We start from the raw sequence: 111562 nt of genomic DNA, 5'->3' as shown, positions 1-111562 counted from the left end.
GCGAAGTCGGTGTTCGGCAACCTGCTGGCCGGTCTTCAGATCGCGATGGCGCAGCCGATCCGGCTCGACGACGTGCTCATCATCCAGGGCGAGTGGGGCAGGGTGGAGGAGATCACCTCGACCTATGTCGTGCTCAAGATCTGGGACGAGCGCCGGCTGGTCATCCCGCTGCAGTGGTTCATCGAGAACCCGTTCCAGAACTGGACACGCACCAGCTCCAGCATCCTCGGCACGGTGATGTTGTGGGTCGACTTCACGCTGCCCGTCAACGAACTGCGCGAGAAGGCAACGATCATGTGCAAGGGCTCGGCGCATTGGGACGGCCGGGTCTGTGGCGTCCAGGTCGTCGAGACGACGGAACGAACGATGCAGATCCGCGTGCTTGTCAGCGCCAAGGACTCCGGCAAGGCCTTCGACCTGCGCTGCGAGTTGCGGGAAGGTCTCATCGCCTGGCTGCAGAAGACGCATCCGCAGTCGCTGCCGCGCGTGCGGGCGTTGGTGGAGGACATCCCCGCACCGTCGGCACCCGTGCTCAAACCATCGCTGCCGCCGTCGCCAGCGCCTTGACTGGGAGCGCCTTGACTGCCGGCGACTGGCGCGGCTCAGGGCGACCGGGTCCCCTTTTCTCCATCTCCCTCCTTTGTCGGCCGCCCCGGCCGACAAATTCCCTCCCTAAGTTCCGAAAAGGGGACCCGGTCGCCCCTCTCCCGAATCACCGAGGTGCTCCAGCATCAGGCGGAGCACGACGTCGATCTCCGCTTGCTCGTTGAGGTAGTACCTGGCGTGGCTGTGGTCGAGTCTCGGGCCCACGCGCACAGTGACCCAGTCGGCCGCGGCACGCTGGAAGGCCGGCTCGTCGTTGGTGTCGTCGCCAACGTAGAAGCCCGCATCGGCGCCGTAGCGCGCCGTCAGGCGAGCCATCGCGTCTCCCTTGTCAGGGGCACCCTCGACCAGCACGTTGACAACACGCTTGCCGGGCTCGGTGGCAATGCCCGGCGGCAGATCCGCGATCAGCTCGGCGATCGCCGCGCGCGCGGCCACAGGATTCGGCGCCATCCGGTAATGGATCGCGATCGACGCACCCTTGTCCTCGATCGTCGCGCCAGCCTGGTTGAGCCCCGGCTCCATGCGCAGCATGCGCTCCCGGAAGGCGCCGAGCGTCGTCACCACGCGCGGATCGGGACCGTCGAACTCGTCCTCCGCGCCGTGGTTGCCGACGATGTGCGTGGGCTTGAAGCCCAACCGGTGCCGCACGTCCAGCACCTGACGGCCGCTGACCACCGCGACCGGCACGCGCGCGACCAGTCGTTCCAGCAGCTTCGCGGTGGGCTCCGGCAGTCGGGCCTCGTCGGGATGCATGACGATGGGCGCGAGCGTGCCGTCGAAGTCGAAGCCCAGCAAGGGACGTCGCGTCATGAGGCGGGCGACCGCGGCGCGGCCCTCCGCGTCGAGCAGATATCGCACCGGCATCATGGCGTCAGGGCCTCCTCTCCAGCCTCTCTCGATCGCCGCTGCACGCGACGCGTGATGCGCTCGCGCAGCCGCCATTGACCGGCGTCGGTCAGCATGCGGCCAGCCCAGCGGTAGACGTTGAACTCGCGCACCGTCATGCGCAGGCTGGCCATGCGTTCGCGTTGTTCCTGCGGCGGCATGAGCGCCGCGCGGTGCAGGGCGTCGGTGGTCTCTTCCACGTGGTACGGATTGATCACCAGCGCCTCGGGCAGCTCGCGCGCCGCGCCGGCGAAACGGCTCAGGATCAGCACGCCCTGGTCGTCGTCGCGCGCGGCGATGAACTCCTTGCAGACGAGGTTCATGCCGTCGTGCAGGCTGGTCACGACGCACATGTGCGCCGCGCGGTAGAGCGTCATCAACGCCGCATGGTCGTGGTGCTCGGCCAGCAGCAGCACCGGCTTGTAGCCGGGGCCGCCGAAGCGCAGGTTGATGCGCTCGGTGACGCGGTGGATGCGGTCCTGGAATTCGCGGTACTCCTCCAGCGCGCTGCGCGTGGGCGCGGCGACCTGCACGAGGACGAATCGCCCCTGCCACTCGGGATGCTTCTCCAGCAGGCGCTCTACGGCGTGCAGCCGCTCGAGGATGCCCTTGGTGTAGTCGAAGCGGTCCACGCCGACGGCCAGCACCGTGTCGGGCGCCAGGTGCAGCCGCTCGAAGATCGCCGCGCGCGCCTCGGCCGGCGAGTCCCACGCGGCGCGCTCCTCGTCGGTCGGCCAGGCGATCGAGATCGGGTAGCTCTGCACCAGCGTCGGCTCGCCCTGGTAGCTGATGGTCGAGTGCTCGTGCTCGATGCGCGCCTCCAGGTAGCGGTCCACGGTCTCGGTGAAGTTCTTGCAGTGGAAACGCGTGTGGAAGCCCAGGATGGTGCTGCCCAGGATGCCCTGCAGCAGTTCGCGCCGCCACGGGCAGATGCCGAAGGATTCGGGGTTGGGCCAGGGGATGTGCCAGAAGGTGATGATGGTCGCCTTGGGCAGCTTCTCGCGGACCATGGCCGGCAGCAGCGCGAAGTGGTAGTCCTGCACCAGCACCACCGGATCGTCGCCGCGCGCCTCGGCGACGACGGCATCGGCGAAGCGCTGGTTCACCGCGCGGTACTGCGCCCAGTCCGACTCGCGGAAGACCGGTCGCACGTGCGCCACGTGGCACAGCGGCCAGAGGCCTTCGTTGGCGAAGCCCTGGTAGTAGCCGCGCTCTTCTTCCTCGCTCAGCCAGACGCGGCGCAGCACATAGTCCTGCGTGTCCGGCGGCACGGCGACGCGGTCGTTGGCGTCGACGACGTCCCGGTCGGCGCTGCCGCTGCCGTGCGCGATCCAGGTGCCGGAGCAGGCGCGCATCACCGGTTCGACGGCGGTGACCAGGCCGCTGGCGGGCCGGCTCACGGAGATGCCGTCCGGGCCGCGCTGGTGGATGTAGGGCTCGCGGTTGGAGACCACGATCACCTGGTCGCCGCGCAGCTGCGTGCGCAGCAGGCCGCGCAGCCGCTCGGGATCCCAGGGCGTCAGCGGGCCGTGCTCGCGGTAGAGGTTGTCCTCGAGCTCGCGGATGTGCTGGCGGATCTCGACCTCCAGCGGTTGCAGCTCGGGCGGCGGCGTCTCCGGTCCGCCGCGGAAGCCGGAGGTGTTGAGCAGCGGCCGCACCAGGCCCTCGCCGCGCAGGATGGCGCGCATGCCGGAGACCCAGCCGCGCCAGCTGAGCTGCGCCACGATCATCGTGATGCCGGCGATGGCCAGGCCCAGCACCGTGATGAAGATGATCATGTAGCGCCGCGTGTCCAGGCTGCGGCGGTCGGGCAGGCTGAGGTCGTGCAGCAGCACCAGCCGCTCGGCGTCGGGCTGCTGCGGATTGACCGGGAAGACGCCGATGTGGACGGCGCCGCTGGCCAGCTCCAGGCGCGGGTCCTTCTGGGCGGCGCTGACTTCGGCCTCCTTGCAGCTCAGCGAGCCCGGGAAGCCCTTGGTGCTCATGACCTGCGTGCCGTCGGGCGCGCACAGCGCGATGCCGACGAGACGCTCGTCCAGCACGCCGCGCTCGAGCAGGTTGCGCAGGCGCTCGCGCTGGGCGCTCGGGTCGATGTCGCTGATCGCGACGGACAGGGTCTTGGCGACCATCGCGCCGCGCAGGCTCAGGTCGCGCGAGAACCAGCGCAGCGTCATGCGGTCCAGCAGCGGCAGCGCCAGCAGCGCCGCCAGGGTCAGGGTGATCAGCAGCGGGACGAGGAAGCGGATCTGGAGATGCAGCGACTTCATGCCCGACCCCCGGCGCGACGCGGCGCAGGGTCTGCAAGGAAGAGGTCCCCGTAACCGTCATCGTCGTCCGCATCGTCGACAGCGGCCGGATGGCGCTTGAGCGCATGCATGCCGCCGAGCGCCAGCCCGGCCGCGAAGGCGCCGTAGACCAGCAGCAGGCTGGCCACCGACGGCGGTCGCGTGCCCGAGGCCGTGGCGCGCTTGTCGGCGGCGGGCGTGAGCACGCTCGGCGTGACGACGCGGTCGACGCCGACGGCCACCGCCGTGAGCAGCAGCGCATCGGTGACCGCGTTGCCGCGGGTGGGCCGGCGGCGCGTCGCGCGCAGCCGGTCGTAGAGCGCGCCCCACACCAGGCCGGTGGCGGCGTGCAACGCGATGTCGGCGGCGGAGGTCTTCAGCGGCGGACGGCCGACGCGGTATTCGGAGCGACCGACCAGATGGGCATGATCGGACCGGCTGCCGCGCAACAGCGCCAGTCCTGAGAACAGGCTGGCCAACACGCCATCGGCGCATGCCCGGCGCAGCGCCGGGAGCAGCAATGCATTCAAAGGCGACTCCTGTGACAGAGGGAAACAAGCCCTCAGGGACGGCAATCGCCGTGCCGCCCACGCCAGGGGTGGGCCGGCATGCGCCCCCGCTTCCCCCGGCGCCTCAGTTCAGGGCCGTCGGCGGCGGCATGTAGGGCGGTTCGCGCACGGGCACCGGGTTCTCGCCGGGGATGGGCGGATCGATCACGCCGGGCGGGTCGTCGCCGGGTTCCGGCGTGGGGCCGTGCGGCGGCGGCGGAACGATGGGAACCTCGTTCGGATGCGGCGGGCTCGGCGGAACCGTGTGAGCCTCGAAGGGCAGGGGCAGTTGGTGCATGGCGTTCCTTTTGTCTGCGCAGGCCCTTGCAAGCGGCGCGCCCGATGGCATCTCGGTTCTGGGGGTGTCCGGTGTCGCGCTTCATCGCCCTGCGGGCGCGGGACCGGGAGTTCTGTCGGCAAGCACTGCAGAACGCCGTGCGGACTGGCCGGCCAGATTGATCCCGTGGACGCGCCCGGAGGCGCCCGGTCCGGCCGTCCCGGCGCCGGGGCGGCACCGCATTTGCCAGCACTCAACGGAATTCAAGTGAACCCGGTCAACGGCCCCACCCACTGCATCTGACTGCCCAGGAGGCTCGCTCCATGAACGACAAGGCATTCGAGACGCCCTGGCAGCTGTTTCGGACGGCGATGACGGCGTCGCCCAAGCCCGATCAGCCGCGACGCCCGGACGAGGAGCGTCCCGCCCAGCCGCCCGCGCCCGGACCCGATCAGGCGCCGCACGAGCATCCCGACGACCCCGGCGTGCATCCGGACGGTCCCAGGCGCTATCACGACGACCACGCGGCGCCCGCGCGCCAGCAGCTCGAGCAAGGGGAACCCGCATGAGATCGCACGTCCTGCCGCAGGCCGATTTCCGCGCGGACCTGATGGCGCGCGACGAGGTCGTGGCGCTGCTGGTCGACGATCACCAGCGCGCGCAGCACGCCTTCCACCAGTTCGACCGGCTGTGGGCGCTGGGGGACCACGAATCCTGCGAGGCGCTGGTGCGCCGCACCTGCGCGCTGCTGACGGTGCATGCGACGCTGGAGGAAGAGCTGTTCTACCCCGCGGTCCGCAGGTGCCCGGAGATCGGCGCCGTCGAGCGTCGCCTGATCAACGAGGCCGAGATCGAGCACCTGGTCGTGCGCATCCTGATGTCGCAGCTGCGGCGCATGTGCGCGGAGGACACGCAATTCGCGCCCCTGGTGGGCGTGCTGGGCCGCTACGTCAGCCATCACGCGCAGGACGTGGAGCAGGGCATCCTGCCGCGCCTGACGCAGGCGTCGTCGGTGGACTGGCGCGCGCTGTCCACCGCGCTGCGCCGTCGCCGCGACGAGCTCGACCGCCAGTGGCGCGACGAACTCAGCCAGGAGAGCGCGGAGTACGAGCGCCAGCAGGACGCGTGAGCGTCGACGGGCGGCCGTTCAGGCGGCTGCCGGGTCCGACGGGGCCGCTGTTGCCGCCGCCGCCGCCGCCCCCGCTGCCGAGCGTGCGGCCGCGCGTTCGGCGCGGCGGGCGAGCGACATCACCAGCGGATGTGCCATGAAGTGCGCCAGCAGCCGCGCCTTCTGCTGGTCGGTCAATGTCGAGGACTCGATCATCGCGGGCCAGGCGGCGAATGCCGCCTTCACGCAGCGCGCGATGGCCGTGTCCGCCGGCTTGACGGGAATCCTCAGCCGATCGCAGAAGATCCGCAGCAGCGCGGGCGACATCGACTGCCGCGGGAGCGGCGCCTGCGCGACCTCCGGCGTGGCGGCGCGCCGGGGAAGCAGTGTCGGCGGCAGGATGTGCAGGGCATGCCCACGGATGCGCTGGAAGGCCGCATACGCCACCACGTCGTAGGCGGGCGAGAGCGTCGGGGTGATGCCGTCGAGGTAGCGCACGCCGAGGTTCTTCAGGTGCATGTCGGCGTTGCCGATCATCTCGTTGACGACGATGCGCCGCAGCAGTTCGTGCACCGCCGGCTCGCCCATCGACGGCTCGGTCATGAGTACCGCGGCGATATCGAGGTAGCTGATCCGCAAGCCGTCCGGTCCGCGGCCGTACTTGTCCTCGGGCGCCCGGCCGAGGACTTGCGCGAAGTCCTCGACATGGATCCGTCCCGCGGGCGAGCGGTCGAAGCGGGTCACCGCCAGGAATCGGGTCTGCGCCGTCGCGTCGCCAAGGTCGTAGCCATGCTGCAGACCCAGGCGCTCCAGCGGCTCCAGGGTGGCCTCGCAGGTGTCCACACCGGCGGCGCGCGCCAGCCGCAAGCTCAGCGCCTCGACCTCGGGCAGCAAGGGCTGGCCCACCACCGGCAGCTTCGCGATGATGTGGGTGTCGTGGTCCTTGGTCCTGCCGACATAACGCTCGCCGTCGCGGATGACGCCGAGCTTGGGCTGCACGCCCGACAGCGATACGCCTTCCTCGAGCGGGTCCGCCGTGACCGACATCTCCAGCGCGTCCTGACCCTGCGTGACGTAGCGCGCGAGTTCCTCGCGGGTCAACTCGATCGGGAGCGCGCGGACGTTGCCGGGCAGGTCCTTGCCGCAGGCGGCGAGCATCTCGAAGTGGTCGTCGGGCGCGCAGTCGCGAAGTTCCGCGACGTGATGGCGGAACACGCCTTCGGGCAGCAGGTTCTGGAAGAAGCTCGGCAGCATCCAGCCGGCCGACGAGGAACGGCGGCCGTTGAAACTGACCGAGCGGACGTCGCGCCACAGCGCGGCCTGCGCCTCGGGCGTCGCCGCCCGCATGGACAGCGAGAGCGTCGGCGCGTCGGCACCGGCCCGCGTCATGAGGTCCTCGTCGGCAACGAACCGGTTGATGACCGAGTCATCGTTCAAGACGTACTGGAACAGCACCCCCAGGCGCAGCGCGCCCAGATGGATGGCCAGGACCTTGACGTTCATGGACGCCCCTTGGCGGCCTGGCGGGCGTCGCGCTGGGCGTGCAGCGCTTCCAGGGCTTCCGTGACCACGGAACGCACCGGCGGGCCGACCGCATCCCCCGCGGCGACCGCCCTCGCGGCGCCCTTGGGGACCAGCACCAGCTCCAGGCCCAGCTGATGGGCCACGGCCACCAAGGTGGACACGCGGAAGTCCTCCTGACCGCTGAGCACATGCGTCAAGGTGCGGGGGGAGATGCCCGCCGTGTCGGCCAGGCGCGCCTGCGTCAGTCCGTTGCGGCGGGCCGTGTCACGGAGGATGCGGGCGATGTCAGGGAGGGTAAGCATGGCAATAAAGTTCCAATTCCTTCTGAAAAGGTACTTTATTGCCGTCCGCTGGTCAAGGGAATTGGAAATAAAATGCCATATCGAAGGAATGTGGAACTATGTTGCCATATCCCCTTCTCGCTCAGAGGCGGCGCGATCTGCCGGCGTGACGCTGCCCTGCACAGCGACGCCTGATCGGCAGGCAGCACAGCAGTTGCGCGAGTGACGCGAGCAGGGACGGCGCCGGACGAGCGCGCGGACGGAAGACGCGCCGGCCGTTCAGTCGATCCAGGAGGGCTTGCGCCACGCCACGGTTGGTCTGGAGCTTGGCCGTGGGCGGCAGGGAGGCCGTCGTCTCGAGGTAGGCCCGAGTCCGGTCACGCAGCCGGTCCGCGCGGTCCTTGCCGCCATGGCGCATCCAATCGGCGCGCAGGCGCTCGACCTCCTTGAAGTGGACCGGCTTGCCCTTGAGCCGGGCGACCAACGGCCACCGGGGGCCGGCGGCAGGAGGGACGGGCGGCGTCCGTCCGCGATCCAGGACGCCCTCGACAAAGCGGCGCTGGGTACGGTCGAAGGGCGAGGGCGCAGCGCCGTCATCCGCCGCGCGCGAGGTGGGAGAAACACGGAACAGACGGCCGAGGGTGTTGAACATGACGCAGGGACTCCTCGCGCCTGCCGCCGACCCGATCGGGTTGTCGCGGGGCGCGAGGGCTGTGTCGAGTCCGCGGCGGGCCGGGTTCCCGCGGACCGGGTTCCCGCGGACCGGATGCCCGCGGACCGGATGCCCGCGGACCGGATGCCCGTCAGCGCGAGGCGGCCGTGCTGGCCGCGCCGGCCGCCGGCGGGAACGCCGACTGCGGACCGGAGGCCCCCGCCGCGGTGACGCGCCAGATCACGTTGCCGACGTCGTCCGCCACCAGCAGCGCGCCCTGACGGTCGAGCGCGACGCCGACGGGGCGCCCCATGGCCTGCCCCTGGGCATCGAGGAAACCGGTCACCACGTCGACCGGCAGGCCGCTGGGCTTGGCGCCGACGAAGGGCACGAACACCACCTTGTAGCCCGCCGGCACCTTGCGATTCCACGAGCCGTGCTGGCCGATGAACATGCCGTGCGCGAAGTCCTGCGTCAGCTTGTTGCCGTCCGCCGAGGCCAGCCCCAGCGAGGCCGTGTGCGCGCCCACCGCGAAGTCGGGCACGAGCGCCTTCTCCACGAGTTCGGGCCGCTGCGGCTTGACGCGTTCGTCGACGTGGTTGCCGTACCAGCTGTACGGCCAGCCGTAGAAGCCGCCGTCCTGCACGGAGGTGATGTAGTCGGGCACCAGGTCGTCGCCGAGTTCGTCGCGCTCGTTCACGGCGACCCACAGCGCCTTGCTCGTGGGCTCCCACGCGAGACCGACGGGGTTGCGCAGCCCGGAGGCGAACACGCGCGTCGACCCGCTCTGCAGGTCGATCTCCAGGATCGCGGCGCGGCGCTGTTCGTTCTCGATGCCGTTCTCGGCGACGTTGCTGTTGGAGCCGATGCCCGCATAGAGCTTGGTGCCCTCGGCGTTGGCGATCAGGCTCTTGGTCCAGTGGTGGTTGATCGTGCCGCCGGGCAGGTCCGCGACCTTCGTCGGCTGGCCGGCAAGCCGGGTCTGGCCGGTCGCGTAGGGGAAGCGCACCACCGCGTCGGTGTTGGCGACGTAGAAGGTGTTGCCCACCAGCGCCATGCCGAACGGCGAGTTCAATCCTTCCGCGAACGCGAAGCGCTGGTCCGCGACCCCGTCGCCGTTGGTGTCGCGCAGCAGGGTGATGCGGTTGGCGCTCTTGGGCGTGGCGCCGGCCTTCTTCTGGAACTGCTTGGTGATCCAGGCCTTGGGGCCCTTGCCGTCGTCCGGGCGCACGGGGGCGTTGGTCTCGGCGATCAGCACGTCGCCGTTGGGCAGCACGTAGACCCAGCGCGGGTGGTCGAGCTTGTCGGCGAAGCGCGTGACCGTCAGCCCGGCCGCGGCCTGCGGTTTCGCACCCGCGGGCCAGCCGACGGCCTTGGCGACGTTGATCGTCGGCACCAGGGACTTCTGCGGCCCGGGCAGCACGGGTTTGGGGCCGTAGCCGGGCGGGGTCGCGGGTTGCGCTTCGAGCGCCAGCACCACGCGCGCGCCGCCGGCCAGGCCGGCCAGCGCGGCGACGACGGCGACGGCGCGGGTGATCCGACCGGCGCGGGGCGACACGAGGCGGGACATGTGGCGTGATATGCGGGGCGCCAGGGAGGCGGGCAGGGAGGACGCGGGCATCTTCTTGTTCATCGGCTTCTCCGTCGAGGAGCCGCCCCGGACGGGGCGGCGGCAGCGGACGGACCAGCAAGCGGGATGCCCGCGGCCCAACGTCCCAGCGCCGCGACGGCCCGACCCCTCAGCGCCTCGGCGCTTCAGGGCCTCAATGCCTCAATGCCCCCACGCCTCAACGCCTCAACGCCTCAGCGCCGGAACTCCCGGGCTTCGATGTCCTCCAGGCAATTGGCGGCATCGCGCATCAGCATCTCGAGCGGCAGCCGCGGGTCGGCCTCTTCCACAGCGCGTTTCAGCGCACGAAGCGGCGCCAGCAGCTGTGGCACCAGCTTCAGGGAGAGCAGCATGTCGTCGGGAAGGTGGCCCTCCAGTTCCCGCTTGCCGTGCACGAGCGCCTTCTCGACGTCGAGCCGCTGGAGTCGAAGGATCGCGTCGCGCAGGTGTCCCTCCAGCGGTTGGCCGGCGAGGGGGCTCACCTTCTGTCCGTCGGGGGTGCGGAAGAGCTTCGACACGCCGCTGTCCGCCGCCCTGCAGATGTCGCGCAACGACCCTTCCGGCGTGGTGAACTCGCGTGCCACGATCCCGCCGTCCGGACCGCGTTCGAAATCGCTCCAGTCCGGTGTCGGGCGCCCGAGGATCCATTGACCCAGCAGCGCCCGCTGCAGTTCCTGCCTGTCCGGTGGATCCTTCTCGTAGGAAGCGGCCAGCGGCGCGCCGACGACCGCGTCGACGATCACCACGGGCGACTCACGCGGGGACTTCCTCGAGCCGTCGATCGTGGCCCGGGGCAGACAGAAGTCGATGCCCGTCGATTGTTGCGCCGCCTGATGCAGCGTCGACGCCATCGCGGCCCTGATCGCGCGCGCGGTCGTGTCCCTGGCGCTTTCCACCCCGGTGATCGGCAGGAGTCGATACACCGGCGCGTCCTCGCCAGCGTTGACCAGCGCCTCGCTGCAGCCCACCGGCGGATGCAGATCGGGGTCCGCGGCCCGGAGCCTGCGCACATGCGCGGCGCGCGCAAGCGGCGAGTGTTCCTGTTCCATGCGAACCAAGGGCTTCGGGGCCACGGTCGCGCGAGGCGCGGACACGGACACGGACACGGACGCGGGGGCGGACGCTGGCGACGGCGTGGTCCGCGGGTCCGCGCCCTGCTTGCCCGTCGGTCGATGCGGGATCAGGGCGCGGACCTCCTTGGCCACCTTGTGGGCGGCGCCCTTCAATCGGGTCTTTGGCGCCTTCAGTGTCTTCTTGATGGCGCGCAAGGGCCGGCTCAGCAGGCGCTTGGTGAAGCTCGTCTGGGTCGAGGTCAGCGGTGTGGACGGATCCGAGGGCGCCATGGGCGTCTCCCGGATGTGGGCGATCGATTTGAAGACGGTCGGCATGCGATGGAACTCCTGGCCGCCCGGCTGCCATCCCGGTGGGATCGATGCGGCGGGCATGACCATATGTCTGCATCCGACAACCGCTGGTTCCGCGAACCGTCTTGCCGCGAACAACACCTGGCACCCCGCTTGCTCCGGCAGCAGCCTGTTCGAAATGCGGTACACAGGCATTCCTGGGAGGATGATGAAGACGATTCGATACACCGCCTGCGCGACCGCGGCCCTGGGACTGCTGGGCGAACCGGCCTTCGCCCAGCAGGCGCCCGCGCCGGCACCGAACGCGCCGGCACCGAACGCGCCGGCACCGAACGCGCAGGCGCTGCCGACCGTGGTCGTGTCCGGCAGCGTGGCCGAGCGCCGGCTCGACGAGGCGCCGTATGCGGCGTCCGTCATCGACGCCGACACGCTGCGCGGCGCCGGGCCGATGATCAACCTGTCCGAAGCGCTGAACCGCGTCCCCGGCCTCACCGCCAACAACCGGCAGAACTACGCCCAGGACCTGCAGCTGTCCTCGCGCGGCTTCGGCGCGCGGGCGCCGTTCGGGGTGCGCGGACTGCGGCTCTACACGGACGGCATCCCGGCCACGATGCCGGACGGGCAGGGCCAGGTCACGCACTTCGACCTCGCGTCGGCCGCGCGCATCGAGGTGCTGCGCGGGCCGTTCTCCGCGCTCTACGGCAACAGCTCGGGCGGCGTCATCGCGCTGGTGAGCGCCCCGGTGCGCGAGCGCTTCGCCGAACTGGACCTCGACGCCGGCAGAGCCGGCCTGCGCCAGGCGCGCGTCACCGCCGGCACGCCCTTCGGCGACGGCTGGGAAGCGCAAGGGGGCGTGTCGCACCTGGAGACCGACGGCTTGCGCCCGCACAGCGCCGCGCGACGCACCCTGGCCAACGGGCGCCTGGCCTGGACGGGGACGCGCGACCAGGTAATGCTGATGGTCAGCGACATCGACCAGCGCGCGCAGGATCCGCTCGGACTGACCGCCGCGCAGTTCGCGGCGGATCCGGACCAGACCGCTTCGCAGGCGGAGCAGTTCAACACCCGCAAGAACGCGAGCCAGACGCAGCTCGGCGCGCGTTGGCGGCATCGCTTCGACGAGGCGGGCGCCTTGTCCGAGAGTGTCCTGACCGCCTACGGCGGGCGGCGATCGGTGACGCAGTGGCAGTCCATCGCCGTGGGCGCGCAGACACCCGCCGGCAGCGGCGGCGGGGTCGTGGACTTCAGTCGCCGCTACGACGGCGTCGACGCCCGCCTGCTGTGGCGGCTCGGACCGGCGACGCTGGTCACCGGCCTGAACGTGGAGCGCCAGACGGACGATCGCCAGGGCTACGAGAACTTCGTCGGCACCGGCGCGTCGCAGCAGTTGGGCGTGACCGGCGCGCTGCGCCGCAACGAGGAGAACGAGGCCGTCACGCGCGAGGCCTACGCGCAGGTGGAACTGCCGCTGACGACGACGCTCACCGCCAGCGCCGGCGTGCGCGCGGGACGCGTGTCGCTGTCCGCCAGCGACCGCTTCCTGGCCAACGGCGACGACTCCGGCTCGCTGCGCTACGACTACGCGAACCCGGCGGTGGGACTCGGGTGGAAGCTCGCGCCGTCGCTGCTGCTGCACGCCGCGCTGGGACGCGGCTTCGAATCGCCGACGCTCAACGAACTGGCCTACCGCGCCGACGGGTCGGGCGGCTTCAACGCCGCGCTGCGGCCGCAGAAAAGCCTGCAGCAGGAGATCGGGGCGAAGTGGCGCGGGGGCGATGTCGAGCTCGACGCCACCGCGTTCCACGTCGCCACGCGCGACGAGATCGGCGTGCTGTCCAACAGCGGCGGGCGCTCGAGTTTCCAGAACGTCGGGCGCACGCGGCGCAGCGGCGTGGAGCTGTCCGGCGCCTGGGACCTCGCGCCGCGCTGGCGCGCGCAGATGGCGCTCGGCACGCTGAAGGCGCGCTACCGCGACGGTTTCTTGACCTGCACCGGCACGCCATGTCCGACGGCCAACGTGCCGGTTGCCGCGGGCAATCGCATCGCGGGCACCAACGGCGGCAGCGCCTACGCCGAACTGGCGTGGCGGCCGTTCGAGGCCGCGCGCGACGGGGAGCTCGCGCTCGAATGGCGCGGTGTCAAGCGCACCGCCGTCAACGACATCAACGGCGAGGCCGCGGCCGGGTATGGCCTGCTCAATCTGCGCGCCCGCCACGGATGGACCTTCGGCGCGACGCGTGCGGAACTGACCGCGCGCATCGACAACGCCGCCGACCGCCGCTACGTCGGCAGCGTCATCGTCAACGACGGCAACGGCCGGTTCTACGAGCCGGCGCCGGGGCGCTCGTTCTGGGTGGGACTGTCGTTGCGGCTGTAGCGCGACTCGGCGGCGACGATCATTTCCGTCAGCATGTTCAGCCGGTCGCGCACGACCTGGATGCGGACGGTGTCGTGTTCATCGAGATCGTCCACGGACTGGGCGGTCTCCGCCATCCAGCGGTGAAGTCCCTCGATCCGGCGATCCTGCCCGGCAACGGCCCAGGCGGGCATCGTCACCGACGGACCGGGGGTCAGCGTGGCCCAGGGGGCCAACGGGGTGCGCGGGACGGCCGCGTGCGGCCAGAGCCGCCGGTTGAAGGCGCGGAGCTCGGCGAGCGGGTCCGCTCGAGCTGCCGGTCGACGATCGTCTGCCCGAGGGCGAGCCGCGGCGCGGGCCGCCAGCGTGGTCAGGTCGCCCAGCCGCTGTCGATAACGGTCGAAGAGGGTGCGCAGCGACATCGTCGGATCCTCCGCGACCAGCTGCTGCACGAGGCGCAGGCTGCGCACGCCCAGGCGGACGGCGTCGCGGCTCAGGAGTTCATCGGGGAAGGCGCGCGGATTGGCGGCGCACAGGTGGAGCTCGTGGCTGTCCCGCACCTGCCGGCGCACGCTGAACAGCCGCGCCTCCAGCTCGTCCGCGTCGATCGACTGCAGGCGAGCGACCAGGCCGGCATCCAGCGGCGCATCGGCGGCGGCGAGCGATGTCTCTCGCAGCGGATGCCTGAGCAGGCCGTTGATGCGGATGGGGCGGTGATGGACGGCGGCCATGCCCATCGGTTCGGGAAACGCCAGACCGAAGTCGATGGCATGACAGCGACCGTCGTCCTCGACGCAGAGGTTCTCCCACTGCAGGTCGAGGTCGCCCAGCATGAGCTTGGCCAGCACGGCGCGCTGGAGTTCCGGCGCGGGGATCCGCGAAGCCGTCTCGCCGTCCGCGTCGATCCAGCGGCGGTACTGGACCTCGTCGATGGCCCCGCGCTCGGCCGCGGCGGTGGCGGCAGTGCCCAGGGTCCGCCCGGGCAGGCCGGTCTGGATCAGCGCCGGGGCGTCATCGAAGCGGGCGATGCAGGCGCGGTTCTCCGCGAAGCGAAAGCCCGTCTGCCGGGTGATCTCCGCGTGCGCCGCCGCGGCCATCACTTCGCGGAACGCCGCCGCCCCCGCGGGCAGGCCGCTCTGGTCGGATTCCCCCGCCAGCGGCTTGACGACGTGGGCGACACCGCCGGCGGCGTTGTGGATCAGCAGGACCTGGCTCGATCCGGTGTCCGCCGCCGTGGCGCCGAATCGCCTGCGCATCGCGCCGGCATGTGCCGCCGTCTGCCGCGATGCCACCTCGGTCCGGGACTTCGCCGCGGCCCGGGCCAACGACGCGTCCGGAATGGCGGTGGCGGTCCACGCGGCGTCGTGGCGCAGCGGGAACTCCCGGTCGATCCGTCGCTGCTGCGCGCGCCGACGGGCCGGGCCGACGCCGAGCCGGCTCAGCAGCGCCTCGACGAATCGGCCTTGCGGCTTGTCCAGCGCACGGTGTCGCCGCGGGTCGGTCTCGCCGGGGCCCATGGCGGATGCGGTTGCGGTTGTGGTTGTGGTTGCGGTCGCGGGCGGGTCGAGGTCGCGCGGGCGCGCAAGGAACGGGAGGCGCATGTCGTCGATGTTCCGTGGTGTGTGCCGTCAGTCGTCCTGGTCATTCGTCCCGCTCAGTCGGCGCGAGGCGGTGGCCTCGACCTGAACCAGTCCAGCACCTCGGGATAACGCGCCAGCAATTGACGCAGCGAGAGGGAGGGGTCCTCCGCGATCAGCGTCTGCACGGCATCGATGGCGTCAATGGGACGGAACAGCGCGTCGCTGATCGCCGCCGCGCGCGGTGCGCCTTCATGATCGGCTTCCGGGGCCAACGATCCGGTGGCCGGCCAGGGCCGCAGGGCGGTCATGCAGAGACACCACGTGAGGTCGTCCGTGTCGATGTCACGCACCTTGGCGACCAGCGCGGCGTCCAGCGGCGCATCCCATGCCGTCGACGACCGATCGACCGGCGGGGGGCTGAACAGCGCCGCGCGGGCGCCGCCGGCCTGAATCTCGTCCAGAAGCCAGACGATGCCGTCGTCCTCGGGGAAGGTCTCGGCGCCGTCCAGATGCCAGCACCGGCCGTCGACGTCGACCAGCAGGCCGTCCCAGCCCGCCTGCCAGTTGTCGGTGAACAAGCGCGTCAGCGCGATCTGCTGCAGCGCGGCCGGTGCCAGTCCGTCCATCGCTTCACGAGCCGCCTGCTGGAGCTGTGCCGCGCCGCCGGCGCCTGGGCGGTGGAGGGCCTCGTACGCGATCCGCAGCGCGGGCGGCAGGGGACCCGGGGCGGCGGTGAGCACGCCGGGGCCGCGGCTGGTCAGCTCATGCGCGACAGGACGCGGAAGATCCAGCGAGAGACCGACGCTCGACCGCAGCAGGTCGTCCAGCGTGGCCGCCATCCGTTCCCGCAGCACCGACGCATCGTCTTCGGTCGGGCGGAAGGCGATGCCGGGCTGCCCATCGGCATCGCAGAGCAGCAGCACATGGGGGCGTCCGGGGGCCGGGACCACCGCGGACGTGCGACTCCAGTCATCGGCGAGCGCCCGCAGGCGCCCGTCGAAATCGGGGGCGTCGGCGCCCGGGAGGGCCAGGCGGGTCGACGTGTGCCTGAGCGTCTTCGCCAGACAGCCCTCGAGGAGTTGCACTTCCTGGAGCCGGCGCAGGTTGCTGTGGAAGCGACCCGAGGCCATCCGGCCATCGGCGGCGGCCGCCATCACCGTCGCGGCGCGCTTGTTGAGATAGTCCCGGCAGCGTTGGCGTGCCGCGGCGAACATCGGCGTGCCTTTCCGATGCGCGCCCTTCCGATGCACGCCGTCTCCTGCCGCGGCGGATTGGAGGGCCTGCTTCGCCGACTGGAGCACCGCGACGTAGGCGGCATCCTTGGGTCGCCCGAGGATCCGGCTGACCGGGCTGCGGGCCATCAGCGCGTCGAGCCGCGTCGGCGGGAACACCTCGCGGAGGTTCTCTTCGGCCGTCAGGTCGGGGCCTGGCGGGAGGGCGTCGTCGGGCGGGGCCGATCGCTGCAGCAGGCGCTCGCAGAAGTGGCTCCCGTCCCATTCGAGGCCGTTCCCGTCGTCGTGGAGCGCGGTCTCCGGTGCGGTTCCGCCGCACGGCGTGCCGATGCGGGACGGGAAATCGATGGAGGAATGACGAGGCATGGGGGTCAGGTCTTGAAGGGCGAGAAATGCGCGGAGGGGGAGGACGCGGACGAGGACGCGGACGAGGACGTCGGAGAGCGCGGTGGCGTGCCCCCCAGCTGACGCGCGATCTCGGCGAGCGCCGCGTCCAGTCCCGATCGCAGGCCCAGTTCGATGAAGCCGTTGGTGTCCATCAGTTCGACCAGGTCGTCGCTGGCGAAGCGGGTGCGGCCGTCGGCGACATGGGCGCCGACGCGGCGCAGCACGTCGTCGCGGACCTCGCGATCGGAGGCGGTCTCGACGGCCTCGAGCAGTTCGATCAACGGCCCGTCGAAGCCGTCGATCAGCGTCTCCAGGTCCGCGACCGCGTCGTCGAGCGCCACGGTGAGGCGCGTGCGATCGGGATGCGACTCGCAGCGTTCGATCACCGCGCGCCGCAGGTCGTCCACCGCGAGCCGCAACCGGCGTCGCGTCTGGAGCCAGGTCTGGCGGGGCGGAGGAGAGGGCGCCTCGGGGCGCCCGGGGCGCGACTTCAGCGGGGGAGCATCAGGGAGCGCAGCGCGCGCGGGGTGCAGAGGCGTCATTCCCGTTTGTCGCGCGGCAATGCGCAGCGGTTCACACGTCTGGGCGATCTCCCGGGCGGCTGCCCACATCGTCACGGGCGACTCTGTTGAGCCGGTGCTCATCCAGTTCGCCGCCGTCCTTCAGGCCGACGGTGACTCCATGGCCCTTCACCTCCATCGAGGTGTGGTCATGCGGGTCGATCTGCATGCAGGAAATTTCTGCCGAACCGGTGCGCCCGTTCCAGCAACGGCGGCGGCTCAATGCGCGGCTCAGTGCGCGGCTCAGTGCGCCGCGAGCTGCTCTACCAGACGCATCAGCAGCTGCGGCTTGAGCGGCTTGGGCAGATGCGCGTCGAAGCCGGCCTGCAGCGCCTGCTTCCGGTCCAGGTCCCGCGAGAAGGCCGTCAGCGCGATCGCCGGCAGGCGTTCACCGGGCGTCTCCAGGGCGCGGATGTCGCGGATCAGCTCGTAGCCGTCGCGGCCCGGCAGGCCGATGTCGCTGATCAGCAGGTCGAACGCGTTGCCGGCGAGCGCCAGCAACGCCTCGTCCGCGCTGTGCACCGCGGTCACCCGGGCCTCCCGGTCCTCGAGGATCAGCTTGAGCATCGCGCCCGCGTCCACGTCGTCCTCGACCACCAGCACGCGCAGCCCGGTCAGGGGGACCGCCGTCTCGTCCGCCGCGCCCGACTCGCCGAACGCGCCGAGCGCGCCGAACGCGCTCAGCCCGCCGGAGGCGGTGTCGGCTTCCAGCGTCGTCGGCGCCGTCTCCTCGCCGGGCAGCCAGAACCGGATCGCCGCGCCGCGCCCGCGCCCCTCGCTGCGCACGTCGACCCAGCCGCCGTGCGCCTCGATCAGGCTCTTGACGATGGCCAGGCCCAGCCCGAGCCCGCCGTGCTGGCGGCTGCTCGCGGCGTCGCTCTGCGTGAAGCGGTCGAAGACATGCGGCAGGAACTCCGGCGCGATGCCCTGGCCCTCGTCGCGCACCTCGACCAGCACGCCCGCGTCCTGCGCCCGCAGCGACAGCGTGATCGCGCTGCCGCGCGGCGAGAACTTGGCCGCGTTGCCCATCAGGTTCCAGATCACCTGCTGCAGCCGGCCGCTGTCGGCCAGCAGGACGGTGGACTCGTCGTGCAGGTCGAGCTCGACCCGATGCCCGCTGGCATCGAGGTTGTGCTGGATCACCGCCACCGCCGCGCGCAGCACCTCGCCGGCCTCGACGCGCTCGCGCGCCAAGGGCAGCTTGCCGATGTTCAGGCGCGACATGTCGAGGATGTCCGTGATCATCCGCGCCTGGATGGACACGTTGCGGTCGATCGCCGCCAGGCCCTTCGCCAGCAGGTCCGGCGGGCTGTGCCGCTGCAGCACGTGCGTCCAGCCCATGATCGCGTTCAGCGGCGTGCGCAGCTCGTGCGACAGCACCGCGATCAGGTCGTCCTTCATCCGCGACAGCGCCTCGGCCTCGCTGCGCGCGCTGCGCTCGCGGTCCAGCAGTTCCTGGCGCTGGAGCGCGAGCAGCTGCTGCTGCGAGATGTCCGCGGCCATCGCCATGCACACCCCGGGTTCGATCGGGGGCGAGGCGGTCCATTCGACCGGCACGCCCGCGCCGTCGCCCGATTGCAGGGAGAACTCGGCCTGCAGGCCGTCGTGGCCCAGCGCGGCGACGAAGTCGCGCGCGGCGGGCAGGTCGGCGGCGTCGACGAAGTCCGTCAGCGGCCGTCCGATGACGGTGTCGCCCTCGTCCGGTCCGAGGCCGAGCAGCGCGAGCATCGCCGGATTGGCGTCCAGCACCGTGCCGTCGCCGGCCTTGAGCAGGCAGATGCCGCCGGGCGCCTGGGCGTAGACGGCGCGGAACTTGGTCTCGCTGCGCCGCATCGCGTCCTCGGCCGCGCGCGTGCGCACCAGCGCCTGGATCGTCGAGACCAGCACCGCCGGCTCCACCGGGTGCGTGAGGTAGGCGTCGGCGCCGGCGTCCAGGCCGCGGACCTTGTCCTCGTCGGTGAGGTAGGCCGCGGTCAGGTGGATCACCGGCAGCCGGAAGGTGCTGGCCTGCGCGCGCAGGCGGCGGCACAGCTCGAAGCCGTCGATGTCGGGCAGGTGGATGTCGAGCACCACGGCCGACAGGCCCTGGTCCGCGACGCGCAGGGCGTCCGCGCCGGTGCCCGCTTCCAGCGTCGGGAAGCCGGCCGCGTTGAGCAGACGCACCGTCGTGTAGCGGCCGATCGGGTCGTCGTTGACGACCAGCAGCCGGTGCCGGGAGCGGTCGATGACGCGCGGTTCGCTCATGCGTCGGGCACCTCCGGGGCGGCGCCATGGGTGGCCTCGTCTGCGGCGTCGTCGGCCGCACCTTGGGCGGCGTCCGGCGCGCCGGGCAGCCGCAGCGGCAGCGTCACCGAGAACACCGATCCCACGCCCGGCTCGCTGCGCAGCCCGACGCGGCCGCCGAGCAGCTCCGCCAGCCGCTTGCTCAGCGACAGGCCCAGGCCCGTGCCGCGCAGCCGCTTCTGGATCGGCGAGCCGATCTGGGTGAAGTCCTGGAAGATCGCGTCGTGGAACTCCGGCGCGATGCCGATGCCGGTGTCCGCCACGGAGAAGGTGATCTCGTCCTCGCCGCCGTCCGCGCCCGGGGCGGTCACGGCGCTCACGCGCACCTCGCCCTGCGCGGTGAACTTCAGCGCGTTGGAGATGTAGTTGCGCAGGATCTGCGAGAGCTTGGCGTCGTCGGTGAAGAGCTGCGAGATGCCGTGCGGCTCCTCGAAGATCAGCTGGACCTCCGGATTGACCAGCACCGGCTTGAACATGCCGCGCAGCGCCGCGAAGAGGTCGACCAGCTCGAACCAGGCCGGCGAGATGTCGATGCGGCCCGCCTCGACCTTGGCCAGGTCGAGCAGGTCGTTGACCATGTCGGCAAATTCTTCCGAGGTGGTGCGGATGAAGTTGATCTGCTTTTCCTGCTCGTCGGTCAGCGGTCCGTCGACGCGGTCCAGCAGCAGCCGCGTCAGGCTGCGGATCGAGGAGATCGGCGTGCGGAACTCGTGGCTCATGTAGGCCAGGAAGCGGCTCTTGAGCTCGGTGGCCTGGCGCAGCTGCTGCGCCTGCGTGTCGAGTTCCGCGTACAGCGCCAGCACGCCGCGGTTGGTCTCGTCGAGTTCGGCCTGCAGCGCCTCGATCTGCGCCTGCGAGGCGGCCAGCGCGTCGCGCAGGGCGGCGGGGTCGTCGGTGGGCATCGTGTCCTTCATGGGCGTCATGCGCATCCTGCGCGTTACCGCGGCGCCTCGCTGGTCGGACCGCGCCGGTCCCGGCGGCGGACCACCACCACGGTCGCATCGTCCTTGCCGCGCAGATGGTCCCGCAGGATCCAGCCGGCGATCACCGCCGGATCGGCCTGCAGCAGGCCCGGCGTCTCCTCCAGCGACCAGCGGCTGACGATCCCGTCCGAGTGCAGCACCAGCACCGCATGCGGCGGCCAATCGTAGACGACATCCTGCAGCCGTCGGATCTGCAGTCCCAGCGTGCCGTGCTGGGACAGCAGCGTCCGGTCGGACACGCCCGAGATCAGGCGGCCCGAGATGTTGCCCGCGCCGGCGAACCGCAGCGGGCCGTCCGGCGTGAGCGACAGCGCCGCCGACGCCGCGCCGCGCGTGCTGCGCAGGCTGTCGTGCGAGCGCTCCAGGAAGGCCGCCGGCGAGGCGAGGTGACCGGGCTCGGCGCGCGCGAGCAGCGTCATGAGCTTGTCCGCCGCCGCGGCCGCGTCGACACCGTGGCCGAGTCCGTCGGCCACGGCGAGCGACCAGCGGTCCTGATCCTGGTCGCGGTCGCGGCGCAGCGCCCAGGCGTCGCCGCTGACGGTCTCGCCCGGGGCGGCCAGCGACAGTCCGCTGACGTCGAAGGCGGCGTCGGCGGCGGCAGGGAGGCCCGAGGACAAGGTGGCCGGGAAGGCGGCCGGGAAGGGGGCCGCGAAGGTCGCTGGGTGCGCGGCTGGCGCGCCGAGGCGGTTCCGATCCGTGCGCGGCCCGAAGCGCGCCGCCAGGACCGTGCCCCGCTGCGGCGCGGAGAAGCCGCCGAAGCGGTCGGCGCTGCGCCGGATCGCGCCGAGTCCGGTGCCGGCCGTGCCGCCGGTGCTGTAGCCGTCCTGCAGGCAGCGCGACAGGTCCATGCCGTTGCCCCGGTCCAGCGACAGCACCTGCACGGCGGCGCCGGCGGCATCGTCCTGGGCGCCGGACTCGTCCACGCCGATCAGCAGCGCGGCCTGGCGGCCGGGCCCGACATGGCGGAACAGGTTGGTGCCGAGCTCGGTCACCGCCAGCGCGAGCCGGCCGGCGGCCTCCTCGTCGAAGGCCAGCTCCGCCGCCAGCGCCTGGGCGGCACGCCGGGCCTCGCCCACCTGACTCGCGTCGTCGATGGGGAAGCGTCGATACGCGCGCATGGCTACTTCCAGCGCGTGATCGTCACGCGCGTCCCGCGTCCTGGGGCGGACTCCAGTTCGAAATCGTTCACCAGCCGCTTGCTGCCGGACAGGCCCATGCCCATGCCGTTGCCCGAGGTCCATCCATCCTTCATCGCCAGCTCCAGATCCGGAATGCCCGGTCCCTGGTCGACAAAGGCAAGTCGCAGTCCCGTGCGCACGCCCGACTGGACGAAGGCCCATTCCATCGCGCCACCGCCGCCGTAGATCAGCGTGTTGCGCGACAGCTCGCTGGCGGCCGTGATCATCTTGGTCTGGTCGACCAGCGAGAACTTCAGTTCCTGCGTGAGCCTGCGCACCAACTGCCGCGACAGGACGATGTCGGGTTCGCTGCGGATGGGCAGCGAGCCCGAGGCGGCGTCGGACGCCGTCACCGGCCGGGCCCCCGGTCGACGCCGTGACCGGCATCGCCGACACCGCTCAGGTCGCTCGGGTCGCCGTCACCGACCGCCAGGTTGCTCGCGAGGTCGGCGTCCGCCTCGTCGGCCTGGCGCAGCAGCGCCATGCCGCGTTCGACGTTGAGCGCGGTGCGCACGCCGTGCAGCGACAGGCCCAGTTCCACCAGCGTGATCGCGACCGCCGGCTGCATGCCGACGACGACCGAGTTGGCCCCCAGCACCTTGGCGATGCTGGAGATGCCGGCCAGCATGCGGCCGATGAAGGAGTCGACGATCTCCAGCGCGGAGATGTCGATGAGGACGCCGGTCGCGCCGGTGTCCTGGATCCTGTTGGCCAGGTCGTCCTGCAGCGCGAGCGCGGTCTGGTCCTGCAGGTCCACCTGGATGGTGACCAGCAGGGTCCTGCCCATGCGCAGGATCGGGATGCGCGTCGTCATGCCGCGCCCACGAAGCCGGTGCCGCCGGCGGGCCTGGCCTTGGTGACCACGAAGCCGGCGCGCTTCATCGCCAGCGACAGCGCGTCCGCCAGCGTCGCCTTGGTGGTGATGCCCTCCAGGTCGATGCCCAGGTGCACGATGGTCTGGGCGATCTGCGGCCGGATGCCGCTGATGATCGCGTCCGCGCCCATCAGCCGGATCGCGGTGACGGTCTTGAGCAGATGCTGCGCGACCAGCGTATCGACGGTCGGCACGCCGGTGATGTCGATGATGGCCAGCGCGGAGCCGGTCTCGACGATGCGCTGCAGCAGCGCCTCCATCACCAGCTGCGTGCGGCCGCTGTCCAGCGTGCCGATCATGGGCACGGCCAGCACGCCGTCCCACAGCTTGACCACCGGGGTCGACAGCTCCAGCAGCTCCTGCTGCTGGCGGCCGATGATCTCCTCGCGGCTGCGCTGGTAGGTCGTGACGGTGTACTGCGCCATGTGGTCCAGCAGCGTCGAGATCGCCCAGGTCGCCTCGCCCAGCGCCGCCGCGTCGCCGGCGAACTTGCGCTGCACGCCGCTGAAGAGCGGCTTCTTCAGCGCGAGCACGAAGCGGCTGGTGTCCGCGGCCGTGGAGCCCTGCGCGGCGCGGGAGGCCGACAGCTCGGCCAGTACCGCGCGCACGTTGGACCAGGCCGCATCGTCGAAGTGCTCCGTGCCGCCGCTGGCGCGCACGCCGCCGAGGATGGCGTTCAGCAGTTCGCCGGTCTCGCGACCGTCGCTGGACAGCGTGCGGCCGCCGCTGCCGGCGGCCAACTCCGCCTGCCACTCGGCCAGGACCTGGTCGCGATGGACGGACAGGAGTTCTTCGACGGCGGCGCTGTTCTGTTTCATCGGGTCCTCTCGGGCGCTCGGGGGCGCGTGTGATGCGGGAAGCGGGGAACGAAAATGGAGTGGGGAGGAAATCGGCGACCGGCGCGGGGGACCGCACGGCGGGCGCGATCGTACTCTTGGCGGCATTCGCCCATTTCCATCGGCGGGCGAGGATTGGGGGTGGGTATCCCCCAGGGCGGCGTGGGCACGTCGGTTGCCCAATGCCGCTGTCAGACATTCAAGATCAAGATTGGGAGAACGACGTGGCGGATCAGATGAGCGTGCTGGTGGTGGACGACAAGCCGCAAAACCTGCTCGCGATGAAAGCCTTGCTGGCAGATTCCGGCCTGGGAGTGTTGACGGCGGACTCCGGCCCCGCCGCGCTGGAACTGCTGCTCACGCACGATGTGATGCTGGCCCTGCTCGACATCCAGATGCCGGGCATGGACGGCTTCACGCTCGCCGAACTGATGCGGGGCACGGAGCGTACCCGGCATGTGCCGATCATCTTCCTGACCGCCGGCTCGCAGGAGGCGCAGCGCAGCTTCAAGGGCTACGAGGCCGGCGCGGTGGACTTCATCTACAAGCCGGTCGACGCGCACGTGCTGCGCAGCAAGGTCGCCGTCTTCGCCGACCTGCACCGCCAGCGCCAGCTGCTGGCCGAGCGCATCGTCGAGCAGGAGCGGCTGGCGCGCGTCAACGCGCTGATGCTGAGCGCGCTGAGCCACGACATCCGCAGCCCGCTGTCGGTCATGATGCTCAACGCCGAGCTGCTGATCCGTCAGACCGAATCCCCGTCGCTGCAGAAGGCCGGCCAGCGGGTCAAGGCCGCGGCGACGCTGCTGGGCCGCCAGGTCGACCACCTGGGCAGCCTGGCGCGCCGGCCCTGCGAGCTGCTGCAGGTCCAGCCCGAGCGCAGCGATCTGGCGATGCTGGCCGCGCAGCGGCTGGACATCGAGAGCAACCAGGCCGTGATGTGGGCGCCGCCCGCCTTCGACCGCATCGGGGACACGAGCGGCGACTTCGACGTCGAGCTGATGGCGCAGACCCTGGACCAGCTGCTGATGCAGGCGGCGACGCATGCCGGCGACAGCACGATCCGCATCCAGGTCGACGGCAGCGCGCAGCGCTCGCTGATGCTGCGCATCAGCTTCGACACGGTGCTCGAGCCCGAGGCCTCCATCCACCTCTTCGGCGGCAACGAGCCGGTGTCGGGCATGTCCTCGGCGCAGGTCGGCCCCGGCCTGCAGGAACCCGAGCGCGTCGCGCGCGCGCACGGCGGATCGCTGATCGGCGTGTCGCGGGCCCGGCAGGGCACGATGTTCGAGCTGCTGCTGCCGCGGCTGCAGTCGGAACGCTGAGCGGGACCATCGATGCCGCAATGCAGCAGGCATGCAGGCCGAAGCGCGCGTGGCGCGGCGTCCTACACGCGACCCCAGCGCGGCCCGACAGACCGGGCGCGCGCGCCGGCCCACAGTGGTGGCATCACAGCAACCACGATGGGGACTGCCATGAACCGCTCCTCCACACCCGGGAAGTCCAGGACGACGCTGGCGCTCAAGGCCGCCGTCGCGGCCGCCGCCTGCGCGCTGGCGGGCCACGCGATGGCCGACATCACGTTCTACGAGAACGAGAACTTCCGCGGCCGCAACGCGGGCGCCGACGCGCAGATCAACTTCCTCAAGGACATCGGCTTCGACGACCGCGCATCGTCCATCGAGGTCCGCGGCGAGCGCTGGGAGGTCTGCGAGGACCCGGGCTACACCGGCCGCTGCCGCGTGCTGCAGCCGGGCAGCTACCCGTCGCTGCGCTCGATGGGCTTGGACAACCGGATCAGCTCGGCGCGCCGCGTCGGCGAGGACGTCAGCCGCGACCGCTACGGCCCCGATCCGCAACCGACCTACCTCCGCCGCGGCGATGAAGGCCTGTACCAGGCGCAGGTCGTCTCGGTGCGCGCCGTGATGGGCGACGAGCAGCAGCGCTGCTGGATCGAGCAGAAGGAAGTGCGCGACCGGCCCAACGTCGGCGGCGCGGTGATCGGCGGCGTGCTCGGCGGCATCCTGGGCCACCAGTTCGGCGGCGGCTCCGGGCAGGCCGTGACGACCGCGGCCGGCGCCGTCGGCGGCGCGGTGGTCGGCAGCAACATCAACCGCGACAAGGACGTGCGCAACGTGCAGCGCTGCGGGGCCTCGCCCAACGGCGGCAACCCCCAGTACTGGGACGTGACCTATCGCTTCAAGGGACAGGACCATTACATGCAGACCCGGCGACCGCCGGGAGCGACCGTGACCGTCAACGCGCGCGGCGAGCCGCGCGAGTAGGCGGGACACGGTCATCGATCGATCGACCCAGTGAGGACTCCTGGGGCCGGCCGGGGTGGCGCGCGCTAGCATGCGGCGCCACCCCGGCCGCCCCGTTTTCGCTTCCATGACCACCACGACGTCCACCGCCGCCTCCAAAGCCTACTCGGGCAACGACCTCCACCTGGCCCACGGCGTGCGCCGCCACGATTGGCTGCCGCTGCCGACGATGCTCGGCTTCGCGCTGGCGGTGGTCACCATCCTGATCACCGCCTGGTTCTCGTGGCGCTCGCAGCAGGCGCAGTCCGACTCGGCCGACGCGATGGCGCGCACGCTGGTCGTGCAGGAGCAGATCCAGACGCTGGGCTCGGCGATGAAGGATGCCGAGACCGGTCAACGCGGCTACCTGCTCACCGGCATCGACACCTACCTCGTCCCCTTCAACACGGCGCAGGTGACGATCCCCGCCGCCGCCGAGCGCTTGCGGGCGAGCTTCCAGAACTACCGCCCGCAGCTCGCGCGGCTGGAGGCCGCCGAACAGCTCTTCAAGGCCAAGCTGACCGAGATGGAGGAGACCATCGCGGCCCGCCGCAACGGCGACAACGTGGCCGCCGTCGCGACCGTGAAGGGCGACCGGGGCCGCATCCTGATGGAGCGCATCCGCACGCTGCTCGGCGAGATGGAACGCGAGGAACGCGACCGCGCCGCCGAACGCCGGGCGCTGTGGGACGGCGCGGTGCAGCAGACGGTCGGCGTGATGTGGGGCGGCTCGGCCTTGCTGCTGTTGCTCACGGCCGTCGCGGCGGTGCTGAGCTCGCAGGGCTACCGGGCCGCCAAGACCGAGGCGTGGCTGAAGGCCGGCCAGGCCGGACTGGGCGTCGAACTGCAGGGCGATCCGCACGTCGAGCGGCTCGCCGACATCGCCACCAGCTTCCTCGCACGCTGGACCGATGCGCGCGTCGGCGCGTTCTATGTGGCGCAGGAGGACGGCAGCTTCCTGCGCGTCGGCGGTTATGCGCTGCCGGTGGCGACGGGCACGGACGCGGCGCCGCCGGTCGTGCGCGGCGGCGACACGCTGCTGGGCCAGGCGGCGCGCGATCGCCGGCCGGTGCATGTGACCCGGTTGCCGGCGGACTATCTGCCGGTCACGTCGTCGCTGGGCCGCGCGGATGCGACCGAGCTGCTGATCGCGCCGGCCGGGCTGGACAAGCGCGTGCAGTGCGTGATCGAGCTGGGCTTCCTCCACCACGTCGGCGAGGCCGAGCGCGAACTGCTGGCGCGCGTCGCCGAACCCATCGCGATGGCGCTGCGCGCCGCCAAGGACCGCAGCCGGCTGGAGGCCCTGCTCGAAGAGAGCCGCCGCCAGTCCGAGGAACTGCAGATGCAGCAGGAGGAGCTGCGCGCCAGCAACGAGGAACTCGAGGAGCAGGGCAACGCGCTGCGCGACTCGCAGCTGCGGCTGGAGAAGCAGCAGACCGACCTCGAGGAGAGCAACACCCAGCTCGAGGAACAGGCGCGGCAGCTGGAGCTGCAGCGGTCCGAGCTGACGCAGGCGCAGGCGCTGCTGACGGAGCGCGCCGAGGCGCTGGAGCGCTCCAACCAGTACAAGAGCGAGTTCCTGGCCAACATGAGCCACGAGCTGCGCACGCCGCTGAACTCGACGCTGATCCTGGCCAAGCTGCTGTCCGACAACAAGGACGGCAACCTGAGCGACGAGCAGGTCCGCTTCGCGCAGACCATCAGCTCGGCCGGCAACGACCTGCTGATGCTGATCAACGACATCCTGGACCTGTCCAAGATCGAGGCCGGCAAGGTCGACATGCAGATCGAGCGCGTCTCGGTGCCGCGCCTGCTGCAGCAGCTGACGCAGGTCTTCGCGCCGGTCGCGGCGCAGCGCAACCTGGCCTTCGGCCTGCAGCTCGCGCCGGGCGCGCCGGAATGGATCGAGACCGACGAGGCGCGGCTCGGCCAGGTGCTCAAGAACCTGCTGTCCAACGCGCTGAAGTTCACCGAGCGCGGCTCGGTGCGCATGGAGGTCGGCGCCACCACCGACGGCCGCCTGGCCTTCACGGTCAAGGACACCGGCATCGGCATTCCCCAGCACCAGCAGGCGCTGATCTTCGACGCCTTCCGCCAGGCCGACGGCAGCACCCACCGCAAGTACGGCGGCACGGGGCTGGGCCTGTCGATCTCGCGCGACCTGGCGCGGCTGCTGGGCGGCGACATCCACCTGCAGAGCACGCCGGGGCAGGGCTCGGTCTTCAGCCTGGTGCTGCCGCTGGCGCACGAGGCGCCGGTCGACGACGCGCGTCCGCGCCCGTTGTCGCCGGCGCAGGCGCCGCAGCACGGGCCGCTGAAGGCGCCGCCGGCGGTGCCCGCCTTCGATGCGGTGCTGCCCGCGATGCAACCGGCCCGCAGCGCGGCGGAGGAGGCGACGGCCACCGCGGAGTCGCTGCTGCGCGAGCCCGCGCCGGCCGCGCCCGAACCGCGCCTGCCGCAACTCGACGACGACCGCCTGTCCTGGGTGCCGGGCGACCGCGCGATCCTCATCATCGAGGACGACCAGCGCTTCGCCCTGATCCTGCGCGACCTGATCCGCGAGATGGGCTTCGTGTGCCTGATGGCGCACACGGCCGAGAACGGCCTGTCGATCGCGCAGCGCTATGCGCCCAGCGCGATCCTGCTCGACATGAACCTGCCCGACCACTCCGGCCTGGGCGTGCTGGACCAGCTCAAGCGCGAGCCCCTGACGCGCCACATCCCCGTGCACGTGATCTCGGTGGCCGACTACACGCACGAGGCGATGGAGCGCGGCGCGATCGGCTACGCCTTCAAGCCGGTCAAGCGCGAGGAACTCGAGGTCGCGCTGCACAAGCTCGAGGCCAAGTTCTCGCAGCGCCTGCGCACGGTGCTGGTGGTCGAGGACGACGCGCGCCAGCTCGACAGCATCCGCCACCTGCTGGCCGCCGACGAGGTCCGCATCGAGGGCGTCGCCACCGCGGCGGAGGCGCTCGAGGCGTTGCGCCGCTCGACCTTCGACTGCATGGTGATGGACCTGAACCTGCCCGACATGAGCGGCTACGACCTGCTCGACCAGATGGCGGCGCAGGACGACGTGTCCTTCCCGCCGGTGATCGTCTACACCGGCCACACGCTGACGCCGCAGCAGGAGCAGCAGCTGCGGCGCTATTCGCGCTCGATCATCATCAAGGGCGCGCGCTCGCCCGAGCGGCTGCTCGACGAAGTCACGCTGTTCCTCCACCAGGTCGAAGCGCAGCTGCCGCCGGAGCGGCAGAAGATGCTCAAGGAGGTCCGCGCCCGCGACAACATGCTCGAGGGGCGGCGCGTGCTGGTCGTCGAGGACGACGTGCGCAACATCTTCGCGCTGTCGGCGGTGCTGGAGCCCAAGGGCGTGAAGGTGGACATCGCCCGCAACGGGCGCGAGGCGCTGGAGCGGCTCTCCGCGCCGCTGCAGGGACCGGGCGCGATGCCGCCGGTGGACCTGGTGCTGATGGACATCATGATGCCGGAGATGGACGGCTACACCGCGATGCGCGAGATCCGCGCGCGCGCCGACCTGCGCCGGCTGCCCATCATCGCGCTCACCGCCAAGGCGATGAAGGACGACCAGGAGAAGTGCATGGCCGCGGGCGCCAACGACTACATCGCCAAGCCGCTGGACATCGAGAAGCTGCTCTCGCTGGTGCGGGTGTGGATGCCGCGCTGAGGAGCGGCGGACGATGACGCACGGCGACGACGGCACGACGGGCCGGCACGAGGACGACCTCGAGGTCCGGCTCATCCTGGAAGCGATCTACGCGCGCTACCACTACGACTTCCGCGACTACGCGGGCAGCTCGCTGCGGCGCCGGCTGAAGGCCGGCCAGCAGCGCTTCGGCTGCGCGAATCTCTCGCAGCTGCAGGGGCGCGTGCTGCATGAGCCGGAAGTCTTCCGCTCGGTGCTGGCCGACCTGACCGTGCAGGTCAGCGAGATGTTCCGCGATCCCGAGTACTTCCGCGCGCTGCGCGAGCAGGTCGTGCCGGTGCTGCGGACCTTCCCGTCGCTGCGGATCTGGGTGGCGGGCTGCAGCGGCGGCGAGGAGGCGTACTCGATGGCCATCCTCATGAAGGAGGAAGGGCTGCTGGACCGCACGCTGATCTACGCGACCGACATCAGCCAGGAGGCGCTCGCGCAGGCGCAGGCGGGGGTCTACCGCGTGGACCAGGTGCCGCTGTACTCCGAGAATCACCGGGCGTCGGGCGGGCGGGGCTCGCTGTCGGAGTACTACACCGCGGCCTACGACCACGTGCTGATGGACAAGTCGCTGAAGGAGCGCATCGTCTTCAGCGACCACAGCCTGTCCACGGACAGCGTGTTCGCCGAGGTGCAGCTGGTGTCCTGCCGCAACGTGCTGATCTACTTCAACCGCGCGCTGCAGGACCGCGCGCTGGGCCTGTTCACCGAGGCCCTGTGCCGCAACGGCTTCCTCGGCCTGGGCGCGCGCGAGACGCTGCGCTTCTCCGCGCACGCCGGCGAGTTCGTCGAGATCGCGGCCAAGGAACGCATCTACCAGAAGCGGTCGGCCTGACACGACCCCGGCCCTCACCCCTCCCTCTCCCGCAAGCGGGAGCGGGTGCAAGAGGGGCTGTGGCCGCGAGTAAAGCTGGTCGGACTCCTCGCCCGCTTGCGGGAGAGGGTGGGGGTGAGGGGCCGGCGTGAGGCGGCGGGCTCGGGGCTTGCCTGAATCCTGCATCGACCCGCACCGGGTCTCACAGGAGCACACACCATGGCCACCAGCAGCATCCTCGGCGGAACGCAGGCGCCCGCGCAGGCGAAGGGACGGGGCACGGACTCGCTCGGTCCGAGCGACAGTTCCGACAGCGGCAGCGACGTCTCGGGCGAGCGTCGGATGAGCACCGGCGCGGACGATCCGGACGAGCTGGGCGCGACACCGTCGAACCCCTCCAGCGACACCGATCGCTTCGGCACCGGGGAGCGCGCGTCGGCGACGCCGGGGCGGGACCACGATGCCGCCGATATCCTGCCCGACCGCGTCAGCCGCTCGCCGACGCCGGACGACATCGACGCGAGCATCGATGTGGAGGACCTGGCCAGCGGCGACGATCCGTCGGCCGGTCCCGATCCGGAGCATGCGGATGACGACGAGAACGTCGACGAGTGATGTCGACGACTGACGTCGAGGAGTGACGTCGAGGAGTGACGTCGACCGATGACGTCGGCCGGTGCTCTCGACGCGGCGCGACGCAGGCTCGAGGCACCGTCGACGGATGAGCTCAGCGACGCCGGGAGGCGTCGCCGCACGGGCTCAGAACGAGCCTGCGACGACCATGGACGCGAACACGCCCAGCGCAAGCGCGCCGACCCAGAGGCGCAGCGGCGCCGGTTCGCTCCGGGGGCGGCGTTGCTGATGGCGATGCGCCAGGAAGCAGGCCACGGACGCGCCGCCGGCCAGCAGGAACACGAGCGCGTAGCCCAGGCCCTCGACGGAGCGGCCGTGATGCAGCGCCAGCGCCAGGACGATCTGCCCGAGCATCAGCCCTGCCACGCCCGAGACGGCGGTCGAGGAGAGGGCAGCGGAAGTGGCGGTGCGGCTGGACGGGCGGTCGTGTTGGGACATGGCGTGCGGGGCTCGTGGAAGTCGTCGGGAGGCGATGCCGGATTGTCCCGTCGGCCCCGTGCCGCGAGCCCCCCGAAAAGCGCCGCGCGAGCGCAGTAATTCGCGTCCGCGCGCTTCGTGCGGCGTCGAGGCGCTCCGCGGACGCTACGCAGCCGCTCCGACGACGCGCATGCGCGCGCATCGAAGCCCTTTTTCCCCAGATGCCATCGAGGATGTCGTGTTTTTGCTGCAGCGCAGCACCCCCTGGATGCGGGGTGTTTTCAGGCACGACCGGGGCTGTTCGTAGCACCTTCCGGGTACATGCGGAAGAGGGCCGGTTTTTATGTGGGTGGACGAACAGACTCCCTCTGTGGCGGGTGGTGAACTGCGGTGTCCGCAATTCGCGGATTTCCCTTTCGGAGCAACCACCATGACCCTGCCTTTGCTCGCCCGGAAGCCCATCGCGTTCCAGCGTACCCTGCTGGCTCTCGCCTTGGCCGCCGTCAGCGCCAGCGCATCCGCGCTACCGCAATTCACCTGGGACCCGGGTGCCGCCGGCCTGAACGGCTCGGCTTTCACGGCCGACAACCTGCTGGTGTCGAATTATTCGACCATCACCTTCGGGGCCGGCAACTCGTTCACCGAAGCCGGCTACCTGTCGATCAGCGCGGCCCAGCTGGGCGGCCTGACGCTGCCGTCCGACGGTCTGAATTCGGACTACGGTTTCTACATCCAGTTCAGCGGTACCGGCACGCTGTCGCAAGCCGGCAACCCGGGCACCACCCCGACCCTGGGTGCGCTGAATTCGCTGACGTACACCCTGTACGGCTACAACGGCACCTCGTCGTTCGGCTTCGCCGGCAACACGCCGACCGAAACCGCGACCGGCGAAGTGGCCCTGGCCACCGGTTCGCTGGTGCTGGGCACGGTGGCGACCACGCCGCTGGGCGACGGTACCTTCAATCCGTCGGCCAACGCCAAGCTGACGATCGACTGGCTGGTGCCGGGCTTCCAGAGCTCGTCCCCGGCCTACACGATCGCGCTGACCTCGTTCTCCAACACGACGTCGCAGGTCGAACCCTTCGCGGGCGGCTTCCGCATCCGTCAGGGCGGCGGATCGATCAACTTCGCGGCCGTGCCGGAACCGTCGACCTACGCGATGCTGCTGGCCGGCCTCGGCGCGGTCGGCTTCATCGCGCGTCGCCGCCGTTCGGAGAAGTGATCGGACGGCCGGTCCTTCGGGACCGGTCGGGGTTCCGGAACGCGAGGGCATGCGGGTGCCCGGACGAGCCGGAACGTCAGGTCGGACAGGGATGTCGGCGAAAGCCGGCTTCTCGCCGTGCCTCACGGAGCGCCCAGCGGGCGCTCCACGGGTGTCCCGTCCACGACGGGACGCCCGCTGCGATGCTCGAATCAGCGATGCAGCGCCCTCAGGCCTGCACGGCGACGGATGCGAAGGTGGCAGAGGTGGCCGCGTTCTCGTCGTCCAGGTCCTGAGGCAGCAGACGCTGGAAGTCCTGCTTGAGCAGGGCGTAGCACTCGCAGGCCCGGGCTTCCAGCCCCGGCCGGTCCAGTACCGCGATATGTCCGCGGGAATAACGGATCAGGCCGGCGGCCTGGAGGCGCTGGGCGCTCTCGGTGACGCCTTCCCGGCGCACGCCCAGCAGGCTGGAGATCGACTCCTGCGTCACCGACAGCTCGCAATGCCCATGCTGACGATCCAGGCACAGCAGCAGCCAGCGGCACAGTTGCCGTTCCAGTGAGTGGTGCCGGTTGCAGACCGCCGTGTGCGCGATCTGCGCGATCAGCGATTGCACATAACGCAGCATCAGCGGCATGGACGCGCCGGCGCGCAGCAGCTCCTCCCGGACCAGCGGCACCCGCATGCGGAAGGCCAGGCCGGCCCGCTGCACCACCGCGCGGCAGGCGGGGGACTCGCCGCCCATCGCCGCGGCCAGACCCGCGGCGCCTTCGGAGCCGATCATCGCGACCTGCGTCGCGTCGCCCGAATGGGTCGTGTGGATCAGCGAGACGATCGCGGTGATCGGGAAATACACGTGGGTGGCGGGCGTGCCGGCCTCGAAGAGCACGCGGCCCTTCAGCAGCTCGACAGTCTCGAGCTGCGCGGACCAGCGCGCCTGGTCCTCGGCGGGCAGCTGCACGAGCAGCAGGTTCGCGCGAGCTTGCGTGGCGGCAGGGTTTGCGGCAAGGGACAGGGACATCGATAGGCTCCGGGAACTGCACATCCGTTCCAGCGGACCACTATGGCAATCACCGTGCCTGTCGAGGTATCGGAGCGTGTCTTTGGTGCCATTGCGTACGCGTTCCCGCAAGGGTCGCGGGAATGTCCCGATGTCTCGGCACTATCCCCGCCTGGGTGCGCCAGCGCACCGGGTTGTCGATGCTGGCCGCACAGCGTTCTAGGGGGGCCGCCGTCGCGGGCCTGTCGGACGGTGTCCCGGTCCCTATAACGGGGAAGCGCACGGGCATCGGACCCGCGCGCATCCACGACTCCAACCGAGGAAGACAAATGAATCGATCCACCACCCGGTTCCCAGGCACCCTGCGCACGCTCCGCCCGCTGGCGGGCATGGTCCTCGCGCTGTCGATCGGCGCGGCGCAGGCCGAGAGCATCCTGTTCGTCGGCAACAGCTTCACCTACGCACAGGGCTCGTCGGTGATGCAGTTCAACCCCGGCTCCGTGACCGACCTCAACGGCACCGGCATCGGCGGCATCCCGGCGCTGTTCAAGGCCTTCACCGCGCAGGCCGGGCTCAGCTACGACGTCAGCCTGGAGACGGTCGGCGGCAGCGGCCTGGACCTGCACTACAACACCAAGATGGACCTGATCAACAAGCCGTGGGACCGGGTCGTGCTGCAGAGCTACAGCACGCTGGACGCGTCCCAGCCCGGCAATCCGGCCAAGCTGATCCAGTACTCGGGCCTGCTGGCCGACGCGCTGCACGCGCAGAACGCGGACGTGAAGATCAACCTGATGGCGACCTGGTCGCGCGCGGACCAGACCTATCCGCCCAGCGGCGCCTGGTACGGCCAGTCGATCTACAAGATGGCCGAGGACGTCTACACCGGCTACCTGCAGGCGGACCAGGCGTCCGACAAGATCGACGGCGTGATCCCGGTCGGTCTGGCCTGGAACCGCGCGATGTCCCAGGGCTTCGCGGACACCAACCCTTACGACGGTATCGACGCCGGCAAGGTCAAGCTGTGGGCCGGCGACAACTACCACGCCAGCATGTACGGCAGCTACCTGGAGGCGCTGACGATCTTCGGCAAGATCACCGGCCTGGACCCGCGCAGCCTGGGCGCGGGCGAGACCTCGGCGGCGCTGCTGGGCATCTCCGAGGCGCAGGTGCGGGTGATGCAGCAGCTGGCCTTCGAGCAGCTCGCCGCGCCGGTGCCGGAACCGTCCACCTGGGCGATGCTGATGGCGGGCGTCGGCCTGCTGGCGCTCTGGCGCCGCCGGAGCGCGGTCGCCGCTCACCCGTCGCGTCTCTCCAGCACGTAACCCATGCCGCGCACGGTGTGCAGCAGCTCGACGTCGAAGGGCTTGTCGAGCTTGCCGCGCAGCCGTCGCACCGCGACTTCGACGACGTTGGTCTCGCTGTCGAAGTTCATGTCCCAGACCTGCTCGGCGAGCTCGGTCCGGGACATGACCTGACCCTGGCGCCGCAGCAGCAGCGTCAGCAGGCTGAATTCCTTGGGCGTGAGGTCCAGCCGCTGTCCCGCGCGGTGGACCTTGCGGCGCAGCAGGTCGACCTCCAGGTCGGCGAGCTTGAGCACGGTGGCCTCGGCCGGCACGGCGCCGGCCGCGCGGCGCAGCAGCGCCTGGATCCGGGCCACCAGCTCGGAGAACGCGAAGGGCTTGCACAGGTAGTCGTCGGCGCCGGCCTGCAGGCCGCGGACGCGGTCCTCGACCTCGGCGCGCGCCGTCATCATCAGCACCGGCAACGCACGCGTGTGGTCCTGCTGGCGCAGCGCCGCCAGCACGGCGAGTCCGTCGATGCCCGGCAGCACGCCGTCCAGCAGCACCAGGTCGTACTGGCCCTCGCTGGCCTGATGCAGGCCGTCGACGCCGTCGCGCACCAGGTCGACGACGAATCCCTCCTGCGTCAGGCCGCCGCGCAGGTAGTCGCCCAGCTTCTCTTCATCCTCGATCACCAGCAGTTTCATCGTGCGTGCTCCCTGCGGACCTCGGGCAAGCGGCGCACCGGCCCGGCGGACGGCGGCCGACCTCGCCCTCTAGAATCCGTCCACCATGCCCCTCCGGACCCCGTCTCTCTCCGCATCGCGCGCCGGGTCCGTCAGCCGCAGGTTGCGCGCCATGGTGTGGCTGATCGTGCTGCCGACGCTGCTGCTGTCGGTGATCGCCGGCATGGCGGTCTTCCACACCGAACGTCGCGCGGCCGTGGCCGCCGCCACCGAGACCGCCGAGGCGCTGAGCCTGGTCGCCGACCGTGAGATGGCGGTGCGCACCGCGCTGCTGCAGGCGCTGAGCGTCTCGCCCAGCCTGGCCGAGGGCCGGCTCGAGCAGTTCCATGGCGAGGCCGCCCGGCTGGTCGCCGGTTCGCCCAACACCATCGTGCTGACCACGGTCGAGGGTCGTCAGCTGATCAACACCCGCGTCGCCTGGGGTCAGCCCTTGCCCGCGGCGAACGGCTTCAAGGACGGCATCGACACCACGCGCCGGCTGCTCGTCTCCAATCTCTACATCGGTCCGGTGGACCGCAAGCCCAGCTTCGCCGTGCGCGTGCCGGTGACGGTGCTGGGCCAGCCGATGTACCTCGGCTACGGCAGCCCCGTCAGCGAGATGCAGCAGATCTTCCGCCAGCAGCCGCTGCCCGAAGGCTGGCTGGGGGTCGTGCTGGACCGCAACGGCGACGTCATCGCGCGCACCCGCGACCCGGAGAAACGTGTCGGCCAGCGGGCCAGCCCGAACATGCTCGCCGCGCTGAGCCGCGGGGACCAGGGCGTGGTCGACGCGCGCACGCTCGACGGCGAGCCGGTCTTCACCGTCTTCAGCCGCGCGCCCGACTCCGGCTGGGTGGTGCTGATCGGCCTGAGCCAGGCGGAACTCGCCAAGGGCGCCTGGACCGCCTTCGCGATGATGCTGTCGCTGTCGCTGGCCTTCATCGTGCTGGCGCTGGTGCTGGCGCGGCGCATGAGCCGCGAGATCGCCGATCCGCTGCGGCGCCTGCGCAAGGACGCCATCCGCATGGGCGGCGGCGCGACGATCGCCGAGGTCGCCGGCGGCGTCGACGAGATCGACGTCGTCCAGCACGCGCTGGCCACGGCCAGCCGCGAACGCGCGGGCAACGAGCAGCGCCTGCGCGAGGAGATCGACGCGGCGGTCGAGCAGACGCGCCGGGCGCAGCAGGCGGCGCTGCGCAGCCAGAAGCTGGAGGCGCTGGGCCGGCTGACCGGCGGCATCGCGCACGACTTCAACAACCTGCTGCAGACCATGACGACGGGGCTGCAGCTGGCGCGCCGGCTCAGCACCGACCCGCGCGCCGACACAGCGCTGGACGCCTGCCAGCGCGCGACCGGCAAGGCGGCGCAGCTGACGCGGCAGCTGCTGGCCTTCGGACGGCCGCAGGTGGGGCATGAGACGGTCATCGACCTGCGTCGCCAGTTGCCCGAGCTGATGGCGCTGGCCGGCGGCGCGGTGGGCAGCGCCGTCGAGGTCGAGCTCCACATCGACGAGGACCTGTGGCCCGTGCGCACGGACCCGGTCCAGCTGGAGCTGGCGGTGCTGAACCTCGCGCTGAACGCGCGCGACGCGATGCACGGGCGGGGCCGCCTCACCGTCTCGGCGCGCAAGCGCGTGCTGGCGCAGGGCGATCCGGTGGGACTCGCGCCGGAGCTGCTGCCCGGGGACTACGTCGCGATCGCGGTGCGCGACACCGGCGACGGCATGACGCAGGAGCAGATGGAGCGCGCGTTCGAACCCTTCTTCACCACCAAGGCGGTGGGGCAGGGCACTGGCCTGGGGCTGGCGCAGGTCTATGCGCTGGCGCATTCGGCGGGCGGCACGGCCGGCATCGTCAGCAAGATCGGCCTGGGCACGGAGGTCACGCTGTGGCTGCCGCGTTCGCACGGCAGGACGGAGGCGGAGGGTCAGGTCGTGCGCGCGGCGTCGCCCGGCACGGAACGGCGCTTCGCCGGGACGGTGCTGCTGGTGGAGGACGAGCCGTCGGTGCGCGAGCTGACCGCGCAGGCGCTGGAGGAACGCGGCTTCACCGTGAAGACGGCGCCGACGGCCGATCACGCGCTGGACCAGTTGCGCGGGGGACTCGCCGCGGACGTGGTGCTGACCGACATCGTGATGCCGGGCGCGCGCAGCGGCGTGGACCTGGTGCGGACCTTGAAGGTCCTCAAGCCGACGCTGCCGGTGGTGCTGGCCAGCGGCCACCCGGTGCGCATCGAGGAGGCGCCGAACGTCCCGCTGGTGCCCAAGCCCTATGACGTGGACGTCCTCGCGGCGGTGCTCGCCGAGGCGATGAATCCGACGCGCGAAGCCGTCTGACGCGCTACCTGCGCGCGAACCGTGCGAACGTGCGCCTGCAGGGCTGATTGAGTCGAAGCTCGAATACCGGAACCGGGAGCAATCAGGCGCGACTGAAGCGCCCTTGCAACTTGAATCCGGAGGGTTTCATGTGGGAAGTAGCGGTAGGCGACGACATCTGGGTGGGGGACGGCTGGCACCGGGAGTTCGACACCGGACGACTGGTGGTGACCGACGAGGACGCCTACCGGCGCTACCTGGAGGAGTACCGGCCCACCCGCGAAGAGGCGGGTCTCATCATCCCTCCCCACTTTTTCGCTGACCACGAGGTCGCCGAAGGCATGACCACTTCGCGCGAGGTCGCGGAGGCCTTGGACACCTTGGCGTCGATCGCGAAGCTGCCGCCCGAGGACGTCGACCTGGACCGGCTGCTGTCCGGTTTCAGCACGGCAGCGGTGGTGCTGGGTCCCGACGGCAACACGACCGACATGCTGCGGAAGGCATCCGACGACGACCATCGGGAGTTCGTGAGGCGGCGGCAGGGCCATGCCGCCGCGTGGGGATTGCGGCTCCTCGAAGAACTCGATGCCGATTCGTCCCAGTCCGAGCTCCCCGGGTCGACGCAGGACCGGGAACAGCGCGCGCGGACGCTTCAGCAAAGGCTGTCCGATTCGCCGGCGTTGCTCAAGGAGGCCCTGCCGATGGCGTTCTTCGGCAGCATGCTGGCGTTTGGCATCGACCATGAATCGCCGGGCGGACGGCGACTGCTCACGCTGTGCAAGGCGTTGAAGGACGATGATCTTCCGTCGATCGCCGCCGCCCTGGACCACTATGAAGGACGTCGGAACGACGGTTTCCTGCCGCGCGCACTGGCGGATGCCGTCGTCTCGTGGCGACGCCTCAATGCCGGTCGCATGCAAGGCCTGACCCATCAGATGTACGACGCGCTTGAACTGAAAGTGCTTGCGTCGCGATAGGCAACGACGTTCACGCCACCTTGGGCAAGTCCTTCAGTCGCTTGTCGAGCGTGTTCGCCTGCATGAACCGGTGGGTCTCGGCGACGACTGAAGCGCCATCTTCCACGGAGTCAACCGAATGTTCGGAATCACGCCCAGCGGCGCGGCGCCAGGTGCCGCAGACATCGTCCCTTCCTCCTCCTCCTCCTCCTCCTCCTCCTCCAGTACGTCGACCCAGCTCGCCGACATCGAGGGCGCCGATGCGTCTCCCAGGCGTTCGACATGGCAAGCCCATTCGGATGACCTGAAGGCGCTGTTCAACGACGACGGGGCCAAGCCCGAGTCGACACGCCTGCTGAAATCCTGCGCGCTCGGCGGGCTGTTGAAGGCCGCGTTGATGGACAGGCAGCGCGGCGGTCAGGCCGCGGCCGATCTGGCGGGGCTGGAGCCCGGCTGCCGCGCGGACTGGATCGCCGCGCTGGTCCTGGACGGGTACGGGGTCAGTCACGAGAGCCGCGATGACGTGAAGGACCGGCCCACCGTCGCGGCCTGCAAGGCCGCTGCGTCGCTGGCCCCGGAGGTGAAGCAGCGTCTGAGCCGGCTGCTCGGCGCCTCGGAGGTCCATCGCATGGAGGCGCAGCCCTACAGGCTGACGCACGCGACGCGCGTCATGCTGGAGGGCCTGGGGATCTGCCCGGAGCCAGGCCAGCCGTTGCCGGAATATCGGCCAATGAAGTCCCCGAGGCAGCACCGGCTGGAGCCGTTGGAAGCACAGCTGCGCGCGCAGGTCCCCAATTACGCAGAGCTGGCGCAGCACTTCATTCAAGGGCGGATGCCTCCGCGCCCCATGCCGGCCTGGATTGCCGAACAGGCACCGGTGGAATCACCCGCCGGACCGGGGTGGCCGGCGCGGTTGCAGCAGGCGGCGCGGGACATCGTCGGACCGCTCGGATGGGGCATGCAGATGCGCCTGGGAGACCGCCTCTGCCAGAACCTCGGGAATCTGTTCGGTGCAGGAGGCGGATTTCCGCACACGCCGTTCATGTAGACCCCTGGGCACGTGTCCGCCGGGCGCTGCCGATGCCTTTTCAGGCGAGCATGATCGAACCCGGAACGAATGCCCGATCCGACGCGGGAGATGTTCGAGGCCCTGGGGCTTGAGCAACTGCGCCAAGCCACAGGGATCCCCGACGTCAAGCCACCTTCGGCAAGTCCTTCAGCAGCTTGTCGAGCGTGACCGGATAGTCGCGCACGCGCACGCCGGTGGCGTTGTAGATCGCATTCGCCACCGCGGCGGCGACGCCGCAGATGCCCAGTTCCCCGACGCCCTTGGCCTTCATCGGCGACGACAGCGGATCGGTCTCGTCGAGGAACACGACCTCCTGGTGCGGGATGTCGGCATGCGCCGGCACCTCGTAACCCGCGAGGTCATGGTTGACGAAGAAACCGCGCCGCTCGTCGACATGCAGCGCCTCCATCAAGGCCGCGCCGACGCCCATGGTCATCGCGCCGATGACCTGGCTGCGGGCCGACTTGGGGTTGAGGATGCGTCCCGCCGCGCACACGGCCAGCATGCGCCGCACGCGGACCTCGCCGGTGAAGGCGTCGACCGCGACCTCGACGAAGTGGCCGCCGAAGGTCGACTGCTGGTACTTCTTGTCGAGGTCGCCGAACTCGATCTTGTCCTCGGCGGCCAGGCCCTCGTTGCCCGCGACTTCGCCCAGCGACACGCTGCGTCCGCCGCCGCGCACCTGGCCGTCGACGAAGACGGCGTCCTTCGCATCGACGCCGGCCTTCTTCGCGACCAGCTCCCGCAACGCGACGCAGGCCGCGTACACGCCCGACGCCGAGCTGTTGGCGCCCCATTGCCCGCCCGAGCCCGCCGACACCGGCAGCGCCGAATCGCCCAGCCGCACCACCACCTGGTCGAGCCCGACACCCATCATTTCCGCCGCCGTCTGCGCGAGGATCGTGTAGGTGCCGGTGCCGATGTCGGTCATGTCGGTCTCGACGGTGACGATGCCGCGGCGGTCCAGCCGCACCCGCGCGGCCGACTTCATCACGATGTTGTTGCGGAACGCCGCCGCGACGCCGAGGCCGATCAGCCAGCGTCCGCCGGGACCTTCACGCCGCTGTCCCGGCGCGGCGCGTCGGCTCCAGCCGAAGCGCTCCGCGCCCGTGCGCAGGCACTCGGTCAGGCGGCGCTGCGAGAACGGCCGTTCCGGCTTCTCCGGATCGACCTGCGTGTCGTTGACGATGCGGAACTGGATCGGGTCCATGCCGAGCTTCTCCGCGAGCTCGTCCATCGCGATCTCCAGCGCCATCAGCCCCGGCGCCTCGCCGGGCGCGCGCATCGCGTTGCCTTCGGGCAGGTTCAGCTCCGCGAGCTTCATCGCGGTCATCCGGTTCGCGCCCGCGTACAGCAGCCGCGTCTGCGCGACGGCGGTCTCCGGTCCGCCGCCGGGCAGGTCGCCGGACCAGCTCTCGTGCCCGATCGCCGTGATCTTCCCGTCCCGCCCCGCGCCGATCCGCAGGCGCTGGATGGTCGCGGGCCGGTGCGTCGTGTTGTTCATCATCAAGGGCCGCTGCAGCGCCACCTTCACCGGTCGGCCGCTGGCCTTCGCGCCCAGCGCGGCCATCAGTACGTCCGCGCGCAGGAACAACTTGCCGCCGAAACCGCCGCCGATGAAGGGCGAGATCAATCGCACCTTGTCGCGCGGCAGCCCCAGCGTCTTGGCCAGATCGCCGCGGCCCCAGTCGATCATCTGGTTGGCGGTCCAGACGGTGAGCTTGTCGCCTTCCCAGACGGCCAGCGTCGCATGCGGCTCCATCATCGCGTGCGACTGGTCCGGCGTCGTGTAGGTCTGGTCGATCTTCACCGCCGCCTGCGCGAAGGCGGTGTCGAAGTCGCCGACCTTCGTCGAGGGCGGCGTGTCGTTGGCTTCCTTCGGCGGCTTGGCCTGGTCCTTGGCCTTGGCCAGGCTGAAGGCGCCGCTCTCGCGCGCGTACTGGACGCGGATCAGCGCCGCGCCCGCGCGTGCCTGCTCGAAGCTTTCGGCGACGACCACGGCGATCGCCTGGTGGTAGTGCTCGATCTCCGGCCCGCCGAGCAGCCTGGCGGTGTTCATGCTGCCCTTGCCGAGCTTGCCGGCGTTGTACGCGGTGACGATGGCCAGCACGCCCGGCGCGGCCTCCGCCGCCTGGACATCGATCGTCGAGATGCGGCCCTTGGCGATGCCGGCGCCGACCACGACGCCATAGGCGACGTTCTTCGCGACGTCGTGACGCTCATACGCGTAGGGCGCGGTCCCGGTCGTCTTGCGCGGCCCGTCGATGCGGTCGGTCGGCTTGCCGACGATGCGCAGCTGGTCGATCGGGTTCGTGGTGGCGGGGGTGTCGAATTTCATGCGGTCCTCCCGGTGACCTTCGCTTGCGCGAGCACCGCGGCGAGCGTGCGCTCCACCAGCGGCAACTTGAAGGCGTTCTCGGCGGTGGGCGTCGCGCCGGCCAGCAGCGCGCCCGCGGCGGCGGCCGCGCCTTGGCGCAGGGCGCGCTCGGCGCCTTCGGCCCGCCAGGGCTTGGGCGCAATGCCGCCGACGGCGAAACGTCCGCTGCCGTCGCGCTGGACGATCGCGCCCACCGAGACCAGCGCGAAGGCGTACGACGCCCGGTCCCGGACCTTGTGATACAGGTGCGTGCCGCCGACCGGCTTGGGCAGCGTCACCGCGGTGATCAGCTCACCGGCCTCGAGCGTGGTCTCGATGTGCGGCGTGTTCCCTGGCAGCCGATGGAAGTCCGCGATCGGGATGCGGCGCGCCTGGCCGTCGGGCCGCAGGGTCTCGACGGTCGCGTCCAGCACCCGCATCGCGACGGCCATGTCGCTGGGGTGCGAGGCGATGCAGGCCTCGCTGACGCCGATCACCGCCAGCGGCCGGCTCATGCCGCCGATCGCCGAGCAGCCGCTGCCCGGCTGGCGCTTGTTGCAGGGCTGGTCGGTGTCGTAGAAGTAGGGGCAGCGCGTGCGCTGCAACAGGTTGCCGGCGGTCGTCGCGCGATTGCGCAGCTGGCCCGACGCGCCGGCGAGCAGCGCCCGCGACAGCACGCCATAGTCGCGCCGCACGCGGGCGTCCGCGGCGAGGTCGCTGTTGCGCACCAGCGCGCCGATGCGCAGGCCGCCGTCGGTGCTCGCCTCGATGCGGTCCAGGCCCAGGCCGTTCACATCGATCAGGTGCGTGGGGGTCTCGACCTGCAGCTTCATCAGGTCGAGCAGGTTGGTCCCGCCGGCGATGAAACGCGCGCCGGGCTGCTTCGCGGCGGCGGCCACGGCGGCGGTCGGCGAGGCCGCGCGCTCGAAGGTGAACGGCTTCATGCGGACCTCCGCTCGCCGGTGCCCGGCACAGGGACGCCGGCCACCTCGGCCATCGCGTCGATGATGTTGGAGTAGGCCCCGCAGCGACAGAGGTTGCCGCTCATGCGCTCGCGCAGCTCGTCGATGGACAGCAGCGGACGGACGTTGAGGTCGGGCGTGACGTGACTGGGAGCGCCCGCCTTGATCTCGTCGAGGACGGCGACCGCCGAGCAGATCTGCCCCGGCGTGCAGTAGCCGCACTGGTAACCGTCGTGCTTCACGAAAGCGGTCTGCATCGGATGCATCTTCTCGGGCGTGCCGAGGCCCTCGATCGTCACGACCTGGGCGCCCTCGTGCATCACCGCCAGCGTCAGGCAGGCGTTGACGCGTCGGCCGTCGAGGTGGATGGTGCAGGCGCCGCATTGGCCGTGGTCGCAGCCTTTCTTGGTGCCGGTGAGCTGCAGATGCTCGCGCAGCAGGTCCAGCAGCGAGGTGCGGTTGTCGACGACCAGCGTCTGCGGCTGGCCGTTGACGTTGAGCGTCACGCGGGAGGTGGCCACGAGGTTCTCCTGAGGCTTGGGTCCGGCGGATGAGGCGGGCGAGGGCGCTTGCGCGGCGGCCTCCAGCGGCGCGCCGGCGGCCACCGCGGCGGACGCGCCCGCGCCGGCGATCAACAGGCCGCGGCGCGAGATCGCGCAGCGCTCAGCGTCGCACGGGGGCCTGTCGGGTGGGGGCAGGGAAGACGCGGTGTCCGCGTCCGATCGATCCGTGTCGAGATCCATGCTGGGGACTCCTGGCTGGCCGGGATCGGCAAGCTGGCGAGTCGGCAATCCCTGTTCCCAGCGGACACCTCCGCATCGGGATTCGCACGGTGGCGATCAGCGATGCGCCTGCAGCCACTCCTCGACGGACCTGGCGCTGGTGCCCACGGCATCGACCGCATGGCGCAACAGCTCGGGCGACACGCCGAAGCGTTCGCCCCAATAGCGCAGCTCGTAGTCGTCCTGCACGTTGACGCGATGGCGTTCGCTGTTGTGGGGACTGGAAGTTTCCTCGGACATGACGATCTCCCTGACCCGGGCCCCGAGGCCCGGCATCTGATGAGTGCAGGCTGCATCGACCGACGCGCGGGCCGGTGCCCCTCAGAGCGAATGCCGAGCGTGAGGAGGCGATTGAGCGGCGAGGGGCACCGGCCTGCGCGTCGGTCCGCCCGGTCGCCGCACGAGACGCCTCACCCCGGCCTGCGAGCCGGTCTGCCCGGTCGCCGCACGAAGCCGCTCACCCCGGCTTGCGCGACGGCGGCACCCGGCTGCTGTCTTCCCCGTCGAGCGTGGCACCGGGATCTTCCTCCCCGGCGACCGATTCGTCGAATGAATGATCCGGCACGGTCGGCGGACCGGGGTCGTGGGGACGCGGCTTCCCTGGTGTCGCGCCCGGGCCCGCCTGGTCGCTGGCCTCCCTGTCGCTGGCCTTCTTGTCGCTGGCCTCCTTGCCCCGGGCCTCTTCGGTCCCCGGTTCCGGCGCGGGACCCGAGGGCGTGTCGATCGCGTCCACGGGCGTGGGGGCGTCGGGGCCGACGGAGGTGGACGGCGAATTCGGTGCGTTCATGGCAATTCCCGGCAGGCTGCTGGCCGACACGAAGCGGCGTTTGCCCGCGCGCTTGGCCGTCGTCATCGCCGTTTCGGCGAGCCGCATCAGCGACTCCGCCTGGCGGCCATGGTGAGGGGCAAACGCGATGCCGATGCTGGCGGTGACCGACGCATGGTCGCCGTCGGGCAGCCGGATCGGTTCGGCCACCGCGTCGAGCATGCGCCGCAGCGCCGGCCCGGCTTCGTGCTCGGCGCGCAGCGCGGTGAGCAGGATGGCGAACTCGTCGCCGCCCATGCGCGCGACCAGGTCGTGCGTGCGCACGCCCGCCAGCAGCCGCTGCGCCACCACGCGCAGCACCACGTCGCCGGCCTCGTGGCCGAACTGGTCGTTGAGGTCCTTGAAGCCGTCCAGGTCCACCCAGCACACCGCCACCAGGCCCACGCGCTCGCCCAGCAGCGTCATCGCGCCCGCCAGCCGCTCGGTGAAACGCACGCGGTTGGGCAGCCCGGTCAGCGCGTCATGCACGGCCAGGTGCTGCGCAGTGGCCTCGCTCTCCTTGAACGCGGAGATGTCGATCATCATCCAGAGCGACTCGCGCTCGGACACCGACGCGCCGCTGAGGTCGATCCACACCGGCGTGCCGTCCTTGCGCCGCATCCGCAGCTGCTGACGGAAGCGCCGGCCCGCGGCGATCGCGGGGTAGGCGGTGTCGCCGACCTCGCGGAAGCTGTCGTCGTCGAGGTAGAGCGCCCGCGTCGTTTGCCCGTCCAGCTCCCCCGGCGCATAGCCGAAGAGCGACGCCAGCGCGCGGTTCTTCCAGACCACCGTGCGGTCGCGCAGTCGCATCATGCCGACCATGTCGTTGTCCAGCATCAGCGCCTGCTCCAGCGCCAGTTGCTGCAGCCCGATCGCCGCGCGGCGGTCGCGGCGCTGCTGGAGGAAGATCAGCACCGAACATCCCAGCACCGTCAGGATCACCACGCCGGCCAGCGCGCCCTGCTGCAGGACCTCGCCGCGCCAGGCGGCCAGGAACTCCGCCGTGCTCGAGCCGGTGAAGATCGTCAGCGGATAACCGCGCACCTGGCGGTAGCAGGTGATGCGTTCGATGTTGTCGAGCTTGGTCCGCGTCATGTACCAGCCCTGCCGCGGGTTGGCGGCGATCTGGCGCATGAGGTCCTCGGACACGATGACGTCGCCGACGCCGCGGATCGAGTGCGGCTCCGTGGCCGAGTAGCGCGCGATCAGTCGCTGGCTGCGCGTGCGCAGCGAGATCGCGCCTTCCGCGCCGATCGTCAGGCCCTTGAAGCTCTCGATGAAATGTTCCGTCGACAGCGTCGTGTAGACCACGCCGGCGAAGCTGCCGTCCTCGCGCTCCAGCCGGCGCGAGACGGCGATGCCCCACTTGTGCAGGACGCGGCCGAACAGCGGTTCGGAGATGACGATCGCGTCGCCGCCGTCCTTGGCGTCTCTGGCGCGCTGGAAGTAGTCGCGGTCGCCGACGTTGAGCGCGCCTTCCTCGCCGGCCAGTCCGTAGACGACCTGACCGCGCGCGTCGGTGATCCGGATCGCGTCGACCTGCGGCAGCAGGCTGCGCTGGTCGGCCAGCGCGCGCTCCACCGAGCGCCGGACCTGCTCCGGATCGCCGGTGGTCCGCCGGAACTGCAACGCGAGCGTGGACAGCGCGTTGTCGACCTGTTTGAGCTCGGCGCCGATCTCGATGCTGAGGCTGGCGGCCAGGTTCTCGGTGGTTTCCCGGGCGCGGGTGAGGTCGGAGTCGCGTCCGGCCTGCAAGGCCAGCCAGGTGGCCGTCACGACCGCCGCGGCGATGACGAGGTTGCCCGCCGCGAGCCACAGGGCCAGTCGCGTCAGGGAGCGGGGGGCGTAGAGAGGCGGTCGGTCCATCGGAGGCACGCGGGCGAGGCGGTCATCCTAACCGCGACGGACGCCCCGCGGCTCCTCTGGGGGATCGGTGCCGACCCGGTCCGGATCCGGACAGGATCTGGCCGTGGTCCAGCCGTGCTTCAGCCGCATTTCAACCGCGAAGCTGGCGCTCCAGCCCGTCCAGCACCTGGTAGCAGGGCAACACCTGGGCCACGCTGGCATTCGGCTCGCGGCCTTCCCGGATCGCGGCGACGAATTCCCGGTCCTGCAGCTCGATGCCGTTCATCGACACGGCCACGTGGCTGACGTCGACGGTCTCGTCGCGGCCGGTGACGAGGTCGTCGTAGCGGGCGAGGTAGGTGCCGGTGTCGCCGATGTAGCGGAAGAAGGTGCCCAGCGGCCCCTCGTTGTTGAAGGACAGCGACAGCGTGCAGATCGCCCCGTTGGCGGCCTGCAGCTGGAGGCTCATGTCCATCGCGATGCCGAGCGTGGGATGGATGGGCCCCTGCAGCGCGTTCGCCCGCACGACGGGGCTGCCGCATTGCCAGGCGAAGAGGTCCACCGTGTGCGCGGCGTGGTGCCACAGCAGATGGTCGGTCCAGCTGCGCGCCTGGCCCAGCGCGTTCGTGTTGGTGCGGCGGAAGAAATAGGTCTGGACATCCATCTGCTGGATGTTGAACTCGCCGGCCTCGATGCGGCGGCGGATCCACTGGTGGCTCGGATTGAAACGGCGCGTGTGGCCGCACATGGCGACCAGGCCGGTCTCGCGCTGGCGGCGCACGACGGCCTCGCCGTCGGCCAGCACGTCGCACAGCGGGATCTCGACCTGCACGTGCTTGCCCGCGTCCAGGCAGGCCAGCGCCTGCCGCGCATGCAGCTGCGTGGGCGTGCAGAGGATGACGGCGTCGACGTCGTCGCGCGCGAGCGCCTCGTCGAGCTCGGTCGTCGCGTGGTCGATGCCGTACTTCGCGGCGGTCTCGCGGGTCTTGTCGAGATCGCGGCTGATCAGCGACACGACCTCGACGCCGTCGATCGCCTTCAGCGCGTCGAGGTGCTTCTGGCCGAAGGCGCCGGCGCCGGCCAGGGCAATGCGGATCGGTGCGGACATGGGGACTCCATTCAAGGGTTCTCGAGGATCAGGTGACCCACGGCGGTGTTGGACGCGGGCACGTGATAGAAGCGGTGCGCGACGCGCGGCGCGCCGCCGCCATCGAGGTCGGCCATCGCGCCGCGCGCGATCAGCCACATCACGAGCTCGATGCCTTCGGAGCCGGCCTCGCGGACGTAGTCCAGGTGGGGCATCTCCGACAGGCCGCGCGGGTCGGCGATCAGGCGGTCCATCCAGGCGTTGTCCCACTCGCGGTTGATCAGGCCGGCGCGCGGCCCCTGCAGCTGATGGCTCATGCCGCCGGTGCCCCAGACCTGCACGTTCAGCGGCGTGTCGAAGCTCTCCACGGCGCGGCGGATCGCCTGGCCGAGCTGCAGGCAGCGCCGGCCCGACGGCACCGGGTACTGCACGACGTTCACCGCCAGCGGGATCACCGGCACCGGCCAGCCGGGCGCGCCGTCCGGCTGTTCGCCGAACATCAGCGACAGCGGCACCGTCAGGCCGTGGTCGACCGTCATGCGGTTGATCAGCGTCAGGTCGAAGTCCTGCTGGATCACGCTCTGCGCGAGGTGCGCCGCGAGCTCGCCGTGGCCGTGAACCGTCGGCACGGCGCGCGGTCCCCAGCCTTCGTCGGCGGGTTCGTAGCGGTCCGCGGTGCCGAGCGCGAAGGTCGGGATGATGTCCAGGCTGAAGGCGTTCGCGTGGTCGTTGTAGACCAGCACGATCGCGTCGGGCCGGTTCGCGTCCATCCAGCGGCGCGAGGGCTCGTAGCCGGCGAACAGCGGCTGCCAGTACGGGTCCCGCGTGCGGCCCTGGTCCATCGCGACGCCGATCGCCGGCACGTGCGAGGTGTAGACGGACGCGGTGATCCGCGCATGCGTGCTCATCGGGCGCTTCCCTTCGTGTCCTGCTTCTTGTCCTGGCGCATGTCCTGGCGCATGTCGTGTCGAGTGTCCTGCCGCGTGTCGCCCTTCGTCGCGGTGCCCGCGTCGGCGGCGGGCTCCGAAGCGACGGCGGCCCGTCTCGGCGTGCCGTCGGGCCGGCGACCGCCGGCGAGCATCATGTCGCGGTAGTCGCTCTCGCTCATGCCGGTCATGCCGGCGGCCATCTGCTGGTAGCTGCGGCCGTCGGTCGCGCCGATCTTGGCCAGGAAGTAGATGTTGCCGCCCAGCCGGATGCACTGGTTCAGGTCGCGCGCCAGCACCGCGTCCTTCTGCGCCGGCGTCATCGGCCAGTCGGCCAGGTAGGCGCGTTCGTCGGCCTTGAAGCGCTCGCGGTTCTCGGCCTTCATCAGCGACATGCAGAACTGGTTCAGCCAGTAGCCCTTGCGGGCCTGGTCGGCGTCGAAGATGGTGGTGCCGGGGATGTCCTGGTAGGGCTTGTCGATCGGCATGGCGGTCTCCATCAGCGGATGGCCTCGGGCCAGTAGAGCCGCATCGGGTTGTCGACCAGCAGGCGCTGGCGCAACTCGGCGGTGGGAGCGATGCGCGGGATCACGTCGACCAGCAGGCCGTCGTCGGGCATGTGGTCCTTGAGGTTGGGGTGGGGCCAGTCCGTGCCCCAGAGCACGCGGTCCGGGAACTCCTCCACCACGCGCCGCGCGAAGGGGATCACGTCGCGGTAGGGCTCGGGCTCGCCGTCCAGGGCCGGCGGGCCGGCGACGGACAGGCGCTCCGGGCAGGTGACCTTGCTCCAGACGAAGGGGTGCTCGCGCAGGAATCGCAGGAACAGCGCGAACTCGGGTCCGTCCACCGGCTTCGTCACGTCGGGCCGGCCCATGTGGTCGACGACGACCGTGGTCGGCAGCGCGCTGAAGAAGTCCCACAACTCGGGCAGGTCCGGGGCCTCGAAGTAGATGACGACATGCCAGCCCAGCGCCTTCACGCGCTGCGCGATCTCCATCAGTTCGTCGCGCGGCGTGAAGTCGACCAGCCGCTTGACGAAGTTGAAGCGCACGCCGCGCACACCGGCGTCGTGGAGCTCTTGCAGCTGCTCGTCGGTGATGCCGCGACGCACCGTCGCGACGCCGCGCGCGCGGCCGCCGGAGGCGCGGCAGGCATCGACCATGGCGCGGTTGTCGTCGCCGTGGCAGGTCGCCTGGACGATCACGTTGCGGCTGAAGCCGAGCCGGTCGCGCAATGCGAAGAGCTGCGCCTTGCTCGCGTCGCAGGGCGTGTACTTGCGCTCGGGCGCGTAGGGGAACTCGCCGCCCGGGCCGAAGACATGGCAGTGCGCATCGACGGCGCCCTCGGGCAGCTGGAATCGCGGCGTCGACGGGTCGGCGTACCAGTCGAGCCAGCCCGGGGTCTTGTCGAAGCCGCCGGAGGTGGGGAGCGTCATCGCGGGTCCTTCAGGAAAGCTTGGGTTTGGCGAGCTGCGCGAGCAGCCGGTCGGCCTCGGTCCGCCAGTCCGGGCTGCGGCCGAAGTCGGCGTCGCCACGCTGGCCGAAGACGCCGTCCTCGGCCAGGTCGGCCATCCAGGCCTGGCGCTCGGCCGTGCCTTCAGCGCTCCAGGGCGTGAGACCGGCGTCGCGGACCGTCTCGGCGACCTCGCGCACTTCCTCGCTGCGGCGGCGTCCGTGCTGGATCACGCGCTGGAAGAAGTAGGCGGCCTGCTGCTCCCAGTCGATGCCGGGGAAGGTTTCCTTCAGCGAGGCAAGAACCGCGTCCTCCACGCCGTAGTGGCGGGCGGCGGTGAGGCTCTCGATGACCATGGCCTCCAGGCCTTTGATCATGACGCTGCGGCACATCTTGGTCGCGCTGACGATGCCGAACTCGGCGCTGCCGACCTTGGGCGCAAAGCCCAATTGCTTCAGCAACGGTTCGGCTGCCTGCGCATGCGGCCCGCCGAGCAGCAGCGGCACGCGGAGGCGGTAGGGCGGGACGCTCGTCATGACGGCGCCTTCGACATAGCGGCCGCCGTGGGCGTGCACCGCGTCCGCCGCCTCGCGCTTGGCCTTGGGCGATGCGGAGTTGACGTCGAGCACGAAGGTGCCGGGCTTGAGCCCGGCGGCGGTCGAGCGCGCGGCGTCCAGCGTCTGGCTCGCGGTGACGGCGATGACGACGAGGTCCGCCGGCGTCGCGACCATCGTCGCCGAGCTCGTCAGCTCGACGCCGAATTCGACCGCGTGCTCGCGCATCGTGTCGGCGTCCGTCGATGGCGACTCCAGCTTCAGGTCGTAGGCGCTGACCGTGGCGCCGGTCGCGCGCAGGTCCTCGGCCAGGATCCGGCCGACCTCGCCATAGCCGACGAGGCCGATCCGGAGCGCCTGGCGTGGCGTCGCCGACGATGTGTCCGACGACGACGGCAAGGGCGTCTGCGTCTGCGAGGGCGAGGGCGGTACGGCGGTGCTCATGTCAGTCCAGCGAGATGTTGAGCCGCTTGATCAGGTCGGCGTACTTGGCGGACTCGCTCGCGATGAAGGCCTGGTACTGCTCCTTCGTGGTCGGGAAGACGTCGTAGCCGAAGGTGGCGTAGCGCTCGCGGATGTCGGGCTCGGCCAGGGCGGCCTCGATGTCGCGCTGGATCTTTTCCTGCACGGCCTTGGGCAGGCCGCGCGGCGCGGCGATCGTGGTCCAGCCGGTCACCTCGTAGCCGGCGGGGCCGCCGGATTCGCTGACGGTGGGCAGGTCGGGGAAGGCCGGATGGCGCTTCGGCCCGGTGACCGCGATGAAGCGGATCTTGCCGGCGCGCTGCAGCGGACCGGCCGTCGCCATCGAGCCGAGCGCGAAGTTCAGCTCGCCGTTGGCCACGGCGGTGTAGAGCATCGTCGTCTCCTTGTAGACCACGTGCGTCATCTGCGTCTTCGTCATCGCCTCCAGCTGCGCCGCGCCCAGGTGCACCGGGTTGCCGACGGACCAGGAGCCGTAGTTCAGCGCGTTGGGATGGGCCTTGGCGTCGGCCACGATGTCGCCGACGGTCTTGTACTTGCTGCTGGCCGGGACGCCGACGAAGAAGTAGGTCTTGAACAGCGGCGCGATCGGGTCGAAGTCCTTGACCGGGTCGTAGGGCAGCTTCTTGAAGAGGTGCGGGTAGACGACGAGGTGGACGTTGTCCAGCTGGATCAGGTCATGGCCGTCGGTCGCGCCGCGCTTGAAGGCGTCGATCGCGATGAAGCCGTTGGCGCCGGGCTTGTTCTCGACGATCACCGGCTTGCCCCACTTCTTCGAGAGCTTCTCGGCGACGACGCGGGCCACCGTCTCCGGACCGGCGCCGGCCGGGAAGGGCGTGATGATGCGCACGGGCTTGGTCGGCCAGTCGGTGGCCGGCGCTCCCGGCGCGCTGGCCTGGGCGGCCGCCAGGCGCGGCAGCACGGCAGTCATGAGCAGGGCCGCGAGGGTCAGGCCTTGCCCGGTGCGGACGAGGGCGGAGGCGAGGGCAGTGCGGCGGGTCTTGCCCCCTCTCCCGCTTGCGGGAGAGGGCAGGGGTGAGGGCCAGCGGCGGTGGCAGTACGGAACTCCGGTGCTGGAATCCAGCGAGAGTGTGGGGGCAGTCATCGTCGTTGTCTCCGTCGATCTCTTGTCATCGGCGCCCTCTGCAAGGCGGGGCGCTCGGGTGGATGGGAACTGCTGCTCGGGTACTTCGGGTACTTCGGGTATTGCGGAAATTGGTGCTCAGTCGATGTACCGCAACCCGGCCTTGGCCAGCGGTTCGCGCATCTTGTACATGTCCAGGCCGAGCACGCCGGCGGCGAACTGCTCGCGCTTGGCGCTCTCGTTGGCCTCCCGGGCGGCGGCGGCGTCCAGCGTCTTCTGCGCCCGCGCGGCCGGCACGCAGACGATGCCGTCGTCGTCCGCGACGATGACATCGCCCGGATGGACCAGTGCACCGGCGCAGACCACGGGGATGTTCACCGAACCCAGCGTCGCCTTGATCGTGCCCTTGGCGGAGATGCACCTGCTCCAGACCGGGAAGCTCATCTCGTTGAGCGTGCGCACGTCGCGCACGCCGCCGTCGATGATCAGCGCGCGGGCGCCGCGGGCCTTGAACGAGGTCGCGAGCAGGTCGCCGAAGTAGCCGTCCGTGCACTCGGCGGTGACGCCGGCGACGACGAGGTCGCCCTCGCGGATCTGCTCGGCGGCGACGTGGAGCATCCAGTTGTCGCCGGGCTGCAGCAACACCGTGACGGCGGTGCCGGAGACGGCCACGCCGGACTGGATCGGACGCATGTAGGGCTTGAGCAGGCCGACGCGGCCCAGCGCCTCGTGGACCGTCGCCGCGCCGAAGTGCCCGAGCGCGTCCGCGGCGATGCGGTCGGCGCGGGTGATGTTGCGGTAGACGACGCCGAGTTCGTACATGGTGGGGTCCTTCTTCTGGGAAACAGGGGGATCAGGGAATCAGGGGATCGGATGGCGGGATGGGGACATCGGCGGGAGTGCGTTGCGGGCGGCGCGTTTCGGGCGCTCAGACGCCCGGCGAGGCGAGGCCCAGCCGGCGACGCAGCGCATCGTGGCGGGAGGAGGCGAAATCGTCGACGACGCGCTGCGCGGTGGCGGGTTCGGCGGACGTCGCGGCGACGGCGGCGGTGAAGCGGGTGACGATATCGAGTCCGGGCGGCATCGGACCGAGGATCGTCAGGCCGCCATGTCCCAGGAGCTCGCTCAACTGCTGGAAGCCGAGGTCGACATCGCCCTGGGCGACCATCTTCGCCACGGGCACCCCGGCGGGGGATTGATGCAGGCGGTCGGCGAGGGCGTTGCGCAGGTCCCAGCGCTCCAGCAGCTTCAGCAGCGCCTGGCCGCTGGGCCCGGTGGAGTAGCCGATGGCCCGCGCGCCGAGCAGGGCCAGACGCAGCGTCTCGGCGGTATCGACGGCCGGCCGGGCATGGCCTTCGGGCGACGCGATGAACATCGGCGAGTCGGCGATCGGACGCAGCGACCCGGCGCGCAGGCGTCCGGCGTCCAGCAGCCGCGCCATCGCATCGTCGGCGAGCACCACGAGGTCCAGCGATTCGCCCGACTCGACCCGCTTGGCGGCATCCACGCCGCCGATCGATTCGATGCGGATCTCCAGGCCGTGTGCTGCGGTGTACGCGGCCGACAGCTCCGCCAGCAGGGCGCGGGTGGCCATCGAGGAGATGCCGGCGAGGGGTGCGATCACGGGGTGGGTCCGGAGGAGGGAAGGGCCGAAACAGGGCTGAGAAAGGCTCAGAAGGGCCGCGGGAACGGGTGGAGGATCTTCGCGGGTTGCGGCGGATTCTGGTCCCCCTGGCCCTGCCGATCCAGTTCCAGCTTCCACTAGCTGATATTCCGATCCGGCATGTCACGAATGCAGGGCCATGCCGGTTCGTGAGAGCATGCGCCGCATGAACCTGACGCAACTGGAGACTTTCGTCCATGTGGCCGAGCACGGCAGTTTCAGCAAGGCCGCGATGGTGCTGGGCGTGGCGCAGCCGGCGCTGAGCCGACAGGTGCGGGCGCTGGAAACGGAGCTGCACGAGACCCTGCTGCTGCGCAACGGCCGCGGCGTGGAACTGACCGAGGCGGGACGGCGCCTGCTGCAGCACGGGCAGGACATCCTGAACCTGGTCAGTCATGCCAAGGACGACCTGCGCGCACGGCGCAGCGAGCCGGTGGGGCAGATCACGATCGCGATGCCGCCGACGCTGGCGCGGCTGCACACGCTGGCGCTGATCCGGGCCTTCCAGGCGGAGATGCCGCAGGCGCGGCTGACGATCATGGAGGGGTTTTCGGTGCACCTGACCGAATGGCTGCTGACCGGGCGCACGGACCTGGCGCTGGTCTACAACCCGGAGCCGGTGCCGGCGCTGGAGATCCTGCCGCTGCGGCGCGAGCGGCTGTGCCTGGTCAGCCCCAAGGACCAGGCGCCGGCGCGACCGCCGACCTTGTCGCAGCTGTCGCGGTATCCGCTGGTGATGCCGCAGCGGGGCCACATCTTCCGCGCGCTGATGGAGCAGGCGGCGGCCATGGCGGGCGTGCAGCTCGACGTGCGATGGGAGGTGGCGAGCGTGCCGGCGATCCTGGACTGCGTCGCCGCCGGCATCGGCCATGCGGCGCTGGGTGAGGATGCGCTGCAGATCTACGAGCGGCCCGAGCGTCTGGTCACGACGCCGTTCGCGAAGGCGGACATCCAGAGCACCTTGTGCCTGGTCACGCCGACCAGCAAACGGGCGACGCCGTTGATGCAGAAGACGGCGGGGGTGCTCATGAGGATGGTGGGGGAGGCGCGCTGATCGGGTCTGATGCGGCGGGGGCCTTCCGCGCAGTCTTCACGGGCGTCACACCCTTGTCATCACCAGAAGAGGATCGACTGGCGACGCCACGAATCCCCGCTTCAAGTAGAAGCTCTTTGCCGCCTGATCGATCGCATGCACCAGCACGGCCTTGCCGCCTGCGATCCGGCCCGCCTGCTGGACTCGTGCCAGAGCGTCACTGACGAGGGCGGCGCCGAGCCCCCTTCCATTCCAGGAGAAGTCCACGGCAAGCCGCCCAAGCAGGTAGGTCGGAATCGGAGACGGGGCATTGCGCCGAATGGGTCGGGCCGCCAGTGGGACATCCAGGGCAGTCGGCGCGAGCGAGTAGTACCCGATCACCTCATCATGCGCGGTAGTGACGACGTATGTCCTGGAGGATCCGGTCGCCTGATTGGGCAACGCTCGTTGCTGCAACCAACGATCCAGGATCACACGCCCACAGCTGAACTGGTCGCACAAATGGCTCGCGGTGAGCAGCTGCGGCGTTGCAGTCGGGGAAGAGGGGAGGCCTTCCACGGCTATGCCCTCGCCAGCAGCTTCTGGAATGCGAGGTCCTCGATCGGCGGATGAGGGACGGGCTGCTCGCAGTCGCTCACGGGTTCATCGCCCATGCAGAACGTGGCGGCATCGAGGATCGTGGCTTCAGTGGCATCAAGCACCGCATCCAGCATGAATTCAGAACGGTTCTTCCGCGTCAAGGTCGCTGCGCGGTCGATCAGGTTGCAGAAGTCTTCTGGCACTTGAAGATGGACGAAGGTGAAGGTGTTCAGTGCGCTCATGGTCCGTACGAATGCTTTGACGATCAGAGGGTCGACATGCTGCTGCCCATGCAGCCCCGAAGCAAGCCAGCCGGCGGGTGTCGCGACAGAAATCCGGCGTTCCGTTGACGTGCCTCAAAGAATCTCTGCGCGACGACGTCATGCTCCATGAAGGCGCGTGCACGCGCATCGCCCCGAGTGGGGCAATGAAGAGGGCCGACCAATGGGGGAAATGCGGGGGGTGGGGGGACGGAGAGAGACGACAGCGGCGCTCAGGCCGCCTTCGCTGCCGGCGGCTTCGCGCGCTTCACGTACTGCGGCAGGAAGCTGCGCTTTTCCTGGCCGAATGCGACGGTCACGCTGTCCGTGCTGGCCTCGACCACCACGCCGCCGCCGTAGCGCTTGACGCGCACCGCGTCGCCCGGCTGGAACACCGCGGCGATCACGGGCGGCCCATTGCGCGGTGCGTCGGGCTGTGCATCCGGCGTTGACGCGGCGCCGTGCGTCGAAGACGCCCGCTCGTGCGCATCGATGCGCTCGCAGTTGTCGCAGCCGTGGCAGCGGTCGAAGCCCGCCGCCTCATCGAACGCCTCCAGCATCACGCGCCATCGGCACAGGCCGCTCTGCGCGTAGAACACCATCTGCTCGAGCCGGCGGCGGTCCTGCCGGGCTTTGGCTTCATAGCGGGCCAGCGCCTCCAGCAGTGCCGCGACATCGCCAGGCGCAGGATCGGCGAGCTGGAAAGCGTCGCCGTCTTCCGTCAGCCATCCCTCGCGGACCAGCAGCCCGGTGAGCACTTCGAGCTTGTTGCGCGGCCGATTGAGCCGGTCCCTCAGCGCATCGAGCGTCCAGCCGGCATCGTCCGGCGCAGGCGTTCGCAGCGCCTCCGTCACCGCCTGCGCGTCGGCCGGCACCGGATACCGGCCGTTCAGAAAGAACTGCTGCACGGCGCGGTCGCCGGCGACGAACAGCAGCGTGCAGTCGGCGCGCTCGCCGTCGCGGCCCGCGCGGCCTGACTCCTGGTAGTAGACGTCGAGCCCCGCCGGCACCTGGTAATGGATGATGCGACGGATGTCCGGCTTGTCGATGCCCAGCCCGAACGCGTTCGTCGCCACCATCACGCGCGCGTCGCCGCGCATGAACCGGTCCTGCGCTTCATGGCGCTGCGCAGCGCGCAGTCGACCGTGGTACAGCGCAGAGGAGACGCCCGCACCGACCAACGCGTCGTGCACCGACTCCGCCGCCTTCACGGTGGCCGTATAGACGATGGTGGCGGGCAACTGGAACGCCGCCCCTGCCTCCGCCTCCGCGTCTGCCCCTGCCTCCGCCTCCGCGTCTGCCTCTGCCTCTGCCTTTGCCTTTGCCTTTGCCTCGGCTTTTGAGTTTGGGGTTACCTCTGCCGCTGCGTCGATGGCCGTGCCGGCGTCGACCGGGGAGTCGTCCGATCCATCGGGGCCGCTCGAGGGCTTCGCCGTCACGAGCGCCAGCAAGCGCCGGAGCTTGTCCTCGTCGTCCGCCAGCGGCTCGACGCGATAGTGCAGGTTCGAGCGGTAGGTGCCGCCGATGAGGCAGCCCGCGGCGGGGATGTCGAGCTGCCGCGCGATGTCCTCGACGACCTCCGCCGACGCCGTCGCCGTGAGCGCGAGCACGGCGGGCCGACCCAGGCGCTCGCGGGCGTCGCCGACGCGCAGGAAGGCCGGGCGGAAGTCATGGCCCCATTCGGAGATGCAATGCGCTTCGTCGACGACGAGCAGGTCCGTCGGACGCTGCGCGAGGCGCTCGACCCAGTCGGCGTCGTCCAGCCCTTCCGGCGTCAGCAGGACGACCTTCGCGCTGCCGTCGAGTGCCATCGACTCCTGCTCCGCGAGCGACGCCGCGTCGAGGCCGCTGTGCACCTGCGCGCATCGGATGCCGAGCGCGCCGAGCCGCTCGCACTGGTCCTTCATCAGCGCGATCAGCGGGGACACGACGACCGTGCGCCCCGACAGCAGCACTGCGGGCAACTGATAGCAAAGCGACTTGCCGGCGCCGGTCGGCATCACCGCGAGCGTGTTCAACCCACGCAGCACGCGATCGATGACGTCTTTTTGACCGGGTCGCCAGACGCGCAGCCCGAAGCGGCGCAGTTGCTGAAGCAGGAGGCGTTCTGAAGGCGCTTGTCGACGCGTGGTCATGGTGGTGTCTAGGCGTGCGGGTCGGGATTTCCGCGATGGCGTGAGCAAGCCGCGCGCCCAAGCGGTATTTCCTGCCAGGGCCGCGGTTCCGCTGTGGGTGTCCCGCTAGGCGCAAACCGGAGCCATAGCAGCGCTATGGCGAGGATTTGCAACGACGCGGGGCGCCCACAGCGGGACCGCGGTGCGTTCGTAGGGCGGGCACAGGGGTTGCCTAGAGCTTTCATGCCGCTCGCGTTCGGCCTGTTTCGCCGCACGCTGGGCCCGACCCACGTCACAACATTCCGGAGATCGCCATGATCAGCACCATCCTGCTCGTCATCCTCATCCTGCTCCTGATCGGCGCACTGCCGTCCTGGCCGCACAGCCGAAGCTGGGGTTACGGCCCCAGCGGCGGCCTGGGCCTGGTCGTCCTGATCCTGATCGTCCTGCTGCTGATGGGCTACATCTGATCGCGTCCCGCCTGTGCCCGCTGGCGAGCGCCCTTCGCGGGCGTTCTCCGCGTGCCTGGCGGGCGCCGGAACGCCGGGCGTGCCCGACGCTCACGCGCCCAGCAGCGACTGCCCGCAGACCCGCAAGACCTGACCCGTGAGCGGGTGCGCGCCCGGCGACGCCAGGAAAGCGATCGCCTCCGCCACGTCCGCCGGCGTGCCCCCTTGCTTGAGCGAATTCAAGCGGCGGCCGGCCTCGCGCACCATCAGCGGCATGCGGCGCGTCATCGCGGTCTCGATGAAGCCCGGAGCGACGGCGTTGATCGTTCCGCCGCGTCCATCGAGCGTCGCCGCCCGCGCGCCCACATAGCCGATCAGCGCGGCCTTCGAGGCGCTGTAGTTGGTCTGCCCGGCATTGCCGGCGATGCCGCTGATCGACGACAGGCAGATCTCGCGCGCGCCGGCGTTCAGCAGTCCGGTGTCGTCCAGCCGCGCGTCGATCGCGAGGATCGCCGCCAGGTTCACCGCCATCACCGAATCCCACTCCACCGGCGACATCCGCGCCAGCGTCCGGTCGCGCGTGATGCCCGCGTTGTGCACCAGCACGTCCACGCCATGCAGACGCCGCACCGCATCGAGCAGTTCGTCGACAGCCCCCGGCGCCGTCAGGTCCGTCGCGAGCAGCGAGCCGCCGATCTCGCGCGCCAGCCCCTCCAGCGGCTGCCGTGCCGCGGGCACGTCGACGCACAGCACGCGCATCCCGTCGAGCGCCAGCCGCCGGGCCGTGGCCGCGCCGATGCCGCCCGCCGCGCCCGTGACCAGTGCCACCGGCGCGCGCTCGTCGTCGATCCGCGGCTCGACGTCCTTGCGCCAGGACAGGACCTGTCCCGACACATAGGCGGATCGATCCGTGCCGAAGAATCGCAAGGCACCCGCCAAGGATTCCATCGACGCCGCGCCTTCCTGCAGCACAAGGGCGTTGGCCGTCGCGCCGCGCCGACCAGCTTCCTTGGCCAGCGCGCGGACGAAGCCCTGCACCGCATGCAGGCAGGCCGCTTCCGCCGCGCTCATGACGCCGGCCGACGTCAGCGCCAGGACGCGACCGCCCGGCGCGAGCCGGACCAGCGCCAGCTGGGCCTGCTCGAACAGCGCGCGCAGGCCCGCGAGGTCGCGACAACCGGTCGCGTCGATCACCAGCGTCCGTACCGGACCGTCACCGCTCGGCGTGCCGCCTTGCGCGACGATCGCGGCCAGCAGGGACGGCAACGGCGCCGCGCTGCCCGGGGCGATCGCAAGCACGGACCGACCCGCGAGTTCCTCGTCGACCCAGGCGTTCTGGCGCCGCGGCAACGGCACCGGTTGCGGCAGGTTGAACAGGCGTGCGATGCGACGGCCGAACGGGTGCTGGACGAAGTGGAGCAGGCGATCGGTCATGGCGGCGAGGTGGGCGACGTCGGCAAGGTCGCGGCGGAGGGCTGGGAACGGCGCGCAGTGTAGGCGCGCCCGGATGTGCCACCGCTCAACGTCAACCCGATGCGCGTCTCCCGTTCGTCCGATCGCGCAAAGGGGGCGCCGCCGTGCATGCGCGCGATCGCGTCGACGATCGACAGACCCAGACCGAGGTGATCGGCGCCTGTCGCTGCGCTGCTGGCCATGGACCGGTCGGCGCCGTTCGCACCGTTCGCCCCGTTCGCGCCGTTCGCGATGTTCGCGCCGGTTGAGACGTTCGAAGCGTCCGCAACGTTTGTGGCTTGCGCATCGCCCGCGCGATAGAACCGGTCGAACAGCCGCGGCAGCCGCTTCGCCGGAATGACCGGTCCCAGGTTCGCGACCCACAGGCGGACCTGGCCCGACCGCGCGCCCTCGATGCCGACGCGCAGCACGCTGCCGACGGTGGCGTAGCGCGTCGCGTTGGCGATCAGGTTGGACAGCGCGCGCTTGAGCAGCGCGGCGTCGAAGTCGCCGGCCGCCTCGCCCTCGACGCGCAGCGACAGGCCCGCCTCCTCGATGGCGGCGTCGTGGTACTCGGCGACCTCGGCCGCCAGGGCCGCGAGGCTGTCGACGCGCTGCCGGCGTGCGCGGTGTCCCCCATAGGCCCGTGACAGGAACAGCATGTCGCCCACGATGCCCTGCATGCGGCGCAGTTCCTCGAGGTGGGGGCCGAGGCGATCCCTGGCCTCGGGCGGCAGGCTGGCGTCGCGCATCGTGAGCTCGGTGCCGGTGATCAGCGTGGCGAGCGGTGTCCGCAGCTCGTGCGCGACGTTGGCGCTGAACGCTTCCACCTGGGCCTGGGTGCGACGTTGCCGCTCCAGCATCGCGGTCAGCTGGTCGACGCGTTGGCGCAGCGCCCGCAGCAGTCCTCCGGCGCTGCGCAACGATGACAAAACGGTCATCCGCATGTCCGCCTCATGTCGGTGTCGCGGACATAGAGTGGGATCCAAGGCGTTTGAAACGCGCGCCGACGCAGCGGGATCCGACCGTCTTCCGACACACGGATGCCGCGTGCAGGACCACTTTCAATCCAAGGAGTTTGACCATGAACCACTTCAAGAAGCTTTCCCTTCCGATCGGCGCCGTCGCCCTGGCGGCAGCCCTGGCCGCACCGGCGTTCGCACAGGTCGAGGAAGAGGTCGTGTCCGGCCCCAAGTCCCGCGACCAGGTCATCGCTGAACTCGAGGCCGCGCGCCTGGACGGCAGCCTCGACAAGTTGCAGGGCGAACACAGCTACGCCCCGGACTTCGACGAAGCGAAGGGCATGGACGTGCAGTACTCGAATCACCAGGCCGATGGTGACCTGACGGTGGGCATGTCCGCCGACACGAGCACGCAGGTGCAGTTCGCCGCACCTGCCGCGGGCGGCAAGACGCGTGCCCAGGTGATGGACGAGCTGGAACAGGCTCGCGCCGACGGGTCGCTGGACCGCGCGTGGAGCGAGCAGGGATATGCGCCGGAGCTCGAGGCGGCGCATTCGTACCGTCGCTGAACGCTCCCGAGGCCCGGCACGGGCCGCGACGATCCACGACGATCCGCCGTGGGTTCCGAGCGGGACAGTGCCGACCTGACGGACCGATCGACGGACGCGGGATGACCTGACTAAGCATTGACGGTCATTCGGCTTCGAGCAACGGGGTTCCCATGTGGGAACCCCGCTTTCATTGCGGGCCCCGTCGGGCCCTCACGTGACGGTCACAGACGCGTGAAGGTCACAGACGCGCGACATCCAGGATCGCCTGCGCGAAGGCCTTCGGCGCTTCCTGCGGCAGGTTGTGACCGATGCCGCCGCTCAGGTCGCGGTGCTCGTACTTGCCGGCGAACTTGCGGCGATAGTTGGCCGGCGCGGGGTGCGGCGCGCCGTTGGCGTCCCCCTCCAGCGTGATCGCGGGAATCGTGATCTGGGGCGCCGCGCCGATGCGGGCCTCCACCGCGTCGAAGCGCGATTCGCCGTCCGCCAGTCCCAGGCGCCAGCGGTAGTTGTGCACCACGATCGCGACGTGGTCCGGATTGTCGAAGGCGGCGGCGCTGCGCGCGAAGGTCGCGTCGTCGAAGCGCCATTGCGGCGAGGCCAGTTGCCAGATCAGCTTCGAGAACTCGGCCCGGTACTTCTCGTAGCCCAGCCGGCCGCGTTCGGTCGCGAAGTAGAACTGGTACCACCATTGCAGCTCGGCCGCCGGCGGCAGCGGCTGCTCGTTGACCTTGCGGTCGACCAGCAGGTAGCCGCTGACGGACACCAGCGCCTGACAGCGCTCCGGCCAGAGCGCGGCGAGGATGCCCGCCGTGCGCGCGCCCCAGTCGCAGCCGCCGACGATCGCCTTCGGGATGCGCAGCGCGTCCAGCAGCGCGATCGCATCGCGCGCCAGCGCGCCTTGCTGGCCGTTGCGCGGCGTGGCGGCGGACAGGAAGCGCGTCGTGCCGTAGCCGCGCGCGTAGGGCACGATCACGCGATAGCCGGCCGCCGCGAGCAGCGGCGCGACGCCCTCGTAGGTGTGGACGTCGTAGGGCCAGCCGTGCAGCAGCAGCACCGGCGGGCCGTCGGCCGGACCGGCCTCGACGTAGCCGACGCGCAGATCGCCGGCGTCGATGTGCTTGAGCGTGCCGAAGGACGGCGCGATCGCGATGGCCGCACCGTCGGCCGCCGCCGTCGGTGTCGCCGCCAACGCGGACGACGGCAGCAGGCCCGACAGCGGCAGCGCGGCGGCGGCCGTGGCGGCGCCCAGCGAGGCGCCCAGGCGCAGGAACTGACGGCGGGGCAGGGCGGCCCCGGCGAGGCCGAGGCCATCGGTCAGGTCGTCGTGCGCGTCAGGGCGGGTGCGGTCGGTCATGGGGATCTCCGTGTGTGGTGGGACCTCCGCAGTGGACGTCGGCGATGTATCTCCGCCTTGTCGATCCGGGCGCGGGATTGCATGCCGGTGTCGCCGCCCGAAGCGCAGATACAGGGGCATACAAAGCCGATCTCTGACATCGATCAAACCAACCCCTGGCTTTCCGGCCGCGTCCTTCCTAGCCTGCCGGGACCGGGCGCGCGGGGCGTCCGGATTCGGGCCGCGTGCCCGCAGGAGGTATCGATGAATGGGGTCTTGCTGGACGAGGTCGTCTACTTTCCGTCACTGCAGACATTGCCGGCCGAGATGCGCGGGCTGCGTGAGCTCGACCGCCTGCGCAAGGGCCGGACCCTGCCGCTGATCACGCTGTCGACGCAGCAGCGGGTGGCCGACGTGGTGGACTTCCGCCGCGCGGCGCAGCAGGCGGGCGAGGCCATGCAGGAACTGCCGCATTTCATCGACCTGGGCCGCGTCCCGCTGGACCACGCGCTGGCGTGGCGCCGGCTGGCCGACCCGACGCAGGGGTTCCGGACCTGGCGCGAGTTCGCCCAGGCGCACAGGAACGCGGTGCCCGTGGTGCTGATGCCCGACGGCGCCAGCGAGCGCAGCATCGTGCTGCAGGCGATCATGATCGAACGCGAGTTTGGCCGGGTGCTGTTCCGGCTGCGCGGCGCGGCGCCGTTGACGGCGCCCGCGACGGCGCTGGTGGAGCGGGCACTCGACGGGCTCGAGGACAGGCGCCGCGCGCTGGTCGTGCTGGACTTCGGCACCGAGCGGGAGTGGCTGCTGGGATGCTCCGGCGTCGGCCGGGACCTGCTGGCGCGCTGGCGGACGCGGTGGCCGGGGGTGCGCGTCGTGATGATGGGCAACAGCTTCCCCGCCACGGCGCAGTGGATCGGCGCCGCGGTGTCGGAAGACAACCCGAGGTCGGGTCGTCTCGCGATCCTCGAACGCGAGCTGCATCGCCGGCTCGGCGGCCCGGCGCTCGTCGGCTACGGCGACCACGGCGCCATCCATGCGCCGAGCGAGCCCGGCGTGGAGCTGCCGACGGGGCACGTGCGCTTCGACTATCCGTGGCAGGGCGCATGGCGCTTCGAGCGCCGCCGCCGCGCGAACCCGGACGAGGCCAACCGCGAGGCCGCCGCGGCCCTCATCGAGGCGGCGCCGTCCTTCGGCACCCGCGGCCTGTGGGGGGAACATGAGATCCAGGAAGCCGCCAACGGCCGGATGTTCGCGCGGGGGCGCGAGGCCCTGACGGCCATCCGCGTCAACCTGCATCTGGCGACGCAGGTCGACGAGATGCTGATCGAACACCGGAGCATCCGGACCGTGCTGCCCGCCTCGACTTCGTGAAAACCACGGGCCGGCGACAGGGCGCGGCGAAGCCGGACGGCGGGGAAGGGCATGCGGGCCTGCCTATACTCGCGCCCCATGCGCCGCTGGCTGACCGTCTTCCTGCTGATCCTGCTGCCGCTCCAGCTGAGCTGGGCGGTGGCGGCGACCTATTGCGCGCATGAAGCGGATCCGGCGGTGAACCACATCGGTCACCACCAGCACCAGCACGACGGGTCGGAAGGGGCGCGGGACGCGTCCGGCGCGCCCGAAAAGACGGCTGACAAGGCGTCGGAGAAGGCGACGGAGAAGGCGACCGACAAGGCCCTGACCTGCGTCGATGACGACTGCGGCTTCTGCCATCTGGGCCATAGCCAGCCGGTGGCGAGCACGCCGATCGTGCTGCCGGCGGTGGCAGGTCCGGTCGTCGAGGGCTCCGTGCCCGATGCCTGGTCCTCGCGCGGCCCCGACCGCCGAGAGCGACCCAACTGGCAGCCCGCCTGATCGGCGGCCGCCCCCGCGGCGCCGAGTTGGGCGCCCCGCATCGTTGCAAATCCTCGCCATAGCGCTGCTATGGCTCCGGTTTGCGCCTAGCGGTGCATCCCAACTCGACGCCGCGTCCATCGACGGCAGTCAGGGATGACTGACCTCGCATCGAGCGCTCGCCGATTCCTCGTTGAACCTCTTCCTGCCCGGCCGCCCTGCGGCGGCGGGCACAACGCCGGAGTCTCCGATGCCCAAGTTCCTGGTGCCGCTATGCAGCGCGGCACTCCTTTCCCTCGTGCCGATGACCGCGCGTGCCGCGCCTGAGGCGCCATCTGCTTCCTCGACTTCATCGTCGACCTCGTCATCGGCCCCGCCATCGGCCGCGCCCTTGCCGTCGCCCTTGCCGCTGCTGACGCTGAACGCCGCCGTCGACCGCGCGTTGGCCACCCATCCGAGGATGCGCGCCGCGGCCTTCGATGTCGAAGCCGCTGACGGCGCGGTCCAGCAGGCCGCGCTGCCGCCCAACCCGTCGCTCGGACTCGAGCAGGAGGACACCCGCCGCGAGACACGCACGGTCACCGTGCTGCTGAGCCAGCCGCTGGAGATCGGCGGGCAGCGCGCGGCCCGGACGGCGCTGGCCCAGCGCGGACGCGACATCTCGCAGGCCGAGCTCGACGCGATGCGCGCCGACGTGCGGGCCGACGTGGTCCAGGCCTTCTTCGCCGCGCTGGTCGCGCAGGAGCGGGTCGGCGCCGCCGAGGAGTCGCTCCGCATCGCCGGCGGCGGCGCCGACGCGACCGCGCGTCGCGTGGCCGCGGGCAAGCTCTCGCCGAACGACGAGACCCGGGCGCGGGTCGCCGAAGCTACCGCGCGCATCGAGCTGCGCCAGGCGCAGGCCGACCGGCTCGCCGCGCGGCATGCGCTGGCGGCGGCGGTCGGGATGGACGAAGCGACGATCGGGGCGCTCGATGGCAGCGCGGCGTCGCTGCCGGCCTTGCCCGCCGAAGCCGAGATCGCCCGCCGTCTGGCCGACGCGCCGGCGCTGCGACGCGCACGACTGGAGGTCGAGCGCGCCCAGGCCGCCTACGACCTCGAACGCGCGCGCCGCATCCCCGATGTCACGGTGACCCTCGGCGCGAAGCGCGCGCAGGAGATCGGCCGCAACCAGGCGGTGATCGGCGTGTCCCTGCCGCTGCCGCTGTTCGATCGCAACCAGGGCGCGCAGCGCGAGGCCCTCAAGCGCCGCCAGGCCGCCGAGCAGCTCGCGGAGGCCGAGTCCCTGCGGCTGCGCGCCGAGGTGCTGAGCGCGGCCGACGAGCTGAGCGCCCGCGCCGACGAGGTCGAGGCCCTGCGGCGCACCGTGCTGCCCGGCGCGCGCGACGCCTATACCGCCGCCACGCGCGGCTTCGAACTCGGCAAGTTCGGCTTCCTGGACGTGCTCGACGCGCAGCGCACCTGGCTGCAGGCGCGGATGCAGTGGCTCGATGCGCTCGCACGGGCGCATCGCGCCAACGCCGACCTCGAGCGCCGCCTCGGCGCGCCCGCCCAGCAACCGTGAGAACGACGATGAACTTCAACAAGCAAGACGACAAGACGTCCTCAGGACGCGGACTGCCCAAGCGGCAACTGATCGCGATCGCGGTGCTGGTGGCCATCGGCCTCGGCGGCGGCGCGGCCATCCTGGCCTCCGGCCCCAAGACATCGTCCGAGGGCGGACATGGCGACCACGGCGAGCACGTCGAAGGCGGACATGACGATCACGGTCCTTCCGCAGGGAAGGAGTCGGGCGAACACAAGGACGAACACAAGGACGAACACAAGGACGAAGCCAAGGGTGGGCACAAGGACGAACCCGAGGCCATCGCCATGACCGAGGCGCAGATCAAGTCGGCCGCGATCGCCCTGGAGACCGCCGGCCCGGCGACGATCCGGACGACGACGCGCCTGCCCGGTGAGATCGGCTTCAACGAGGACCGCACCGCGCACGTCGTGCCGCGCGTGGCCGGCGTCGTGGAGGCGGTGCCCGCGACGCTCGGGCAGTCCGTGCGCAAGGGCGATCTGCTGGCGGTGATCGCGAGCGCGCAGGTGTCGGACCAGCGCAGCGAGCTGCTCGCCGCGCACAAGCGCGAGCAGCTGGCGCGTACGACCTACGACCGCGAGCGCAAGCTGTGGGAGGAGAAGATCTCGCCCCGCCAGGATGTGGACGTGGCCGAGCAGGCCCTGCGCGAGGCCGAGATCGCCGTCGCGAACGCGCGGCAGAAGCTGCTCGCCATTGGTGCCACAACCGGTGCCACCACCGGTGCCACGACCGGCGGCGCGCTCACCCGCTTCGAGTTGCGCGCGCCCTTCGACGGCGTCGTCGTCGAGAAGCACCTGACGCTCGGCGAGCAGGTGAAGGAGGACGCGAGCGTCTTCGTCCTGTCGGACCTGCGCACCGTGTGGGCGCGCATCGACGTGCCGGCCGGGGATCTGGCCAAGGTGCGCGTGGGCGAGCGTGCCGTCGTGCGCTCCGCCGCCTTCGAGCAGTCGGCCGACGGCAAGGTCGCCTACGTCGGCGCGCTGATCGGCGGGCAGAGCCGCACCGCGCAGGCGCGCATCTCGCTGGCGAATCCGGATGGCGCCTGGCGGCCCGGGCTGTTCGTCAACGTCGACGTCGTGACCGGCGAGGCGCCCGCGCCGATCACCGTGGCCGCCGACGCGGTCCAGGTCTTCGAGGACCGGCAGGTCGTCTTCGTGCGCACCGCCGAAGGCTTCGCCGCCATGCCGGTCAAGACCGGTCGCGGCGATGGCCGGCGCATCGAGATCGTCGACGGCCTGAAGGCCGGCGCGCGGGTCGCGGCGGTCAACGCCTTCGTCATCAAGTCCGAGGCCGGCAAGGGCTCGGCCACCCATTCGCACTGACGGAGGACGCATGTTCGAACGCATCATCCGATTCGCCATCGAGCACCGATGGCTGGTGCTGGTGGCCGTGCTGGGCATGGCGGCGCTGGGCGTCTTCAGCTACCAGAAGCTGCCCATCGACGCCGTGCCCGACATCACCAACGTGCAGGTGCAGATCAACACCGGCGCGCCGGGCTACTCGCCGCTGGAGGCGGAGCAGCGCGTGACCTTCCCGATCGAGACCGCGATGGCCGGTCTGCCGGGGCTGAAGCAGACGCGCTCGCTGTCGCGCTACGGGCTGTCGCAGGTGACGGTGATCTTCCACGACGGCACCGACATCCACTTCGCGCGGCAGCTGGTCAACGAACGGCTGCAGGCCGCGCGCGAGCACCTGCCCGACGGTCTGACGCCGGCGATGGGGCCGGTGTCGACGGGCCTGGGCGAGATCTACCAATGGACGATCGAGGCCGAGGAGGGCGCGCGCAAGCCCGACGGCTCGCCCTACACGCCGATCGACCTGCGCGAGATCCAGGACTGGGTCGTCAAGCCGCAGCTGCGCAACGTGCCGGGCGTGACCGAGGTCAACACGATCGGCGGCTTCGCCAAGGAGTTCGAGGTGGCGCCCGACCCCGGGCGGCTGTCGTCGCACGGGTTGACGCTGGCGGAGGTCGTCGAGGCGCTGGAGCGCAACAACGCCAACGTCGGCGCCGGCTACATCGAGCGCCGCGGCGAGCAGTACCTGATCCGCGCGCCGGGCCAGCTGCGCGACCTGGCCGACATCGGCAACGTCGTGCTGCGCACCGACGGCGGCGTGCCGGTGCGGGTGCGCGACGTGGCGCAGGTCGGCATCGGCAAGGAGCTGCGCAGCGGCGCGGCCACCGACAACGGTCGCGAGGTCGTGCTGGGCACCGTCTTCATGCTGATCGGCGAGAACAGCCGCAGCGTCGCGCTGGCCGTCGATCGCAAGATGAAGGAGGTCGCGACGACGCTGCCCAAGGGCGTGCACGTCGTCACCGTCTACGACCGCACGGTGCTGGTGGACAAGGCGATCGCGACGGTCAAGCGCAACCTGATCGAAGGCGCGGTGCTGGTGATCGCCGTGCTCTTCCTGTTCCTGGGCAACCTGCGGGCGGCGGTGCTGACGGCGCTGGTGATCCCGCTGTCGATGCTGTTCACCTTCACCGGCATGGTCGGCCAGAAGGTCAGCGCCAACCTGATGAGCCTGGGGGCGCTGGACTTCGGGATCATCGTGGACGGCGCGGTCGTCATCGTCGAGAACTGCGTGCGGCGCTTGGCGCATGCGCAGTCGCGCCTGGGACGGCCGCTGACGCGCGGCGAGCGCTTCCACGAGGTCTTCGCGGCGGCGCAGGAGGCGCGCCGGCCGCTGCTGTTCGGTCAGTTGATCATCATGGTGGTCTACCTGCCGATCTTCGCGCTGAACGGCGTGGAAGGGCGGATGTTCCATCCGATGGCGGTGACCGTGGTGATGGCGCTGCTGGGCGCGATGATCCTGTCCATCACCTTCGTGCCGGCGGCGGTGGCGCTGTTCATCGGCGACAAGGTCCAGGAGAAGGAGAGCCGCCTGATGGCCTGGGCGCACCGCGCCTATGAGCCGCTGCTGGTCAAGGCGATGGCCGCGCGCCCGGTGGTGATCACCGGCGCCGCCGTGGCGGTGGTGCTGTCGACCTTGCTCGCGACGCGCCTGGGCAGCGAGTTCGTGCCCAGCCTCAACGAAGGCGACTTCGCGGTGCAGGCGTTGCGGCTGCCGGGCACCAGCCTGTCGCAGTCGGTGGCGATGCAGCAGCAGCTGGAGGCGCGCCTGAAGCAGAAGTTCCCCGAGATCGAACGCGTGTTCTCGCGCACGGGCACGGCCGAGATCGCGGCGGACCCGATGCCGCCGAACATCTCCGACGCCTACGTGATGCTCCTGCCGCAGGACCGGTGGCCCGAGCCGCGCCGCACACGCGACGAGCTGATCGCCGCGGTGCAGGAGGAACTCGCGACGCTGCCGGGGCAGAACTACGAGTTCTCGCAGCCGATCCAGCTGCGCTTCAACGAGCTGATCTCGGGCGTGCGTTCGGACGTGGCGGTGAAGGTCTTCGGCGACGACATGGACCAGCTGAACGCGGCGGCGGCGAAGATCGCCGCGGTGCTGGGCGGGCTCGATGGCGCGGCGGAGGTCAATGTCGAACAGACGACCGGGCTGCCGATGCTCACCGTCGACATCGATCGCGAGAAGGCGGGGCGGCACGGGCTGAACCTGCAGGACGTGCAGCAGCTGGTGGCGACGGCGACCGGCGGGGCGCATGCGGGCACGCTGTTCGAGGGCGACCGGCGCTTCTCGATCGTCGTGCGCCTGCCCGAGGCGCTGCGGACGGACCTGGCGGCGATCGAACGGCTGCCGGTGCCCTTGCCAAAAGGGGCCGACGGTGCCGCGCGTTTCCTGCCCCTGTCGGAGGTCGCGACGCTGTCGCTGGCGCCGGGGCCGAACCAGGTGAGCCGCGAGGACGGCAAGCGGCGCGTCGTCGTCAGCGCGAACGTGCGGGGCCGCGACCTCGGGTCGTTCGTCGCCGAGGCGCAGCAGGCCGTGACGGCGCAGGTCGCCTTGCCGTCCGGCTATTGGCTGGGCTGGGGCGGCCAGTTCGAGAACCTGCAATCGGCCAGCGAGCGTCTGCGCGTCGTGGTGCCGGTGGCGCTGGGTCTGGTCTTCGTGCTGCTGTTCGCGATGTTCGGCAACGCGCGGGACGGGCTGCTGGTGTTCTCGGGCATCCCGTTCGCGCTGACCGGCGGCGTGCTGGCGCTGTGGATGCGGGGGATTCCGTTGTCGATCTCGGCGGCGGTGGGGTTCATCGCGCTGAGCGGCGTGGCCGTGCTGAACGGGCTGGTGATGATCTCCTTCATCCGCCAGTTGAGGGAGCAGGGCCGTCCCTTGGGGGACGCCATCCATGAGGGGGCGTTGACACGGCTGCGGCCGGTGCTGATGACGGCGCTGGTGGCGTCGCTCGGTTTCGTGCCGATGGCGCTCGCGACCGGCACCGGCGCCGAGGTGCAGCGACCGCTGGCGACGGTGGTGATCGGCGGGATCCTGTCCTCGACGGCGCTGACCCTGCTGGTGCTGCCGGTGCTGTACCGGTGGGCGTATCGACGCGACGAGGCCGACGCCGGGACCGGCGTCGCGCGCGACCGGGGCGAGGACGTGATTTCGGTCGGCGCGGCCGCGGCGTCCGCGCCGCAATGAACGGACGCTGACCTTCGGGTCGGCAGGAAGGCGGAGCGGCCCGCGTCGCTCCGCCGGGACCCCGGGCGTCGGGAGACGCTCGCGGTTGTCTTGCGGGACCACTTATCCGCGTGAGTGCGCTGCCTCGTGAGAGTGATGTCGGCGCGATGTCGACAAGTCGAGGTCATGGAACCCGGATCGACGTTTCCCTAGAGTGGCTGCATCGCCTCGCAAGGAGAGTGGTGTGCCGATGTCGAAGATGGAAATGAACGGGCGGATCGTCGTCCCCAAGGACATCCGCAAGGCCACGGGCGCAAAGCTCGGCACGCGCTTCATCTGGACGTTGATGGAGGACGGCAGCATCCACGTCGTTGCGAAGTCGAAACGGCCGGTCGCGGAAGAGACGCCGCAGCCGGATTCTGGTGATTCACTGAATGGAGAAGGCAATGCATGAAACGTTTCTGAGCGAGCAAGGCACCCTGCAGGTGCCCGCAGAGATCTTGAAAGAGCTGGAAGCAACACCTGGCACCCCGTTCGTCTGGGATATCCGCGGTGATGGCAGTCTCTATGTTCGCGCCAAGACGACGTCGTTGGCGGAGTTGGCGGGGATGCTGAAGCCGCCCAACGGCAAGTCGGTTTCCATCGAAGAAATGAATCCGTTCCGCTGATGGGAGCGGTCGATACCAACGTCCTGATTCGTTGCATCGTTCGGGACGATCCACGTCAATTTGACGCGGTAGCTCGGCTGCGAGAGTGTTACGTGCGGGAAGGCAGCAAGCTCTTCGTGCCTGTGACGGTCCTGCTGGAGTTCGAGTGGGTGCTTCGCAGTCGCTTCGGTTTTGGCAAAGCCGAAGTCATCGGCGCCATGTCGAAGGTCTTGAATGCCAGGGACCTGCTTGTCGACAGGGAAATGGCGATGGGCGATGCCCTCGCCGTGTTCAAGTTGTGCGACGCCGATCTTGCCGATTGCATGCACGCACGAATATCGGCTTGGGAGGGGCAGGGGCCGCTTCACACATTTGACCGTTGCGCTTCGACGCTCCCGGGCGCTCAACTACTCAGCACCAAGGTTGAGGAGCCGAGACCAGCGTGGCGAACGAGCCGAACTCAGATGGAGGCAATGGCGTAATTTGGAGGGAACGCTAGATCCCTTCCAAAGGGCGAAGGAAATTGGGAAAGAACAACGAGATGGAAGAGACCATACTGAATGCGAAAGGGCAACTGACTTTGCCGGCGTCAATTCGCAAGAAGCTCGGCACAAAGGCCGGCATGCGTTTCCTTTGGGGCCTGATGCCCGATGGAACGCTGATCGTCCAGCCGAAGAACAAGTCTCTGCTGGACATGGCCGGCATGTTGAAGCCCAGGAAGGGGCTTCATGTGTCGATCGAGGAAATGAACCCTTGGGTTTGAGGGCGATGATCAATGCGGGAGTGATAAGGTCCTCCGTCATGACTCGCAAGCCATCAAGACCGACCGTTTCAGCGCCTGAAGGCGACCGCGACGTGGTCCTGCTCTCCGGCGGCAACCCGCAGATCCCGAAAGGGCATGGCGACGCGCCGGTGCAGGCCTATATCGCCGCGCTCCAGGACTGGAAGCAGGCCGTCGTTCGGCGCATGGATGCGCTGATCGTCGAGGCCGTGCCCGACGTGCGCAAGGCCGTGAAATGGAACTCGCCGCTGTATGGCGTCGACGGCACGACCTGGTTCCTCGGCCTCCATGTGATGACGCGCTATGTGAAGGTCGCCTTCTTCAACGGCAAGTCGTTGGACCCGATGCCGCCCGTCGATTCGAAGACCGCCCACGCCCGTTATCTGCATGTGAGCGAGCAGGTGCCGCTCGATGAAGCGGCCTTCGTCGCCTGGGTGAAAGCGGCCAGCGCGATCCCCGGCGAGAAGATGTGAGCGGACTGAACCGCTGAACCCGCTGGGCCTGCTGATGCGTGTCGCTCAGCTCGCGGCGCGCCAGTCGAGCAGATCCTCGTAGGTCGCGCCGGCGCCGCCGCAGAGGATCACCAGCACGTTCCTGGCTTCCCGCAGCACGGGTACCTCCCGCTTGAGCGTCGCCGCGACCGCAGCCCCGCACGCGGGTTCGACGATCAGCCGGTGTTCCTTCGCCACGTCGAGGCAGGCCTGCACCGCTTCCGCATCGGTCACCGTCGTGGCGACGACCGGATGCTGCTTCGTCCACGCGAAGGCCCGCTCGCTGACCCGACGGGCCCCCAGCGAGGTGGCGAGGCTCGTGATCGCGTCGAGCGTCACCAGTTCGCCCGCGGCGATCGCTGCATTCAGCGAATCGGCTCCGAGGGTTTCCGCCGCCACCAGGGGCACGTCCTGCCACCCGACCGCGTGCATGCCCTGCAGCACGCCGCTCATCAGCCCGCCGCCGCCGACCGAGAGCACCACCGCGTCCGGCTTCGGACCTTGCGTGGCAGCCTCCGCGATCATCGACGCGTGCCCGTCCCACAGCAGCGGATCGTCGAACGGGTGGATGAAGGCGTCGGTGGGCTGGCGCAGCGACATCAGGTGGTCGTTGGCTTCCATCCAGCTCTTGCCGTGGACGACGACCTCGGCGCCCTGGCGGCGGATCAGCGTCTTTGGCCACTCGCGCGTGGTCTCCGGCACGACCACGACGACCGGCAGTCCGAGCCGGCGCCCCGCATAGGCGACCGCGATCCCCGCATTGCCGCCCGAGGACGACAACAGCCGCGTCGCACCGCGCGACGCATGGACTTCGCAGGCGTGGCCGATGCCGCGCAGCTTGAACGAGCCGCAGGGCTGGAGGGCTTCGAGCTTCAACCAGACGCGCTGGTCGGGGGCACTGAACGCGTCGGACTCGACGGTCGGCGTGGTGATGTGGATGGTCATGCGGGAATCCTAGCCTGAGGTGGCCCGTGGGCCGCCAGCCGCTACCATCCAGCGCACATGAATGCTCTCTTCGAACGATCCTGGCAGCGCGCCTGGTCCAGCCTTGTCGGCGCAGGCGCAGGCGCAGGCGCAGGCGCAGGCGCAGGCGCAGGCGCAGGCGCAGGCGCAGGCGCAGGCGCCGGTGAACGCGACGGGCACGCGCTGCGCGACGACCTGCTCGCGCGCTACGCGGAGCCGCAACGCAAGTACCACACGCGTCAGCATCTCGAGGAATGTCTCGCGCTCTTCGACGAGGTCGGCGCGCTGGCCGTCCATCCCGCCGAGGTCGAGATGGCGCTGTGGTTCCACGACGCGATCTACGATGTGAAGGGCTCCGGCAACGAGGAACGCAGCGCCGAGTGGGCGCATGAGGCGCTGCTCGCCGCCGGCGCTCCGCGCGATGTCGCCGATCGCGTCCGGCAGCTGGTGCTGGTGACGAAACACGACGGCGTGCCGGCCAGCGTGGACGAGCAGGTGCTCGTCGACATCGACCTGGCCATCCTCGGCGCCGGCCGTCCGCGCTTCGACGAGTACGAGCGCCAGATCCGCGATGAATACGCGTACGTGCCGGGTTTCCTGTTCCGTCGCAAGCGCAGGCAGATCCTCAGGACCTTCCTGGAGCGGCCGGTGCTGTACAGCACGCCCGCGCTGCGCGAACGGCTGGACGCGCGCGCCCGGGAGAACCTGCGGCGCGCGATCGGCTGATCAACGCGACGCGGCCACGACCGCCTGCGGCGTGTTGCGGAAACTGATGGCCAGCCGGTTGTACGTGTTCATGAGGCCGATCGCGATCGTGAGATCGACGAGCTCCTTCTCGCCGAACACCGCGACGGCGGCGGCGTAGTCGGCATCGGGCACGCCGGTCGTCGCGACGCGCGCGACCGACTCGGCCCAGGCCAACGCCGCGCGCTCGCGGGCGTCGAACAGCGCGCCGCCTTCCTGCCAGGCCTGCACCAGGGCGAGCTTCTCGACGGGCACGCCCTTCTTGAGCAGGTCGCGGGTATGCATGTCCAGGCAGTACGCGCAGTTGTTGATCTGCGAGATGCGCAGGAACACCAGTTCGACGAGCGCCGGCGGCAGGCCGCTCTGGGCGACGTAGGCGTAGACGCCGCCGAGCGCCTTCACGCCGGCGGGAGAGATCTGGCTGTAGTCGAGACGTTGGGTCATCGTGGGCTCCTTGGGATCGATGACTGGGGTCTTCTCCCGCCGTGGTGCAAAGTGGAGTCCCAAGAATCGCGAAGATTGCTGTACCACGATGAGCCTGCCGCTGAGGCCACCGCCGAGCCCACCGCTGAGTCTTCCGCTCGACAGGTCCTCCGCCGTCCCGCTGGCCGACCAGATCCATCGGGGCATCGCGACGGCCATCGAGCAGCAGGTGCTCCGGGCCGGCATGCGCCTGCCGTCCTGGATCGACCTGGCGGCGCAGTTGGGCGTGGCGCGCGGCACGGTGCGCGTCGCCTACGAGAAGCTGGCCGCCGCGCAGATGATCGAGGCGTCCCGCTCCGCCGGGACGCGAGTCGCGGAGCGGCCCGCCGCCTCACGTCGCGGCGAGGCGGCCCTCGATCCCGGCCCCTTCATCGCGATGTACCGCGAGTTGACAGCCGGCCCGGGGATCTTCCAGCCCGGCATTCCGTCGCGCGACAGCCTGCCGTCCAAGCTGATGCATCGCCTTCGCGCGCGGGCGCTGCTGGCGGAGACGACCGGCGCGGCGCTGTATCCCGACCCGCGCGGCGAGCTGGCGCTGCGGCGCGAGATCGCCGCCTACCTCGCGGTTGCCCGCGGCGTGGTCTGCTCGCCGGACCAGGTGCTCGTCACCGGCGGGTACGCGGCGGGGCTGGGGATCACGCTGCGCGTGCTCGGACTCGACGGCGGATCGGCATGCGACGCACCAAGCGGCTGTACCTGGCACAGCGCGACGGTCTGCTGAAGCGCTTGCACGAGCGCGGCCTGGAGACCCTGCCGGCGGCCCTGGCGGTGCTGGTCCGGACGCCGTCGGGCGCCTCGGACCTCGCGATCGCGCGGGAGCTGTTCGCTTTCGGCATCTCGCCGGCGCCGCTGTCGGTCTGGTTTGCCGAACCCGGACGGGCGCAATCGGGGCTGATGCTCAGCGTCGCGACGGCGCCGCAGTCGCAGGTCGCGCGCGCCTGCGACCGCCTGCAGGAGGTGATCGCCCGGCACGCGCCGCGCTGAAGACGCGCCGGCGGCAGGCGGCGCCAGCGCTGCCGCTGCCGATGCCGATGCCGATGCCGATGCCAAGGCTGAGGCTGAGGCCGACAACACGTCATCTCGGGAGGAACGACCCTTGCCACAAGGGCGGCTCCACTCCGACCTTGACGGGACTGCCATGGACCTCCACCACCGCCCGCCGCGCGACCTCTGCGTAGGCACCGCTTCCGGACTGCTCGGTGGCCTGATCGGCGCCGCCGCGATGACCGCCTTCCAGGCGGGGCTGGCGCGGGTCGGCATCACCTCGGGGGTGCGCGGCATGCCATCGACCGAACGTGCCGCCGACCGTCTCGCAACATTCACCGGACGTCGGTTGCCGTTGCGCCAGCGTCCTGTCGCCGGCGAAGCCGTCCACTACGGCATGGGATCGCTGGTCGGCGGCCTGTACGGCGCGGCGGCCGAACTCGATCCCCGGGTGACCTGCGGTCGCGGCACCGTTTTCGGCGTGGCGGCGGCGACCGTCGTCGACGAGACGCTCGTGCCCGCGTTCCGCTTCGGCGACCCGGTCACGCGGGCACCGCTGCAGTCGCATCCGTACTCGTATGCCTCCCACCTGGTCTACGGCGCCTTCACCGAGTCGGCCCGCCAGCTGTTCCGCCGCTTCTTCGGCCGGGTGCGCGCGGGGGCGCAGGTCGTGCGCGAGGCCCGGGCGCAGGGCGTGCCGGTCGTCGCGGTCAAGCCGGCCGATTCCCGGCGCACGCTGCTGATGGCCTTCCTGCTCGGCAGCACCGCCGGTCCGCGGACCAGCGCGCCGCTCACCGTCACGAGCTGGGCCGCGAAGCTCGGCTGGATCGACGTGAAGGACTCTCCGCTGGCCTTCCTCGCGTCGACCCACGCCGTGGCGGTCATCACGCCGATGGCGATCGGGGAACTCATCATCGACAAGCTGCCGGCTACGCCCGATCGCACCGATCCGCCAGGGCTCGCGGCGCGTGCCGTCAGCGGGGCGATCTCGGGCGCGGCGCTGGCGGGCGGACGCTCCTGGCCGGCCGCCCTCGCGGGTGCGATGGGCGCCGTCCTCGCCACCTATGCGGGGTACATGCTGCGCGAGAAGCTGTCCGATGCGCTCGGACACGACTTTCCGGTCGCGGCCGTCGAGGACCTGATCGCCTTCGGCGGCGCGACGATGGTGTGCCTGGCCCAGTTGGGCAACAGCGAGGAGGCGGCGTCCTCATCGGCCAGCACGGTTGCGGCCCACGCGGACTCCTACGACGACGCGCTGGCGGCGCTGGGCTGGCCGCACAGCTGAAGCGGCCAGCCGTCCGTCCCCGCAGCGCGCAGAGGAGCAGGGGCGCAGCGCATGGTCGACGTGGCGGCGTCAGGTCAGGTCAGATCAATCAGGGTTCATCGGGTCCATCAGGTCAATCTGATCAGTGTGGCGATCATCGCCACGCAGAGCGCCATCGCGCCGAGGTAGAGGCCCCAGCCGCGCAGGCGACGGCGAAGGAGAAGCCCCTCGCCGCGGTGATCCCGGTCGTCGCGGTCGTTGCGGTCGTCGCGGTCGTCGCGAAGGACTGCCTCGTCCTCGCCTCGCGCCAACAACGCGCCTGCCGCAAAGAGCCCCGCCGCGATCACCGCCGCCGCGATCAGGTTGCGGCCTTCGCTCATGTCGTCGCTGACGTCGAGCCAGACCGCCGACGCCACGCCGGTCATCACGACGAGACTGACCGCGCGCCAGCGGTCCAGCCGGCTGACGGCCGGATCGAAGCGCGGCTGTCGCAGCCGATCGCCGTCCGGCTCGGCGGTCGTCGACGTGCCCGGCGGCGACCAGCCGGGCGACTTGAACAGCACGCGGATCCGGTCCGCCCAGCGCGGCGTGGCGCGGGCGCGCTCGAACAGCTCGCCGTAGAACTGGCCCACCGCTTTCAGCGGGTTCCAGCTGTGCAGCGGCTTGACCGTGCCGTAGACGCAGGGCTCGGTCTCCTCGGCGAAGGTGCCGAACATCCGGTCCCAGATCACGAGCACCGCGCCGTAGTTCCTGTCCAGGTAGCCAGGATTCACCGCATGGTGGACGCGGTGGTTGGACGGCGTCGAGAACACCCGGTCCAGCCAGCCCAGTCGCCCGATGTGCTCGGTGTGGATCCAGAACTGGTACAGCAGCACGAACAGCCCCGCCGCGACGTACTGCTCCAGCGGCAGGCCCAGCAGCGCCATCGGCAGGAAGAACGGCCAGCCCATCACCGCGTAGAAGCTCTCCTGGCGCAGCGCGGTCGTCAGGTTGAAGTGCTCGCTCTGGTGATGCACGGTGTGGGCCGCCCAGAAGAGGGCGCTTTCATGGCTGACGCGGTGCAGCCAGTAGTCGCAGAAGTCGTAGACCACGATCGCCACCACCCAGCCCCACCAGCCGTCCCAGGCCGACGCCGGAACGAGCGCTAGATGCGGCTGCAGCCACGCGTACATGCCGTTCTGGAACAGCGGCGTGATCGCGGCGACCGCCAGGCTCATCAGGCCCTGGCTGAGGCTGCTGAGCGAGTCGGACAGCCCGTAGGTGTCGCGCCCCTTCAGCCGTCCCCACAGCCATTCCAGGGCGATCAGGAGTCCGAACAGCGGGACGGCGATGAGGAGGACACGGTGCATGAGGGACTGCCGGGAAGGAGAGGGTCAGGACTTGCCTGTTCAGAACCGGTACCAGAGGCTGGCGCTGAAGGTCTGCTGGGTCTTGGCGGTCGTCAGCGGGGACCGCGACGCGTCGCCCACCAGCCGTGCATCCAGCCATTGGCCGCTGACGGACCAGTGCTCGGAGAACTTGTGCTCGCCGCTGACGGCGATGCTCCAGTCCATCAGGCCGGCGCGCGGGCGCCATTCGGGCAGGCCGCTCGCGCGGGATTCGCCGGGGCCGATGCCGTAGCTGCTGCGCAGGTGCGCGCCATTGGCCGCCGTGGCCCCCAGCGTGATGGCGATGAGGTCGTCGCCGACCGGGATGCCCGAGGTCAGGCCCAGCTCGAGCTGCTCGCCGTCATGCCGTCGGCCGCTGCCCCACGAGAAGCCCGACTGCAGCATGAGCCAGGAGGTGGCCTGGACGTTCGCGAACGCTTCCGTCGTGACGCGCGAGCCCAGCCGGTCGATGCCCTTGGGCGTGACCCGCGAGGGCCGTCCGAACTGCGGCCACAGCCGGGCGCCGACCTGCCAGACCGAGGCCGTGCCGGCATCGGCCAGCACGGGCACGAGGTTCCAGCCGATGCCGAGGTCGGTGGAAACGAAGGCGCCCTCGGGCGTCAGCACTTCCAGGGCGGGCAACAGGTCATTGCTGCGCGCGCGGCTGCCGGGCGCGGAGGGCCAACTGCGGGTCGACGCGCCACCGGACCAGCTTGTCTGCGCCGGCGGCGCGTCCATCAGCACCAGGCTGCCCGCCGCCCAGGCCGGTACCGCACAGCCCGCCAGGCCGGCGCAGAGGAACGGGATGAAAGACCGCACGGCGCCGCGGGTCGCGGCGGGGCTGCGCGCGAGAGGCTGGGGAAGGGGCGGATGGAGAGCGCGGCGCATGGGGACGGAAGCTGCCGGAATTCTAGGCAGCGGTGCCCGCCGCGACCTTGCAGGAATCTGTCGGTCCACCCGCCGAATCCCGTGCGGGGTACGTTTGCAATTCCCACCAGATGGGGGATAGCCCAGGTCCGGTGGGACCTATAAATAGGGATGGCGGGTGACAACGTTGGCGATCTATATCCGCAACATGTCGTCACAAGTGTTTCAGGCATCACCCCTCAGGGTTCCCCCTGAAGAGGGGGCGACGCAAGTGACCATCGGCCTATCATGCGGGCCTTCTCCGGCGTGCAGTTAGGGGTGACGACGACCGAGCCGGAGACCCATCGGTCAGTCGAAAAAAGGGAGGCCCTATGGAAACAGTGTCCGTTGCCCGCACGTTCGAGGCGGCTGGAAGTGGTGGCTATGCGATGCCGGCGGTGAAACGCCGGGTGCTGCTGGTCGACGACCATGAACTGGTGAGGGCGGGGATCCGCACGCTGTACCAGTCGCTGGATGAGATCGACATCGAGTGGGTGGAGGCGGCGTCGCTGCAGGAGGGCCTGCAGGCTTACGCCGGCGGCGGCGCGGTCGATGCCGTGCTGCTGGACCTGAACCTGGGGGACTGCAAGGGCCTGCAAGGGCTGCGGCAGTTCATGGAGGCCTATCCCGAGGCCCGCGTCGTCGTCTTCAGCGGCACGCAGGATGAATTCGTGGTCCGTCAGGCGCGGGCGCTGGGCGCGGTGGGCTACCTGCCCAAGGGCGCGATGATGGCCGAGATGCGCAGCACGCTGCGCGCGCTGCTGGCCGAGGGCCAGCGCCACCGCCAGACGCAGTCGGGCACCTTGTTCCCGCGCTTCCCGTCGTCCGCGATGTACGACCGCGTGGCCGAGCTCGGCCCGCGCCACCTGGAGATCCTCGAACTGGTGCTGTCCGGTTGCAGCAACCAGGAGATCAGCAACTCGACGCAGCTGTCGCTGGGCACGGTGAAGAACTACGTCTCCTCGCTGCTGCTGGCGCTGGACGTCAAGTCGCGCTCCCACATGATCAGCCTCTTCCGCTGACGAGGTGGCCACGGTCCACCGAGGCGATCAGCGGGTCGATCACCGGGGCGAGGAACAAGCCCCCGACACCACCTTTCCGCCGACCGAGATCTTCATCGACTCGCCGGACGTCCCTGACGTGCCGGCGAGCGCCGTTTCTGGCGTGCCGTCGGGTGCTGCCTCGCACGGCGGCCCCGCTGCGTCCGGCGCGAATCGTTCTGCCGCTCCGTCGGCCTCCGGCGCGCCATCGGCGCCAGGCCCGCGTCCGGGTGAGGCCGGTCCCGGCTCCTCCACGCCGTCGGGCGCGGGCGCTCCGCCGCCCGCCGACGGCATGGGCGCTCGTCCGAAGCGGTCGCGGCGCCCGCCGCGACCGAGCCTCTTCGTGGCGGTCGCCGGCGCGGTCCCGGACAACGACGAGTCCGTCCAGGAAGGACGCCGCCGCGAACGGCGGGCGATCGCGCGCCGGCTGCAGGATGCGGGCTTCGACGAGGCCTGGAGCCACTGGCCCTGGCTGCTGACGGCGGTCGCCGTGCCGCTGGTCTCGGCGCTGCTGCGCGGCATGCCCGCAACGGGCCTGCTGGTCTGGGTCTTCGGCGTGATCGCGCTGGCGGTGGGCTGTGTCTTCACCGCGCGGTCGCTCTCCCACCGCGGGTCCCGGGTCGACAGCAGCCGCATGGCCTTCTCCGACCGCGAGGGCCGGCGCCTGCTCTACCTGCAGGCCGCGGGCTGCCTCGTGCTGCTGAGCCTGCACCCATGGCTGGCCGAATCGCCGGGCGCGCGCGGCTTGCTGACCGGGCCGCTGCTGGCGGCTACGGCGGCGGTGGTCGGGGTGCTGCTCGCGCCGATGGGCCGCTGGTCGGCCGTGATCGCGGTGCTGCCGGCGTCCGAGGGCATGGCACGGCTGTTCGATCCCGCCGCGCGACCGGGGGCCGGTCCGGTGTGGTTCCTCGCCGCGGCGGTGGTCGGCGGGCTGGCCCTGCTCGAACACCATCGCTGGCAGCGGGCCAAGCGCCTGCTGATGGAGCAGGACCTGCACGTCAGCACGCTGGAACAGGACCGCGACGGCGCCATCCGGGCCGACCAGGAGAAGAGCCGTTTCCTCGCCATCGCGAGCCACGACCTGCGCCAGCCGGTGCACGCGCTGGGGCTCTTCGCCGCGAGCCTGGAGCGCCGCCTGCAAGGCACGGAGGAAGAGCCGCTGATCCGCAACGTGATGCGCTCGATCGAGGGCCTGGAGCGCTCCTTCAACGCGATGCTCGACATCTCCCGGCTGGACGCCGGCACGGTCGAGCCCAACCTCCAGCACTTCCCGCTGCGCGACCTGTTCCGTCGCCTGCACATGCACTACGCCGGCCAGGCGGAGGGGGCGGGGCTGGGGCTGCGCTTCTCGCCGGGCGGCAAGTCCGTCACCAGCGATCCGCAGCTGCTGGAGCGCATCCTGGGCAACCTGATCCAGAACGCGATCAAGTACACGGAGGAGGGCGGCGTCGTGGTGGTCGCGCGTTCGACCTCGACCCATTTGAACCTCGAGGTCTGGGACACCGGCATCGGCATCAAGTCCAGCGACCTCCCGCGGATCTTCGCGGAGTTCTACCAGGTCGGCCAGAGCGAGCGCAGCCGCACGCAGGGCCTGGGCATGGGGCTGGCGATCGTCAAGCGGCTCGCGCACCTGCTGGGGTACCGGCTGATGGTGGCCTCGCGGCCGGGGCGGGGGACGATGTTCCGGCTCAGCATCCCGCTGGGCGGGCTGCCCGAGATCCCGGAATTCACGACGGCGGCCGACACCGTGCCGATGCCAGTCATGGAGCCGCGCTCCGTGCTTGTCATCGACGACGAGGAGCCGATCCGCATCGGCCTGCAGCTGCTGCTGGAGGAATGGGGTTACGAGTCCATCATTGCCGCCACCGCGGCCGAGGCGGCGGAAGCGGTGCGCGCGCGGGCCGAGCCGCCGGACCTGATCCTGTCGGACCTGCACCTGGGCGACGGGCCGGACGGCATCGCCGCGATCCGCACTGTGCGCGAGCTCTGCCGCACCGAGGTGCCGGCGATCCTCGTCACCGGCGACACCAGCCGCGAGGAACTGCGCCGCGCCACCGAAAGCGGCCACACGGTGCTCTTCAAGCCCCTGCAGCCGCGCAAGCTCTTCAACGCCTTGCGCGGCATGGTCTCCTGAAGCAAGACCTGACCCCAGCCCGGCGCCGACAGCGACACCAACAGCGACAGCGACACCAACGTCGCATGTTCCAGCGTCAAGCGCAGGAGCGATGTCAGCGAGCGCGAGTGGGGCCGGAATGAGGCTTGGGGTCCCTGGAGGGGTGCCCCATGCCTCGTGGAGAGCCCGCGCCTGGCCAACCGGGGGCGACATCCGCGCGAGGTGCGCCCAGTGGGGCCTACAGTAACGAGCTCTTCACGCCGTTCCACGATGACCACGATCTCTGAGTCCTTGACGCCACGCCGCCTGACTTCGGCGGCCTGGGCGCTGCGCATCCAGTTCTTCGTGTCTGGGGCGTTGTTTGCGACCTGGGGGGTGCATGTGCCGACGGTGAAGGCGCATTACGGCCTGGGCGAGCAGTCGCTGGCGATTGCGATGCTGGCCTCGGGTGTTGGCGCGTTGCTGGCGTTGACGCAGGCCGGTCGCGTCGTGGCGCGCTTCGGCCCTCGGGGGGTGGCGGGGCTGACCGGCGTCCTGTGTGCTGCCGGCGTATCGATGCTGATCGCGCCCAGCGTGTACCTCGGGCTTGTCCTGCTGCTGATGCTTTTCGGCGCGACGGCCAGTCTCTTCGACGTCGCCATCAATGCTGAAGCGACCGAGATCGAACACCTGGCCGGCCGCCCGCTGATGAGCGGTTTCCATGCGATGTTCAGCCTCGGCGGCATGGTTGGCGCGGGTGTGGGCAGCCTGCTGCCGCTGCTGGGCTGGACGCCGCAGACGCACCTGCTGGTGGCCTGCGGCACGGGCATGGTGCTGAGCCTGGGCGCCTGCGCGGCGATGCTGAAGATGAAGACCGATGCCGGCGCGTCACAGCCGCTGAGCCTGCCGCGCGGCGTGCTCGCGCTGATCGGCACGCTGGCGGCGCTCGGCCTGATTGCCGAAGGCGCGATGTACGACTGGAGCGTGCTGTTCATGAAGCAGGAGCGCGCCAGCGACGCCAGCCTGTCGGCGCTCGGTTACGCGAGCTTCAGCTTGGCCATGGCGCTGGGACGTTTCGGCGGCGACTGGGTGCGGGCGCGCGTCGCGCCGGTGCCCTTGATGGTCGCGAGCGGGTTGCTCGCCGCTGCGGGCATGGCGACCGCGCTGCTGATGCCGATCGCATCGGCGGGACTGCTGGGCTTCGCGCTCGTGGGGCTGGGCCTGTCGAACGTCGTGCCCGTGCTGTTCAGTGCGGCGTCGAAGGTGCCTGGCGTCAGCGCCGCGCACGGCATTGCGGCGGTCTCGTCGCTGGGCTACCTGGGCATGATGGCCGGTCCGCCGCTGATCGGCATGATCGCGGAGCACACCTCGCTGACGGCCGGTCTGTCCTGCGTCGTCTTCTTCGCGCTGTTCATGGCTGCCAGCGCGCAACGCGCGTTGGGCGGCACTGCCCGGACGACCGCGCCCGCAGCCGCCGATTGACCTCGCGTTACGCGACCGTCTCGGACCGGCCGCGAGAGGCCGGACAACCCGTGCGAGGTGTGTAGGCGAACGCCCGACACGGGCATCGGGCGATCACCGAGGCGACGATGCGCCGATGGCCTCGTGTCGCCGAACGCCATCGTCCCTACAGTTGATCCTGACAACGGAATTCGAGCTTCCGTTGTCCATGCTTCTCTCTCGCATGGTCCGCCTTTTCCCTCTGCAGGCGGACGAACTTTCGGCCCCGGTCTCACGACCGGGGCCTTTTCTTTTCTGGGATCTTGCTCACAGCGGCAGTCACGTCCGGCGCGGCGGCGTCTGCGCTGACCTTGCCTAAGATGCGTGCCCATGAACAGCACGACTTCGACGCAACGCCTTCGTATCGAATGGGGCGGCAAGGCCACCGACATCGAATACACCTGGTTGAATGGCGGGATCGACGACGCAGCCGATGCCTCAGCAGGCGCCGCGCCGGTGATGGTCTTCCTGCACGAGGGCCTGGGCTCGATCGCCATGTGGCGGGACTTTCCGGCGCGCCTGTGCGCGGCGATCGGCATGCGCGGCCTCGTGTACTCGAGGCCCGGCTACGGGCGCTCGACGATGCGCGCGCCGGACGATCGCTGGGGCGTCGACTACCTGCATCGCCAGGCGCATGAGGTGCTGCCCGCGGTGCTCGCGGCATTGGGCGTGACGTCGCCGCCCTGGCTGTTCGGACACAGCGACGGCGGCTCGATCGCGTTGCTGCATGCGGCGAGGCTGCCCACGGCGGGGGCAGTCGTTGCCGCGCCGCACATCGTCGTCGAGGAGCTCTCCCTGGACGGCATCCGCAAGACCGTCGAGGTCTACCGGGCGGGCCCGTTGCGCGAGCGCCTGGCGCGCTTTCATGACGATCCGGACTCGCCCTTCGGCGGATGGAGCGGCACGTGGCTGAGCGCCGCCTTCCGCGACTGGTCGATCGTCGAGGAGATCCGTGCGATCACCTGTCCGGTGCTCGCGATGCAGGGCGTCGACGACGAGTACGGCACGCTCGAGCAGATCCGCGGCATCGCGCGCGAAGTCCCCCAGACGCGTCTCTTCGAGATTCCCGCCTGCGGCCACTCGCCGCACAAGGACAAGCCCGCCGAAGTGATCAACGAAGTCAGCAACTGGTTGGGGACGGTGGTCCTTGGGGTTCCGGCCCTTGCGGCCGGGGCCCCATGGTCCAGCGGCCAACGCCCGAACGACGGCAGGTAGGCGGCCTCACACCGTCAGCAATCCCATCGTCATCGCCTTCAACGTCGCCGCCGCCCGCGTGCTGCATTCGAGCTTGCGAAACGCGCTTTCCAGATGCGTCCGCACGGTCGCCGGGCTGATGCCCAACACCTTCGCCGCTTCCTTGTTGCTTTCGCCGATGGCGATGCGGCCGAGCACCTCGGTCTCGCGCGCGGAGAGCGTGATCGCTCCGGGCGAGGAGGGCGGTGCGGCCATGCGGCGCCGTTCCGCCCCGCAGACGGCGTCGGCCGCTTGCGGGTCGAGGCGTCCGGCGGCCACTTCCTTGCCCATGGCGACGCGTGCCGCGTCGGTGTCGAGCGCCGGCGCTCCGGGGCGCGGTGTCCGCACGGTCACCCACGCGGCCGCCGCGGCCAGCACCCGCGCCGGCATTGGAATCGCGGCCCCTGCCGCGCTGCGGAATGCGCCGGAGCCATCCATGCGTTCGTCGACATAGGACGCGAGTTCCGCTTCGGCGTGCAGTGCGGTCAGGCGCCGAGCCGCGCGTCCGGTCCAGTACGGCATCAGTCGGAGCTTCTCGCGGTCGGCTTCGCCGAGCCGGCGGCCCTCGTTCCAGATCGCGTTCGGCACCGACGCGCGGCCGATGCCGTGAAGCAGCCCCGCGCGATGGAGCCGCTCCTGCGCCGCGGCGTCGAAGCCGAGCACGGCGCCCGCCTCGCGGGCCGCATCGGCGACGCGGCGTGACAGGCCGGTCATCCACGGCAGCTTGAGATCGATGACGTCGGCGACCAGTTCGAGCGGCGTGTCGAGGGCGGCCAGCGCCGCATCCAGGTCAACGGCCTCGTGACGCGAGGCGCTGCCATGCCCGCCGTTCTCCATGCCGCTTTCCTGCGCCCCGCCTTCATGCGCCCCGCCTTCATGCGCACCGGCCTCCAGCGCGGCCATCCACGCCTGCGCGTTCCTCGTCACCAGGTCCACCAGCGCCTTCGGATACTTCGCCTCCGAGCGCTCGCCGATGTAGCGCAGGGCCGCGGGCACGCCGTGCACGCGAGAGAAGATTTCCAGATCCCCCGCCAGCGCCACATGGAAGACGACGGCCGGGACCTCGTCGCCGCGCAGTCCGGCGGGTTTGCCGTGACCGTTCCAGGTCTCGAAGAGATGGCGCATCGCGCGCTCGATGTTGGCGGGCAGACCCAGCAGCCGGGCGATCTCGCCCGCGACCTCGCAGTGGATGAGCGCCGCCTCGCCGAGCGTGCCGGCCAGCGCCGACGCCTCTTCGGCCGATCCGTTGGACAGCATCGCGTCGCGCCCGCCGACGTCGTCGCCCATCAGCACCGAGAACTCCGGCGCGTTGGCCGTGCAGCCGGACCATCGCAGCAGCGCCACGCAGGCGGCGTGGCCGGGCGCCTCGTCGGCATCGCGACCGAGCGCGAGGCCCTCGGCGCGCGCCGCCGCGGCGATGCGCGCGGCGAGCCACGCCGTCCGCGTCGAATGGTCGACCGGCTGCCCCATGCTGAGGTCGCCCACGAATGCGAGCGCGCGCACGGCGTCGAGCACCGGTACGCGCGAGGCCGCCGGACCCGCCGCCGTGGCGGTGGGCGCGGAGGAAGTCGAGGAAAACGGAAGGAGCGGGGAGGAAGAGTCGGTCACGGCGTCCCAGGGGCAAGGTCGAGCGCGCCGCGGGCACCGCGCCATGGGTGCCCGCGGCCGGCGCGGACCTTACCGGGATTGCCGGACCGCGTCCAGGATGACCTTGGCGACCGCTTCCGGCTGGGACTGCTGCGGCACGTGCGAGCTGTCGACCTTCGTCACCTTCGCGCCGGCGCGCTGCGCCATCGCGGCCTGCGCCTCGGGCGCGATCATGTGGTCGGCGGTGGCCAGCAGGTAGTACGACGGCTTGGTCTTCCACGCCGCGGCGGACACCGCCTGCTCGAAGGCCTTGGCCTGGATCGGGCCTTGCGTCGCCGTCATCACGGCGGTCGTCGCGGCGGGCAGGTCCTGCGCGAAGTGGTTTTTCATGCCTTCGGCAGTCAGGCTGAGCCAGCCTTGCGCGTCGGCCTTGAAGTGGGCCAAGCCGGACGGCGTCGGGAAGCCCTTGCCCTGTTCCGCGGTGTTCTGGCCGACGTTGGGCGCGAAGGCGGCCACGTAGACCAGCGAGGCGACCTTGTCCGAGGTGCCGGCTTCGGTGATCACCGTGCCGCCCCACGAGTGGCCGACCAGCACGACCTTGCCCGGCTGGGCGTCGATCGCGCGGCGCGCGGCGGCGACGTCATCGGCCAGCGAGCTCAGCGGGTTCTGCACCGCGGTGACCTGCACGCCTTCGCGCTGCAGCAGCGGGATGACCTTGGCCCAGTCGGAGCCGTCGGCGAAGGCGCCGTGGACGATGACGACCGAGGGCTGGGCCGAGGCTGCCGGCGTGGCGGCCAGTGCGACGGTCGACAGTCCGGCCGAGGCGGCGAAGGCGCTGGCGGCAACGGCGGTGGCGATGAGGCGGCGGGTGATGTTCATGGTCTGGCTCCTGGTGGTTGGGAGGGTGTCGGGACAGGGCTCTACTGTCGCGATTGACGCCCCGCACCGGTATCGGACGAATGTCCGAGGGCCCGACCGCCCGACCGCCCGACCGCCCGACCGCCCGACCGCCGGAACGCCGGAACGCCGGAGGCGGTCGACCCTGTGACACGGCAGGGGACAGCGCGCCGCCTTGCCCATCGGTGTTTACGCTGAGGCCGCCACACTCCCCGCGGGCGATGTCGTCATGGCGTTAAGCGCCCATCGCCCCGCGTGGGCGGAGCTCGCCGCCGTCGAGCGACCGGCGCGCGGGGGGCATGCCTTCCCGCATCCCCAATGCGGATGCGTTTGCGCGGCGTTTGCGTCCCGCCCCGGGGGCGCCTCCTGGCAAGTCCTGACCCCGCCCCCCTCGCGCCGTCTGCCTCCAAAGGGTGATCCCTTAGGGAAAGAACCACCCCCACACCAAGGGGGAAACGCGGCCCGACCCCCTCGTGCTCTCCGTGACAAGAGTCACAGAATCGACACGCCCGAAGGTCGTCCTCCCGCCGGCCATCAGCAGTCAAGACGGCGCCCCGCATCACGGTGCGCCGTCGTCCAAGTCCAGGTGGACATCCCACCTTCATCCTGAAAAGGACGCAGCAATGTTCAAGAAGACCTGTCTGGCCCTGGCGCTCGTCGGCGCCGCGGCCGCGGCCCACGCGGGGCCCACCCTCATCAACGAGGGCTTCGACGACGTCACCGCACTCCCAGGCTGGATCATCTCCAACCAGGGCACGCCGGACGGAACGACCCAGCCGTGGGTGCAGGGCGATCAACAGATCTTCACCGCGCTGAGCGGTGCGGCCAATTCCTATATCTCCTCCAACTACAACAACGCGCCCGCCGGCGGCACGTTGTCGAGCTGGCTGGTCAGCCCCGTGTTCTCGACCGCGGAGAACCTGGAAGTGTCCTTCTGGGCGCGCGGCGACATCCTGCCCGGCTTCTTCGACCAGCTGACCTACGGCCTGGTGAACGCCGCGGGCGTGTTCAGCAGCTTCGTGCCGCAGGCCTCCGTGACGGTGGCGGGTGAATGGACCCAGTACAGCTTCCTGCTGGCGGGTCAGGGCGCCGGTTCGACCTCGCGCTTCGCGATCCAGTATTTCGGCGACGCGGACAGCGCGAACTACGTCGGCGTCGACAACGTCAGCGTCAACGTGCCCGAGCCGTCGACCTGGGCGCTGGCCGGCGTGAGCCTGCTGGGCCTGGTGGCCGCGCGCCGTCGCCGCGCACAGTCTTGAGCCGCGTTTCGAGTCATCGGAACCTCCGAGTCATCTCCGCAAGGACAACGACCATGATCACCCGCATTTCCCTGGGCCTGGCGATCGCCGCGGCCCTGCCGCTGGCGGCGCAGGCTCACGAAGCCGCCGCTCCGGCATCGCTGCCCGTGGCCGACGCGGCCGCCATCGCGGCTGCCGACACCAACCAGATCGTCATCGTGCGCGACGCCGATACCGGCCGCCTGCGTCCGGCGACTCCCGAGGAGCACAACGCCCTCAAGGCGCTGCCCGCCAACGCGAACGCCCGGGCGCGCGTCGCTTCGCGCGCGGCCGCGATGACGCCGCTGCTCAAGCAGCATCGCAGCGGCGCTGTCGGTGTCCGCCTGACCGACGACATGGTGAGCCAGTCCGTCATGGTGCGCGGCGCCGACGGCAAGCTCATCGAAGCCTGCTTCGCCAGCAAGGAGGAGGCCGAGGCCTTCATGAAGAACGGCGGCGCGGCCGCCAAGTCGGCCCTGCCCACGGAGTAAGCCATGCAGACATCCTTCAAGAAAACCGTCCTTCGCACGGCCCTGCTGGCCGCGCTGTGCGGCGCGGGCGTCGCGCAGGCCGCCACCATCGTCATCCAGAGCCGTGACCCCGCGGGCGTCGGCTTCAACGACACCACGCCGGTCGCGCCGGTCGGCGGCAACCCCAAGACCACGCTGGGCGAGCAGCGCATGTACGTCTACCGCTACGTGGCGGACGTGTGGGAAAAGGCGCTCGACAGCGACGTCACGATCACCGTGAACGCGGGCTGGGAAGCGCTGACCTGCACCTCGTCGCAGGCGGTGCTCGGCAGCGCCGGCGCCTGGAACATCTGGCACGACTTCCCCGGCGGCACGCCCGGCACCTGGTACCCGCAGGCGCTGGCCAACAAGCTGGCCGGCGAGAACCTGAGCGCGGATCAGCCCCCCGGCCCTTCCGGCTACGACAACGTCGACATCAAGACCCAGTTCAACATCAACCTGGGCAAGACGGGTTGCCTGGACGGCTCGCCGTTCTATCTGGGCCTCGACGGCAACTTCGGCACCGGCGTGAACTTCGTCGAAACGCTGCTGCATGAACTGGGCCACGGCCTGGGCTTCTCGGTGCTGACGGTCTACACCGGTTCGGTGGCGTCCGCGGTCGGCTACCGCCTGAATGCGGACGGCACCGCCTACGTCGCCAACGGTGGACTGCCCAGCGTCTGGGAGCAGTACATGTATGACAACACGGCAGGCAAGAGCTGGCTGACGATGACCAGCGCCGAGCGCCGTGTGTCTGCGGTCAACCCGCTGGGTCTGGCGTGGACCGGTCCCAACGTGCTGGCAGGCGCCGGCATGCTGTCGGCCACGCCGGTGCTGAAGGTCGCGTCCTCGGCGCCGGGCCAGTCCGGTCAGTATGCGTACGGCACGGCCTCCTTCGGTCCGGCGGTCAGCAGCGGGCTGACGCTGGGCGCGCTGGCGACGGTGCCGGCGGATCCGGTCAACGGCGCGGGATGCCTCCCGTTCAGCCCGGCCGACACCACGGCGGTGGCGGGCAAGGTGGCGATCATCGATCGCGGCACCTGCGGCTTCGCGGTCAAGGCCAAGAACGCGCAGAACGCAGGCGCGATCGGCGTGATCATCGCCAACAACGCGGCCGGCGCGGCGCCTGGCCTGGGCGGCGCGGACCCGACGGTGGTGATCCCGACGGTCAGCGTCTCGCAGGCCGACGGCGTCAAGCTGCGCGCGGCGATCATCGCTTCGGTGCCTTACGGTACCCGCGGCAAGCCGGGCCTGGCGACCTCGTCGTTGTCCACCGATCCGAGCAAGCGTGCCGGCGCTGACGCGCTGGGCCGTCCGCTGCTGTACACGCCGAACCCGATCGCCTCGGGTTCGTCCGTGTCGCACTGGGATGTGTCGGCCTCGCCGAACCTGCTGATGGAGCCGAACATCAGCCCCGACCTGGGCCTGATCCTGGTGCCGCCGAAGGACCTGACCAAGCCGCTGCTGAAGGATCTGGGCTGGTAATCCGCCCCGGTTCCAGTGCCTGACCGGCCCCTGCGGGTCGGGTCGGGTAGGATGGACCTCGAAAGCCTGGTGTGCGAGCGCCAGGCTTTTTTCTTGCACGAGGCTGCTTGAAGAGGGCTTCAACTCGCTCGAATGCCATGGCCATGTCGCTCAAACGGGCGATGAAATCCGCCATGCGGACGTTTGAGGGGATGAAGCGGGCGGCTGGTTGCGTGTTCAAACAGGTGGGTGGTCAGGACTGGCTGATAATCGCCGGCCCCGGCTAGCCGGACCCTGGTTTTTTACTGGAAGCATTGATGAACAAGAGTGAACTGATCGAAGGCATCGCCACCAAGGCTGGCGTGACCCGTGCCGTGGCTGCGACCGCCCTGGACGCGACCCTGGAAACCATCACCGAAGCGCTGGCCGCTGGCGACCAGATCGCCCTGGTGGGCTTCGGCACCTTCAAGGTGAGCGACCGTGCCGCGCGCACCGGCAAGAACCCCGCCACCGGCGAAGCGCTGGACATTCCGGCCTCCAAGGTCGCGAAGTTCACCGCCGGCAAGGCGCTGAAGGATGCGGTGAACAAGTAAGCCTCCCGGCTTCTGTCACTGGGCGACGCCCGCTCCTGCGCAAGCAGGGCGGGCGTTGTCGTTTGCAGCGGCGCAAGTGCAAATCCAGCGCCCAAGGTCCGCGGTCAGCGAGCCTGTGTGGGGCCGGAATGATGTGGGGGGTTCCCGGAGGGACGCCCCCCACGTCGTGGAGAGCCCGCGCTTGGCGGCTCGAGGTCGGGCATTCACCCCTCGCGGAAGAACTTCAGCGCGGCGAGGTCGGGGAACGCGGCGGGCCGCTTGGCCTGAGCGGCCGCGAATGCCTCCATCAGGTTCCCGTTCTGCCAGATCGCCGCCTGCAGCCAGCCCATCTGCTGGAGGCTGTCCTTGACGCCGTGATCGCGTGCGTAGTGGATGGCCTGCTTGCTGCCCCAGATGGCGACCGGCGGCTTCTGCGCGATCTCGCGCGCGCACTGCAGCGCGGCCTCGACGCAGTCCGCCTGCGTCGCGAAGACATCGTTCACCAGGCCCACCGCCTGGGCCCGCGCCGCGGGCATGCGACGTCCCGTGTAGGCCAGCTCCTTGACCACCCCCAGCGGCACCAGCTTCGGCAGCCGTTGCAGCGTGCCCAGGTCCGCGACCATGCCGATGTTGATCTCCTGGATGCAGAAGAACGCGCCGGTCTCCGCGTAACGGATGTCGCAGGCCGCGACCAGGTCCACCGCGCCGCCGATGCAGCCGCCGTGGATCGCCGCGATCGTCGGCACGCGCAGGTCGTCGAGCTGGTTGAACGCCCGCTGCATGTCGGCCAGCAGGTCGACGATCGCCGCGCGGCCTTCGGCGCTGCGGTCGTCGAGCTGGATGCCGCCGTTCTGGAAGACCTCCAGCGACATCCCCGCGCTGAAGTGCTTGCCCGTCGACGAGATCACCAGCGCCCGCAGCGTCGGGCTTCGGTGCAACTGCTCGAGCACCGCTTCCAGTTCGCGCCACAGCTGCGGCGACATCGTGTTCATCGCATCAGGGCGGTTCAGCACCAGATGGCCGACGCCGGCTTCTTCGGTCAGGGTGAGGCAGTCCATTCGAGTCTCCTTTTGTCGTTCCGATCGTTCCCGGCGTCCCGGTCTTCGTGGTGAAGCGGGCAGGGGATCGGACCATGCTAGCGGGAGACCGCAGGACGCCGCGTCAAGGACGCGACGCCCGATGCCGATTGGAGAGCGCTCTCAAGCGCCGACCAGTTCCTCCGCCGGGCCGAAGAACTCGTAGCGGAGCTGCCCCGCCGGCACGCCCAGCGATCGACCCGCCCGGTACACCGCCTGCATGAACGGCTTCGGGCCGAGCAGGTACAGGTCGACGTCGCGATCCTCGGGCAGGTGGCGCGCGAGCAGCGCATCGGTGACGTAGCCGATCTCATGCGGCTCGTCGCCGTCGCGCGGCGCGTCGTAGACGTAGAGCGCCTCGACGTTCTCATGCGCGGCCGCGAGCACGTCCACGCGCTCCCGGAACGCATGCACGCCGCCGTGACGCGCCGCGTGGATGAAGCGGATCGGACGCCCGCTGGCCGCCGCCGATTCGAGCATCGCCATCGCCGGCGTGATGCCCACGCCGCCCGTGACCAGCACCAGCGGACGGGTGGCCCCGGCGTCGAGCGTGAACTCGCCCGCCGGCGCTTGTACGTCGATACGGGTGCCGACCTCGGCCACGTCATGCATCCAGTTGGACACCAGCCCGCCGTCCTCGCGCTTGATGCTGACGCGGTACCAGGGCTTGCCCGGCGCGTCCGACAGCGAGTAGTTCCGCCGCACCGTCCTGCCGTCGATGGTCAGCACCAGGGTCAGGTATTGCCCCGGATGGAAGGGCGGCAGCGGCTGGCCGTCGACCGGCTCCAGATAGAACGAGGTGATCAGCTCGCTCTCGCGCTCCTTGCGCGCGACGACCATCTCGCGTTGTCCGCGCCAGCCGCCCGGCAGCGCGGCCGTGGCGGCGTAGACCTGCTCCTCGGCGTCGATCAGCAGTTGCGCCAGGGCGCCGTAGGCCTCGGCCCACGCGTCGATGATCTCGTCGGTGGCGACGTCCGCGCCCAGCACCTCGCGGATCGCGCCCAGCAGGCATTGACCGACGATCGGGTAGTGCGCGGGCTGCACGCCCAGCGCCACATGCTTCTGGATGATGCGGGGCAGGGCAGGGGCGAGTTCGTGCACGCGGTCGATGTGGCTCGCGTAGGCCAGCACCGCGCCGGCCAGCGCGCGCGCCTGGGTGCCTTCGGCCTGGTGCGCCTCGTTGAAGAAGGCCTTCAGCTCAGGATGATCGGTCAGCATCACGCGGTAGAAGTGCCGCGTGATGTCCTCGCCGCGCGACTTCAGCAGCGGCACCGTGGCCTGGATCAGGGCGATGGTCTGGGGCTTGAACATGAGCTTCTCTACTCCGGATTCGTTGAGGATGGCTTCCTCTACTCACGATCCATGCCAGCGCGATTCAACTTTCAAAATCATCGATAACCCGTTGATATACAAATGGCTCAATGACCCTGATGTTGAATCGGTGTCGAAATGACCGAAGATGCGACCATGTCCGATTGACAACATGCAGGTCGAAGTGACTCCAGATTCCCGCTACCGCCAGCTGCTCGCCGCCGTTCGTGGCCTCGTTCGATGCGACGCCGCGGCGCTGCTGCGGCTGCTGCCCGACGAGGGCGCGCCGGTGCTGCAGCCCGTGGCCGTCGACGGGCTGGCGGAAGAGGCCCTCGGCCGGCGCTTTCCGGCCGCGGCGCATCCGCGTCTGGCGCGCCTGCTGGAGAGCGGTCGCGGCCTGCGCTTCCCGCCCGATGCCGGGCTGCCCGATCCGTACGACGGGCTGCTGGAAGACCAGCAGGAGCTCGAGGCCGTGCACGACTGCATGGGCGCGCCCTTGCGCGTCGACGGACGGATCTGGGGCCTCGTCACGTTGGATGCGATGGATCCCCACGCGTTCGACGGCGTCGACGACGGCCGCCTGCAAGGCATCGTGCGAATGCTCGAGGCCGGCGTCGCCGCCGAGGAAACCATCGCCGAGTTGGCGCGTCGCGCCGAGCAGGAACAGGCCCTGGCCCGCGCCGCGTCACGCGGCGGATCGCGCGAGCTGCTCGGCCGCAGCGCCGCGATGGTCCGGCTGCGCGAGGAGATCGACACCGTCGCCGGTTCCGAACTCACCGTGCTGATCCTCGGCGAGACCGGCGTCGGCAAGGAATTGGTCGCGGAGCGGCTGCATGCACGCTCGCCGCGGCGCGATCGACCGCTGGTGCAGATCAACTGCGCGGCGCTGCCGGAGACGCTGGCGGACAGCGAGCTCTTCGGCCACAAGCGCGGCGCATTCACCGGCGCGGTCGCGGATCGCAGCGGCAAGTTCGAGCTGGCCGACGGCGGCACGCTGCTGCTGGACGAGGTCGGCGAGCTGCCGCTGCCGGTGCAGGCCAAGCTGCTGCGCGTGCTGCAGAGCGGCGACGTGCAGCGGCCCGGCAGCGATCGGGTGCAGAAGGTCGACGTCCGCGTGATCGCGGCAACCAACCGCGCCCTGCGCGAGGAAGTCGCGCGCGGCCGCTTCCGCGCCGATCTGTATCACCGGCTGTCGGTCTACCCGCTGCACGTACCGCCGTTGCGCGAGCGCGGCCGCGACGTGCTGGCGCTCGCCGGCGGCTTCCTGGAGGAGAACCAGCATCGCCTCGGCGCGCGCAACCTGCGCCTGTCGCCGGCGGCCTCGCAGGCGCTGCTGGCCTACGACTGGCCGGGCAACGTGCGTGAGCTGGAGCACCTCATCAGCCGCGCGGCGCTGCGTGCCTTGTCGTCGGCCGCAGCCGGTCGAGGCGGGCGATGGATCGCGATCGAGCCGGAGCATCTCGGGCTGGGCCTCGTGCCAAGCCAGGCTTCGGCTCCGGCTCCGGCTCCGGCTCCGGGCGCCATTGCCGGATCGGTCATTCCTGCTCCCGACGCCGGGGTCGGGGCGGCATCCGGTATGCCCCTGGCAGACACGGCCGCCATGCAGCCGGTAATCGCTGCCGGTCCCGGGCTGCGCGAGGCGACAGACCGTTTCCAGCGCCAGTGGATCGAGGACGCGCTGCGACGTCACGACGGTGCCATGGCCGCCGCGGCGCGGGACGCCGGCATGGATCGGAGCAACTTCCTGAGACTGCTGAAACGGCTCGGCGTGCACGCGCCGTCGCGATAGCGCGTCCGCCCGGGGCGGTCAGGACGGACGGTACAGTGGCACGAACAAGGGACGACATGACCGCTGACAGGCGAGAGGACGATCAGTGTTCCGGCGAATCCGACGACGTCACGCGTCTGCGGCAGGCCGGCGACGCGGTCTACCGCCGCCTGGTCGAAGGCGTTCTCGACTACGCCATCTTCCTGCTGACGCCCGCGGGCCGCATCGCCACCTGGAATGCCGGCGCGCAGCGCATCAAGGCCTACGCGGCCGACGAGGTCATCGGCCGCCACTTCTCGATCTTCTACACGCCACCGGACATCGACCGCGGCTGGCCGGCGGAGGAACTCAAGCTGGCCCGCGCGCATGGCCACTTCGAGGATGAAGGCTGGCGCGTGCGCAAGGACGGCTCGACCTTCTGGGCCAACGTGGTGATCACCGCGATCCTGAATCCGGACGGCGAGCTGCTCGGTTATGCCAAGGTCACCCGCGATCTCACGGCCCGCATGCAGCAGGAGGCCGAGCGTCTGCGCATGGTCGAACTCGTCGACGAAAGCCGGCGGATGACCGAGTTCATCGCGATGCTCTCGCACGAGCTCCGCAACCCGCTCGCGCCCATCATGAACGTGCTGTCGATCATGGACCGCGAGGCGCTCAGCCCGCGCGGCGAGTGGTGTCTGTCGGTCGCCAACAAGCAGGTGCGCCAGATCAACCGGCTGGTCGAGGACCTGCTCGACGTCAGTCGCGTCACGACCGGCAAGGTGCGCTTGAGCGTCCAGCCGCTGGAGCTCGGCGTCGTCGTCGATGAAGCCGTCGAAGGCATGCGGCCGGCGGCGGATGCCCGCGGGCATCTGCTCCACGCGACGCTGCCCGGCGAGCCGATGCGCCTGAGCGGCGACCGCACGCGGCTGATCCAGCTGGTGTCCAACCTGCTCAACAACTCGATCAAGTTCACGCCGGCGGGCGGGCGCATCGAGCTCAGCCTGCGCCGCGAGGAGGACATTGCCGTGCTGACCGTGTCGGACAACGGCATCGGCATGACCGACGACACGCTGAGTCGCGCCTTCGAGCCGTTCTCGCAAGGCGAGGACCACGCGCGCGGGCATGGCGTGCATGGCGCGCAGGGCGCGCAGGGCGCGCAAGGCGGGCTGGGTGTCGGGTTGGCCCTGGTGCGCAGCATCGCGGAACTGCACGGCGGCGTCGCCGTCGCGAGCAGCGCGGGGACCGGGCAGGGAAGCACGGTGACGGTCCGGCTGCCGTTGCGCGGTGGAGAGCGGCCCCAGCAGCACGCGTGAGTTCAGGGCTTGCCCAGGCCCGGCGCCTACAACGACTTCAGCCAGGCCAGCAGCGCGTCGCGGTCCGCCTTGGACAGCTGCTCGAAGCGCTGACGCGACTTCTCGCCTTCGCCGCCGTGCCACAGGATGGCTTCGGTCAGCGTGCGGGCGCGGCCGTCATGCAGATAACCGACCGGCTGCGACTGGGCGACCTTCGCGGTGTAGCCGATGCCCCACAGGGCCGGGGTACGCCACATCGCGCCAGTCGCCTGGCCTTCGGGCAGGCTGTCCGCCAGGGCCGGACCCATGTCGTGCAGCAGCAGGTCGGTGAAGGGACGGATCGTCTGATCGCGCAGTTCCGCGAACGGATGGTTCCTGCCCGTCTTCATCTCCGCCGTGTGGCAGGCCGCGCAACGCAGCGCGTCGAACACCTTGCGGCCGTTGGCCACCTGGACCGCATCCACGCGATGCTCTTGCGTCGGTGCGACGCCTTTCGGGAATCCGCTCGGGAGGCTCCGTTGAGCCGGCACCGCCAGCAGCTGCAGGTACTGCGTCAGCGCGGTCAGGTCGGCTTCCTGGATGCCCTTCTGCGCGGGCGCCGTGCGACAACCCACCGGGTCGGTGGTGCAGCTGCGGTTCGGGTACACCGGCGAGGTCACCGACATCTCGTTCAGCAGCGCGTGGGCCGCCTGGTGACGGACGCTGGCCTTGGACGCCTTCCAGCCGAAGCGGCCCAGACGCGTCGCGCCGGTTTCCGGATCGAAGCTGAAGTTGGCCTTGCCGAGCACGCCGTCCTGATCAGGGGTCGATCGCACGCGAGCCAGGATGTCCGCTTCAGGCACCGCTTCCAGCAGACCGACGCCGATCAGCGTTTGAGCGGCGCGCGCCGACCACAGCTGCGGCATCGGGCCGTCGAACCGGAATCTCGGCTTGCGCAGCTCGACCTGGGTGCCGTCCGCCAGCGTGACGCCGCGGGTCTCGAAGCCCACGACCCGGACGACATAACCCCCTTCCTCAGGCGCGCCGGAGGACGACATGGCGTTCATCTGGATCGACGCGCCGTAGAGCGGGTCGGGACGCAGGGCGCCGCCGGCGTCCTTCATGGCCACGCGGAAGGCCATCCGGTCCAGGCGCTGGTGCAGCGTGGACGGCGCCGGACCGCGGCCGTTGTTGACGTGGCACTGGACGCAGGTCGTGGCGTTGACGTGCGGCCCCGCCAGGCCGGCGATGGCGGCCATCGGTTCGTTGCCGGGCTCGACGTGAGCCCCCGTCATGAAGCTGCTGTGGGCCCTGCGGCGACCTTCGACGAATCGCTGCATGTTCTGCATGCCGATGTTGGTGGCCGGCTGCTGGAACATCCGGAAGCCCTCGTCCGAATAGTTGTACGGGACGGACCCGAGGCCCCCCGACAGCGTGGAGGCCGGCAGCGGCGCGCTGTTCAGGCGCGGTGCCACGCCGTACCAGGGGGTCAGGCCTTGACCGACGACGTAGACCCATTCGTTGCCGTAGTAGCGGGTGCCGCCGTTGTCGCCCCTGGCCTGCATCGATGCCGTCGTCGTGAACATCGACGGTGCGATCTCGATCGGATCGCCGACCTTCAGCGGCCGTGCCTCCACGCGCGTGCCGTCGGGGAATCCGTCGGCGCCCAGGCCTGCGTGGCCCGGGTAGTCCCTGATCACGACCGTGCAATGGTCGGTGCCGGGCTGACCGTTGGCCGGATAGTCCACCGGCGTGCAGACCGAGCCCGTCGTGTCGAGCAGTTCGCCGTTGTCCATCCAGCCGTAGCCGGTCACGCCGACGCGGTCGAAGGCGCGGAAGAACGCGGTGCCGCCCGGCAGGAAGTCCACCGTCGGGTTGTAGGTGTTGACCTTCAGCGCGGGTCTGCCGACGCCGGCCACGCGGCTGTTGTCGATGATCTCCAAGCCCCAGGTGCGATTCCTGAAGGAGTTCGGCACGAAGCTCAGGTAGGCGCCCTGGCCCTTGTCGACCGGAGCGCCCGACGCATCGACGGTCTCGTTGGGACCCTGGCCGATCTCGTTCCACTCCTCGCCGCGCTCGCGGGCGTGGTGGCCCACGCCGCGGTTGCCGAAGCGCGTGATCAACGTGCCGTCGGGCAACGTGAACTGCAGCGTCTCGATCGGCGATTGCGGCGCGAACAGCGGCGCCAGGCGCGCGCCGTCAGTGGGCGCGAGGAAGGGCGTCGTGGTCGTGATGTCGCCCGGCGCGGTGTCCGAGGCGATCTGGATGCCGCCGTCATGCGGACCATGGCCGCCATCGCCGCCGCAGGCGGCCAGCAGCGCGCTGCCCAGGAGGGCGCGGACGAATGCCTTGCCCATCGTGGTGACTCCCTCCCGTGTCCGTGTCCGTGCCTGTGGGTGTGATTGGTGATGTCCCTCCTGGGGAGGGTCAGGCGGCAGGAGTGTCCTCGTTTGTTTTGCCGGTCGGCAAGTTTTAATGTGTGTCGAATTGATGCGCCGCCAGGCGTGGCTCATGGGCGGTGCGTGTGCAGCTCATGGGCGGCGCAGGCATGTGCGGCTCAAGCATGGGAGAGCGCCGCCGGATCCGGCGCCTTGGGGCCTCCGACAGCGCCGAGCGCGCCGCCCCACACGTGATAGAGCGCCTGCAGCACCACGTATTTCAGCATCTGCGTGGTGATGTTGGCGTCCTTCTCGCTGAGGCCGTGCTGCTGCATGAGCGTCGTCGGCAGGCTGGCCACCATGGCCGTGAGACCGCCGAAGCCGGCGCTGAGGATGGCGTGGGAGGTCCAGCCGACCTTGCTCGCGAAGACATCGCCGAGCGCCTCGGGGAAGGTGTCCTTGAGGTTCTTCACGTGGGCGCCGACGCGCGCGGCGGCGCTGAGGATCTGTTCCGCCGCCGGCTTCTGCAGATGGTCGAGGCAGGCGCCGAGATCGTCGCGCGCCAGGAAATGCTGGAAGCCCGCGCGGCCGGCGCTGACGTCGAAGTCGTTCTTGATGACCCGCATGCCGCCGCCGCCCACCGGCATGCCGAAGGCCGGATCGAGGATCCCGTCCATGGCGGCGCGCTGCTTCGGCTGACCCTTGAGTTCGTAGTTGAGCATCGCCGGGATGCGCACGAGGCCGTTGCGCGCGACCCCGTAGCTGAGGCCTGCGGCGAGCGAGTTGTCCGCGGCCAGGCTGGCCTTGGTCGGCGGATTGGCGCTGGCGACGGGTTCGGGCAACTGCTCGCCCGGCGGGCGGGTGAAGTAGGCGTCCTGGAAGGTCTTGCCCGTGGCGGCGCCGGAGGCGACATCCAGCATCGACAGCGCGAATCCCATCACCGCGCCGGTGATGAGCGCCGGCACGGCGACCGGCAGGGTGGGCATGGCCTTCATCAGACCGGCCAGGGTCAGGTCGGCGAGCTTCAGGTTCGCAGGAATCGTCCCGAGGTTGAAGCCGCTGGCCGAGACCATGCCATGCATCATGGCCGTGCCCTGGTCGCGCCACTGCACCTGCTTGAGCACGGCGACGAGATCGTCGCGGGTGTGGATGCCGCGCGATTCCAGTACCGCGGCCTGCTGCGTGGCCAGGCGCTCGAGCGCGGGGATGTCGTCGGGGCTCTTGCGCATCGCGCTGAGCATGTAGGCGACGCAGCCGGTGATGTCGTCGGGCAGCTTCTGCGCGAGCGAGTCGATGTCGATGCGCGGGTTGACGTCGCGCGGGCTCGGCACGGTGGCCGCGTGCAGCGACGCCAGTCCGCCGGGCGCGCGGGGGCCGTGATCCGGCGCCGTGTGGGGCAGGGGATCGAAAGAGCCCGGCATGCTGCGCGTGAGCTGGGAGATCTCGTCATGCGCGTCGTGGCGAGGGAGCGCGGCCGAGTGTTCGGTCTCGGAGGCCACGCCGCGGCGCTGCTCGGCGATGGAAGGCGCGCTGCCGGCCGGCCGTTGCGCGTCGCTGGACACCGAGCTGCTGCCGCCGGTGAGCTTGGGGGTGAGCGGCGTCATGGGGATGTGTTCGCCGCTGCCCTGCGGATCCGGCAGCCGCCCGGCGCCGCCGGTGCTGTTCGTGGAGGACGTCCGGCTGAGGACCTTCGGCGCCGACTGACGCGGCGCAGAGGACGGCCGGGAGCGGACCGGCGCGGCGTCGGAGCCGCCGTCGTTCTTCGCCGCATCGACGGACGAACGGCGCGAGGACAGGCCCTCGGGGACGATGTGCTCGCTCGAGGGCTTGAGCTGCGGATCGACAGCGGTCGACGTCGCGGGAGGCGTCGACGTCTGCGGACCCGAGAGCGTCTCTGCCGACGGGGGAGGGACGCTGAACGCGCGCGCGGTGGGAATGGTGCTGCTCATGACGCCTTGAGTGCCTTTACATCAGGGCGATATCGTCGGCAGGGCGTCCCTTGTCCGAGCGCCACATCCGAAACCGTGCGCGGGAATGCGAATCAGGCGGGCTCGGTCGGACGCCCGCTTGTCCATGTGCCGTCGGCCGAACTCAGGCCGCGAACCCGCCGTCGATCAGCAGGTCGGCCCCGGTGACGAAACCCGCCTCCGGGCCGGCCAGGTAGGCCACCATCGCGGCGATTTCGTCCGCCTTGCCGTGGCGGCGAAGGGCCATCAGGTCGTGCAGGCTGGCGCCGAACTCGGTGTCCGCGGGATTCATGTCGGTGTCGACCGGACCGGGCGCCACGTTGTTGACCGTGATGCCGCGCGGGCCGAGGTCGCGCGCCAGGCCCTTCACCAGTCCGATCAGCGCGGACTTGCTCATCGCGTAGACGGCGCCGCCAGCGAAGGGCATGCGCTGGGCGTTCGTGCTGCCGATGTTGATGATGCGGCCGCCGTCACCCATGTGCCGGGCCGCCGCCTGCGAGGCGACGAAGACCGAGCGCACGTTGACGGCGACGGTGCGGTCGAAGTCCTCCAGCGTGAACTGGTCCAGCGGCGCCACGGCCAGCACGCCGGCGCTGTTGACCAGGATGTCCAGGCGGCCGAAGCGCTCGGCGACGCCGTCGATGGCCCGGGTGAGGGCGGCGGCGTCGGTGGCGTCCGCCTTGACGGCGATCGCCTGGCCGCCGTTGGCCTTGATCTCCTCGACCAGCGCTTCGGCGGCGATCGCCGACGACGCGTAGCCGATGGCCACGGTCGCGCCTTCGCGGGCCAGGCGTCGCGCGGTGGCGGCACCGATGCCGCGCGACCCGCCGTGGATGAAGGCGACCTGGCCGGTCAGGCGGGCGGTCGAGGCGGTGTTGGTCGTGTTGCTCATCATGTTTCCTTTCGAAGCGGGGTGGTTGATGAGCTCAACTATGGTCGTCGGTACTTGATTGCGGTAGTTGGAAAGCGGCGTGTTCAGTTTCAACCGTTGGTATAAGCTCAGCGCATGTCGACCGAACTCCGCAGCCACCTCGATGCCTTCATCACCGCCGCCGATGAGGGCAGCTTCTCGGCCGCCGCGCGTCGCCTGGGGCTGACGCCCGCCGCGGTCAGCAAGAGCGTCGCGCAGTTCGAGGCGAGGCTTGGCGTGCGCCTGTTCCAGCGCAGCACGCGGAGCCTGGCGCTGACCACCGACGGCGAGCGGTTGCATGGCCAGGTGAGGCGGCCGTGGAGCGAGATCGGCGACGCCTTGACGGATCTGCGGCAGGGCGCCGGCAAGCCGGCCGGCACCTTGAAGGTCGCGCTGGCGCACACGGTGGGCCGCGAGTACTTCGTGCCGATGATGGACGGCTTCGTGCGTCGCTATCCGGACGTCGTGCCGGACCTGCATTTCGACAACCGCCAGGTGGACCTCGTCGCCGAGGGTTTCGACGTCGCCATCGGCGGCGGCATCGAGTTGACGGACGCCTTGATTGCCCGGGAGCTGGCGCGCCTGCGGATCGTGCTCGTGGCGGCGCCGGCGTATCTGGCGGCGAATCCGGTGCCGAAGCATCCGTCGGATCTGGCGCGGCATCGCGGGTTGCTGCGCCGATCGCTGGGGTCGGGGCGGCTGGCGCCGTGGGCCTTGAAGAACAAGGCCGGCGAGCAGGTGGTGGCGAGCGTGCGTCCGGTGATGGTCCTGGACGATCCGGAGGCCATGGCTCGCGCGGCGGCGAGCGGCATGGGCATCGCTTTGCTGCCACTGCCGCATGCCTTGCCGCAGCTGGAGCGCGGCGAGCTGGTGCGCGTGCTGCCGGCCTGGTATGCCGAGGCACTGCCGCTGTCGATCTACTACTCGAGCCGAAGGCTGCTGCCGGCCAAGGTCCGCGCGTTCGTGGACCACGTCGTCGAGGAGTTCCGCGCGCAGGGGCACGCGGCGAGGTTCAGCCAGGGCTGAGGCTGCTCAAATGCGGGACGAAAAAAAACCGACTCCAGGGAGTCGGTTTCTTCTCAGGGGGCGCTGCCGGGTTCAGTAGCGTCCGCCGCCGAAGCCGCCCGAGCCGTAGCCGACGTCCGAGCGCTTGGTGGAGCGGAACTCACCCGTGCTGTGACCGCCGCCCGAGCCGCTGCCTGCTTCGCGGGGACGGGCCAGGGTGACAACGATCGAGCGACCATCCACCGACACGCCATTCAAGGCGGCGATGGCGGCCTGTGCCACTTCGGGCGACGCCATTTCCACGAACCCGAAGCCCTTGGAATTGCCGGTTTCCCGGTCCATCATGACCCGGGCCGAGGAAACACTGCCGAACTCCGCAAAATTGCTTTTGAGGCTGGAATCGGTCACCGAATAGGGCAGATTGCCGACGTAGATTTTGCTGCTCATGGAAGAGCCTTTCTTGATGGTGGCGCACTGTCGACGGACGGATGCGCAAATGGGGGTCGCGGCGCGGACGCGGCGCGGAGAAAACGAGGACTGAATCTGGCGTTGCGCAGAATTGTCACTACGCCGGGGACTGCGGCATGGAGGTTTCCAGCCAGCCCTGGGTGACCGCGAAGAGCCGGGCGGCATGACAGGAGGCGAAGGTCCTGTCGAAGCGGAACACACGGCAGTAGGTGCCGTTGCCCTCCGAGCGGCGAACCGAGAAGGAGGCGCTGAAGCGGCCACAATCGGTTCGGTGTGTCGCGGGCGAAACGACGTATCTGCCCATGGAAATGGCGTTGTTCGGAATCTTTTTCAATCAGTGTCGCAGGCTCGAAGCTCGACCTGCGGGAGCGTGGTGCTGCTCAATCGACTGCAAATTTGCAGGCCAAAAGAGCAAATTGAGGTCACAAAATCGTGACCTTTGAGACGGGACCAGTTTCGTAAAACGTCTGGTCGCTTATCCCGAAAATGGTTATACCACTTCGGCGGTACGCGAGTCAATTTATATAAATTTCATATCTGGATTCAACGCGAAAATCCCGCGCCCTGCGACGCAGGGGAAGCGGTCAACGTGGTGACCAGTTCCGCGACGAACGGGTTGTGCAGCGTCTGCTCCCGCAGGCACACCTGCAGGTGACGCAAGGCCCAAGGCTCCACGAGACGCAGCACGGCGACACGCGGCAGGTCCGTCGCTTCCAGCGCCGACCGGGGCACGATCCCCAGCCCGGCGCCGGTGGCGACGAGCTGGGCAATGGCGCGATACCCCGAGACCTGGACCCGCACGTCCAGTTGCCCGCCCAGCTGGGCGGCGTGGTTGACCAGGAAGGTGTGCAGGGCCATGCCGCTCTGCAAGCCGACGAACGGCTCGTCCAGGCAGACCTTGAAGCTGGCCTGCTTGCGCCGGGCCAGGCGCGATGACATGGGGACCAGCAGCACCAGTTCGTCTTCGCGGTAGGGGAGGTAGAGCAGGTCCGGATGCGCCTGCTCGACGGCCACGACGCCCAGGTCGGCACGGCCGGCGACCACCGCGCTGACGATGTCTTGGCTCGGGCGCTCCTCCAGCTGGATGCGCACGCCCGGGTGCAGCACGAAGAAGCGCGCGAGGTCCGGGGGCAGGTGGCTGCTGATGGCGTTGTTGTTGGCGAAGAGGGTGATGTGCCCCGCGAGGCCCTGCGAGAACGGCAGCAGATCCGCATGCATCTGCTCCAGCTGCGCCAGACACCGCCGGACGTGCTCGAGCATGACGGCGCCGGCGCGCGTGAGCGTCACGCCGCGGGCGCGGCGCAGGAACAGCGGGCTGCCCAGCGACTCCTCCATCGCCTTGAGCCGCAGGCTCACGGAGGAGGGCGACAGGTGGCAGCGGGCCGCGCCGCGGGAGAGGTTGAGCTCCTCCGCCACGCTCAGGAATACCCGCAGATCGGTCAAGTCGTAGTGCACGGTGGCGGTCCTCGAGGCGGCGTCGGTCCGCGTGCGTCCTCCTCTGCGGAAGGCGCTCGCGGTCGACCGAAGCATGCTGTGGTTTTGTCTGAGACAAACGATCAGTTTGCCAGAACTCGCTTCTGCTCAGAGAGGCGCATTCCCATACTGCGCCCCATGACTGAGCAGCTTTCACAAACACTCGACGCCCCGGAGACCTCACGGCCGCCGGTCGGAAAACCCCTGGCGGGCCTTGTCGTCGTCTCGCTGGAGCAGGCGCTGGCCGCGCCGCTGGCGACCTGCCGCCTCGCGGAGATGGGCGCGCGCGTGATCAAGGTCGAACGGGAGGAGGGCGACTTCGCGCGCGGCTACGACCGCGCCGCCTGCGGCGAAGCGTCCTACTTCGTGTGGATCAACCGCGGCAAGGAGTCGGTGGTCCTCGACTTCAAGCAGGCGCAGGATCGCGAGTTGCTCGACGCGCTGCTCGCGCAGGCCGATGTGTTCGTCCAGAACCTGGCGCCGGGCGCCCTGGCGCGTGTCGGACTGGACAGCGAGACGCTGCGCCGGAAGCACCCGCGGCTGGTCACCTGCGACATCAGCGGCTACGGCGACGGCCCGGCCAGCGCGCTCAAGGCCTACGACATGCTGGTGCAGTGCGAGAGCGGTCTCGTCGGCATCACGGGCACACCGCAAGCCTGCGGCCGGATCGGCGTGTCCATCTGCGACATCGGTGCGGGTCTCAACGCCGCGATCGCCATCCTCTCGGCCCTCGCGTCCCGCGAGCGGACCGGCACGGGCTGCGGTGTCGCGGTCTCGCTGTTCGACGGTGCCGCCGATTGGATGACGGTGCCTTACGTGCATCAGGTGTATGGCGCGGGCGCGCCGACGCGCCAGGGTCTGCAGCATCCCTCCATCGCGCCGTACAGCGCCTTCACGACGAGCGACGGCGGCAGCGTGGTGATCAGCATCCAGAACGAACGCGAGTGGGCCAGCTTCTGCGAGGCCTTCCTGGCGCAACCCGCGCTGGCCAAGGATGAACGCTTCAGCAGCAACGACCGGCGCGTGACCCACCGGGAGGCGCTGCACGCCATCCTCGACGCGGCCTTCGGATCCTTGCCGCTGGACGAGGCGCTCGCCCGGCTGCAGCGCGCCAGGACGGCCTACGGGCAGGTCCGCACCGTGGCCGAGATGGCGACGCATCCGGCGCTGCGCACGTGGCCGATGCCGGTGGGCGACCGGCAGCTCGACCTGGTCGCGCCGCCGGTTCGCGCGCCCTGGGATAGCGGGCGCTTCGATCCCGCGCCGTCCCTCGATCAGCACGGCGATGCCATCCGCGCCGAGTTCCTCCCCATCACCGACCGGGCCATCGCATGAGCCGCATCACCTACAACGTCAACAGCGCCAACGACGCCAACAACGACCCCACGAACGGCGGCCACGGGGACCGCGCCGTCATCGACCTGGAGCACCTCCGGACGTGGATCGGCCGCGACAGCTGGTCCGACGACCACCTGTCGGTGCGACAGGCCCGACTCATGGCCGCCACGCTGGGAACGCCTCAGGATGAACTCGTCGTCGGCACGCCGTTGCCGCCGCTGTGGCATTGGCTGTACTTCCTGGAAGGGCTGCCGCCGAGTGAACTCGGCCGCGACGGACACGCCGCGCGCGGCGGTTTCCTGCCGCCGGTGCCGCTGTCCAACCGGATGTGGGCGGGCGGCGAATTGACCTTCCACCGGCCGTTGACCCTGGGCTCGGCCATCGGGAAACGGTCCAGCGTCCGGTCCGTCGAGCACAAGCGCGGTCGCAGCGGCGACCTCGTGTTCGTCACCGTGCGCCATGAGCTGTTCAGCGGCGACGAGCTGGCCGTCACCGAGGACCACGACATCGTCTACAAGGCGCCGACGCCGCCCGGGGCCTCGCGTGCCGCGCCGGTCACGATGCCGGAAGCGACGCATCGCGAGTCCTTCGCGCTCAACTCGACGCTGCTGTTCCGATATTCGGCGCTGAGCTTCAACGGGCACCGCATCCACTACGACGTCGACTACTGCCGCGAAGTGGAGGGCTATTCCAACCTGGTCGTCCATGGGCCGCTGCAGGCCACGCTGCTCTCGGCACTGGCGCGGCGCCTGGGCGACCGACCGCTCCGGCGATTCCGTTATCGCGGTGTCCAACCCTGCGTGCTCGGCGCGCCACTCACGCTCAACGCCGCCCCATCGCCGGAGGGGCTCACGCTCTGGACCGCGTTGGCGGACGGGGCGCCGTTCATGACGGCCGAAGCTTCCTACTGGAGACAACAACCATGACCTCATCGATCCGTCGCCGCTTCCTGTCCCGTGCGCTGGCCTATGCGCTGGCCCTGTCCGCGCTCGGCGCCGCGGCCGCCTTGTCGCTGGCCGCGCCGGCCTTCGCGCAGACCTTCCCCGGCAAGCCGATCACGCTGGTCGTGCCCTTCGTGGCCGGCGGCACGACCGACATCCTCGGGCGCATCGTCGCGGAGGCCATGGGCAAGCGCCTGGGGCAGGTCGTACTCGTGGACAACCGCGGCGGCGCCGGAGGCAACCTCGGCGCGGCGATGGTGGCCAAGGCCGAGCCCGACGGCTACACGCTGCTGATGGGCTACAACGGCACGAACGCCATCAACCCGTCGCTGTATCCCAGGCTGTCCTGGGATCCGATCAACAGCTTCAGTCCGATCTCGCTGGTCGCGCGGGTGAACAACGTCGTCGTCGTGAATCCCGCGCTGCCCATCAACAGCCTGCAGCAGCTGGTGGCCTATGCCAGGTCCAATCCCGGGAAGGTGAACTACGGATCGGCGGGCGCGGGCTCGATCTTCCATCTGGCGGGCGAGATGCTCTCGCAACAGACGGGCGTGCAGATGACGCACGTGCCGTACAAGGGCGCGGCGCCGGCGCTGACCGACCTGATGGGGGGCCAGATCGATCTGATGTTCACCACCATCCCGAATGCGCTGCAGCACATCAGGACGGGCCGGCTGCGCGCGCTGGGGGTGACCGGCGATCAGCGCTCGCCGCTGTTCCCGGACCTGCCCACGGCCGCGGAGGCCGGCTACAAGGGCATGGTCGTGGATTCCTGGTTCGGGATCTTCGCGCCGCACGGACTGCAGCCGGCCGTGCAGGCGAAGCTGAACCAGACCCTGCGAGCCGTGCTGGCCGACCCGGAGGTCGTCAGGCGCATGAAGGAACAGGGCGCCGAGCCCCGGGCGTCGTCGCCGGCCGAGCTGCAGGCGCTGTTGCAGACCGACCTCAAGAGCTGGAAGGCCGTCGTGACGGCGGCGAAGGTGTCGCTGGACTGAGGCGCGTTTCGCGCGTCAGTCTTTCGAGGTGACCGGGGCGAAGCCGCCCCTGTCGACCCATGCTAAAGACTGACAATGTGCATTATGTTGCATTAAGGGCGGACGGTATCCCGTGTCGGACCAGGCGTAGTCGCCCCTCTCCCTTCCGCGCCCCAAGCTTGAGCTCGCCTTGCCCTCAGCAGGATCGAAGCCGAGAACCAGCGTTGTGCTGACCTCGCTGCATTGGCCGGCCGCTTAGCATCATCCGCATGACCACGGAGGTACTCATGCGCCTGGCTTCCGACGCACCATCCGAATCAGTAGCCGTCGCGACCGTCGGCACAAGAAATGCGCTGGACCGGAACGTCGCTTCCTCGCATTCGACACAAGGCCAGGTAGACGCGTCGCCGCGCATCCTGGCGCAACGCCGGCTCATCCAATCATTGGGGATGAACGACCAGAACCATCCTGTGATGCGGGTTGCCCAGCGAGAGATCAAACCGGGGGTGCTGAACGTCGCCGGAGAGGAACACAGGGAGTCGGACAAACGACGAGACGCGGAAAAGGCATTCCAGCAGGAAAAGTGTCCTGGTGAGTATTGGAATGAGCACGCCTTCCGCACCACTTTCAAGGGCAACAACGTGTCGGGCGACCCGGGAATGCTCATGGCGCTGGGGGCGATCTTTCATGTGGACGAGATCGGCCTTGGAACAGTTCCGGTCCCTCGAGAGATCGTCCGACACACGCAGAAATGGTTGACGACGATGGAGACCGCCGTCGCCTGGGGAACCAGGGAGGCCGAGCTTGGAATGGTCAGCGAGCCGGCGCAGGGCAAGACGATTGGCACCCTGCTCCCGGCGTTGAGAACGCAATGGGAAGTCCTGTGCGACCTTCTGACTGCCGCCGCCACCACGTCGGAAAACGCTGGTGAAGTCAGGGAGAGGATCAAAAGATTCAACAAGCAACTCAACCTCTGCAAGGCAAGAGTGCAGAAGCATGGCAAATGGGAAAGCCACGATGCGGCTTCAGCTGCGATCAGCGCGGGACGATCAACAAAAATGCATGACGCCGCGCAGCAGGAAAGCGGTCAGAAGGTGGGCATCTGGAAGATCGGCGAATCACACGTGAGAGATATCAAGGATCTGGAGAAAGATTACAACCTCGTCACGCGCACTGAATTCAATTCTCAATACGACGAATGGGCCAAGGGCGGATCCGTCAGTTCTTCCTCGAGCCCCAAGACCGATTCAAACAAGATGACCGAAGGCGGCGGAAGCAGTGAGGTGCCGGTTGCCAGCAGCAGCATCGGTGTCAGCGCCAGTAGCGGCAGTAGCGCCAGTAGCGGCAGTGACAGCACCGGCGGACAGAAGCTTCAGGAAGAAACGCAATAAGCCTGGACAGGCGAGACCCGCGTCCTCAGGACATCAACAGCAGCAGCTTGCCAGTCGTGGCGCGGCTTGCCATGTCGGCGTGAGCCTTCGCGGCATCCGAGAGCGGATATTCACCGCCGATGTGGACCTTCAGCGTGCCCTCGGCGATCCAGTCGAACAGTCGCGCCGTGTGCGCACGCAGCAGTTCCGGCGTGCAGACATGGTCGAAGACGACCGCGAAGCCCAGCTTGATGCTCTTGGGCAGGCGCATGACGTCGAGTGGCCCGGGGTCGCCCAGCACCTTGCCGTACCAGCAGAACGTCCCTGCGCGGCGCAGCACCTCCAGCGATCCGTGGAACGTGCTGGGGCCGGAGCCATCGAACACCACGTGCACGCCCTCGCCGCCCGACAGTTGGCGAACTTCCTCGACGAACTGGTCGTCAGTGCCGACGAGGACATGATCCGCGCCAGCCGCCCGGGCCACCGCCACCTTGTCCGGCGACGAAACACGACCGATCACCTGCCCGCCGCGCCGTTTGATGATCTGGGTCAGAAGCAGCCCGACGCCGCCGGCCGCAGCGTGGACGAAGGCAATGTCGCCCGGCTGGATGGGATGGAAATCGGTCGCGAAATGGCTGGCGGTCAGACCTTGCATCATGACCGCCGCAGCGGTCTTGTCGTCGATGCCGTCGGGGATCGGAACCAGTGAGGTCGCCGCAACGGCGATCTTCTGCGCATAGCTGCCCGGCACGTACATCCAGGCCACCCGCTGGCCGATGGCGAAGTCTTCGACACCCGCGCCCAGACCCAGCACGCGACCCACGCCCTCGACGCCGAGCGTGCGCGGCAGGGGCATCTCATGCCATGCCATGCCCTGGCGCACGCCGATGTCCATGAAGTTGACTCCCGCGACGGCCACCTCGACCAACACTTGCCCAGCGCCAGGCACCGGGTCCGGTTGCTCCACGTACGCCAACACATCGACGTCGCCGGTCCGGGTCATCACAACTGCATGCATCGCATTCCCTTTTGCTCTGGGTGATTTCAAGACGGAGGTCTTTCTGATTCAGTCCATGGTATTGATCCGTTTGTGGACGATCAATCGCTGATCGTCCATATATGATTGCCAGGCGTCCAACGTTCATATATTCATGGATCCACTGACCGACATGCTTGTGGGCCTGCGCATCCGCGCGGCCAGCTTCACCCGCATGGAAGCCAGCGCGCCCTGGGGCGTCAACTCGCCTGGAGAGCGCGGCGTCAACTTCGTACTGCTGGTGCGCGGCTCTGCGATCCTGACCCCGCCGGGAAACCCGCAACCGATCGCGCTGCGAAGCGGCGATGTGTATATCAAGCTGGATGGCACGCCCTACCGCCTGTACGACCACGAGGACTCGGTCCTGATCGACTGCGTGGAGGTGGAGAAGCTGCGGGTCGGCCACCGCATCCAGGTGGGCGGTGGCGGCGCGCTCACCACCTTCGTCGGCGGATCGTTCGAGCTGGATGCGCTGGAAGCCCGGCCCTTGCTGCGCGCCCTGCCGCCGCTGCTGCACCTGAAGCTGGACCAGCACCGCAGCGTGGCCTTCCAGTCGGTGCTGGAGATGGTGGCCCTGGAGACCGAGTCCCCCGGGCTGGGCTCGGAAGCAGTGCTCAACCGCTTGTTCGAACTGCTTTTCGTGCATGCGATCCGCGCGTATTCGACGCAGCCTGACGGGCCGACGCGCGGTTGGCTGGGCGCCATCGCCGACCGCCAGTTGGCGCTGGCGCTGGAAGCGATGCATGGCGACCCCGCGCAGGACTGGACAGTGGAATCATTGGCGCGCAAGGCCGGCATGTCTCGCTCGGGCTTTGCTGCACGCTTCAAGGCCGTGGTCGGCCAATCGCCGCTCGACTACCTGACCCAATGGCGCATGTACTGCGCGAGCCGGCTGCTGCAGCAGGGCCATGTGGCCCTGGCCGAAGTGGCGCGCCGGGTCGGCTACGAATCGGCGGCCGCCTTCAGCCGCGTGTTCCGCCGCGAGACGGCGAC

Annotated in this window: 102 protein-coding genes and 1 pseudogene (2 of these 103 running past the window's edge); 47 read left to right on the top strand and 56 right to left on the bottom strand. The window is 70.1% G+C overall.

Going from position 1 to position 111562, the window contains the following annotated elements:
* A protein-coding gene (locus ACQ4L4_RS08555) for a mechanosensitive ion channel family protein (protein WP_431103825.1) crosses the window boundary here: on the top strand, positions 1-567 show its 3' portion. It extends 555 nt beyond the left edge of the window; 567 of the gene's 1122 nt are visible here — the last part of the coding sequence; its start codon lies off the left edge, out of view; its stop codon occupies positions 565-567.
* Positions 568-672: 105 nt separating this feature from the next.
* Here the strand turns inward: ACQ4L4_RS08555 and otsB are convergent, their stop codons facing one another.
* The 4 genes from otsB to ACQ4L4_RS08535 form a co-directional block, all read right to left on the bottom strand.
* Positions 673-1473, bottom strand: a complete 801-nt coding sequence (otsB, locus tag ACQ4L4_RS08550) for a trehalose-phosphatase (RefSeq protein WP_431103824.1) — start codon at positions 1471-1473, stop codon at positions 673-675.
* The gene (locus ACQ4L4_RS08545) at positions 1470-3758 is read right to left on the bottom strand and encodes an alpha,alpha-trehalose-phosphate synthase (UDP-forming) (RefSeq protein WP_431103823.1); all 2289 of its coding nucleotides are present in this window, start codon (positions 3756-3758) and stop codon (positions 1470-1472) included. The genes otsB and ACQ4L4_RS08545 overlap by 4 nt, the downstream gene beginning before the upstream one ends.
* Positions 3755-4306: a hypothetical protein gene (locus ACQ4L4_RS08540; protein WP_431103822.1), complete on the bottom strand. Its 552-nt coding sequence runs from the start codon at positions 4304-4306 to the stop codon at positions 3755-3757. Before ACQ4L4_RS08540 ends, ACQ4L4_RS08545 begins: the two co-directional genes overlap by 4 nt.
* Before the next feature lie 103 nt (positions 4307-4409).
* The gene (locus ACQ4L4_RS08535; protein WP_431103821.1) at positions 4410-4622 is read right to left on the bottom strand and encodes a hypothetical protein; all 213 of its coding nucleotides are present in this window, start codon (positions 4620-4622) and stop codon (positions 4410-4412) included.
* A gap of 302 nt (positions 4623-4924) precedes the next feature.
* Here ACQ4L4_RS08535 and ACQ4L4_RS08530 point away from each other — a divergent pair, with 302 nt between their 5' ends.
* Both ACQ4L4_RS08530 and ACQ4L4_RS08525 read left to right on the top strand, forming a co-directional pair.
* The gene (locus tag ACQ4L4_RS08530; protein WP_431103820.1) at positions 4925-5170 is read left to right on the top strand and encodes a hypothetical protein; all 246 of its coding nucleotides are present in this window, start codon (positions 4925-4927) and stop codon (positions 5168-5170) included.
* Positions 5167-5730: a hemerythrin domain-containing protein gene (locus ACQ4L4_RS08525; RefSeq protein WP_431103819.1), complete on the top strand. Its 564-nt coding sequence runs from the start codon at positions 5167-5169 to the stop codon at positions 5728-5730. The genes ACQ4L4_RS08530 and ACQ4L4_RS08525 overlap by 4 nt, the downstream gene beginning before the upstream one ends.
* Positions 5731-5748: 18 nt before the next feature.
* On the opposite strand, the gene ACQ4L4_RS08520 is transcribed toward ACQ4L4_RS08525, so the two are convergent.
* The 5 genes from ACQ4L4_RS08520 to ACQ4L4_RS08500 all read right to left on the bottom strand — a co-directional run bounded on the left by ACQ4L4_RS08520 (position 5749) and on the right by ACQ4L4_RS08500 (position 11328).
* Positions 5749-7212, bottom strand: a complete 1464-nt coding sequence (locus ACQ4L4_RS08520; protein WP_431103818.1) for a type II toxin-antitoxin system HipA family toxin — start codon at positions 7210-7212, stop codon at positions 5749-5751.
* Positions 7209-7535, bottom strand: a complete 327-nt coding sequence (locus ACQ4L4_RS08515; protein ID WP_431103817.1) for a helix-turn-helix domain-containing protein — start codon at positions 7533-7535, stop codon at positions 7209-7211. The genes ACQ4L4_RS08520 and ACQ4L4_RS08515 overlap by 4 nt, the downstream gene beginning before the upstream one ends.
* A gap of 121 nt (positions 7536-7656) precedes the next feature.
* Positions 7657-8166, bottom strand: coding sequence for a hypothetical protein (locus ACQ4L4_RS08510; RefSeq protein WP_431103816.1), 510 nt, complete (start codon positions 8164-8166; stop codon positions 7657-7659).
* Positions 8167-8317: 151 nt separating this feature from the next.
* Positions 8318-9736: a PQQ-dependent sugar dehydrogenase gene (locus ACQ4L4_RS08505; RefSeq protein WP_431103815.1), complete on the bottom strand. Its 1419-nt coding sequence runs from the start codon at positions 9734-9736 to the stop codon at positions 8318-8320.
* Positions 9737-9969: 233 nt separating this feature from the next.
* Entirely contained in the window at positions 9970-11328 is a 1359-nt protein-coding gene (locus tag ACQ4L4_RS08500) for a hypothetical protein (RefSeq protein WP_431103814.1), read from the bottom strand.
* 19 nt (positions 11329-11347) lie between these two features.
* On the opposite strand from ACQ4L4_RS08500, the gene ACQ4L4_RS08495 reads away from it, so the two are divergent.
* Positions 11348-13516, top strand: a complete 2169-nt coding sequence (locus ACQ4L4_RS08495) for a TonB-dependent receptor family protein (RefSeq protein WP_431103813.1) — start codon at positions 11348-11350, stop codon at positions 13514-13516.
* Here the strand turns inward: ACQ4L4_RS08495 and ACQ4L4_RS08490 are convergent.
* From ACQ4L4_RS08490 to ACQ4L4_RS08445, 10 genes and pseudogenes are all read right to left on the bottom strand, one after another.
* Entirely contained in the window at positions 13462-15012 is a 1551-nt protein-coding gene (locus ACQ4L4_RS08490; protein ID WP_431103812.1) for a hypothetical protein, read from the bottom strand. The two genes, ACQ4L4_RS08495 and ACQ4L4_RS08490, sit on opposite strands and share 55 nt — an antisense overlap.
* 137 nt (positions 15013-15149) lie before the next feature.
* Positions 15150-16673 carry a hypothetical protein gene (locus tag ACQ4L4_RS08485; RefSeq protein WP_431103811.1) on the bottom strand — a complete coding sequence of 508 codons (1524 nt, stop codon included), beginning with the start codon at positions 16671-16673 and terminating at the stop codon, positions 15150-15152.
* A gap of 5 nt (positions 16674-16678) precedes the next feature.
* Positions 16679-17236 (bottom strand): hypothetical protein, encoded by a 558-nt coding sequence (locus ACQ4L4_RS08480; protein ID WP_431103810.1) that lies wholly within the window; start codon positions 17234-17236, stop codon positions 16679-16681.
* 31 nt (positions 17237-17267) lie between these two features.
* Positions 17268-17423 (bottom strand): hypothetical protein, encoded by a 156-nt coding sequence (locus tag ACQ4L4_RS08475; protein WP_431103809.1) that lies wholly within the window; start codon positions 17421-17423, stop codon positions 17268-17270.
* A 74-nt stretch (positions 17424-17497) separates the two neighbouring features.
* Positions 17498-19498 (bottom strand): response regulator, encoded by a 2001-nt coding sequence (locus ACQ4L4_RS08470; protein ID WP_431103808.1) that lies wholly within the window; start codon positions 19496-19498, stop codon positions 17498-17500.
* Positions 19495-20460 (bottom strand): sensor histidine kinase, encoded by a 966-nt coding sequence (locus ACQ4L4_RS08465; protein ID WP_431103807.1) that lies wholly within the window; start codon positions 20458-20460, stop codon positions 19495-19497. The genes ACQ4L4_RS08470 and ACQ4L4_RS08465 overlap by 4 nt, the downstream gene beginning before the upstream one ends.
* 14 nt (positions 20461-20474) lie before the next feature.
* On the bottom strand, positions 20475-21638 hold the full coding sequence (locus ACQ4L4_RS08460; RefSeq protein ID WP_431103806.1) for a SpoIIE family protein phosphatase: 1164 nt from the start codon (positions 21636-21638) through the stop codon (positions 20475-20477).
* A gap of 2 nt (positions 21639-21640) precedes the next feature.
* A complete protein-coding gene (locus ACQ4L4_RS08455) occupies positions 21641-22051 on the bottom strand; it encodes an anti-sigma regulatory factor (protein WP_431103805.1) in 411 nt (136 codons plus the stop codon).
* A 104-nt stretch (positions 22052-22155) separates the two neighbouring features.
* Positions 22156-22512, bottom strand: a pseudogene (locus tag ACQ4L4_RS08450) (STAS domain-containing protein); the annotation flags it as partial.
* A complete protein-coding gene (locus ACQ4L4_RS08445; protein WP_431103804.1) occupies positions 22509-23390 on the bottom strand; it encodes an STAS domain-containing protein in 882 nt (293 codons plus the stop codon). The gene ACQ4L4_RS08445 and the pseudogene ACQ4L4_RS08450, both read right to left, overlap by 4 nt.
* 242 nt (positions 23391-23632) lie before the next feature.
* On the opposite strand from ACQ4L4_RS08445, the gene ACQ4L4_RS08440 reads away from it, so the two are divergent.
* The 5 genes from ACQ4L4_RS08440 (at position 23633) to ACQ4L4_RS08420 (ending at position 30852) form a co-directional block, all read left to right on the top strand.
* Entirely contained in the window at positions 23633-24730 is a 1098-nt protein-coding gene (locus tag ACQ4L4_RS08440; protein ID WP_431103803.1) for a hybrid sensor histidine kinase/response regulator, read from the top strand.
* 150 nt (positions 24731-24880) lie between these two features.
* Complete coding sequence (locus tag ACQ4L4_RS08435) at positions 24881-25690, top strand: beta/gamma crystallin-related protein (RefSeq protein WP_431103802.1); 810 nt, start codon at positions 24881-24883, stop codon at positions 25688-25690.
* A gap of 106 nt (positions 25691-25796) precedes the next feature.
* Positions 25797-29396, top strand: coding sequence for a response regulator (locus ACQ4L4_RS08430; RefSeq protein WP_431103801.1), 3600 nt, complete (start codon positions 25797-25799; stop codon positions 29394-29396).
* A gap of 13 nt (positions 29397-29409) precedes the next feature.
* Entirely contained in the window at positions 29410-30258 is an 849-nt protein-coding gene (locus ACQ4L4_RS08425) for a CheR family methyltransferase (RefSeq protein WP_431103800.1), read from the top strand.
* Positions 30259-30456: 198 nt separating this feature from the next.
* Entirely contained in the window at positions 30457-30852 is a 396-nt protein-coding gene (locus ACQ4L4_RS08420; RefSeq protein ID WP_431103799.1) for a hypothetical protein, read from the top strand.
* 144 nt (positions 30853-30996) lie between these two features.
* Here ACQ4L4_RS08420 and ACQ4L4_RS08415 read toward each other — a convergent pair whose 3' ends face one another.
* Positions 30997-31308: a hypothetical protein gene (locus ACQ4L4_RS08415; protein ID WP_431103798.1), complete on the bottom strand. Its 312-nt coding sequence runs from the start codon at positions 31306-31308 to the stop codon at positions 30997-30999.
* 409 nt (positions 31309-31717) lie between these two features.
* Here ACQ4L4_RS08415 and pepA point away from each other — a divergent pair, with 409 nt between their 5' ends.
* Positions 31718-32509: a flocculation-associated PEP-CTERM protein PepA gene (gene pepA, locus ACQ4L4_RS08410; RefSeq protein ID WP_431103797.1), complete on the top strand. Its 792-nt coding sequence runs from the start codon at positions 31718-31720 to the stop codon at positions 32507-32509.
* 208 nt (positions 32510-32717) lie between these two features.
* Here pepA and ACQ4L4_RS08405 read toward each other — a convergent pair whose 3' ends face one another.
* Positions 32718-33509: a Crp/Fnr family transcriptional regulator gene (locus tag ACQ4L4_RS08405; RefSeq protein ID WP_431103796.1), complete on the bottom strand. Its 792-nt coding sequence runs from the start codon at positions 33507-33509 to the stop codon at positions 32718-32720.
* A 308-nt stretch (positions 33510-33817) separates the two neighbouring features.
* Here ACQ4L4_RS08405 and ACQ4L4_RS08400 point away from each other — a divergent pair, with 308 nt between their 5' ends.
* Complete coding sequence (locus ACQ4L4_RS08400; RefSeq protein ID WP_431103795.1) at positions 33818-34813, top strand: DUF4886 domain-containing protein; 996 nt, start codon at positions 33818-33820, stop codon at positions 34811-34813.
* Here the strand turns inward: ACQ4L4_RS08400 and ACQ4L4_RS08395 are convergent.
* Complete coding sequence (locus ACQ4L4_RS08395; protein ID WP_431103794.1) at positions 34786-35478, bottom strand: heavy metal response regulator transcription factor; 693 nt, start codon at positions 35476-35478, stop codon at positions 34786-34788. The two genes, ACQ4L4_RS08400 and ACQ4L4_RS08395, sit on opposite strands and share 28 nt — an antisense overlap.
* A gap of 151 nt (positions 35479-35629) precedes the next feature.
* Here ACQ4L4_RS08395 and ACQ4L4_RS08390 point away from each other — a divergent pair, with 151 nt between their 5' ends.
* From ACQ4L4_RS08390 to ACQ4L4_RS08380, 3 genes are all read left to right on the top strand, one after another.
* Positions 35630-37831, top strand: a complete 2202-nt coding sequence (locus ACQ4L4_RS08390; RefSeq protein ID WP_431103793.1) for an ATP-binding protein — start codon at positions 35630-35632, stop codon at positions 37829-37831.
* Between the two features lie 128 nt (positions 37832-37959).
* Positions 37960-38787, top strand: a complete 828-nt coding sequence (locus ACQ4L4_RS08385; protein ID WP_431103792.1) for a hypothetical protein — start codon at positions 37960-37962, stop codon at positions 38785-38787.
* Positions 38788-38905: 118 nt separating this feature from the next.
* Positions 38906-39814: a hypothetical protein gene (locus tag ACQ4L4_RS08380; RefSeq protein ID WP_431103791.1), complete on the top strand. Its 909-nt coding sequence runs from the start codon at positions 38906-38908 to the stop codon at positions 39812-39814.
* Positions 39815-39959: 145 nt separating this feature from the next.
* Here ACQ4L4_RS08380 and paoC read toward each other — a convergent pair whose 3' ends face one another.
* From paoC to ACQ4L4_RS08315, 13 genes are all read right to left on the bottom strand, one after another.
* Complete coding sequence (gene paoC / locus ACQ4L4_RS08375; RefSeq protein ID WP_431103790.1) at positions 39960-42173, bottom strand: aldehyde oxidoreductase molybdenum-binding subunit PaoC; 2214 nt, start codon at positions 42171-42173, stop codon at positions 39960-39962.
* On the bottom strand, positions 42170-43135 hold the full coding sequence (locus ACQ4L4_RS08370) for an FAD binding domain-containing protein (protein ID WP_431103789.1): 966 nt from the start codon (positions 43133-43135) through the stop codon (positions 42170-42172). The genes paoC and ACQ4L4_RS08370 overlap by 4 nt, the downstream gene beginning before the upstream one ends.
* On the bottom strand, positions 43132-43896 hold the full coding sequence (gene paoA / locus ACQ4L4_RS08365) for an aldehyde dehydrogenase iron-sulfur subunit PaoA (protein WP_431103788.1): 765 nt from the start codon (positions 43894-43896) through the stop codon (positions 43132-43134). Before paoA ends, ACQ4L4_RS08370 begins: the two co-directional genes overlap by 4 nt.
* 96 nt (positions 43897-43992) lie before the next feature.
* Positions 43993-44175: a DUF3606 domain-containing protein gene (locus tag ACQ4L4_RS08360; protein WP_067272360.1), complete on the bottom strand. Its 183-nt coding sequence runs from the start codon at positions 44173-44175 to the stop codon at positions 43993-43995.
* Positions 44176-44392: 217 nt separating this feature from the next.
* Complete coding sequence (locus tag ACQ4L4_RS08355) at positions 44393-46606, bottom strand: diguanylate cyclase domain-containing protein (protein WP_431103787.1); 2214 nt, start codon at positions 46604-46606, stop codon at positions 44393-44395.
* A gap of 130 nt (positions 46607-46736) precedes the next feature.
* A complete protein-coding gene (locus tag ACQ4L4_RS08350; protein WP_431103786.1) occupies positions 46737-47693 on the bottom strand; it encodes a Gfo/Idh/MocA family oxidoreductase in 957 nt (318 codons plus the stop codon).
* 11 nt (positions 47694-47704) lie between these two features.
* Positions 47705-48580 carry a class III extradiol dioxygenase subunit beta gene (locus ACQ4L4_RS08345; protein ID WP_431103785.1) on the bottom strand — a complete coding sequence of 292 codons (876 nt, stop codon included), beginning with the start codon at positions 48578-48580 and terminating at the stop codon, positions 47705-47707.
* Complete coding sequence (gene ligA, locus ACQ4L4_RS08340; RefSeq protein ID WP_431103784.1) at positions 48577-49086, bottom strand: protocatechuate 4,5-dioxygenase subunit alpha; 510 nt, start codon at positions 49084-49086, stop codon at positions 48577-48579. The genes ACQ4L4_RS08345 and ligA overlap by 4 nt, the downstream gene beginning before the upstream one ends.
* 11 nt (positions 49087-49097) lie before the next feature.
* The gene (locus tag ACQ4L4_RS08335; protein WP_431103783.1) at positions 49098-50033 is read right to left on the bottom strand and encodes an amidohydrolase family protein; all 936 of its coding nucleotides are present in this window, start codon (positions 50031-50033) and stop codon (positions 49098-49100) included.
* Between the two features lie 10 nt (positions 50034-50043).
* Entirely contained in the window at positions 50044-51048 is a 1005-nt protein-coding gene (locus ACQ4L4_RS08330) for a DUF1932 domain-containing protein (RefSeq protein ID WP_431103782.1), read from the bottom strand.
* 1 nt (position 51049) lies between these two features.
* The gene (locus ACQ4L4_RS08325) at positions 51050-52015 is read right to left on the bottom strand and encodes a Bug family tripartite tricarboxylate transporter substrate binding protein (RefSeq protein ID WP_431103781.1); all 966 of its coding nucleotides are present in this window, start codon (positions 52013-52015) and stop codon (positions 51050-51052) included.
* A gap of 291 nt (positions 52016-52306) precedes the next feature.
* Positions 52307-52990 (bottom strand): 4-carboxy-4-hydroxy-2-oxoadipate aldolase/oxaloacetate decarboxylase, encoded by a 684-nt coding sequence (gene ligK, locus ACQ4L4_RS08320; RefSeq protein ID WP_431103780.1) that lies wholly within the window; start codon positions 52988-52990, stop codon positions 52307-52309.
* 106 nt (positions 52991-53096) lie between these two features.
* Positions 53097-53792 carry a substrate-binding domain-containing protein gene (locus ACQ4L4_RS08315; protein WP_431103779.1) on the bottom strand — a complete coding sequence of 232 codons (696 nt, stop codon included), beginning with the start codon at positions 53790-53792 and terminating at the stop codon, positions 53097-53099.
* Between the two features lie 205 nt (positions 53793-53997).
* Between ACQ4L4_RS08315 and ACQ4L4_RS08310 the strand changes: the two genes are divergently transcribed.
* Positions 53998-54885, top strand: coding sequence for a LysR family transcriptional regulator (locus ACQ4L4_RS08310; RefSeq protein WP_431103778.1), 888 nt, complete (start codon positions 53998-54000; stop codon positions 54883-54885).
* Positions 54886-54930: 45 nt separating this feature from the next.
* Here ACQ4L4_RS08310 and ACQ4L4_RS08305 read toward each other — a convergent pair whose 3' ends face one another.
* The 3 genes from ACQ4L4_RS08305 to ACQ4L4_RS08295 all read right to left on the bottom strand — a co-directional run bounded on the left by ACQ4L4_RS08305 (position 54931) and on the right by ACQ4L4_RS08295 (position 57838).
* Entirely contained in the window at positions 54931-55422 is a 492-nt protein-coding gene (locus ACQ4L4_RS08305) for a GNAT family N-acetyltransferase (protein ID WP_431103777.1), read from the bottom strand.
* Positions 55423-55424: 2 nt separating this feature from the next.
* Positions 55425-55685, bottom strand: coding sequence for a DUF1778 domain-containing protein (locus tag ACQ4L4_RS08300; RefSeq protein WP_377154902.1), 261 nt, complete (start codon positions 55683-55685; stop codon positions 55425-55427).
* 251 nt (positions 55686-55936) lie between these two features.
* Positions 55937-57838, bottom strand: coding sequence for a RecQ family ATP-dependent DNA helicase (locus tag ACQ4L4_RS08295; protein WP_431103776.1), 1902 nt, complete (start codon positions 57836-57838; stop codon positions 55937-55939).
* 293 nt (positions 57839-58131) lie between these two features.
* Between ACQ4L4_RS08295 and ACQ4L4_RS08290 the strand changes: the two genes are divergently transcribed.
* Complete coding sequence (locus ACQ4L4_RS08290; RefSeq protein ID WP_377154904.1) at positions 58132-58287, top strand: DUF3309 family protein; 156 nt, start codon at positions 58132-58134, stop codon at positions 58285-58287.
* A gap of 90 nt (positions 58288-58377) precedes the next feature.
* Here the strand turns inward: ACQ4L4_RS08290 and ACQ4L4_RS08285 are convergent, their stop codons facing one another.
* Both ACQ4L4_RS08285 and ACQ4L4_RS08280 read right to left on the bottom strand, forming a co-directional pair.
* On the bottom strand, positions 58378-59700 hold the full coding sequence (locus ACQ4L4_RS08285; protein ID WP_431103775.1) for a 3-oxoacyl-ACP reductase: 1323 nt from the start codon (positions 59698-59700) through the stop codon (positions 58378-58380).
* Positions 59697-60665 carry an ATP-binding protein gene (locus tag ACQ4L4_RS08280; protein ID WP_431103774.1) on the bottom strand — a complete coding sequence of 323 codons (969 nt, stop codon included), beginning with the start codon at positions 60663-60665 and terminating at the stop codon, positions 59697-59699. Before ACQ4L4_RS08280 ends, ACQ4L4_RS08285 begins: the two co-directional genes overlap by 4 nt.
* A gap of 137 nt (positions 60666-60802) precedes the next feature.
* On the opposite strand from ACQ4L4_RS08280, the gene ACQ4L4_RS08275 reads away from it, so the two are divergent.
* A complete protein-coding gene (locus ACQ4L4_RS08275; RefSeq protein ID WP_431103773.1) occupies positions 60803-61249 on the top strand; it encodes a DUF4148 domain-containing protein in 447 nt (148 codons plus the stop codon).
* Between the two features lie 220 nt (positions 61250-61469).
* Here ACQ4L4_RS08275 and ACQ4L4_RS08270 read toward each other — a convergent pair whose 3' ends face one another.
* Positions 61470-62585 (bottom strand): alpha/beta fold hydrolase, encoded by a 1116-nt coding sequence (locus tag ACQ4L4_RS08270; RefSeq protein WP_431103772.1) that lies wholly within the window; start codon positions 62583-62585, stop codon positions 61470-61472.
* Positions 62586-62828: 243 nt separating this feature from the next.
* Here ACQ4L4_RS08270 and ACQ4L4_RS08265 point away from each other — a divergent pair, with 243 nt between their 5' ends.
* The 10 genes from ACQ4L4_RS08265 to ACQ4L4_RS08220 all read left to right on the top strand — a co-directional run bounded on the left by ACQ4L4_RS08265 (position 62829) and on the right by ACQ4L4_RS08220 (position 72401).
* Positions 62829-63938 (top strand): beta family protein, encoded by a 1110-nt coding sequence (locus tag ACQ4L4_RS08265; RefSeq protein ID WP_431103771.1) that lies wholly within the window; start codon positions 62829-62831, stop codon positions 63936-63938.
* 78 nt (positions 63939-64016) lie between these two features.
* Positions 64017-64421: a hypothetical protein gene (locus tag ACQ4L4_RS08260; RefSeq protein ID WP_431103770.1), complete on the top strand. Its 405-nt coding sequence runs from the start codon at positions 64017-64019 to the stop codon at positions 64419-64421.
* Positions 64422-64650: 229 nt separating this feature from the next.
* The gene (locus tag ACQ4L4_RS08255; RefSeq protein ID WP_431103769.1) at positions 64651-65961 is read left to right on the top strand and encodes a TolC family protein; all 1311 of its coding nucleotides are present in this window, start codon (positions 64651-64653) and stop codon (positions 65959-65961) included.
* Between the two features lie 8 nt (positions 65962-65969).
* Positions 65970-67304 (top strand): efflux RND transporter periplasmic adaptor subunit, encoded by a 1335-nt coding sequence (locus ACQ4L4_RS08250; RefSeq protein ID WP_431103768.1) that lies wholly within the window; start codon positions 65970-65972, stop codon positions 67302-67304.
* A gap of 10 nt (positions 67305-67314) precedes the next feature.
* Positions 67315-70521 carry an efflux RND transporter permease subunit gene (locus ACQ4L4_RS08245; protein WP_431103767.1) on the top strand — a complete coding sequence of 1069 codons (3207 nt, stop codon included), beginning with the start codon at positions 67315-67317 and terminating at the stop codon, positions 70519-70521.
* Positions 70522-70750: 229 nt separating this feature from the next.
* On the top strand, positions 70751-70954 hold the full coding sequence (locus ACQ4L4_RS08240) for an AbrB/MazE/SpoVT family DNA-binding domain-containing protein (RefSeq protein ID WP_431103766.1): 204 nt from the start codon (positions 70751-70753) through the stop codon (positions 70952-70954).
* The gene (locus tag ACQ4L4_RS08235; protein WP_431103765.1) at positions 70947-71168 is read left to right on the top strand and encodes an AbrB family transcriptional regulator; all 222 of its coding nucleotides are present in this window, start codon (positions 70947-70949) and stop codon (positions 71166-71168) included. The genes ACQ4L4_RS08240 and ACQ4L4_RS08235 overlap by 8 nt, the downstream gene beginning before the upstream one ends.
* Positions 71168-71629 carry a PIN domain-containing protein gene (locus tag ACQ4L4_RS08230; protein ID WP_431103764.1) on the top strand — a complete coding sequence of 154 codons (462 nt, stop codon included), beginning with the start codon at positions 71168-71170 and terminating at the stop codon, positions 71627-71629. Before ACQ4L4_RS08235 ends, ACQ4L4_RS08230 begins: the two co-directional genes overlap by 1 nt.
* A gap of 59 nt (positions 71630-71688) precedes the next feature.
* On the top strand, positions 71689-71910 hold the full coding sequence (locus ACQ4L4_RS08225; RefSeq protein WP_431103763.1) for an AbrB/MazE/SpoVT family DNA-binding domain-containing protein: 222 nt from the start codon (positions 71689-71691) through the stop codon (positions 71908-71910).
* A 38-nt stretch (positions 71911-71948) separates the two neighbouring features.
* Positions 71949-72401, top strand: a complete 453-nt coding sequence (locus tag ACQ4L4_RS08220) for a DUF1801 domain-containing protein (protein ID WP_431104903.1) — start codon at positions 71949-71951, stop codon at positions 72399-72401.
* 45 nt (positions 72402-72446) lie between these two features.
* Here ACQ4L4_RS08220 and ACQ4L4_RS08215 read toward each other — a convergent pair whose 3' ends face one another.
* On the bottom strand, positions 72447-73364 hold the full coding sequence (locus ACQ4L4_RS08215) for a pyridoxal-phosphate dependent enzyme (RefSeq protein ID WP_431103762.1): 918 nt from the start codon (positions 73362-73364) through the stop codon (positions 72447-72449).
* Between the two features lie 57 nt (positions 73365-73421).
* On the opposite strand from ACQ4L4_RS08215, the gene ACQ4L4_RS08210 reads away from it, so the two are divergent.
* Positions 73422-74108, top strand: coding sequence for an HD domain-containing protein (locus tag ACQ4L4_RS08210; protein WP_431103761.1), 687 nt, complete (start codon positions 73422-73424; stop codon positions 74106-74108).
* Here the strand turns inward: ACQ4L4_RS08210 and ACQ4L4_RS08205 are convergent, their stop codons facing one another.
* Positions 74109-74570, bottom strand: a complete 462-nt coding sequence (locus tag ACQ4L4_RS08205) for a carboxymuconolactone decarboxylase family protein (protein ID WP_431103760.1) — start codon at positions 74568-74570, stop codon at positions 74109-74111.
* A gap of 88 nt (positions 74571-74658) precedes the next feature.
* Here ACQ4L4_RS08205 and ACQ4L4_RS08200 point away from each other — a divergent pair, with 88 nt between their 5' ends.
* From ACQ4L4_RS08200 to ACQ4L4_RS08190, 3 genes are all read left to right on the top strand, one after another.
* Entirely contained in the window at positions 74659-75330 is a 672-nt protein-coding gene (locus tag ACQ4L4_RS08200) for an aminotransferase class I/II-fold pyridoxal phosphate-dependent enzyme (RefSeq protein WP_431103759.1), read from the top strand.
* Positions 75282-75593 (top strand): hypothetical protein, encoded by a 312-nt coding sequence (locus tag ACQ4L4_RS08195; protein ID WP_431103758.1) that lies wholly within the window; start codon positions 75282-75284, stop codon positions 75591-75593. The genes ACQ4L4_RS08200 and ACQ4L4_RS08195 overlap by 49 nt, the downstream gene beginning before the upstream one ends.
* 154 nt (positions 75594-75747) lie before the next feature.
* Entirely contained in the window at positions 75748-76878 is a 1131-nt protein-coding gene (locus ACQ4L4_RS08190) for a DUF4126 family protein (RefSeq protein WP_431103757.1), read from the top strand.
* 107 nt (positions 76879-76985) lie between these two features.
* Here ACQ4L4_RS08190 and ACQ4L4_RS08185 read toward each other — a convergent pair whose 3' ends face one another.
* Together ACQ4L4_RS08185 and ACQ4L4_RS08180 are read right to left on the bottom strand one after the other, a co-directional pair.
* Entirely contained in the window at positions 76986-78206 is a 1221-nt protein-coding gene (locus ACQ4L4_RS08185; protein ID WP_431103756.1) for a sterol desaturase family protein, read from the bottom strand.
* A gap of 39 nt (positions 78207-78245) precedes the next feature.
* Entirely contained in the window at positions 78246-79043 is a 798-nt protein-coding gene (locus ACQ4L4_RS08180) for a MipA/OmpV family protein (RefSeq protein ID WP_431103755.1), read from the bottom strand.
* Positions 79044-79462: 419 nt separating this feature from the next.
* On the opposite strand from ACQ4L4_RS08180, the gene ACQ4L4_RS08175 reads away from it, so the two are divergent.
* From ACQ4L4_RS08175 to ACQ4L4_RS08160, 4 genes are all read left to right on the top strand, one after another.
* A complete protein-coding gene (locus tag ACQ4L4_RS08175) occupies positions 79463-80152 on the top strand; it encodes a response regulator (protein WP_431103754.1) in 690 nt (229 codons plus the stop codon).
* 361 nt (positions 80153-80513) lie between these two features.
* Complete coding sequence (locus ACQ4L4_RS08170; RefSeq protein ID WP_431103753.1) at positions 80514-82304, top strand: ATP-binding protein; 1791 nt, start codon at positions 80514-80516, stop codon at positions 82302-82304.
* Positions 82305-82553: 249 nt separating this feature from the next.
* Complete coding sequence (locus ACQ4L4_RS08165; protein ID WP_431103752.1) at positions 82554-83744, top strand: MFS transporter; 1191 nt, start codon at positions 82554-82556, stop codon at positions 83742-83744.
* A 348-nt stretch (positions 83745-84092) separates the two neighbouring features.
* Complete coding sequence (locus ACQ4L4_RS08160; protein ID WP_431103751.1) at positions 84093-84977, top strand: alpha/beta fold hydrolase; 885 nt, start codon at positions 84093-84095, stop codon at positions 84975-84977.
* Positions 84978-84983: 6 nt separating this feature from the next.
* On the opposite strand, the gene ACQ4L4_RS08155 is transcribed toward ACQ4L4_RS08160, so the two are convergent.
* Together ACQ4L4_RS08155 and ACQ4L4_RS08150 are read right to left on the bottom strand one after the other, a co-directional pair.
* Positions 84984-86603, bottom strand: a complete 1620-nt coding sequence (locus ACQ4L4_RS08155; protein ID WP_431103750.1) for an HD domain-containing phosphohydrolase — start codon at positions 86601-86603, stop codon at positions 84984-84986.
* A 69-nt stretch (positions 86604-86672) separates the two neighbouring features.
* On the bottom strand, positions 86673-87461 hold the full coding sequence (locus tag ACQ4L4_RS08150) for an alpha/beta hydrolase (RefSeq protein ID WP_431103749.1): 789 nt from the start codon (positions 87459-87461) through the stop codon (positions 86673-86675).
* 641 nt (positions 87462-88102) lie between these two features.
* Here ACQ4L4_RS08150 and ACQ4L4_RS08145 point away from each other — a divergent pair.
* The 4 genes from ACQ4L4_RS08145 to ACQ4L4_RS08130 all read left to right on the top strand — a co-directional run bounded on the left by ACQ4L4_RS08145 (position 88103) and on the right by ACQ4L4_RS08130 (position 91322).
* Positions 88103-88738 carry a choice-of-anchor J domain-containing protein gene (locus tag ACQ4L4_RS08145; RefSeq protein WP_431103748.1) on the top strand — a complete coding sequence of 212 codons (636 nt, stop codon included), beginning with the start codon at positions 88103-88105 and terminating at the stop codon, positions 88736-88738.
* Between the two features lie 53 nt (positions 88739-88791).
* Positions 88792-89247 carry a post-PEP-CTERM-1 domain-containing protein gene (locus tag ACQ4L4_RS08140; RefSeq protein ID WP_431103747.1) on the top strand — a complete coding sequence of 152 codons (456 nt, stop codon included), beginning with the start codon at positions 88792-88794 and terminating at the stop codon, positions 89245-89247.
* Between the two features lie 3 nt (positions 89248-89250).
* On the top strand, positions 89251-90750 hold the full coding sequence (locus tag ACQ4L4_RS08135; RefSeq protein WP_431103746.1) for a PA domain-containing protein: 1500 nt from the start codon (positions 89251-89253) through the stop codon (positions 90748-90750).
* Between the two features lie 296 nt (positions 90751-91046).
* A complete protein-coding gene (locus ACQ4L4_RS08130; RefSeq protein WP_297524037.1) occupies positions 91047-91322 on the top strand; it encodes an HU family DNA-binding protein in 276 nt (91 codons plus the stop codon).
* A gap of 203 nt (positions 91323-91525) precedes the next feature.
* Here ACQ4L4_RS08130 and ACQ4L4_RS08125 read toward each other — a convergent pair whose 3' ends face one another.
* On the bottom strand, positions 91526-92359 hold the full coding sequence (locus ACQ4L4_RS08125; RefSeq protein WP_431103745.1) for an enoyl-CoA hydratase-related protein: 834 nt from the start codon (positions 92357-92359) through the stop codon (positions 91526-91528).
* A 141-nt stretch (positions 92360-92500) separates the two neighbouring features.
* On the bottom strand, positions 92501-93688 hold the full coding sequence (hmpA, locus tag ACQ4L4_RS08120) for an NO-inducible flavohemoprotein (protein ID WP_431103744.1): 1188 nt from the start codon (positions 93686-93688) through the stop codon (positions 92501-92503).
* 148 nt (positions 93689-93836) lie between these two features.
* Here hmpA and norR point away from each other — a divergent pair, with 148 nt between their 5' ends.
* The gene (gene norR / locus ACQ4L4_RS08115) at positions 93837-95477 is read left to right on the top strand and encodes a nitric oxide reductase transcriptional regulator NorR (protein WP_431103743.1); all 1641 of its coding nucleotides are present in this window, start codon (positions 93837-93839) and stop codon (positions 95475-95477) included.
* A gap of 56 nt (positions 95478-95533) precedes the next feature.
* Positions 95534-96751, top strand: a complete 1218-nt coding sequence (locus ACQ4L4_RS08110) for a PAS domain-containing sensor histidine kinase (RefSeq protein WP_431103742.1) — start codon at positions 95534-95536, stop codon at positions 96749-96751.
* A 26-nt stretch (positions 96752-96777) separates the two neighbouring features.
* On the opposite strand, the gene ACQ4L4_RS08105 is transcribed toward ACQ4L4_RS08110, so the two are convergent.
* The 3 genes from ACQ4L4_RS08105 to ACQ4L4_RS08095 form a co-directional block, all read right to left on the bottom strand.
* Positions 96778-99066 carry a di-heme oxidoredictase family protein gene (locus ACQ4L4_RS08105; protein ID WP_431103741.1) on the bottom strand — a complete coding sequence of 763 codons (2289 nt, stop codon included), beginning with the start codon at positions 99064-99066 and terminating at the stop codon, positions 96778-96780.
* A 200-nt stretch (positions 99067-99266) separates the two neighbouring features.
* Positions 99267-101036: a hypothetical protein gene (locus ACQ4L4_RS08100; protein ID WP_431103740.1), complete on the bottom strand. Its 1770-nt coding sequence runs from the start codon at positions 101034-101036 to the stop codon at positions 99267-99269.
* A gap of 142 nt (positions 101037-101178) precedes the next feature.
* A complete protein-coding gene (locus ACQ4L4_RS08095) occupies positions 101179-101946 on the bottom strand; it encodes an SDR family oxidoreductase (protein ID WP_431103739.1) in 768 nt (255 codons plus the stop codon).
* 114 nt (positions 101947-102060) lie between these two features.
* Between ACQ4L4_RS08095 and ACQ4L4_RS08090 the strand changes: the two genes are divergently transcribed.
* Entirely contained in the window at positions 102061-102990 is a 930-nt protein-coding gene (locus ACQ4L4_RS08090; protein ID WP_431103738.1) for a LysR family transcriptional regulator, read from the top strand.
* A 72-nt stretch (positions 102991-103062) separates the two neighbouring features.
* On the opposite strand, the gene ACQ4L4_RS08085 is transcribed toward ACQ4L4_RS08090, so the two are convergent.
* The 3 genes from ACQ4L4_RS08085 to ACQ4L4_RS08075 all read right to left on the bottom strand — a co-directional run bounded on the left by ACQ4L4_RS08085 (position 103063) and on the right by ACQ4L4_RS08075 (position 104892).
* Complete coding sequence (locus tag ACQ4L4_RS08085; RefSeq protein WP_431103737.1) at positions 103063-103416, bottom strand: RNA recognition motif domain-containing protein; 354 nt, start codon at positions 103414-103416, stop codon at positions 103063-103065.
* Positions 103417-103534: 118 nt separating this feature from the next.
* Positions 103535-103741, bottom strand: coding sequence for a hypothetical protein (locus ACQ4L4_RS08080; protein ID WP_431104901.1), 207 nt, complete (start codon positions 103739-103741; stop codon positions 103535-103537).
* A gap of 239 nt (positions 103742-103980) precedes the next feature.
* On the bottom strand, positions 103981-104892 hold the full coding sequence (locus ACQ4L4_RS08075) for a LysR family transcriptional regulator (RefSeq protein WP_431103736.1): 912 nt from the start codon (positions 104890-104892) through the stop codon (positions 103981-103983).
* Between the two features lie 156 nt (positions 104893-105048).
* Between ACQ4L4_RS08075 and ACQ4L4_RS08070 the strand changes: the two genes are divergently transcribed.
* From ACQ4L4_RS08070 to ACQ4L4_RS08055, 4 genes are all read left to right on the top strand, one after another.
* Positions 105049-106245: a CaiB/BaiF CoA transferase family protein gene (locus tag ACQ4L4_RS08070; RefSeq protein WP_431103735.1), complete on the top strand. Its 1197-nt coding sequence runs from the start codon at positions 105049-105051 to the stop codon at positions 106243-106245.
* On the top strand, positions 106242-107174 hold the full coding sequence (locus ACQ4L4_RS08065; protein WP_431103734.1) for an FAS1-like dehydratase domain-containing protein: 933 nt from the start codon (positions 106242-106244) through the stop codon (positions 107172-107174). Before ACQ4L4_RS08070 ends, ACQ4L4_RS08065 begins: the two co-directional genes overlap by 4 nt.
* Positions 107171-108184, top strand: coding sequence for a Bug family tripartite tricarboxylate transporter substrate binding protein (locus ACQ4L4_RS08060; RefSeq protein ID WP_431103733.1), 1014 nt, complete (start codon positions 107171-107173; stop codon positions 108182-108184). Before ACQ4L4_RS08065 ends, ACQ4L4_RS08060 begins: the two co-directional genes overlap by 4 nt.
* A 266-nt stretch (positions 108185-108450) precedes the next feature.
* A complete protein-coding gene (locus ACQ4L4_RS08055) occupies positions 108451-109554 on the top strand; it encodes a hypothetical protein (protein ID WP_431103732.1) in 1104 nt (367 codons plus the stop codon).
* Between the two features lie 25 nt (positions 109555-109579).
* Here the strand turns inward: ACQ4L4_RS08055 and ACQ4L4_RS08050 are convergent, their stop codons facing one another.
* Positions 109580-110551, bottom strand: coding sequence for a quinone oxidoreductase family protein (locus tag ACQ4L4_RS08050; RefSeq protein ID WP_431103731.1), 972 nt, complete (start codon positions 110549-110551; stop codon positions 109580-109582).
* A 133-nt stretch (positions 110552-110684) separates the two neighbouring features.
* On the opposite strand from ACQ4L4_RS08050, the gene ACQ4L4_RS08045 reads away from it, so the two are divergent.
* Positions 110685-111562, top strand: partial view of an AraC family transcriptional regulator gene (locus ACQ4L4_RS08045; RefSeq protein ID WP_431103730.1) — the 5' portion only. It continues 61 nt past the right edge of the window; the window shows 878 of its 939 coding nt (coding positions 1-878); its start codon is at positions 110685-110687; the stop codon falls past the right edge of the window.

The organism is Roseateles noduli (assembly GCF_050626985.1).
Classification (GTDB): Bacteria; Pseudomonadota; Gammaproteobacteria; order Burkholderiales; family Burkholderiaceae_C; genus Roseateles; species Roseateles noduli_A.
The sequence above is the reverse complement of the archived record's forward strand: the minus strand, read 5'-3'. Positions and strand labels throughout refer to the sequence as shown.

Excerpts from the sequence above, each read along its gene's own strand:
- otsB (WP_431103824.1), bottom strand. The coding sequence starts at position 1,473 with ATGATGCCGGTGCGATATCTGCTCGACGCGGAGGGCCGCGCCGCGGTC.
- ACQ4L4_RS08545 (WP_431103823.1), bottom strand. The coding sequence starts at position 3,758 with ATGAAGTCGCTGCATCTCCAGATCCGCTTCCTCGTCCCGCTGCTGATC.
- ACQ4L4_RS08535 (WP_431103821.1), bottom strand. The coding sequence starts at position 4,622 with ATGCACCAACTGCCCCTGCCCTTCGAGGCTCACACGGTTCCGCCGAGC.
- ACQ4L4_RS08530 (WP_431103820.1), top strand. The coding sequence starts at position 4,925 with ATGAACGACAAGGCATTCGAGACGCCCTGGCAGCTGTTTCGGACGGCG.
- ACQ4L4_RS08525 (WP_431103819.1), top strand. The coding sequence starts at position 5,167 with ATGAGATCGCACGTCCTGCCGCAGGCCGATTTCCGCGCGGACCTGATG.
- ACQ4L4_RS08520 (WP_431103818.1), bottom strand. The coding sequence starts at position 7,212 with ATGAACGTCAAGGTCCTGGCCATCCATCTGGGCGCGCTGCGCCTGGGG.
- ACQ4L4_RS08515 (WP_431103817.1), bottom strand. The coding sequence starts at position 7,535 with ATGCTTACCCTCCCTGACATCGCCCGCATCCTCCGTGACACGGCCCGC.
- ACQ4L4_RS08510 (WP_431103816.1), bottom strand. The coding sequence starts at position 8,166 with ATGTTCAACACCCTCGGCCGTCTGTTCCGTGTTTCTCCCACCTCGCGC.
- ACQ4L4_RS08505 (WP_431103815.1), bottom strand. The coding sequence starts at position 9,736 with ATGTCCCGCCTCGTGTCGCCCCGCGCCGGTCGGATCACCCGCGCCGTC.
- ACQ4L4_RS08495 (WP_431103813.1), top strand. The coding sequence starts at position 11,348 with ATGAAGACGATTCGATACACCGCCTGCGCGACCGCGGCCCTGGGACTG.
- ACQ4L4_RS08490 (WP_431103812.1), bottom strand. The coding sequence starts at position 15,012 with ATGGGCCCCGGCGAGACCGACCCGCGGCGACACCGTGCGCTGGACAAG.
- ACQ4L4_RS08485 (WP_431103811.1), bottom strand. The coding sequence starts at position 16,673 with ATGCCTCGTCATTCCTCCATCGATTTCCCGTCCCGCATCGGCACGCCG.
- ACQ4L4_RS08480 (WP_431103810.1), bottom strand. The coding sequence starts at position 17,236 with ATGACGCCTCTGCACCCCGCGCGCGCTGCGCTCCCTGATGCTCCCCCG.
- ACQ4L4_RS08475 (WP_431103809.1), bottom strand. The coding sequence starts at position 17,423 with ATGCAGATCGACCCGCATGACCACACCTCGATGGAGGTGAAGGGCCAT.
- ACQ4L4_RS08470 (WP_431103808.1), bottom strand. The coding sequence starts at position 19,498 with ATGAGCGAACCGCGCGTCATCGACCGCTCCCGGCACCGGCTGCTGGTC.
- ACQ4L4_RS08465 (WP_431103807.1), bottom strand. The coding sequence starts at position 20,460 with ATGACGCCCATGAAGGACACGATGCCCACCGACGACCCCGCCGCCCTG.
- ACQ4L4_RS08460 (WP_431103806.1), bottom strand. The coding sequence starts at position 21,638 with ATGCGCGCGTATCGACGCTTCCCCATCGACGACGCGAGTCAGGTGGGC.
- ACQ4L4_RS08445 (WP_431103804.1), bottom strand. The coding sequence starts at position 23,390 with ATGAAACAGAACAGCGCCGCCGTCGAAGAACTCCTGTCCGTCCATCGC.
- ACQ4L4_RS08435 (WP_431103802.1), top strand. The coding sequence starts at position 24,881 with ATGAACCGCTCCTCCACACCCGGGAAGTCCAGGACGACGCTGGCGCTC.
- ACQ4L4_RS08430 (WP_431103801.1), top strand. The coding sequence starts at position 25,797 with ATGACCACCACGACGTCCACCGCCGCCTCCAAAGCCTACTCGGGCAAC.
- ACQ4L4_RS08425 (WP_431103800.1), top strand. The coding sequence starts at position 29,410 with ATGACGCACGGCGACGACGGCACGACGGGCCGGCACGAGGACGACCTC.
- ACQ4L4_RS08420 (WP_431103799.1), top strand. The coding sequence starts at position 30,457 with ATGGCCACCAGCAGCATCCTCGGCGGAACGCAGGCGCCCGCGCAGGCG.
- ACQ4L4_RS08415 (WP_431103798.1), bottom strand. The coding sequence starts at position 31,308 with ATGTCCCAACACGACCGCCCGTCCAGCCGCACCGCCACTTCCGCTGCC.
- pepA (WP_431103797.1), top strand. The coding sequence starts at position 31,718 with ATGACCCTGCCTTTGCTCGCCCGGAAGCCCATCGCGTTCCAGCGTACC.
- ACQ4L4_RS08405 (WP_431103796.1), bottom strand. The coding sequence starts at position 33,509 with ATGTCCCTGTCCCTTGCCGCAAACCCTGCCGCCACGCAAGCTCGCGCG.
- ACQ4L4_RS08400 (WP_431103795.1), top strand. The coding sequence starts at position 33,818 with ATGAATCGATCCACCACCCGGTTCCCAGGCACCCTGCGCACGCTCCGC.
- ACQ4L4_RS08395 (WP_431103794.1), bottom strand. The coding sequence starts at position 35,478 with ATGAAACTGCTGGTGATCGAGGATGAAGAGAAGCTGGGCGACTACCTG.
- ACQ4L4_RS08390 (WP_431103793.1), top strand. The coding sequence starts at position 35,630 with ATGGTGTGGCTGATCGTGCTGCCGACGCTGCTGCTGTCGGTGATCGCC.
- ACQ4L4_RS08385 (WP_431103792.1), top strand. The coding sequence starts at position 37,960 with ATGTGGGAAGTAGCGGTAGGCGACGACATCTGGGTGGGGGACGGCTGG.
- ACQ4L4_RS08380 (WP_431103791.1), top strand. The coding sequence starts at position 38,906 with ATGTTCGGAATCACGCCCAGCGGCGCGGCGCCAGGTGCCGCAGACATC.
- paoC (WP_431103790.1), bottom strand. The coding sequence starts at position 42,173 with ATGAAATTCGACACCCCCGCCACCACGAACCCGATCGACCAGCTGCGC.
- ACQ4L4_RS08370 (WP_431103789.1), bottom strand. The coding sequence starts at position 43,135 with ATGAAGCCGTTCACCTTCGAGCGCGCGGCCTCGCCGACCGCCGCCGTG.
- paoA (WP_431103788.1), bottom strand. The coding sequence starts at position 43,896 with ATGGATCTCGACACGGATCGATCGGACGCGGACACCGCGTCTTCCCTG.
- ACQ4L4_RS08360 (WP_067272360.1), bottom strand. The coding sequence starts at position 44,175 with ATGTCCGAGGAAACTTCCAGTCCCCACAACAGCGAACGCCATCGCGTC.
- ACQ4L4_RS08355 (WP_431103787.1), bottom strand. The coding sequence starts at position 46,606 with ATGGACCGACCGCCTCTCTACGCCCCCCGCTCCCTGACGCGACTGGCC.
- ACQ4L4_RS08350 (WP_431103786.1), bottom strand. The coding sequence starts at position 47,693 with ATGTCCGCACCGATCCGCATTGCCCTGGCCGGCGCCGGCGCCTTCGGC.
- ACQ4L4_RS08345 (WP_431103785.1), bottom strand. The coding sequence starts at position 48,580 with ATGAGCACGCATGCGCGGATCACCGCGTCCGTCTACACCTCGCACGTG.
- ligA (WP_431103784.1), bottom strand. The coding sequence starts at position 49,086 with ATGCCGATCGACAAGCCCTACCAGGACATCCCCGGCACCACCATCTTC.
- ACQ4L4_RS08335 (WP_431103783.1), bottom strand. The coding sequence starts at position 50,033 with ATGACGCTCCCCACCTCCGGCGGCTTCGACAAGACCCCGGGCTGGCTC.
- ACQ4L4_RS08330 (WP_431103782.1), bottom strand. The coding sequence starts at position 51,048 with ATGAGCACCGCCGTACCGCCCTCGCCCTCGCAGACGCAGACGCCCTTG.
- ACQ4L4_RS08325 (WP_431103781.1), bottom strand. The coding sequence starts at position 52,015 with ATGACTGCCGTGCTGCCGCGCCTGGCGGCCGCCCAGGCCAGCGCGCCG.
- ligK (WP_431103780.1), bottom strand. The coding sequence starts at position 52,990 with ATGTACGAACTCGGCGTCGTCTACCGCAACATCACCCGCGCCGACCGC.
- ACQ4L4_RS08310 (WP_431103778.1), top strand. The coding sequence starts at position 53,998 with ATGAACCTGACGCAACTGGAGACTTTCGTCCATGTGGCCGAGCACGGC.
- ACQ4L4_RS08300 (WP_377154902.1), bottom strand. The coding sequence starts at position 55,685 with ATGAGCGCACTGAACACCTTCACCTTCGTCCATCTTCAAGTGCCAGAA.
- ACQ4L4_RS08295 (WP_431103776.1), bottom strand. The coding sequence starts at position 57,838 with ATGACCACGCGTCGACAAGCGCCTTCAGAACGCCTCCTGCTTCAGCAA.
- ACQ4L4_RS08290 (WP_377154904.1), top strand. The coding sequence starts at position 58,132 with ATGATCAGCACCATCCTGCTCGTCATCCTCATCCTGCTCCTGATCGGC.
- ACQ4L4_RS08285 (WP_431103775.1), bottom strand. The coding sequence starts at position 59,700 with ATGACCGATCGCCTGCTCCACTTCGTCCAGCACCCGTTCGGCCGTCGC.
- ACQ4L4_RS08280 (WP_431103774.1), bottom strand. The coding sequence starts at position 60,665 with ATGCGGATGACCGTTTTGTCATCGTTGCGCAGCGCCGGAGGACTGCTG.
- ACQ4L4_RS08275 (WP_431103773.1), top strand. The coding sequence starts at position 60,803 with ATGAACCACTTCAAGAAGCTTTCCCTTCCGATCGGCGCCGTCGCCCTG.
- ACQ4L4_RS08270 (WP_431103772.1), bottom strand. The coding sequence starts at position 62,585 with ATGACCGACCGCACCCGCCCTGACGCGCACGACGACCTGACCGATGGC.
- ACQ4L4_RS08265 (WP_431103771.1), top strand. The coding sequence starts at position 62,829 with ATGAATGGGGTCTTGCTGGACGAGGTCGTCTACTTTCCGTCACTGCAG.
- ACQ4L4_RS08260 (WP_431103770.1), top strand. The coding sequence starts at position 64,017 with ATGCGCCGCTGGCTGACCGTCTTCCTGCTGATCCTGCTGCCGCTCCAG.
- ACQ4L4_RS08255 (WP_431103769.1), top strand. The coding sequence starts at position 64,651 with ATGCCCAAGTTCCTGGTGCCGCTATGCAGCGCGGCACTCCTTTCCCTC.
- ACQ4L4_RS08250 (WP_431103768.1), top strand. The coding sequence starts at position 65,970 with ATGAACTTCAACAAGCAAGACGACAAGACGTCCTCAGGACGCGGACTG.
- ACQ4L4_RS08245 (WP_431103767.1), top strand. The coding sequence starts at position 67,315 with ATGTTCGAACGCATCATCCGATTCGCCATCGAGCACCGATGGCTGGTG.
- ACQ4L4_RS08240 (WP_431103766.1), top strand. The coding sequence starts at position 70,751 with ATGTCGAAGATGGAAATGAACGGGCGGATCGTCGTCCCCAAGGACATC.
- ACQ4L4_RS08235 (WP_431103765.1), top strand. The coding sequence starts at position 70,947 with ATGCATGAAACGTTTCTGAGCGAGCAAGGCACCCTGCAGGTGCCCGCA.
- ACQ4L4_RS08230 (WP_431103764.1), top strand. The coding sequence starts at position 71,168 with ATGGGAGCGGTCGATACCAACGTCCTGATTCGTTGCATCGTTCGGGAC.
- ACQ4L4_RS08225 (WP_431103763.1), top strand. The coding sequence starts at position 71,689 with ATGGAAGAGACCATACTGAATGCGAAAGGGCAACTGACTTTGCCGGCG.
- ACQ4L4_RS08220 (WP_431104903.1), top strand. The coding sequence starts at position 71,949 with ATGACTCGCAAGCCATCAAGACCGACCGTTTCAGCGCCTGAAGGCGAC.
- ACQ4L4_RS08215 (WP_431103762.1), bottom strand. The coding sequence starts at position 73,364 with ATGACCATCCACATCACCACGCCGACCGTCGAGTCCGACGCGTTCAGT.
- ACQ4L4_RS08210 (WP_431103761.1), top strand. The coding sequence starts at position 73,422 with ATGAATGCTCTCTTCGAACGATCCTGGCAGCGCGCCTGGTCCAGCCTT.
- ACQ4L4_RS08205 (WP_431103760.1), bottom strand. The coding sequence starts at position 74,570 with ATGACCCAACGTCTCGACTACAGCCAGATCTCTCCCGCCGGCGTGAAG.
- ACQ4L4_RS08200 (WP_431103759.1), top strand. The coding sequence starts at position 74,659 with ATGAGCCTGCCGCTGAGGCCACCGCCGAGCCCACCGCTGAGTCTTCCG.
- ACQ4L4_RS08195 (WP_431103758.1), top strand. The coding sequence starts at position 75,282 with ATGCGACGCACCAAGCGGCTGTACCTGGCACAGCGCGACGGTCTGCTG.
- ACQ4L4_RS08190 (WP_431103757.1), top strand. The coding sequence starts at position 75,748 with ATGGACCTCCACCACCGCCCGCCGCGCGACCTCTGCGTAGGCACCGCT.
- ACQ4L4_RS08185 (WP_431103756.1), bottom strand. The coding sequence starts at position 78,206 with ATGCACCGTGTCCTCCTCATCGCCGTCCCGCTGTTCGGACTCCTGATC.
- ACQ4L4_RS08175 (WP_431103754.1), top strand. The coding sequence starts at position 79,463 with ATGGAAACAGTGTCCGTTGCCCGCACGTTCGAGGCGGCTGGAAGTGGT.
- ACQ4L4_RS08165 (WP_431103752.1), top strand. The coding sequence starts at position 82,554 with ATGACCACGATCTCTGAGTCCTTGACGCCACGCCGCCTGACTTCGGCG.
- ACQ4L4_RS08160 (WP_431103751.1), top strand. The coding sequence starts at position 84,093 with ATGAACAGCACGACTTCGACGCAACGCCTTCGTATCGAATGGGGCGGC.
- ACQ4L4_RS08150 (WP_431103749.1), bottom strand. The coding sequence starts at position 87,461 with ATGAACATCACCCGCCGCCTCATCGCCACCGCCGTTGCCGCCAGCGCC.
- ACQ4L4_RS08145 (WP_431103748.1), top strand. The coding sequence starts at position 88,103 with ATGTTCAAGAAGACCTGTCTGGCCCTGGCGCTCGTCGGCGCCGCGGCC.
- ACQ4L4_RS08140 (WP_431103747.1), top strand. The coding sequence starts at position 88,792 with ATGATCACCCGCATTTCCCTGGGCCTGGCGATCGCCGCGGCCCTGCCG.
- ACQ4L4_RS08135 (WP_431103746.1), top strand. The coding sequence starts at position 89,251 with ATGCAGACATCCTTCAAGAAAACCGTCCTTCGCACGGCCCTGCTGGCC.
- ACQ4L4_RS08130 (WP_297524037.1), top strand. The coding sequence starts at position 91,047 with ATGAACAAGAGTGAACTGATCGAAGGCATCGCCACCAAGGCTGGCGTG.
- ACQ4L4_RS08125 (WP_431103745.1), bottom strand. The coding sequence starts at position 92,359 with ATGGACTGCCTCACCCTGACCGAAGAAGCCGGCGTCGGCCATCTGGTG.
- hmpA (WP_431103744.1), bottom strand. The coding sequence starts at position 93,688 with ATGTTCAAGCCCCAGACCATCGCCCTGATCCAGGCCACGGTGCCGCTG.
- norR (WP_431103743.1), top strand. The coding sequence starts at position 93,837 with ATGCGACCATGTCCGATTGACAACATGCAGGTCGAAGTGACTCCAGAT.
- ACQ4L4_RS08110 (WP_431103742.1), top strand. The coding sequence starts at position 95,534 with ATGACCGCTGACAGGCGAGAGGACGATCAGTGTTCCGGCGAATCCGAC.
- ACQ4L4_RS08105 (WP_431103741.1), bottom strand. The coding sequence starts at position 99,066 with ATGGGCAAGGCATTCGTCCGCGCCCTCCTGGGCAGCGCGCTGCTGGCC.
- ACQ4L4_RS08100 (WP_431103740.1), bottom strand. The coding sequence starts at position 101,036 with ATGAGCAGCACCATTCCCACCGCGCGCGCGTTCAGCGTCCCTCCCCCG.
- ACQ4L4_RS08095 (WP_431103739.1), bottom strand. The coding sequence starts at position 101,946 with ATGAGCAACACGACCAACACCGCCTCGACCGCCCGCCTGACCGGCCAG.
- ACQ4L4_RS08090 (WP_431103738.1), top strand. The coding sequence starts at position 102,061 with ATGTCGACCGAACTCCGCAGCCACCTCGATGCCTTCATCACCGCCGCC.
- ACQ4L4_RS08085 (WP_431103737.1), bottom strand. The coding sequence starts at position 103,416 with ATGAGCAGCAAAATCTACGTCGGCAATCTGCCCTATTCGGTGACCGAT.
- ACQ4L4_RS08080 (WP_431104901.1), bottom strand. The coding sequence starts at position 103,741 with ATGGGCAGATACGTCGTTTCGCCCGCGACACACCGAACCGATTGTGGC.
- ACQ4L4_RS08070 (WP_431103735.1), top strand. The coding sequence starts at position 105,049 with ATGACTGAGCAGCTTTCACAAACACTCGACGCCCCGGAGACCTCACGG.
- ACQ4L4_RS08065 (WP_431103734.1), top strand. The coding sequence starts at position 106,242 with ATGAGCCGCATCACCTACAACGTCAACAGCGCCAACGACGCCAACAAC.
- ACQ4L4_RS08060 (WP_431103733.1), top strand. The coding sequence starts at position 107,171 with ATGACCTCATCGATCCGTCGCCGCTTCCTGTCCCGTGCGCTGGCCTAT.
- ACQ4L4_RS08055 (WP_431103732.1), top strand. The coding sequence starts at position 108,451 with ATGCGCCTGGCTTCCGACGCACCATCCGAATCAGTAGCCGTCGCGACC.
- ACQ4L4_RS08050 (WP_431103731.1), bottom strand. The coding sequence starts at position 110,551 with ATGCATGCAGTTGTGATGACCCGGACCGGCGACGTCGATGTGTTGGCG.